The organism is Xenophilus sp. Marseille-Q4582 (genome assembly GCF_916700565.1).
GTDB lineage: Bacteria > Pseudomonadota > Gammaproteobacteria > Burkholderiales > Burkholderiaceae_C > Xenophilus.
Window position 1 is genome coordinate 391,371 of the sequence record NZ_CAKAKO010000004.1, and the last position, 113,472, is coordinate 504,842.

General features: G+C 69.0%; 103 protein-coding genes, 8 tRNA genes and 1 pseudogene (2 of these 112 running past the window's edge). 66 read left to right on the plus strand and 46 right to left on the minus strand.

Going from position 1 to position 113,472, the window contains the following annotated elements; translation table 11 throughout:
• Both LG388_RS17180 and LG388_RS17185 read right to left on the minus strand, forming a co-directional pair.
• Positions 1–207 carry the beginning of a DUF802 domain-containing protein gene (locus LG388_RS17180; RefSeq protein ID WP_225783951.1) on the minus strand. The gene continues 2,454 nt to the left of window position 1, outside the view, so only the first 207 of its 2,661 coding nucleotides appear in the window; its start codon is at positions 205–207; the stop codon falls past the left edge of the window.
• Complete coding sequence (locus tag LG388_RS17185; protein ID WP_225783952.1) at positions 204–974, minus strand: DUF3348 family protein; 771 nt, start codon at positions 972–974, stop codon at positions 204–206. Before LG388_RS17185 ends, LG388_RS17180 begins: the two co-directional genes overlap by 4 nt.
• Positions 975–1,177: 203 nt before the next feature.
• Here LG388_RS17185 and LG388_RS17190 point away from each other — a divergent pair, with 203 nt between their 5' ends.
• From LG388_RS17190 to LG388_RS17205, 4 genes are all read left to right on the plus strand, one after another.
• Positions 1,178–1,588 carry a nuclear transport factor 2 family protein gene (locus LG388_RS17190; protein WP_225783953.1) on the plus strand — a complete coding sequence of 137 codons (411 nt, stop codon included), beginning with the start codon at positions 1,178–1,180 and terminating at the stop codon, positions 1,586–1,588.
• Positions 1,589–1,806: 218 nt separating this feature from the next.
• Positions 1,807–4,272 carry a membrane-bound PQQ-dependent dehydrogenase, glucose/quinate/shikimate family gene (locus LG388_RS17195; protein ID WP_225783954.1) on the plus strand — a complete coding sequence of 822 codons (2,466 nt, stop codon included), beginning with the start codon at positions 1,807–1,809 and terminating at the stop codon, positions 4,270–4,272.
• A 49-nt stretch (positions 4,273–4,321) separates the two neighbouring features.
• Entirely contained in the window at positions 4,322–4,612 is a 291-nt protein-coding gene (locus LG388_RS17200) for a hypothetical protein (protein ID WP_225783955.1), read from the plus strand.
• A 31-nt stretch (positions 4,613–4,643) separates the two neighbouring features.
• Entirely contained in the window at positions 4,644–5,075 is a 432-nt protein-coding gene (locus LG388_RS17205; protein ID WP_225783956.1) for a CopD family protein, read from the plus strand.
• An 11-nt stretch (positions 5,076–5,086) separates the two neighbouring features.
• Here LG388_RS17205 and LG388_RS17210 read toward each other — a convergent pair whose 3' ends face one another.
• Positions 5,087–5,608 carry a DUF2231 domain-containing protein gene (locus LG388_RS17210; protein ID WP_225783957.1) on the minus strand — a complete coding sequence of 174 codons (522 nt, stop codon included), beginning with the start codon at positions 5,606–5,608 and terminating at the stop codon, positions 5,087–5,089.
• A gap of 54 nt (positions 5,609–5,662) precedes the next feature.
• On the opposite strand from LG388_RS17210, the gene coxB reads away from it, so the two are divergent.
• From coxB to LG388_RS17230, 4 genes are read left to right on the plus strand one after another with little or no spacing between them, the layout of a single operon-like run.
• Complete coding sequence (gene coxB / locus LG388_RS17215) at positions 5,663–6,424, plus strand: cytochrome c oxidase subunit II (protein WP_225783958.1); 762 nt, start codon at positions 5,663–5,665, stop codon at positions 6,422–6,424.
• Entirely contained in the window at positions 6,421–8,958 is a 2,538-nt protein-coding gene (gene ctaD, locus LG388_RS17220; protein WP_225783959.1) for a cytochrome c oxidase subunit I, read from the plus strand. Before coxB ends, ctaD begins: the two co-directional genes overlap by 4 nt.
• Entirely contained in the window at positions 8,955–9,347 is a 393-nt protein-coding gene (locus LG388_RS17225) for a hypothetical protein (RefSeq protein WP_225783960.1), read from the plus strand. The genes ctaD and LG388_RS17225 overlap by 4 nt, the downstream gene beginning before the upstream one ends.
• A gap of 32 nt (positions 9,348–9,379) precedes the next feature.
• The gene (locus LG388_RS17230; protein ID WP_225783961.1) at positions 9,380–10,159 is read left to right on the plus strand and encodes a cytochrome c oxidase assembly protein; all 780 of its coding nucleotides are present in this window, start codon (positions 9,380–9,382) and stop codon (positions 10,157–10,159) included.
• An 80-nt stretch (positions 10,160–10,239) separates the two neighbouring features.
• On the opposite strand, the gene LG388_RS17235 is transcribed toward LG388_RS17230, so the two are convergent.
• Positions 10,240–11,487, minus strand: coding sequence for a patatin-like phospholipase family protein (locus tag LG388_RS17235; protein WP_225783962.1), 1,248 nt, complete (start codon positions 11,485–11,487; stop codon positions 10,240–10,242).
• A 183-nt stretch (positions 11,488–11,670) separates the two neighbouring features.
• Here LG388_RS17235 and LG388_RS17240 point away from each other — a divergent pair, with 183 nt between their 5' ends.
• Together LG388_RS17240 and apbC are read left to right on the plus strand one after the other, a co-directional pair.
• Positions 11,671–13,581 (plus strand): bifunctional UDP-sugar hydrolase/5'-nucleotidase, encoded by a 1,911-nt coding sequence (locus LG388_RS17240; protein ID WP_225783963.1) that lies wholly within the window; start codon positions 11,671–11,673, stop codon positions 13,579–13,581.
• Between the two features lie 192 nt (positions 13,582–13,773).
• Complete coding sequence (apbC, locus tag LG388_RS17245) at positions 13,774–14,865, plus strand: iron-sulfur cluster carrier protein ApbC (RefSeq protein ID WP_225783964.1); 1,092 nt, start codon at positions 13,774–13,776, stop codon at positions 14,863–14,865.
• On the opposite strand, the gene LG388_RS17250 is transcribed toward apbC, so the two are convergent.
• On the minus strand, positions 14,766–15,386 hold the full coding sequence (locus tag LG388_RS17250; protein WP_225783965.1) for a VOC family protein: 621 nt from the start codon (positions 15,384–15,386) through the stop codon (positions 14,766–14,768). The genes apbC and LG388_RS17250 overlap by 100 nt on opposite strands.
• Positions 15,387–15,484: 98 nt before the next feature.
• On the opposite strand from LG388_RS17250, the gene LG388_RS17255 reads away from it, so the two are divergent.
• The 8 genes from LG388_RS17255 to LG388_RS17290 all read left to right on the plus strand — a co-directional run bounded on the left by LG388_RS17255 (position 15,485) and on the right by LG388_RS17290 (position 27,108).
• Entirely contained in the window at positions 15,485–17,476 is a 1,992-nt protein-coding gene (locus LG388_RS17255; protein WP_225784410.1) for an AsmA family protein, read from the plus strand.
• 57 nt (positions 17,477–17,533) lie between these two features.
• On the plus strand, positions 17,534–18,487 hold the full coding sequence (locus tag LG388_RS17260; protein ID WP_225783966.1) for a LysR family transcriptional regulator: 954 nt from the start codon (positions 17,534–17,536) through the stop codon (positions 18,485–18,487).
• Positions 18,488–18,672: 185 nt separating this feature from the next.
• Entirely contained in the window at positions 18,673–21,039 is a 2,367-nt protein-coding gene (locus LG388_RS17265) for an FdhF/YdeP family oxidoreductase (RefSeq protein ID WP_225783967.1), read from the plus strand.
• Positions 21,040–21,042: 3 nt separating this feature from the next.
• Positions 21,043–21,384, plus strand: coding sequence for a hypothetical protein (locus LG388_RS17270; protein WP_370630185.1), 342 nt, complete (start codon positions 21,043–21,045; stop codon positions 21,382–21,384).
• A 64-nt stretch (positions 21,385–21,448) separates the two neighbouring features.
• On the plus strand, positions 21,449–22,321 hold the full coding sequence (gene fdhD / locus LG388_RS17275; protein ID WP_225783968.1) for a formate dehydrogenase accessory sulfurtransferase FdhD: 873 nt from the start codon (positions 21,449–21,451) through the stop codon (positions 22,319–22,321).
• 134 nt (positions 22,322–22,455) lie between these two features.
• Positions 22,456–23,925, plus strand: a complete 1,470-nt coding sequence (locus tag LG388_RS17280; protein WP_225783969.1) for a GGDEF domain-containing protein — start codon at positions 22,456–22,458, stop codon at positions 23,923–23,925.
• Positions 23,926–24,022: 97 nt separating this feature from the next.
• Positions 24,023–26,629, plus strand: a complete 2,607-nt coding sequence (locus LG388_RS17285; protein WP_225783970.1) for an ABC transporter permease — start codon at positions 24,023–24,025, stop codon at positions 26,627–26,629.
• A 74-nt stretch (positions 26,630–26,703) separates the two neighbouring features.
• Positions 26,704–27,108, plus strand: coding sequence for a group II truncated hemoglobin (locus LG388_RS17290; RefSeq protein ID WP_225783971.1), 405 nt, complete (start codon positions 26,704–26,706; stop codon positions 27,106–27,108).
• Between the two features lie 195 nt (positions 27,109–27,303).
• Here LG388_RS17290 and LG388_RS17295 read toward each other — a convergent pair whose 3' ends face one another.
• The 4 genes from LG388_RS17295 to LG388_RS17310 form a co-directional block, all read right to left on the minus strand.
• Positions 27,304–27,492 (minus strand): hypothetical protein, encoded by a 189-nt coding sequence (locus LG388_RS17295; RefSeq protein WP_225783972.1) that lies wholly within the window; start codon positions 27,490–27,492, stop codon positions 27,304–27,306.
• Between the two features lie 53 nt (positions 27,493–27,545).
• Positions 27,546–28,115, minus strand: coding sequence for a type 1 glutamine amidotransferase domain-containing protein (locus LG388_RS17300; protein ID WP_225783973.1), 570 nt, complete (start codon positions 28,113–28,115; stop codon positions 27,546–27,548).
• Positions 28,116–28,279: 164 nt separating this feature from the next.
• On the minus strand, positions 28,280–29,533 hold the full coding sequence (locus LG388_RS17305; RefSeq protein ID WP_225783974.1) for a cation:proton antiporter: 1,254 nt from the start codon (positions 29,531–29,533) through the stop codon (positions 28,280–28,282).
• Between the two features lie 144 nt (positions 29,534–29,677).
• Positions 29,678–29,753: transfer RNA gene (locus tag LG388_RS17310), tRNA-Lys, on the minus strand.
• Positions 29,754–29,914: 161 nt separating this feature from the next.
• On the opposite strand from LG388_RS17310, the gene LG388_RS17315 reads away from it, so the two are divergent.
• Positions 29,915–30,613: an SDR family NAD(P)-dependent oxidoreductase gene (locus tag LG388_RS17315; RefSeq protein WP_225783975.1), complete on the plus strand. Its 699-nt coding sequence runs from the start codon at positions 29,915–29,917 to the stop codon at positions 30,611–30,613.
• Here LG388_RS17315 and rhuM read toward each other — a convergent pair.
• The 10 genes from rhuM to LG388_RS17360 all read right to left on the minus strand — a co-directional run bounded on the left by rhuM (position 30,556) and on the right by LG388_RS17360 (position 37,341).
• Positions 30,556–31,083 (minus strand): RhuM family protein, encoded by a 528-nt coding sequence (gene rhuM / locus LG388_RS26840; RefSeq protein ID WP_370630186.1) that lies wholly within the window; start codon positions 31,081–31,083, stop codon positions 30,556–30,558. The genes LG388_RS17315 and rhuM overlap by 58 nt on opposite strands.
• Positions 31,040–31,462: a virulence RhuM family protein gene (locus LG388_RS26705; RefSeq protein ID WP_255632184.1), complete on the minus strand. Its 423-nt coding sequence runs from the start codon at positions 31,460–31,462 to the stop codon at positions 31,040–31,042. Before LG388_RS26705 ends, rhuM begins: the two co-directional genes overlap by 44 nt.
• Positions 31,463–31,505: 43 nt before the next feature.
• Positions 31,506–32,981 carry a DEAD/DEAH box helicase family protein gene (locus LG388_RS17325; RefSeq protein ID WP_370630187.1) on the minus strand — a complete coding sequence of 492 codons (1,476 nt, stop codon included), beginning with the start codon at positions 32,979–32,981 and terminating at the stop codon, positions 31,506–31,508.
• A 48-nt stretch (positions 32,982–33,029) separates the two neighbouring features.
• A protein-coding gene (locus tag LG388_RS17330) for an IS5 family transposase (RefSeq protein ID WP_225783976.1) occupies positions 33,030–33,796 on the minus strand; the annotation gives its coding sequence in 2 pieces (ribosomal slippage) (positions 33,030–33,481 and positions 33,481–33,796; 768 coding nt in all).
• Positions 33,780–34,364 carry a DNA primase small subunit domain-containing protein gene (locus tag LG388_RS17335; protein WP_225783977.1) on the minus strand — a complete coding sequence of 195 codons (585 nt, stop codon included), beginning with the start codon at positions 34,362–34,364 and terminating at the stop codon, positions 33,780–33,782. The genes LG388_RS17330 and LG388_RS17335 overlap by 17 nt, the downstream gene beginning before the upstream one ends.
• A complete protein-coding gene (locus tag LG388_RS17340) occupies positions 34,361–34,684 on the minus strand; it encodes a hypothetical protein (RefSeq protein WP_225783978.1) in 324 nt (107 codons plus the stop codon). Before LG388_RS17340 ends, LG388_RS17335 begins: the two co-directional genes overlap by 4 nt.
• 20 nt (positions 34,685–34,704) lie before the next feature.
• Positions 34,705–35,166, minus strand: coding sequence for a hypothetical protein (locus LG388_RS17345; protein WP_225783979.1), 462 nt, complete (start codon positions 35,164–35,166; stop codon positions 34,705–34,707).
• A complete protein-coding gene (locus LG388_RS17350; RefSeq protein ID WP_225783980.1) occupies positions 35,166–36,260 on the minus strand; it encodes a metallophosphoesterase in 1,095 nt (364 codons plus the stop codon). Before LG388_RS17350 ends, LG388_RS17345 begins: the two co-directional genes overlap by 1 nt.
• A 30-nt stretch (positions 36,261–36,290) precedes the next feature.
• Positions 36,291–36,512 (minus strand): hypothetical protein, encoded by a 222-nt coding sequence (locus LG388_RS17355; RefSeq protein WP_225783981.1) that lies wholly within the window; start codon positions 36,510–36,512, stop codon positions 36,291–36,293.
• Positions 36,513–36,529: 17 nt separating this feature from the next.
• Positions 36,530–37,341, minus strand: a protein-coding gene (locus tag LG388_RS17360; RefSeq protein WP_225783982.1) for an IS5 family transposase whose coding sequence is annotated in 2 segments (ribosomal slippage) — positions 36,530–37,005 and positions 37,005–37,341 — 813 coding nt in all. Because the reading frame shifts where the segments join, the coding sequence is not laid out codon by codon here.
• Between the two features lie 59 nt (positions 37,342–37,400).
• Here LG388_RS17360 and LG388_RS26845 point away from each other — a divergent pair.
• Both LG388_RS26845 and LG388_RS26850 read left to right on the plus strand, forming a co-directional pair.
• A pseudogene (locus LG388_RS26845) lies at positions 37,401–37,852 on the plus strand (DUF3489 domain-containing protein).
• 175 nt (positions 37,853–38,027) lie between these two features.
• Positions 38,028–38,252: a hypothetical protein gene (locus tag LG388_RS26850; protein WP_370630188.1), complete on the plus strand. Its 225-nt coding sequence runs from the start codon at positions 38,028–38,030 to the stop codon at positions 38,250–38,252.
• 805 nt (positions 38,253–39,057) lie between these two features.
• Here LG388_RS26850 and LG388_RS17375 read toward each other — a convergent pair.
• From LG388_RS17375 to LG388_RS17385, 3 genes are all read right to left on the minus strand, one after another.
• Positions 39,058–39,576 carry a hypothetical protein gene (locus tag LG388_RS17375; protein ID WP_225783983.1) on the minus strand — a complete coding sequence of 173 codons (519 nt, stop codon included), beginning with the start codon at positions 39,574–39,576 and terminating at the stop codon, positions 39,058–39,060.
• A 175-nt stretch (positions 39,577–39,751) separates the two neighbouring features.
• Positions 39,752–39,827, minus strand: a tRNA-Ala gene (locus LG388_RS17380).
• Between the two features lie 61 nt (positions 39,828–39,888).
• Entirely contained in the window at positions 39,889–40,866 is a 978-nt protein-coding gene (locus LG388_RS17385; protein WP_225783984.1) for a GMP reductase, read from the minus strand.
• A 557-nt stretch (positions 40,867–41,423) separates the two neighbouring features.
• Here LG388_RS17385 and azu point away from each other — a divergent pair.
• Positions 41,424–41,888, plus strand: coding sequence for an azurin (azu, locus tag LG388_RS17390; protein ID WP_225783985.1), 465 nt, complete (start codon positions 41,424–41,426; stop codon positions 41,886–41,888).
• Between the two features lie 55 nt (positions 41,889–41,943).
• Complete coding sequence (locus LG388_RS17395) at positions 41,944–44,412, plus strand: UvrD-helicase domain-containing protein (RefSeq protein ID WP_225783986.1); 2,469 nt, start codon at positions 41,944–41,946, stop codon at positions 44,410–44,412.
• A gap of 67 nt (positions 44,413–44,479) precedes the next feature.
• Here LG388_RS17395 and LG388_RS17400 read toward each other — a convergent pair whose 3' ends face one another.
• The 3 genes from LG388_RS17400 to LG388_RS17410 are packed head-to-tail and all read right to left on the minus strand — an operon-like array spanning position 44,480 to position 46,735.
• Positions 44,480–45,295: a BPSS1780 family membrane protein gene (locus LG388_RS17400; RefSeq protein ID WP_225783987.1), complete on the minus strand. Its 816-nt coding sequence runs from the start codon at positions 45,293–45,295 to the stop codon at positions 44,480–44,482.
• Positions 45,292–46,368, minus strand: coding sequence for a homoserine kinase (locus LG388_RS17405; RefSeq protein ID WP_225783988.1), 1,077 nt, complete (start codon positions 46,366–46,368; stop codon positions 45,292–45,294). Before LG388_RS17405 ends, LG388_RS17400 begins: the two co-directional genes overlap by 4 nt.
• Position 46,369: 1 nt before the next feature.
• On the minus strand, positions 46,370–46,735 hold the full coding sequence (locus LG388_RS17410) for a hypothetical protein (RefSeq protein WP_225783989.1): 366 nt from the start codon (positions 46,733–46,735) through the stop codon (positions 46,370–46,372).
• 110 nt (positions 46,736–46,845) lie between these two features.
• Here LG388_RS17410 and polA point away from each other — a divergent pair, with 110 nt between their 5' ends.
• From polA to LG388_RS17425, 3 genes are all read left to right on the plus strand, one after another.
• A complete protein-coding gene (gene polA / locus LG388_RS17415) occupies positions 46,846–49,638 on the plus strand; it encodes a DNA polymerase I (RefSeq protein ID WP_225783990.1) in 2,793 nt (930 codons plus the stop codon).
• Positions 49,638–50,411, plus strand: coding sequence for a phytanoyl-CoA dioxygenase family protein (locus LG388_RS17420; protein WP_225783991.1), 774 nt, complete (start codon positions 49,638–49,640; stop codon positions 50,409–50,411). The genes polA and LG388_RS17420 overlap by 1 nt, the downstream gene beginning before the upstream one ends.
• Before the next feature lie 178 nt (positions 50,412–50,589).
• Positions 50,590–51,382, plus strand: a protein-coding gene (locus LG388_RS17425; protein ID WP_086009121.1) for an IS5-like element ISStma16 family transposase whose coding sequence is annotated in 2 segments (ribosomal slippage) — positions 50,590–50,849 and positions 50,848–51,382 — 795 coding nt in all. Because the reading frame shifts where the segments join, the coding sequence is not laid out codon by codon here.
• A 7-nt stretch (positions 51,383–51,389) separates the two neighbouring features.
• Here LG388_RS17425 and LG388_RS17430 read toward each other — a convergent pair.
• A protein-coding gene (locus LG388_RS17430) for an IS5 family transposase (RefSeq protein ID WP_225783982.1) occupies positions 51,390–52,201 on the minus strand; the annotation gives its coding sequence in 2 pieces (ribosomal slippage) (positions 51,390–51,865 and positions 51,865–52,201; 813 coding nt in all).
• A 68-nt stretch (positions 52,202–52,269) separates the two neighbouring features.
• On the opposite strand from LG388_RS17430, the gene LG388_RS17435 reads away from it, so the two are divergent.
• Positions 52,270–53,124 carry a Sir2 family NAD-dependent protein deacetylase gene (locus tag LG388_RS17435; protein WP_225783992.1) on the plus strand — a complete coding sequence of 285 codons (855 nt, stop codon included), beginning with the start codon at positions 52,270–52,272 and terminating at the stop codon, positions 53,122–53,124.
• A gap of 135 nt (positions 53,125–53,259) precedes the next feature.
• Here the strand turns inward: LG388_RS17435 and LG388_RS17440 are convergent, their stop codons facing one another.
• From LG388_RS17440 to LG388_RS17490, 11 genes are all read right to left on the minus strand, one after another.
• Complete coding sequence (locus LG388_RS17440; protein ID WP_225783993.1) at positions 53,260–53,451, minus strand: hypothetical protein; 192 nt, start codon at positions 53,449–53,451, stop codon at positions 53,260–53,262.
• Positions 53,452–53,574: 123 nt separating this feature from the next.
• A tRNA-Thr gene (locus LG388_RS17445) sits at positions 53,575–53,650 on the minus strand.
• Between the two features lie 26 nt (positions 53,651–53,676).
• Positions 53,677–54,684 (minus strand): class 1 fructose-bisphosphatase, encoded by a 1,008-nt coding sequence (locus LG388_RS17450; RefSeq protein WP_225783994.1) that lies wholly within the window; start codon positions 54,682–54,684, stop codon positions 53,677–53,679.
• Positions 54,685–54,699: 15 nt separating this feature from the next.
• Positions 54,700–57,417, minus strand: coding sequence for an aminopeptidase N (pepN, locus tag LG388_RS17455; RefSeq protein WP_225783995.1), 2,718 nt, complete (start codon positions 57,415–57,417; stop codon positions 54,700–54,702).
• Complete coding sequence (locus LG388_RS17460; RefSeq protein ID WP_255632187.1) at positions 57,401–58,099, minus strand: HAD family phosphatase; 699 nt, start codon at positions 58,097–58,099, stop codon at positions 57,401–57,403. Before LG388_RS17460 ends, pepN begins: the two co-directional genes overlap by 17 nt.
• Before the next feature lie 2 nt (positions 58,100–58,101).
• Positions 58,102–59,206, minus strand: a protein-coding gene (gene prfB, locus LG388_RS17465) for a peptide chain release factor 2 (protein ID WP_225783996.1) whose coding sequence is annotated in 2 segments (ribosomal slippage) — positions 58,102–59,124 and positions 59,126–59,206 — 1,104 coding nt in all. Because the reading frame shifts where the segments join, the coding sequence is not laid out codon by codon here.
• Positions 59,207–59,326: 120 nt separating this feature from the next.
• Entirely contained in the window at positions 59,327–60,505 is a 1,179-nt protein-coding gene (locus LG388_RS17470; RefSeq protein WP_225783997.1) for a hybrid sensor histidine kinase/response regulator, read from the minus strand.
• Positions 60,489–61,097, minus strand: coding sequence for a chemotaxis protein CheB (locus tag LG388_RS17475; protein WP_225783998.1), 609 nt, complete (start codon positions 61,095–61,097; stop codon positions 60,489–60,491). The genes LG388_RS17470 and LG388_RS17475 overlap by 17 nt, the downstream gene beginning before the upstream one ends.
• Complete coding sequence (locus LG388_RS17480) at positions 61,094–61,987, minus strand: protein-glutamate O-methyltransferase CheR (protein ID WP_370630189.1); 894 nt, start codon at positions 61,985–61,987, stop codon at positions 61,094–61,096. Before LG388_RS17480 ends, LG388_RS17475 begins: the two co-directional genes overlap by 4 nt.
• A complete protein-coding gene (locus LG388_RS17485; RefSeq protein ID WP_225783999.1) occupies positions 61,984–65,484 on the minus strand; it encodes a response regulator in 3,501 nt (1,166 codons plus the stop codon). The genes LG388_RS17480 and LG388_RS17485 overlap by 4 nt, the downstream gene beginning before the upstream one ends.
• A 145-nt stretch (positions 65,485–65,629) precedes the next feature.
• Positions 65,630–66,574, minus strand: coding sequence for an alpha/beta fold hydrolase (locus LG388_RS17490; RefSeq protein ID WP_225784000.1), 945 nt, complete (start codon positions 66,572–66,574; stop codon positions 65,630–65,632).
• 167 nt (positions 66,575–66,741) lie between these two features.
• Here LG388_RS17490 and LG388_RS17495 point away from each other — a divergent pair, with 167 nt between their 5' ends.
• The 9 genes from LG388_RS17495 to LG388_RS17535 all read left to right on the plus strand — a co-directional run bounded on the left by LG388_RS17495 (position 66,742) and on the right by LG388_RS17535 (position 76,480).
• Positions 66,742–68,076: an ABC transporter substrate-binding protein gene (locus LG388_RS17495; protein WP_225784001.1), complete on the plus strand. Its 1,335-nt coding sequence runs from the start codon at positions 66,742–66,744 to the stop codon at positions 68,074–68,076.
• 11 nt (positions 68,077–68,087) lie between these two features.
• Positions 68,088–69,803: an iron ABC transporter permease gene (locus tag LG388_RS17500; protein ID WP_225784002.1), complete on the plus strand. Its 1,716-nt coding sequence runs from the start codon at positions 68,088–68,090 to the stop codon at positions 69,801–69,803.
• A gap of 11 nt (positions 69,804–69,814) precedes the next feature.
• Complete coding sequence (locus LG388_RS17505) at positions 69,815–70,912, plus strand: ABC transporter ATP-binding protein (RefSeq protein WP_225784414.1); 1,098 nt, start codon at positions 69,815–69,817, stop codon at positions 70,910–70,912.
• Positions 70,913–71,039: 127 nt separating this feature from the next.
• Positions 71,040–72,107, plus strand: a complete 1,068-nt coding sequence (locus tag LG388_RS17510; protein ID WP_225784003.1) for an aldo/keto reductase — start codon at positions 71,040–71,042, stop codon at positions 72,105–72,107.
• Between the two features lie 43 nt (positions 72,108–72,150).
• A complete protein-coding gene (locus LG388_RS17515) occupies positions 72,151–72,651 on the plus strand; it encodes an aminoacyl-tRNA deacylase (protein ID WP_225784004.1) in 501 nt (166 codons plus the stop codon).
• 205 nt (positions 72,652–72,856) lie between these two features.
• On the plus strand, positions 72,857–74,437 hold the full coding sequence (locus LG388_RS17520; protein WP_225784005.1) for a DUF3696 domain-containing protein: 1,581 nt from the start codon (positions 72,857–72,859) through the stop codon (positions 74,435–74,437).
• A complete protein-coding gene (locus LG388_RS17525) occupies positions 74,430–75,341 on the plus strand; it encodes a hypothetical protein (RefSeq protein ID WP_225784006.1) in 912 nt (303 codons plus the stop codon). The genes LG388_RS17520 and LG388_RS17525 overlap by 8 nt, the downstream gene beginning before the upstream one ends.
• Before the next feature lie 76 nt (positions 75,342–75,417).
• Positions 75,418–76,053: a glycerol-3-phosphate 1-O-acyltransferase PlsY gene (plsY, locus tag LG388_RS17530; protein ID WP_225784007.1), complete on the plus strand. Its 636-nt coding sequence runs from the start codon at positions 75,418–75,420 to the stop codon at positions 76,051–76,053.
• 73 nt (positions 76,054–76,126) lie between these two features.
• Complete coding sequence (locus LG388_RS17535) at positions 76,127–76,480, plus strand: RidA family protein (protein ID WP_225784008.1); 354 nt, start codon at positions 76,127–76,129, stop codon at positions 76,478–76,480.
• Positions 76,481–76,502: 22 nt separating this feature from the next.
• On the opposite strand, the gene LG388_RS17540 is transcribed toward LG388_RS17535, so the two are convergent.
• On the minus strand, positions 76,503–77,174 hold the full coding sequence (locus LG388_RS17540) for a TIGR02281 family clan AA aspartic protease (RefSeq protein ID WP_370630209.1): 672 nt from the start codon (positions 77,172–77,174) through the stop codon (positions 76,503–76,505).
• Between the two features lie 69 nt (positions 77,175–77,243).
• Positions 77,244–77,729, minus strand: coding sequence for a YajQ family cyclic di-GMP-binding protein (locus LG388_RS17545; RefSeq protein ID WP_225784010.1), 486 nt, complete (start codon positions 77,727–77,729; stop codon positions 77,244–77,246).
• A 62-nt stretch (positions 77,730–77,791) separates the two neighbouring features.
• Between LG388_RS17545 and murB the strand changes: the two genes are divergently transcribed.
• The gene (murB, locus tag LG388_RS17550) at positions 77,792–78,844 is read left to right on the plus strand and encodes a UDP-N-acetylmuramate dehydrogenase (protein ID WP_225784011.1); all 1,053 of its coding nucleotides are present in this window, start codon (positions 77,792–77,794) and stop codon (positions 78,842–78,844) included.
• A gap of 123 nt (positions 78,845–78,967) precedes the next feature.
• On the opposite strand, the gene LG388_RS17555 is transcribed toward murB, so the two are convergent.
• From LG388_RS17555 to LG388_RS17565, 3 genes are all read right to left on the minus strand, one after another.
• The gene (locus tag LG388_RS17555; protein WP_225784012.1) at positions 78,968–79,288 is read right to left on the minus strand and encodes a pyrimidine/purine nucleoside phosphorylase; all 321 of its coding nucleotides are present in this window, start codon (positions 79,286–79,288) and stop codon (positions 78,968–78,970) included.
• Between the two features lie 180 nt (positions 79,289–79,468).
• Entirely contained in the window at positions 79,469–80,074 is a 606-nt protein-coding gene (locus LG388_RS17560; protein WP_225784013.1) for a hypothetical protein, read from the minus strand.
• 79 nt (positions 80,075–80,153) lie between these two features.
• Entirely contained in the window at positions 80,154–80,507 is a 354-nt protein-coding gene (locus LG388_RS17565; RefSeq protein WP_225784014.1) for an ArsC family reductase, read from the minus strand.
• A 35-nt stretch (positions 80,508–80,542) separates the two neighbouring features.
• Between LG388_RS17565 and folC the strand changes: the two genes are divergently transcribed.
• From folC to ntrC, 22 genes are all read left to right on the plus strand, one after another.
• Complete coding sequence (gene folC, locus LG388_RS17570; RefSeq protein ID WP_225784015.1) at positions 80,543–81,850, plus strand: bifunctional tetrahydrofolate synthase/dihydrofolate synthase; 1,308 nt, start codon at positions 80,543–80,545, stop codon at positions 81,848–81,850.
• Positions 81,851–81,942: 92 nt separating this feature from the next.
• Positions 81,943–82,806: an SPOR domain-containing protein gene (locus LG388_RS17575; protein ID WP_225784016.1), complete on the plus strand. Its 864-nt coding sequence runs from the start codon at positions 81,943–81,945 to the stop codon at positions 82,804–82,806.
• Positions 82,807–82,818: 12 nt separating this feature from the next.
• Positions 82,819–83,304 carry a CvpA family protein gene (locus LG388_RS17580; RefSeq protein WP_225784017.1) on the plus strand — a complete coding sequence of 162 codons (486 nt, stop codon included), beginning with the start codon at positions 82,819–82,821 and terminating at the stop codon, positions 83,302–83,304.
• A 66-nt stretch (positions 83,305–83,370) separates the two neighbouring features.
• The gene (gene purF, locus LG388_RS17585; RefSeq protein ID WP_225784018.1) at positions 83,371–84,888 is read left to right on the plus strand and encodes an amidophosphoribosyltransferase; all 1,518 of its coding nucleotides are present in this window, start codon (positions 83,371–83,373) and stop codon (positions 84,886–84,888) included.
• Between the two features lie 26 nt (positions 84,889–84,914).
• Complete coding sequence (locus LG388_RS17590; RefSeq protein WP_225784019.1) at positions 84,915–86,129, plus strand: O-succinylhomoserine sulfhydrylase; 1,215 nt, start codon at positions 84,915–84,917, stop codon at positions 86,127–86,129.
• Between the two features lie 17 nt (positions 86,130–86,146).
• Entirely contained in the window at positions 86,147–87,532 is a 1,386-nt protein-coding gene (gene gltX / locus LG388_RS17595; RefSeq protein WP_225784020.1) for a glutamate--tRNA ligase, read from the plus strand.
• A gap of 96 nt (positions 87,533–87,628) precedes the next feature.
• Positions 87,629–87,704: transfer RNA gene (locus LG388_RS17600), tRNA-Ala, on the plus strand.
• Positions 87,705–87,761: 57 nt separating this feature from the next.
• Positions 87,762–87,837 (plus strand) — tRNA-Glu (locus LG388_RS17605).
• A gap of 46 nt (positions 87,838–87,883) precedes the next feature.
• Positions 87,884–87,960 (plus strand) — tRNA-Asp (locus LG388_RS17610).
• Positions 87,961–88,051: 91 nt separating this feature from the next.
• Positions 88,052–88,127 (plus strand) — tRNA-Glu (locus LG388_RS17615).
• Between the two features lie 46 nt (positions 88,128–88,173).
• A tRNA-Asp gene (locus LG388_RS17620) sits at positions 88,174–88,250 on the plus strand.
• Positions 88,251–88,508: 258 nt separating this feature from the next.
• A complete protein-coding gene (locus LG388_RS17625) occupies positions 88,509–90,113 on the plus strand; it encodes a methyltransferase regulatory domain-containing protein (RefSeq protein WP_225784021.1) in 1,605 nt (534 codons plus the stop codon).
• A gap of 40 nt (positions 90,114–90,153) precedes the next feature.
• Positions 90,154–90,888 carry a 16S rRNA pseudouridine(516) synthase gene (locus LG388_RS17630; protein WP_225784022.1) on the plus strand — a complete coding sequence of 245 codons (735 nt, stop codon included), beginning with the start codon at positions 90,154–90,156 and terminating at the stop codon, positions 90,886–90,888.
• Positions 90,889–91,089: 201 nt separating this feature from the next.
• Positions 91,090–92,064 carry a YncE family protein gene (locus LG388_RS17635; protein WP_370630210.1) on the plus strand — a complete coding sequence of 325 codons (975 nt, stop codon included), beginning with the start codon at positions 91,090–91,092 and terminating at the stop codon, positions 92,062–92,064.
• Positions 92,051–92,881, plus strand: a complete 831-nt coding sequence (locus LG388_RS17640) for a polysaccharide deacetylase family protein (RefSeq protein ID WP_225784023.1) — start codon at positions 92,051–92,053, stop codon at positions 92,879–92,881. The genes LG388_RS17635 and LG388_RS17640 overlap by 14 nt, the downstream gene beginning before the upstream one ends.
• 23 nt (positions 92,882–92,904) lie before the next feature.
• The gene (locus LG388_RS17645) at positions 92,905–93,933 is read left to right on the plus strand and encodes a sterol desaturase family protein (protein WP_225784024.1); all 1,029 of its coding nucleotides are present in this window, start codon (positions 92,905–92,907) and stop codon (positions 93,931–93,933) included.
• Positions 93,934–93,993: 60 nt separating this feature from the next.
• Positions 93,994–94,929 carry an EI24 domain-containing protein gene (locus tag LG388_RS17650; RefSeq protein ID WP_225784025.1) on the plus strand — a complete coding sequence of 312 codons (936 nt, stop codon included), beginning with the start codon at positions 93,994–93,996 and terminating at the stop codon, positions 94,927–94,929.
• Positions 94,926–95,720, plus strand: coding sequence for a molybdopterin-binding protein (locus LG388_RS17655; RefSeq protein ID WP_225784026.1), 795 nt, complete (start codon positions 94,926–94,928; stop codon positions 95,718–95,720). Before LG388_RS17650 ends, LG388_RS17655 begins: the two co-directional genes overlap by 4 nt.
• Before the next feature lie 153 nt (positions 95,721–95,873).
• Positions 95,874–97,289, plus strand: coding sequence for a type I glutamate--ammonia ligase (glnA, locus tag LG388_RS17660; RefSeq protein ID WP_225784027.1), 1,416 nt, complete (start codon positions 95,874–95,876; stop codon positions 97,287–97,289).
• A gap of 141 nt (positions 97,290–97,430) precedes the next feature.
• Positions 97,431–97,946 (plus strand): hypothetical protein, encoded by a 516-nt coding sequence (locus tag LG388_RS17665; protein WP_225784028.1) that lies wholly within the window; start codon positions 97,431–97,433, stop codon positions 97,944–97,946.
• Positions 97,947–98,128: 182 nt separating this feature from the next.
• Positions 98,129–99,208, plus strand: a complete 1,080-nt coding sequence (gene glnL, locus LG388_RS17670) for a nitrogen regulation protein NR(II) (protein ID WP_225784029.1) — start codon at positions 98,129–98,131, stop codon at positions 99,206–99,208.
• A gap of 22 nt (positions 99,209–99,230) precedes the next feature.
• Entirely contained in the window at positions 99,231–100,796 is a 1,566-nt protein-coding gene (ntrC, locus tag LG388_RS17675; RefSeq protein WP_225784030.1) for a nitrogen regulation protein NR(I), read from the plus strand.
• A 63-nt stretch (positions 100,797–100,859) separates the two neighbouring features.
• On the opposite strand, the gene LG388_RS17680 is transcribed toward ntrC, so the two are convergent.
• From LG388_RS17680 to LG388_RS17690, 3 genes are all read right to left on the minus strand, one after another.
• Complete coding sequence (locus LG388_RS17680; protein WP_225784031.1) at positions 100,860–101,399, minus strand: hypothetical protein; 540 nt, start codon at positions 101,397–101,399, stop codon at positions 100,860–100,862.
• 64 nt (positions 101,400–101,463) lie between these two features.
• Entirely contained in the window at positions 101,464–102,243 is a 780-nt protein-coding gene (xth, locus tag LG388_RS17685) for an exodeoxyribonuclease III (protein ID WP_225784032.1), read from the minus strand.
• 126 nt (positions 102,244–102,369) lie between these two features.
• Positions 102,370–102,882 (minus strand): GFA family protein, encoded by a 513-nt coding sequence (locus LG388_RS17690; protein ID WP_225784033.1) that lies wholly within the window; start codon positions 102,880–102,882, stop codon positions 102,370–102,372.
• 230 nt (positions 102,883–103,112) lie between these two features.
• On the opposite strand from LG388_RS17690, the gene LG388_RS17695 reads away from it, so the two are divergent.
• The 6 genes from LG388_RS17695 (at position 103,113) to LG388_RS17720 (ending at position 109,496) form a co-directional block, all read left to right on the plus strand.
• The gene (locus tag LG388_RS17695) at positions 103,113–104,324 is read left to right on the plus strand and encodes an imelysin family protein (RefSeq protein WP_225784034.1); all 1,212 of its coding nucleotides are present in this window, start codon (positions 103,113–103,115) and stop codon (positions 104,322–104,324) included.
• 17 nt (positions 104,325–104,341) lie between these two features.
• Positions 104,342–105,793: a di-heme oxidoredictase family protein gene (locus tag LG388_RS17700; RefSeq protein WP_370630190.1), complete on the plus strand. Its 1,452-nt coding sequence runs from the start codon at positions 104,342–104,344 to the stop codon at positions 105,791–105,793.
• Between the two features lie 14 nt (positions 105,794–105,807).
• Positions 105,808–106,842 carry an imelysin family protein gene (locus tag LG388_RS17705; protein WP_225784035.1) on the plus strand — a complete coding sequence of 345 codons (1,035 nt, stop codon included), beginning with the start codon at positions 105,808–105,810 and terminating at the stop codon, positions 106,840–106,842.
• A 4-nt stretch (positions 106,843–106,846) separates the two neighbouring features.
• Complete coding sequence (locus tag LG388_RS17710; protein WP_225784036.1) at positions 106,847–107,977, plus strand: DUF1513 domain-containing protein; 1,131 nt, start codon at positions 106,847–106,849, stop codon at positions 107,975–107,977.
• Positions 107,978–108,039: 62 nt separating this feature from the next.
• The gene (locus tag LG388_RS17715) at positions 108,040–109,281 is read left to right on the plus strand and encodes a PepSY-associated TM helix domain-containing protein (RefSeq protein WP_370630191.1); all 1,242 of its coding nucleotides are present in this window, start codon (positions 108,040–108,042) and stop codon (positions 109,279–109,281) included.
• Positions 109,278–109,496, plus strand: coding sequence for a hypothetical protein (locus LG388_RS17720; RefSeq protein ID WP_225784037.1), 219 nt, complete (start codon positions 109,278–109,280; stop codon positions 109,494–109,496). The genes LG388_RS17715 and LG388_RS17720 overlap by 4 nt, the downstream gene beginning before the upstream one ends.
• A gap of 216 nt (positions 109,497–109,712) precedes the next feature.
• Here LG388_RS17720 and LG388_RS17725 read toward each other — a convergent pair whose 3' ends face one another.
• Positions 109,713–111,632: a sigma-54-dependent Fis family transcriptional regulator gene (locus LG388_RS17725; protein ID WP_225784038.1), complete on the minus strand. Its 1,920-nt coding sequence runs from the start codon at positions 111,630–111,632 to the stop codon at positions 109,713–109,715.
• Between the two features lie 549 nt (positions 111,633–112,181).
• Between LG388_RS17725 and adh the strand changes: the two genes are divergently transcribed.
• Positions 112,182–113,472, plus strand: the 5' portion of a protein-coding gene (adh, locus tag LG388_RS17730) for an aldehyde dehydrogenase (protein ID WP_225784039.1). 230 nt of this gene lie beyond the right edge of the window; only the first 1,291 of its 1,521 coding nucleotides appear in the window; it begins with the start codon at positions 112,182–112,184; its stop codon lies beyond the right edge, outside the window.

A 113,472-nucleotide genomic window follows, 5' to 3' on the forward strand; every position in this document is an offset into this window, starting at 1 on the left:
GGCGCCCGCCAGCGCGTCCAGCGCGGCCTGGAGCGACGCCGTGGCCGTCCGGAAGCGCCACAGTTCGGCCACGCCGATGACGTAGAAGGCGGCGATGAGCAGCGTCATCGCCAGCGCGAGCGGGTTGGCGCCGAGGTAGCCCGCACCCACCCAGCCCACGGCCACGAGGCCGGCGAGGAAGATGGCGAGATGGAGGAGTCGAGTCATGGGTTCGGTTCTTCTTGGGGCGCCGCGTCGGCACGGGCACCGTTGTCACTGCCATCGAGGGCCGCCAGCAGCCCGTCGATGGGCCGCCACCGGAATTCCAGCTCGGCACGCAGCAGGTGCTGCATGTCCTGCACGAAGCGGCGCACCCAGGGCGGTTCGTCGGCGCCGGCTGGCACCGGCGGCGCGCCCGCCGGGTGGGCGTCTTCGGCCTGCTGGAGCTTTTCGTAGTGCTTTTCGAGCAGGCCCGGCACGCCGGCCAGCCATTGCCGCTCCTGCAGTGCCAGCACGCGTTCCATCACCTGGTCCACGGCGGCGAGCTTCGCGCCTTCGGGCGACGCCGCCGCCAGCACCTGGCGCAGCTGCGCGCGCAGCGGGGCGATCGCGTTGTCGAAGGACTGCTGCCGAGTCTGGTAGCGGCGGCGCCAGGTGCCGAAGTCGGGCACCGGCGGCGGCAGCGGCACGCCGTGCAGCGTGGGCTGGCGCCCGCGCCGCACCGGTGGCAGCGCCTCGTCGGCGATCTCGCGTTCCAGCTGCGCATGCACGCGCGCGGCATGGGCCGCGTCGGCGCGCCAGACGCCGTCTTCCATCGGCTGCACCGCGCCCGCCGCGCCCAGCGCCGCCGACAACGGAATGGCCTCGGCCCAGCCGATCCACTGACCGAGCTGTTCCGTGAAGACTTGAGGGGATTCGGCGGCATCGACCTGCGTGAGCCGGGCGAGCAAGCGCACGAGCGTCGAGCCGGTGATCGCCGTGCGCTGAGACACCATGCGGCCAGATCGAAAAACCCGGCAGTCTACACCGCAGGGCATGTAACAAATAAGCGCGTGCTCACGCGTCGCGCAGCGCCCGTGAAAGGATTCACGGGGCCCAGTCGCGCACTGGACTGCCCCGGCCGTGCGCGTCGCGGGCTTGGGCTACCGTGCCGCTGCGGCTTCCCCATCCATCCATCCCCTTTCGGAGAGAGACACGCATGAGCACGCAGCAACCCGCCCCCCTGCAGGCCTGGCACGCGCTGGTGGCCGAGCGCAGCATGCAGGGCCTGAACGCCCTGCTGGCCGAGGACGTCGTCTTCCATTCGCCCGTGGTGCACACGCCGCAGGCGGGCAAGGCCCTCACGGCGCAGTACCTGTACGCGGCCTTCCAGGTCTTCTTCAACGACAGCTTCCGCTACGTGCGCGAAACCGTCGGTGCCGACCACGCGATCCTGGAGTTCGAAGTGCAGATCGAAGGCATCCACGTCAACGGCATCGACATGATCACGTGGAATGCCGAGGGCAGGATCCGCGAGTTCAAGGTCATGGTGCGGCCGCTGAAGGCCATCCAGCTGATCCACCAGAAGATGGCGGCGATGCTGGAGGCGCAGAAAGCCCGGGCCGGCTGACCCGCCGCCGAACGCTCTCGCCCGGGCCCTCCCGGCGGGCACAGGTCCTCTTGTCCGACAGGCGCAGCGTGCGGGCCTGCCTAGCATCGGTCCCGAGTCAAGGGAGATGAACGAAGCGGGCGCCGTCGAAGACCAGAACAACGCAAGCGCGGCCTGAAGCAGCGGCACTCGCGCCACGCTCCGGCGGCGCGTGCGTGCCGTGCCAACCGGGACTGGCCATGAGCACGCATGCGTCACCGCCGCGCCGAAGCCTCGGCGTGCGGCTTTTTCTTCTTTTCCAGGGCTTGCTGGGCCTGGCGGGCCTGGCGATCGCCCTGCTGGGCGGCTGGCTGCTCACGCTGGGCGGCTCGCCCTACTACGTGCTGGCCGGCGCGGGGCTGGTGCTGGCCGCGCTGCTGATGGCCGCGGGCCGGCGCGCGGGCGTGCTGGTGTTCGGCGCGCTGCTGGCCTTCACGCTGGTGTGGGCCCTGTACGAAGTGGGCCTGGACGGCTGGGCGCTGGTGCCGCGGCTGGCCTGGATCGGCGTGCTGGGCCTGGTGCTGCTGGCCTTCTGGCCCGTGGCGCGGGCCTGGATGCCGGGCCTGCGCCCCTCGGCCTTGGGCGTGTGCGCAGGCCTGCTGCCCGTGCTGGCCGCCATGGCCATCCTGGTGCCGCTGCTGCGCTCGCCGCATGTGGAGCTGGCGAATCCCTCTGCGAAGCAGCAGCGTCCGCCCGAGGCCTTCAGCCGCGGCACGGTGCAGTCGCCCGACGCGAACGTCGCCGCCACGCATGATGCGGGCAGCTGGACGGCCTACGGCGGCTCCAACCTGTCGAACCGCTTCACACCTGCGGCGCAGATCACGCCGCAGAACGTGGGCCAGCTGCAGGAGGCCTGGCACTTTCGCACCGGCGACGTGAAGCCCGACGATGCCGACTACAACTACGCCTTCCAGAACACGCCGATCCTGGTGGACGGCACGCTGTACGTGTGCACGCCGAGCCAGATCGTGATCGCGCTCGACGCCGCGCAGGGCACCGAGAAGTGGCGCTTCGATCCGCAGGCCGACCGCCAGGCGATGGCCAACATCGCGGCCAGCACCTGCCGCGGCGTGGCGTACTTCGAGTCGCCCGCTGCCGACGCCGCGCCCGAATGCCGCCGCCGCGTCTTCGTGCCCGTCGTCGACGGCCGCGTGGGCGCCCTCGACGCCGACACCGGCCGCCTGTGCACGGGCTTCGGCAACGCGGGCTATGTCGACCTGAACGAAGGCACGGGCAACACCTTCCCGGGCTTCGTCGCACCCACCTCGCCGCCGCTGGTGATGCGCGGCACCGTGATCATCGGCACCGGCCAGGTGGCCGACGGCGAGGAGCGCGACGCGCCTTCGGGCGTGGTGCGCGGCTATGACGCTGTGACCGGCCAGCAGCGCTGGGCTTGGGACCTGGGCCGCCCCGGCGTGCACACGCCGCCGCCGCCCGGCCAGACCTACACGCGCAGCACGCCCAACGTCTGGTCGATCCTGTCGGGCGACGACGAGTTGGGCCTGGTCTACCTGCCCACGGGCAACCCGGCCAGCGACTTCTGGGGCGCCGACCGCACCGAACTCGAAGACGAATTCACCGCCGCGCTCGTGGCGCTGGACGCCGCCACGGGCGAGCGGCGCTGGCACTTCCGCACCGTCAACCGCGACCTGTGGGACTTCGACCTGAGCCCCGCGCCCAACCTGGTGGACTGGCCCACGCCGCAGGGGCCGCGTCCCGCCGTCGTGCAGGCCAGCAAGAACGGCCAGGTCTACGTGCTGGACCGCGCCACCGGCGCGCCGATCCTGCCCGTGGTGCAGATGCCGGTGCCGCAATACGTGGACACCGAGGAGCGCATCGCGCCCACGCAGCCCATCTCGCCTGGCATGCCCAACACCGTGGGGCCGCCGGGCAAGGAGATGGAGCGGCTGCGCGAGCGCCACGCCTGGGGCATCACGCCCATCGACCAGCTCCTGTGCCGCATCCGGTTCAAGCAGCTGCGCTACGACGGCCCCTACACGCCGCCCACGCTGCAGGGCTCCATCGCCTACGCGGGCAACCACGGCGGCATCAACTGGGGCGGCGTCGCCATCGACGTGCAGCGCGGCATCATGGTCATGAACAGCAACCGCCTGCCCTACACCGAGCATGTGTACCCGCGCGAGGAGATCGAGCGCATGGGGGTGAAGTCGGTCTTTCGCGGCGAGAGCGCGCAGCCCGACTACATGCCGCAGGTGGGCTCGACCCATGGCGCCAAGAAGGAGCCCTGGATGTCGCCGCTGAAGGTGCCGTGCATCGCGCCGCCCTGGGGCTACCTCTCGGGCACCGACCTGCGCACGCAGGAGATCCTGTGGCGCCGGCCGCTGGGCACCGGCTACGACCACGGGCCGCTGGGCATCCCCTCGCGCCTGAAGCTGGAGATGGGCACGCCCAACAACAGCGGCTCGGTCACCACCGGCGGCGGCCTGACCTTCATCGGCGCGGCGCTGGACCGCTTCATGCGCGCCTTCGACACGGAAACGGGCGAGCTGCTGTGGGAGGCGCGCCTGCCCGCCGGCAACCAGGCCGGCCCGATGAGCTACGAGATCGATGGCCGCCAGTACGTGGTGGCGGCCGTGGGCGGCCACGACCGCATGGACACGAAGCTCGGCGACAGCGTGATCGCCTGGGCACTGCCTTCGCGATGACGCCGTCCTTGCGCCGCCTCATCCATCCCGCCTTGACCCGGAGGACGCCATGAGCCCCAGCCGCCCGCCCAGGACCCGTGCCAATCCCTCGCCCGCCGCCGAGCCTGCGCAACAGGGCCGCGAAGTCAGCCGCAAGAAGGAAGAGGAAGGCCGCCTGCCGCCGGACGGCCGGCGCCGAAAGGCCGCGCAGGCGCAGGACGCCGCGCTCAAGCGCCCGGACCGCCCGGAGCGCGAGGAGGCGCTGGACCCGAAGGACGCGCAGAAGGTGCCCGAACACCGCGAGCCCGGCGCGGCCGACCCGGCCGCACGGGGGCGCGACGCGCCGGTGGACGTGCGTTGAGCGGGCGCGGCCTGCATCGAAGGGATCGCCCGTGCCGTGGCTGAAGCTGCTGCACATCAGCGCCGTGGTCGTCTGGTGCGGGGCGCTGCTGTACCTGCCGCTGGCCGTGGCCGCCGCAGGCGGGCGCGCGCGCCGGCCGGTGGCGCTGGGCGCGCCCGACGACGAGATCCTGCGCGCGCTGTTCATCTGGCTGGCGACACCGGCCGCGCTGCTGGCCATCGGCTCGGGCACCTGGATCTTCGTGTGGCAAGGCACGCTGGGCGCGTGGCTGCTGGCCAAGCTGGCGCTGGTGGCGCTGCTGGTGCTGGGCCATGCCAGCTTCGGCCTGTTCATCCTGCGCCTGGAGCGCCGGGAGGGCGCGCGCCGCGCCGCGCTGGCGGTGGGCGCGCTGCTGTTGCCGCTGCTGCTAGGCATCGCCTGGCTGGTGCTCGCCAAGCCGGGCCTGAATGGAGCCTTCCCTTGAGTGAGTTCTTGTCAGTCCGGCGCCAGGTCCACGGCCACGCCCTTCTCGTAGACCAGGCGCCCGCCCAGGTAGGCGGCCAGCGCGATGAACAGCGCCGTCAGCCCCGTGATGGCCGCGCCCCAGGGCCACAGCCACTGCGCCGGGTCGTCGGCGCGCCAGCGCAGCGACCAGTTGAGCGAGGCCAGCGACAGCATCATCACGGCCAGCAGCGCATGGCCCCAGGCGGTGACCAGCCGGCGGATGCGGGCCACGCTCAGCAGATCGACCAGCCCGGCGATGCTGGCGATCCAGCCGCCCGCCGCGCCCACGCCCGCCAGCCACAGGCCGGCGCGCGCCCAGAACGGGTCCTGGGTCCACATCCAGGCCGCGTCGGTGCCCAGCAGGCCGATCAGCGCCGCCACCGGGAAGTGGATCAGCATCGGATGCAGCGGATGGCCGGCGATGGCTGCGCGGCTGAGGATGGGCTCGATGGCGGCGGGCGCCGGCGCGGCGTGGTGGGCAGCGGTGGAAGAGGGCGGGGGCGCAGGAGGCATGCCGCAGTGTGTGCGCTGGCGCTGCTTCCCGGCCTCGGTGCATGCCGCGGCCCCTTGTCGGCCTTGGACCCGGCCGGCCCCTCGGCCGGTGCCATCGCGCAGGTCTGGTGGTGGATGTTCGGCGTGGCCGCGCTGGTCTGGCTGGGCGTGTGCGTGGCGGGCGCACTGGCGATGCGCCGACGCGCGGCGCTGACGCCGGCCCAGCACCGCCGCACGGCCCGGCGCTGGCTGATCGGCGGCGGGCTGCTGCTGCCCGGCACGGCCATCACGGCGCTGCTGGTCTTCGGATCGCCCGCGGGGCTGCATCAGCTGCCCTGGCCTGGCGCGCGCGATGCGGGCGGCGCGCCCTTGCGTGTGGAAGCCATCGGCCACCAGTGGTGGTGGGAGGTCCATTACCCCGACAGCGGCCTGCGCCTGCGCAACGAGATGCGCATCCCGGCCGGCCGGGCGATCGACGTGCACACCATGAGCCGTGACGTGATCCATTCCTTCTGGGTGCCGCGCCTGGGTGGCAAGCTCGATGCCGTGCCGGGCCGCACGCTGGTCGTGCGCCTGCAGGCCGACCGGCCCGGCGCCTACCGCGGCGTGTGCGCCGAGTTCTGCGGCACCGGCCATGCGCACATGGGGCTGGTGGTGCAGGCGATGCCGGCCGGCGACTTCGAGGCGTGGATGCAGCAGGCACAGAAAGCGCAGCAGTCGCAACAAGCGCCGCAGCAGGCGCAGGAGACCGGTCCGTCGGGTCCGCCGCACGCCGGCGCCGCACCCGCTGCACCCACTGCACCCGCTGCAGCGTCCGCCACCGGGGGCGCGCGATGAGCGGCCCCACCCCTTCCACCCCCGACGCCCGCGCGCTGCACGAGGGCCTGCTGGCCGTCTGGCGCAACCCGCCGGGCTGGCGCGCGCTGGCGGCAGTCAACCACGGCACCATTGCGCTGCGCTTCATGCTCACGGGCGCATTCTTCTTCCTGGTGGCCGGCGTGCTCGCCATGCTGCTGCGCGCGCAGCTGGCGCTGCCGCAGCACGACTTCATGGGCGCCGAGGCTTACCACCAGGCCTTCACCATGCACGGCACGCTGATGATGTTCCTGTTCGCCGTGCCGGTGCTGCAGGGGCTGGCGGCCTACCTGCTGCCCAAGATGATCGGCGCGCGCGACCTGGTGTTCCCGCGCCTGTCGGCCTTCGGCTACTGGTGCTACCTGTTCGGCGGGCTGATTTTCACGAGCAGCCTGGTGTTCGAGCTGGCGCCCGACGCCGGCTGGTTCATGTACACGCCCCTGTCCAGCCACCGCTATTCGCCGGGCATCAACGCCGACTTCTGGCTCATCGGCATCACCTTCGTCGAGATCGCCACGCTGGCCGCCGGCATCGAGCTGGCGGTGTCCATCCTGCGCACGCGCGCGGCCGGCCTGTCGCTGCAGAAGATGCCCATCTTCGCGTGGTCGATGCTGGTCACCTCGCTCATGATCGTGATCGGCTTTCCGCCGCTGATCCTGGGTTCGCTGCTGCTGGAGCTGGAGCGCGCGGCCGGCTGGGCCTTCTTCGACCCGACGCGCGGCGGCGATCCGCTCTTGTGGGCGCACCTGTTCTGGCTCTTCGGCCACCCGGAGGTCTACATCATCTTCCTGCCCGCCGCGGGCGTGATCTCCACGCTGGTGCCGGTCTTCGCGCAGCGGCCGCTGGTGGGCTACGCCTGGGTGGTGGCCTCGCTGATCGGCGTGGGCTTCATCAGCTTCGGCCTGTGGGTGCACCACATGTTCACGCTGGGCATCCCGGCGCTGGCGCAGGCCTTCTTCTCGGCCGCGAGCATGCTGGTGGGGGTGCCCACTGCGGTGCAGCTTTTCGCCTGGATCGCGACGCTGTGGACCGGGCGCCCGCGCTGGGAGGTGCCCATGCTGTGGATAGCCGCCTTCCTGCTGGTCTTCGTGGCCGGCGGGCTCACGGGGATCATGCTCGCGCTGGTGCCCTTCAACTGGCAGGTGCACGACACGCATTTCGTGGTGGCGCACTTCCACTATGTATTGGTGGGCGGCATGCTGTTCCCGCTGCTGGCCGGGCTGTACTACTGGCTGCCGCACGTCAGCGGGCGCATGCCCTCGCGGCGGCTCGCGCGCGCGGGCTTCTGGCTCACCTTCATCGGTTTCAACGGCACCTTCCTGGTCATGCACTGGACCGGCCTGCTGGGCATGCCGCGCCGCGTCTACACCTACGAGGCGGGCCTGGGCTGGGAGCTGCCCAACCTGGTCTCCTCGGTGTTCGGCTTCGTCATGGCCTTCGGCATCGTGACGGTGCTGATCGACCTGGCGCTGCACGGGCGGCTGGGCAAGCGCGCGCCCGTGAATCCCTGGGGCGCCGACACGCTGGAATGGGCCACCGCCACGCCGCCCGAACCGTACAACTTCGCTAGCCAGCCGCCGCTGCGCTCGCGCCATCCGCTGTGGTCGCGGCCCGCGCTGCCGCAGGAGATCGCGGACGGCACGCACGCCCTCGCGCGCCACGGGGCGGGCCGCGAGACGCTGGGCAGCAGCGCCGTGTCGGCGCGGCCCACGGAGCTGATCGTGCTGCCCGGCAACAGCTGGCTGCCGCTGCAGGCGGCCCTGCTGCTGGCGCTGCTGTGCGTGCTGCTGCTGCTCAAGCAGTACGTGGCCGCAGCCGGGGTGGCCGTGGCCACGGCGGCGCAACTGCTGCGCTGGTCGTGGATCAACGGCGAGCACCCGGGCTACGGCGCCGCGCATGGCGGCGGCACGGCCGAAGCCGTGGTCCATGGCCGCACCGTGCGGCCGCACACCCACGGCCTGGACGGGCCCGGCCACTGGGGCATGAACCTGACGCTGCTGGCCGACGCGGCGCTGTATGGCGCACTGCTGTTCGGCTGGTTCTTCCTGTGGACCGTGGCGCCGCAATGGCAGGCGCCGGCGGCGCCGATGCTGGGCCATCTGCCGATGCTGGGCGTCGTGGCGCTGCTCGGGGCGGGCGTGCTGCTGTTGCGGCGGGTGCGAAGCGGCCTGCGGGCCGGCCACGCGCACGGCATGGCCGCGCGCATGGCGGTCGCGGGCATCCTGGGCCTGGCGGCCGCAGGCGTGCTGGGCGCGCTGCTGTGGCAGCTGCCGCTGCGCCCGCGCGACACGGCGCACGATGCGGTGCTCAGCGTGGTGCTGATCTACCTGCTGCTGCACAGCGCGCTGGCGGGCGTGCTGGCGCTGATGCAGGCCGCGCGCGCGCGCCGCGGCTGGGTCGGCGTGCACCGGCCCTACGAGCCGCGCGTGGTGGCGGCCTGGTGGCACTACTGCGCCGGCGCGGCGGCGGCGGCCTGGCTGGCCTTCGTGCTGGCGCCTCAGGGGTTCCTGCGATGAGCGGCGCGCGCGCCCTGTGCTGGCCCGCGCCCCACAGCCCCTGGCAGCTGGCGCTGGGCTTCAGCGTCTGGTCGCTCTGGTTCGTGGTGGCCTACGTCGGCCTGTCGCTGGGCTGCGCGATGGCGCCGCCGCCAGCCGGGCCGGGCGCCTTCACGGCACTGAACCTGGGCCTGAGCTTGTGGACCGTGGCGACCGTCGGCATGCTGCTGGCCGCGGCCTGGGTCTGCCTGCGCGCCTGGCGCGCGGCGCGCGCACCCGGGCCGCACGGCCCGGCCGGCGCGGCCCGGCGCCGGTTCATGGCGGGCCTGTCGGCCCTGCTGCACCTGGCGGCCGCCGGAGCGACCGTTTTCGTGGGCCTGCCGCTCGTGTGGCTGCCGCCCTGTCTTTGACCGACCGGTGAAGCCCTGGTGAGGAGAAAGCCATGTTCGCCCCGCTCATGACCTTGTGCACCGTGGATGCCTGGCCGGCCCTGCCGCAGGACTGGTGGCGCGCCTGGAGCCTGGCGCCGGCGTTGCTGCTGCCCTGGCTGGCGCTGGCGGCCTGGTCGGGGGCGTCCGCGTCGCGCAGCGGCCTGCCCGCGGGCTCCGCGCGGCGATGGCGCATGGCGGGGCTCGCGCTGCTGGGGGTGGCGCTGATCTCGCCGCTGTGCCGGCTCGGCGCGACCCTGGCGGGCGCGCACATGGCGCAACTGATGGTGCTGGTGGCCGGCTGCGCGCTGCTCGCCGCGGGCTGGCGCGCGCCGCAGCGCCTGGGCGGCGCGGCTTTGCATGGGGCCGCGGTTGCGCACGGCCTGCTGCTGTGGGTCTGGCACCTGCCCGCGGTGTATGAAGCGGCGCTGGTTTCGGGCGTCGTGCATGTGGGCATGACGGCGGCGCTGGCGCTGGCGTCCTTCGCCTTCTGGCGGCAGGTGTTCCATGCCGAGGCGCCGCACCGCGGGGCGGTGCTGGTGGCGCTGCTGCTGACTCTGGCGCACACGGGCCTGCTGGGCGCGCTGCTGACTTTCGCGGGCACGCCGCTGTATGCCGTGCAGGCCGCGGGGGCACGGGCCTGGGGCCTGGAGCCGCTGGTGGACCAGCAGGTGGCCGGCCTGCTGATGTGGGTGCCCGGAGGCCTGGGCTACATGGGCGTGGCCCTGGGGCTGGCCGTGCGATGGGCAGGGCGGGCGGTTCGGCGGACGCGGGCCACAGGGGCTTCGTTCTGAGTTTTCCTTCGCACCGCAGACCGCCACGCGAGGGGCAGAGCGCCCCGGGGCGCGCCCCGCACGGAGCCTGCCTTTCGGAGTCAGCCGCCCCACCCCATGAACGCGCACACCGCCTCCTTCTGGCGCAGCGTGTCTGCCCGCCCCAGCGCCATCAGTTCCCGCGTGAACCCCGCATCGAACAGCAGGTAGCTCGCCAGCGCCGAGGACTTGACCGCGTGCGTGGCCGCATCGCCGTTCGCGGCGCGGCCGCGGAACATGCGCCGCACCACGCCCGGCAGCGCGTCCACATGCCGGGCCGCCAGCGCGTCGATGCGCTCCGAGGGCGTGATCACCAGCAGCTCGATGGGCCGCAGCCGCGTGTTCGCACGCGCCTCGGGCGGGATCAGCGCCAGGGTCTGGTTGATGCGCTCCAGCCGCTCCACGTCCACCGCCAGCGCGTCCAGGAAGATGCTGGACATCGCATGGCCCGCGATCTGCGCGATGCTGGGATAGCCGCTGTGCGTGTTGGGCCCGGGGGCCTCGCGCGGCTCATGCAGCCGGCCGGCGCCCACCACCAGGATGCGCTCGGCGCCCAGGTGAATGGCGGGCGCGATGGGCGCCGTCTGGCGCATGGAGCCGTCGCCGAAGTACTCGGTATGGCCGGCATGCGCGATGGGCGTGGCCGGGAACACGAAGGGAATGGCCGCAGAGGCCAGCAGGTGCGCGTGGGTCAGCGGCCCCGGGACGGCCTGGCGCTGCGAGCGCACCCACGGGGGCATGGGCGCCCGGCCCTGGGCGCATTGGTAGAAGGTGAAGTGCTCGCCCGAGCTGTAGCTGGAGGCCGTGACGGCCAGTGCGTGCAGGTGGCCGGCCTCCAGCAGCGCGGGCAAGCGCTCCAGCGGCACGAGGCGCTCCAGCAACTGCGCGAGCGGCGTGTTGTCGAGCAGGGCGCGCGGCTGTTCGCGCCGCCAGCGCGCCATCAGCCGGGCCAGGCCCCACAGCATGCGCCAGCGGCCCGCCACGTCCAGGCTGGCGAGCGCATCGGTGCGGTACACCTGGTGGGGCCTGAACTGCCGCCACACGCGCGCGATGCGGCGCACCGCACGGTCGAAATCATGCGCGCCGCAAGCCAGCGCGGCGGCGTTGATGGCGCCCGCCGAAGTGCCCGTGATGACCCCGAAGGGGCTGCCGGCGTGCCGCTCGCCCGATTCGCGGCGCAGCCGCGCGAGGGCCTGCAGCACGCCCACCTGATAGGCTGCGCGGGCGCCGCCGCCGGTCAGCAGCAGGCCGGTGGCGGCGGAGGGCGGAGCGGGCGCGTCAGTCATCGCGCGCCGATTGTGGCCTGCCATGTCTCTCCTCTTTCATGAAACCGACATGCCCGGCCGCGAGCATCGCCGCTTCTGCAATCGAAGGAGAAGTGTGTGCCTTTCCATCCAGCGCCGGGCCGTTCCCCGCTTTCTTGCGCCCCTCGGGAGGCGGACCGGGCGCATCCCGGACCGGCAGGCGCGCTGAAGCAAGGCGCCAGGCTCGGATTGATCTTCGCGGTCACTGCGCTGGTCGCGGCCTGTGGCGGTGGCGGCGGGGGCGGCTTCGCGCTGCCCATCCTGCCCCCCGCCCCGGAGCCCGAGCCGGCCAAGCCCTACGAGCTGACGATCCTGCACATCAACGACCACCATTCCACGTTGGACAGCAAGAGCCGCACGCTCAAGCTCAGGACCGGCGCGGGCGATGCGACCAGCGACGTGACGGTCGATGCCGCCGGCTTCGCCCGCGTGACCACCGCCTTCCGGGAACTGGCCAAGGACAAGCCCCACGTGCTGAAGCTGCACGCCGGCGATGCCACCACCGGCACGCTGTACTTCAACCGCGCCGGCGCCGACGGCGAGGCCGATGCCGCGATGATGAACACCGTGTGCTTCGACGCCTTCACCTTGGGCAACCACGAATTCGACAAGGGCGATTCGGGCCTCAAGGGCTTCCTGGACCGCCTGCGCACCGCCAGCTGCAGCACGCCGGTGCTCAGTGCCAACGTGAAGTTCGGTGCCAGCTCGGCCCTCAACCCCGGCACGGCGCCGGGCTACGTCAGGCCTTCCATCGTGGTGGAACGCGGCGGCCAGAAGATCGGCATCGTCGGGCTGACCATCGCGGCCAAGACCAAGGCGTCGTCGAGCCCCGATGCGGACACCACCTTCGAGGACGAAACCGCGGCCGCCCAGCGCGAGATCGACGCGCTGCGTGCCCAGGGCGTGAACAAGATCATCGTGCAGAGCCACATCGGCTACGAGTACGACCAGACCGTGGCCAAGGCCCTGTCGGGCGTGGACGTGGTGGTGGGCGGCGACTCGCACACCCTGGTCGGCCCGGCCGCCCTGACGCGCTACGGCGTGGGCTCGCCCGCGGGTGCCTACCCCACGCTGGTGCAGGACAAGGACGGCAAGCGCGTGTGCGTGGTGCAGGCCTGGGAATACAGCCAGATCGTGGGCGAGCTGAAGGTCACTTTCGACGACAAGGGCGAGGTGCAGGCATGCGCGGGCACGCCGCACGTGCTGATCGGCGACAACTTCAAGATCGCCGGCGCCGACCCCACCGAAGCCCAGCGCACCGCGCTGCTGGCCGACGTGAAGGCCAGCGGCTTCCTGCGCGTGACGGCGCCCGACAGCGCGGCGCTGGCCGTGCTGGCGCCCTTCAAGGCCAAGGTCGAGACCTTCAACAAGACCGTGGTCGCCACCGCCACCGAAGAAATCTGCTCGCGCCGCGTGCCGGGCGGCCCCGGCACGTCCGACTACTCGCGCTCCAGCGCCAGCTGCAACGCGCTGGGCAGCGTCTCGCTGCGCGGTGGCGACATCCAGCAGATCGCGGCCCAGGCCTTCCTGGACATCGGCGCGCAGAAGTACGGCGGCGCCGACATCTCGCTGCAAAGCGGCGGCGGCGCGCGCGTGCCGCTGCTGCCCGGCCCCGTCACGGCCGCCCAGCTGATCGAAGTGCTGCCCTTCGGCAACATGCTCTACCGCCTGGAAGTGACCGGCGCGGAAGTCAAGGGCATGCTGGAAGACGGCCTGGACAGCACCTTCAAGACCGGCGGCAGCACCGGCCCCTACCCGTACACGGGCGGCCTGCGCTTCGACGTGAACGCCAACGCGGCCAAGGGCCAGCGCGCCACCGGCATCGAGGTGCATGACCGGGCCAGCGGCCAATGGCAGCCCCTGGACCTGAGCCGCAGCTACAAGCTGTTCGTGCTGAGCTTCAACGCCACCGGCGGCGACGGCTATGCCACGCTGGCCGCCGTGCCCGCTGCGCGCCGCCTCGACATCGGCGTGCTGGACGCCGACGTGTTCCTGGACTGGGTGCAGGCCCGCCCGAAGGCGGACTCCGGCCTGCCGGGCCTCGCCCGCCTGCCAGTCGAGCTCTACAGCACCAAGACCTACCAGCAGCCGGCCCGGTAAGCCGACGCTGAGTCCGTCTCACCCGCAGGGCGCCCGTGCGGGGCGGCCGTCACGACCGTGGCGGCTGCCCGGCCGGGTGCCCTTTGCCCTTGGGCCTGGGGGGCAAGAAGGCAGACGCCACCGCAAAGTCCTTGCGGCAGCGGTCCCGTGGCGCCACCCCGTAGACTCGCGGCCATTGAGGAGCTTTCAGCCATGCCAGTGACCCCCGAGGCCCTGCTCGACGCGCTCAAGGGCGTCGAGGACCCGAACACCCAGCAATCCTTCGTGGCCGCCAAGGCCGTGCGCAACATCCAGGTGGACGGCGACGACGTCGCCTTCGACCTCGTGCTGGGCTATCCCGCGCAGAGCCAGCACGCCGACTTCCGCAAGCGCCTGGTCGCCGCGGCGCGCGCCGTGCCCGGCGTGGGCAACGTGTCCGTCCACATCCGCACCGAGGTCGTGAGCCATGCCGTGCAGCGCGGCGTGCAGCTGCTGCCGGGCGTGAAGAACATCGTGGCCGTCGCCTCGGGCAAGGGCGGCGTGGGCAAGAGCACCACGGCCGCCAACCTGGCGCTGGCGCTGGCCGCCGAAGGCGCCACCGTGGGCCTGCTCGACGCCGACATCTACGGCCCCAGCCAGACCCTGATGATGGGCGCCAGCGGCAAGCCCGAGAGCACCGACGGCAAGAGCATGGAGCCGATCCGCGCGCACGGGCTGCAGCTGATGTCCATCGGCTTCCTGATCGAAGGCGACCAGGCCATGATCTGGCGCGGCCCCATGGCCACGCAGGCGCTGGAGCAGATGCTGCGCCAGACCAACTGGAAAGACCTGGACTACCTGGTGGTCGACATGCCGCCCGGCACCGGCGACGTCCAGCTCACGCTGAGCCAGCGCGTGCCCGTGACCGGCGCCGTGATCGTCACCACGCCGCAGGACATCGCGCTGCTGGACGCGCGCAAGGGCATCAAGATGTTCGAGAAGGTGGGCGTGCCCATCCTCGGCATCGTCGAGAACATGGCCGTGCACGTGTGCACGAACTGCGGCCATGCCGAGCACATCTTCGGCGCCGAAGGCGGCAAGAAGCTGGCGGCCGAATACCGCATGGATTACCTCGGCGCGCTGCCGCTGGCGCTGTCGATCCGCGAGCAGGCCGACAGCGGCCGGCCGACCGTGGTGGCCGCGCCCGACAGTGACGTGGCCGGCATCTACCGCGGCATCGCGCGCCAGGTGGCCGTGAGCGTGGCGCAGAAGGCCAAGGACTTCTCGGCCAAGTTCCCGACCATCACCATCAGCAAGAACACCTGAGCGGTTGCGGCGTCCCGCAGGCCGACGCAGCCTGCGCGACCGGTGGTGCTGCGTCGGCTCAGCCCGGCAGCGGAATCGCCCCACACCGCCAGCTCGTTGCCGCCGGGCTCCGCGAAGTGGAAGCGCCGCCCGCCCGGAAAGTCGAAGATGGGCTGCTCGATGCGCCCGCCGCAGGCCCGCACGCGGTCCAGGCAGCCTTCCAGGTCGCGGCGGTAGAGCACCACCAGCGCGGCGCCGCTGCGCGTGCTGGACGCGCGGTCGGAGCGGAAGAAGCCGCCGTCCAGCCCCGCCTGCGCCGCCGCGAAGGCCTGGTACGCGGGGCCATGGGCCGTGAAGCGCCAGCCGACGGCCTGCTCGAAGAAGGCGCGGGTCGCCAGGTGCTTGAGCTGCTCAGGAGGGCCTGCGGTCGCAGGCGTAGGCCGTGCCGCACAGCGCGGCGCGGGCGCTGCCGACCGGGCAGCGGCCGGCGGCAGGGCTAGGCTGCGATCATCGCGTCGGCCTATCGGCTGGGCCGGCTGCAAGGGCAGCCGCGCTGACTTCGCGCCTCCGGCCTTGGCCCGCCCACCATGCAGATTGCCCCTCCCTGCCCCCGCCCCAGCCCCAGCCCGCGCGACGCTGGCTGCGTGCCACGCTGCTGGTGCTGGCGGGCCTGCTGGTCGCGCTGGCGCTGCTGGTGCTGTTCTTCCCGTGGGACCTGCTGCGCGGACCGGTCAACCGCTTCGTGAGCGAGAAGACGGGGCGCACTTTCGAGATCACGCGTCGGCTGGACGTGAAGCCCGGCCTGCGGCAGGCCACGGTCTACCTGGACGGCGTGGAGTTCTCCAACCCGCCGTGGGCGCGCGCCTCGCACCTGGTCAAGGCCGAGCGCGCCGAGATCGACATCCGCCTGTGGCCGCTGCTCGGCGGGCAGGTGGTGCTGCCGCGCATCCGGCTCACGGGCCCCGAACTGGGCCTGCAGATGGAAGCCGACGGCCGCCGCACCTGGGCGCTGGGCAAGTCCGACGAAGGCGAGGGCGGCAAGGGCACCGTGCCGCAGATCGGCCTGCTGCAGGTGGACCGCGGCAGCCTGGACTTCCTGGCGCCGCCCTACGGCGTGGACATGCAGGGCGAGTTCGACATGGACCCGGCGCGCGGCCCCCTGCCGCTGCACTACCGGCTGAAGGGGCGCTACCAGGGCCAGGCGCTGCAGGCCGAAGGGCGCGCAGGCGAGGTGCTGCAGATCGACGCCGTGGGCGCGCCGCCGTTCCCGATGGAGATCCGCGCCCGCGCCGGCGCCACGCGGCTGCAGGCCGAGGGCAGCATCGGCTCGCTCGCGCAGCTCGACGGCATCGATGCGCGCTTCGACCTGCGCGGCCGCACGCTAGGCGACCTCTTCACGCTGCTGGGCGTGGCGCTGCCCGAAACCCCGCCCTATGCGATCAAGGGCCAGTTGCGCAAGAACGGCATGCGCTGGGACGCGGTGGCGCTGGAAGGCCGGCTGGGCCTGTCGGACATCGCGGGCGAGCTGGGTTTCGAGCAGGGCGGCGACCGTCCGCGGCTGGTCGGCCAGTTGCAGTCCAAGCTGCTGGACATGGACGACCTGGGCCCGCTGATCGGCCTGCAGCCCAGTGCGCGTTCGGCGCGTGCCGTCAAGCTCGAAGACATCGCGCCGCCCGTGACGCAGGAGCAGGCCCAGCGCCGCCGCACCGACGGCAAGGTGCTGCCCACGGCGCCGCTGGACTTCGCGCGCCTGCGCGCCATGAATGCCGACGTGCGCTACACGGCGCAGCGCATCCGCAACGTGCGCGACGTGCCGCTTGAAAAGGGGGCCGTGCATGTCAAGCTGCAGGACGCCGTGCTCACGCTGGACCCGCTGGACCTGGGCGTGGCCGGCGGCGGCGTCAAGGGCGCCATCCGCATCGACGGCGCCCGGCGGCCGGCCGACATCCGCGCCTCGCTCGACGCGCGCGCGCTGCAGCTGGCGCGCCTGGTGCCGGCGCTGGAGACGACGGGCAACAGCGTGGGCCGCATCGACGGGCGCATCAACATCGCGGGGGCCGGCGAATCGGTGGCCACCTGGCTGGGCGCCTCCTCGGGCGACGTGGCGCTGCTGATGGGCAGCGGCCAGTTCGGCAACCTGCTGCCGGTGTTCGCGACGCTGGTGGGCGGCGACATCATCAAGTTCATCGCGCGCGGCGAAAAGGACGTGCAGCTGCGCTGCGCGGCCGTGGCCTTCGACATCGACAAGGGCCTGATGACCGGCCGCACGCTGGTGCTGGACACCAGCAATGCCGTGTTCAACGCCGAAGGCCGCATCAACCTGGCCAACGAGCGGCTGGACCTGGTGATCCACCCCGAGCCCAAGGCGCCGAGCATCCTCTCGGTGCGCACGCCGCTCACCGTGGGCGGCACGCTGGGCGATCCGAGCCCGGGCGTGGAGGCCGGGCCGCTGATCGCGCGCGCGGCCGCCGTGGTGGCCGGGGCCACCCTCAACCCGCTGCTGGGCCTGGCGGCCACGCTGGAAACCGGCCCCGGCAAGGACGCGGACTGCGCTGCGGTGCTGAACGAGGCGCGCGCGCCCGACAGCCGCGCGGCGCGCCGGGCCGCGGAGCGCGCCAAGGCGATCCGCTGAGGTCGGCGCGCGGCCCGGATGTGCGATGCTGCCGGCCTCGCACCCCGCGCCGCTTCCATGAATCTCCTGGCTTCGATGCGCTACCTGGTGGCGCTCAATGAACACCGCCACTTCGGCCGCGCCGCGCTGGCCAGCCACATCACGCAGCCCGCGCTGTCGAACGCGCTTCGCGCGCTGGAGCGCGAATTCGGCGTGCTCATCGTCCAGCGGGGCCGCAGCTTCGAAGGCTTCACGGCCGAAGGCCAGCTCGTGCTGGCCACCGCGCAGCGCATGCTGCACGAGCAGGAACTGCTGCGCCAGCGCCTGCGCAGCGACGCCGACCGGCCCCAGGGGGCGCTGCGGCTGGCCGCGGTGCCCACGGCCCAGCCCCTCCTGGCGGCGTTCGCCATCTCGCTGCGGCAGCGCCACCCGGGGATCACGCCCACCGTCGTCTCGATGAGCTCGCAGGAGATCGAGACCGCGCTGGACAGCATGGCCGTCGACATGGCGCTGGGCTACACCGACCGCACGCGGGTGCGCGAAGTGAGCCTCAGCGTGTGGCCGCAGTTCGTGGAGCGCTACCACTTCGTGCGGCGGCTGCCCGAGCCTGCGCCGCCCGCGGCCGACGGCCTGCAGGCGGGGCCGCCCCTGCCCTGGGCCGAGGCCGCCGGGCAGGCGCTGTGCCTGCTGAGTTCGGACATGCACAACCGCGCCATCGTCGAGGGCGCATTCCGCGAAGCCGGCCTGGCCGTGAAGCCGGCGCTGGACACCAACTCCATCCACACCCTGGCCAGCGCGGTCGCGGCCGGCGCGCTGGCGGGCGTGATGCCCGATGGGGCGCTGAGCCTGCTGCAGGGCGGTGCCTTCGAGGTGCGGGCCCTGGTCGAGCCGACGGTGCAGGCGCGCGTGGGCTTCATGAGCCACCGCAGCGACCGCCTGTCGCGGGCGCTGGAAGCCGCGCTGGCCTGGGCGCAGGACGACCGCTGGCGCGCGCAGCTGCACGCGCTGACGGGCAGGGCCCAGGCGTTCTGAAGCGCGGGCGGCGATGGTGGCGCATGCCTTTCATTCGCCGGCTGAATGGTGCCATGCGCCGGTTCAATTGGCGCGATGCCCCTGGTCTGCCTAGACTGGCGGCGGCCGTTCGCGGGGGCCTCGGGCCCGGGGCGCGGCCGGCAAGGTGGGGCGGCGAGCCGACCCCCAGGGAAAGGAGACCCGCATTGAGCGAACAGAAGATCGAGTTCTACAAGGGCCCCGCCGGCGGCTGGGGGGCGCTCAACAGCGTGAAGAACGCGCTGCTGCGGCAGGACATTCCGATCAAGGGCGCCCGGACGCTGCTGTCGGCCAACCAGCCCGACGGCTTCGACTGCCCCGGCTGCGCCTGGCCCGACCGCAACCACCATTCCACCTTCGAGTTCTGCGAGAACGGCGCCAAGGCCGTGGCGGCCGAGGCCACCGCACGCCGCGCCGGCCCCGAGCTGTTCGCGAAGCACACCGTCACCGAGCTGCTGCAGCAAAGCGAGTTCTGGCTGGAAGACCAGGGCCGCCTGACGCACCCGATGGTCTACGACGCCGGGAGTGACAAGTACCTGCCCATCCCCTGGGACGCGGCCTTCGCGCTCATCGCCCGACACCTGAACGGGCTGCCCGACCCGAACCAGGCCATCTTCTACACCTCGGGCCGGGCCAGCAACGAGGCGGCCTTCCTGTACCAGCTGTTCGTGCGCGAGTACGGCACGAACAACTTCCCCGACTGCTCGAACATGTGCCACGAGCCCAGCGGCAGTGCCATGAAGCCGCAGATCGGCGTGGGCAAGGGCACGGTGACGCTGCAGGATTTCGAGCAGGCCGACGCGATCTTCATCTTCGGCCAGAACCCGGGCACCAACCACCCGCGCATGCTGGGCGAGCTGCGCGCGGCTTCCAGGCGCGGTGCGCGCATCGTGAGCTTCAACCCGCTGCGCGAGCGCGGCCTGGAGCGCTTCCAGGACCCGCAGAACAAGAGGGAGATGGCCACGCTGGGCGCCACGCCGATCAGTACGCACTACTTCCAGCTGCGCGTGGGCGGCGACCTGGCCGTGGTCAAGGGCATGGCCAAGCACCTGCTGGAGCGGCAGGACGCGGGCGAGTCGGTGCTGGATGCGGACTTCCTCGCCGAGCACACGACCGGCTTCGAGGCCGTGGCCGCAGACCTGCGTGCCGAGTCCTGGGACGTGATCACCGAGGAATCGGGCCTGACGCTGGAACAGATCCGTGCCGCGGCCGACGTCTACATCGGCGCCAAGAGCGCGATCTTCTGCTGGGGCATGGGCATCACGCAGCACATGCATTCGGTGGCCACCATCCAGATGATGGGCAACCTGCTCCTGATGCGCGGCAACGTCGGGCGCCCCGGCGCGGGCTTTTGCCCCGTGCGCGGCCACAGCAACGTGCAGGGCGACCGCACCATGGGCATCTGGGAGAAGCCGCCGGCGGCGCTGCTGGACCGGCTGGGGCAGGTCTTCGGGTTCGAGCCGCCGCGCGAGCATGGCTACGACACCGTGCAAGCCATCCAGGCCATGCTGGCCGGCAAGGGCAAGGTGTTCTTCGCGCTGGGCGGCAACTTCGCGGCCGCGACGCCCGACACCCACGCCACCTGGCGCGCGCTGCGCCAGTGCGACCTGACCGTGCACGTGGCCACCAAGCTCAACCGCAGCCATGTGGTGCATGGCCAGGAGGCGCTGATCTTGCCCTGCCTGGGCCGCACCGAGATCGACATGCAGGCCGGCGGTCCGCAGGGTGTGACGGTCGAAGACTCGATGGGCATGGTGCACCTCTCCTCGGGCATCAACCCGCCCGCATCGGAGCACCTGCTGTCGGAGCCGGCTATCGTGGCGCGCCTGGCCGCGGCCACGCTCTCGGGCCGCAGCCAGACGCCCTGGCTCTGGCTGATCGAGGACTACGCGCGCATCCGCGACAAGATCGACGCGGTGTTCGACGACTTCAAGGACTTCAACACGCGGGTGGCCGCACCCGGCGGCTTTCGCCTGCGCAACACGGCCAGCGAGCGCGTGTGGAACACGCCCACCGGCAAGGCCACCTTCTTTGCGCACCCGGTGCCGCGCGACACGCCCGTGCACCGCGCGCGCCGCAGCGAGAAGGCGCGCGACACGATCGTGTTCACGCTGCTGACCATGCGCTCGCATGACCAGTACAACACCACGATCTACGGCATGGACGACCGCTACCGCGGCGTGTTCGGCCAGCGGCGCGTGGTGTTCATCCACCCGCAGGACATCCGCGCGCTGGGCCTGAAGGAGGGCGACTGGGTGGACATCCTGGCAGCGTGGGAAGACGAACCCGTGCCGAGCGCGGGCGGCCCCGGTGCCCGGCGCGCCGACAGGTTCAAGCTCGTGGCCTACGACATCCCGCGCGGCAACCTCGCGGCCTACTACCCGGAAACGAACCCGCTGGTGCCGCTGTGGGCCACGGCCATCGTGGCCGGCACGCCAACCTCCAAGGCGATCCCCGTGCGGCTGCAGCCGCACCGCGCGGACCGCGCCGGCGGCGAACCGGCGGCCGAGGCCGCGGCGGCTGCGGCCGCCTGAGCGATGGCCGGCGAAGCGCCACCCCCGCAGGATGCGTCCGACGCGTCCCTTGCGCCTCTGCCGCCCCTGCCGCCCCTGCCGCCCCTGCGGGCCGCGCTGCTGTGCGCACTGGCGCAGGAGGACGGCGAACACGGCGTCTCGCTGCCGCGCCTGGTCAAGCGGCTGGGGCTGGGCGCGAGCGCGTTGATGCGCGAGCTGACCCTTATGGGCGATGCCGTGCTGGGCGGCGTGCAGGGGCCCGGCTGGGTGCGCGTGGCGCAGCAGGACGGGCGCTGGGTGGCGCAGCTCACCGACGCCGGGCGCGAGGCGGCCCGGGCCTTGCCGCCGGCGGCTCCGCTGCATTGAGGGCGTGGACGGAATGCGTGCCGCCGCCAGAATGGAGGCCGCGCCTGCCGGGCGCGCCCGCACCATGTCCATCGAGCCTTCTTCCACCGATTCCCCCATCCCCGCGCTGGCCCGCCTGCCCGTGCAGGTGTTCGGCGAGGCCGGCCTGCCGCCCGACGGCCGGTTGCGCGAGGACACGCTGGCCGCCGAAGTGGCGGTCGCCCTGGTGTTCAACGGCATCTCGCACGCCGTGATGATGGCCACGCCGCGGGACATCGAGGACTTCGCGCTGGGTTTTGCGCTCAGCGAAGGCATCCTCGATTCGGCGGCCGACTGCCGCGGCATCGAGGCCACGGTGCTCGATGCCGCCACCGCCGGCCTGCCCGACGGCATGCCGGGCATCGAGGTGCAGCTGGAGATCTCGCCGCGCACCTTCGAGCGCCTCAAGGGCCGGCGCCGCAGCCTGGCCGGCCGCACCGGCTGCGGCGTGTGCGGGGTCGAGAGCTTTGCCGCGCTGGACCTGTCGCCGCCGCGCGTGCCGGCCCGCCCCGGGGCCGCGCAGATCGGCCTGGCCGAGGTGCTGCGCGCCGTGGAAGGGCTGCGCGCGCAGCAGGCGCTCAACGCCCAGGCCGGCGCCCTGCACGCGGCCGGCTGGGCGGGCGTGGACGGCACGTTGACCGACGTGCTGGAGGACGTGGGCCGCCACAACGCGCTGGACAAGCTGCTGGGCCGGCTGGCGCGCGCCGGCCGCCTGGGCGGCGAAGCTGCGGCGCCGGGCTTCGTCGTCATGACCAGCCGCGGCAGCCATGAGCTGGTGCGCAAGTGTGCGCAGCTGGGCGTGCCGGCCCTGGCCACCGTGTCAGCGCCCACCGCCATGGGGGTGCAGATGGCACGGCTGTGCGGCATCGCCCTCTGGGGGCTGGTGCGGCCGCCGCGCGCCTTGCGCTACACGGCCTGACGGGCCCGCGCGGGTGAGCGGGCGCTCGCCCATCCGTGCCGGCCGGCCGCCCGCCCCCCCCGGCCGCCCGGATGCGCAAAAAGTGTTACAAGCTATATCTAAATGATTCTTGCGGAGACACAATTCCGGGCACGATGACGCCTTCCCGCCAGACCGATTTCGAGCAGATGTTCGACCGGGCCCCGATTTCCCTGTGGCTCGAAGACTTCAGCGCCCTGAAGGCGCTGTTCGACGGCTGGCGGGCCACGGGTGTGACCGACCTGCAGGCCCATCTGGAGGCGCACCCGTCGCGCGTTCAGCAATGCGCCGCCTGCCTGCGGCTGATCAAGGTCAATGCTCAGACACTCAAGCTATTCGCGGCGCGCAGCCAAGAGGAGCTGGAGCAGAACCTGCATGACGTGTTCCGCGGCGACATGCTCACGCGCATGCTGCCGGAGATGCTGTCGCTGTGGAACGGCCGGCTCGACTATTCCAACCAGACCGTCAACTACGCGCTGGACGGCCGCCGCATCGAGGCCCAGATCCACGTGCGCGTGCTGCAGGGCCACGAGGCGAACTGGGACCGCGTGCTGATCTCGCTGGAGGACGTGACCGAGACCGTGGTCGCGCGCCAGCAGCTGGCGGCCAGCGAACGCCACGCGCGCAACCTGTTCGACTACTCGCCCGTGTCGCTGTGGGTGGAGGACTTCAGCGGCGTCAAGCGCCTGCTGGACGAGGCACGCGCCCAGGGTATCCAGGACTTCCGCGTTTTCCTGAGCGTGCATCCGGAGTTCGTGAGCCGCTGCATGCAGGAGATCCGCGTGCTCGAGGTGAACCGCCAGACGCTGCAGATGTTCGGCGCCCAGAGCCAGGAAGAACTGCTGGCCAACCTGAGCCAGGTGTTCCGCGACGAGATGCACGATACCTTCGCCGAGCAGCTCGTCGACCTGTGGAACGGCAAGACCGAGCAGACGCGCGAAGTCATCAATTACAGCCTGGGCGGCTCGCTGATCAACATCCACATGCAGTTCTCGGTGATGCCCGAGCACCTGCAGAACTGGGACCTGGTGCTGCTGTCATTGGTGGACATCACGGCGCGCAAGAAGGCCGAGGCCTACCTCGAGTACCTGGGCAAGCACGATTCGCTCACGCGCCTGCGCAACCGCGCCTTCTACGTGGACGAGCTCAACCGCATCTCGCGCAAGGGGCCTTGGCCGCTGAGCGCGCTGGTGATGGACCTCAACGGGCTCAAGCGCATCAACGACAGCGAAGGCCATGTGGCCGGCGATGCGCTGCTGCGCCGCGCGGGCGAGGTGCTGTCCAACGCCACCGCGGGCCAGCCCTGGTGCGTGGCGCGCGTGGGCGGCGACGAGTTCGTCGCGCTGCTGCCCGGCGCGGACGAGCGCATGGCGCAGGAGATCCGCGCGCGCATCGAGTCGCTGATCGACGTGAACAACCAGTTCTACCCCGGCCACCCGCTGAGCATGGCCATCGGCGTGGCCAGCGCCCAGCAGGCCGGCGAGGTGGAAGCCGCCCTGCATGCGGCCGACCAGGCCATGTTCGAGGCCAAGGCGCTGCACTACGAGGCCCTGGCGGCGCAGCCGCCCCGGCGCGCGGCGGCCTGAGCGCGGGCGGCCGGCACCCGGGCAAATCCCTACGCCCGGCCGGCCGGGCCGCCGCGAAAGCGGCTCGCACGGGGCTTCTGGGCTATCGTCGCGCCCCATGACCGCTTCCCTCCGCCTGGGTGGGCGCATGCTCTGGCGCGACCTGCGCGCCGGCGAGCTGCGCCTGATCGTCGTCGCCGTGCTGCTGGCCGTGGCCGCGCTCACGGCCGTGGGCTTCTTCGCCGATCGCCTGAAGGGCGGCCTGCAGCGCGATGCGCGCCAGCTGCTGGGCGGCGATGCCGTGCTGCGCACCGACAACCCGCCGCCGCCCGAGATCCTGGAGCGCGCCCGCGCGCAGGGCCTGCAGGCCACGCTGAGCTACGACTTCCCGACCATGGCGCGTGCGCCCGACGACAAGGGCGGCGACAGCCGGCTGGTGGCGTTCAAGGCGGTGGATGCCGGCTATCCGCTGCGCGGCAGCCTGCAACTGGCGGACGAAGTGGGCGGCCCGACGCGAGCGGTGCGCGAGATCCCCGCGCCGGGCCAGGTCTGGGCCGACGCGCCGCTGCTCGATGCGCTGGGCCTGCAGGTGGGCGATGCGCTGCTGCTGGGCGATGCCGCGCTCACCATCGCGCGCGTGATCGTCATCGAGCCCGACCGCGGCAGCGGCTTCATGAGCTTCGCGCCGCGCGTGATGGTCAACGTGGCCGACGTGCCGCGCACGGGCCTGGTCCAGCCGGCCAGCCGCATCCGCTACCGCCTGGCCGTGGCCAGCGACGACGCGGCCGCCGTGCAGCGCTTCAGCGAGCAGACCCAGGCCGCGCTGGACGCGGGCCAGCTGCGCGGAGCGCGCCTCGAATCGCTGGAAAGCGGCCGGCCCGAGATGCAGCAGACCCTGGGCCGGGCCGAGAAATTCCTGAATTTGGTGGCGCTGCTGGCGGCCCTGCTGTCGGCGGTGGCCGTGGCGCTGGCGGCGCGCGGCTTCGCCGCCAGCCACCTGGACGATTGCGCCATGCTGCGCGTGCTGGGCCAGAGCCAGCGCCGCATCGCCGCCGCCTACGCGCTGGAGTTCGGGGTCGTGGGCGTGGCGGCCAGCGTGCTGGGCGTGGCCATCGGCTGGGGCGTGCACCACGGGTTCGTGCTGCTGCTGGCGGGCCTGGTGCAAAGCTCGCTGCCCGCGCCTTCGCTGTGGCCGGCGGCCTTCGGTATCGGCATGGGCCTGACCCTGCTGCTGGCCTTCGGGCTGCCGCCCGTGCTGCAACTGGCCAAGGTGCCGCCGCTGCGCGTGATCCGGCGCAACGTGGGCGGGCTCAAGCCGGCCTCGGCCGCCGTGCTGGGCGTGGGCGTGCTGGGCTTCGCGGCCCTGCTGCTGGCGGCCAGCAGCGACCTCACGCTGGGACTGATCGCGGTCGGCGGCTTCGCGGGCGCGGTGCTGCTTTTCGCCGCATTGGCCTGGGTGGCCGTCAAGCTGCTGCGCCGCGCCGTCAACGAAAGCACGGCCCCGCGCTGGCTGGTGCTGGCCACGCGCCAGATCTCGGCCCGGCCGGTGTACGCCGTGGTGCAGGTCAGCAGCCTGGCCGTGGGCCTGCTGGCGCTGGTGCTGCTGGTGCTGCTGCGCACCGACCTGGTCTCGAGTTGGCGCCAGGCCACCCCGCCCGATGCGCCCAACCGCTTCGTGCTCAACGTCATGCCCGATCAGGAGCAGGCCTTCCAGCAGGCGCTGCGCGACGCGGGCGTGCAGACTTTCGACTGGTACCCCATGTTCCGCGGCCGCCTGGTCGCCATCAACGACAAACCGGTCTCGCCCGACGACTACACCGAGGAGCGCGCCAAGCGCCTGGTGGACCGCGAGTTCAACCTGAGCAACGCGGCCGAGGCGCCGGCGCACAACCGGGTGCTGAGCGGCGCGTGGACCGCGGGCGAGGCCGGCGCGGTGAGCGTGGAAGACGGCCTGATGGCCGAGCTGGGCCTGAAGCTGGGCGACCGCCTGCGCTTCGACATCGGCGGGGTGCAGAGCGAGGCGCGCATCACCTCCACGCGCGAGGTGGACTGGGGTTCGCTGCATGCCAACTTCTTCGTCATGTACCCGCTGGCGCAGATGCCGGCCGAGGTGCCCGTCACCTACCTGGGCGCTTTCCGCGCCCCGGAAGCAGGGCCCCCACGCTCCCCCGCTGCGCGAGCTCCGCTGCCCCCCGAGGGGGCGCTTTCCCTCTCGGGGCGGCCCAGCGATGGAAGGGCCGGCTTCGACAACGCCCTGGTGCACCAATTCCCCAACATCACGCTGGTGGACATGAGCGCCACCATCGCCCAGGTGCAGCGCGTGCTGGACCAGGTGATCCGCGCGGTGGAATTCCTGTTCGGCTTCACGCTCGCGGCCGGGCTGGTGGTGCTGTTCGCGGCCGTCACGGCCACGCGCGAGGAACGCGCCAAGGAGTTCGCCGTAATGCGCGCCGTGGGCGCGCGCGCCGCGCTGCTGCGCCAGGTGCAGCGCGCCGAACTGGCCGGCGTGGGCCTGCTCGCAGGCCTGCTGGCCTCGCTGGTGGCCTCGGTGATCGGCTGGGGCCTGGCGCGCTACGTGTTCCAGTTCACCTGGACCGGCTCCCTGTGGGTGCCGCTGGGTGGGGCGCTGGCCGGCGCCGCGCTCGCACTGATGGCTGGCTGGTGGGGGCTGCGAGAGGTGCTGCGCCGGCCCGTGGTGGCCACGCTGCGCCAGGCGGCGCAGTAGGGCCACCGCCGGCGGTGCCAGGACGAATCGCCCCAGTCCCGGCCCGGCCGGCCGCAGCCACGGACAATCGGGGCATGCAGATTCAGGAAAAGCCGCCCTTCGACACCCCCTTCGAATGGATCGGGGGCGAAGCCAAGGTGCATGCGCTGGTGGAGCGCTTCTACGACCTGATGGACCTGGAGCCGGGCTATGCCGCCCTGCGCGCGGCGCACGGCCCCAGCCTCGACAACGCGCGCCAGCGCCTGTTCTGGTTCCTGTGCGGCTGGCTGGGCGGGCCCGACCACTACGTGGAGCGCTTCGGCCATCCGCGGCTGCGCGCGCGGCACCTGCCTTTCGCCATCGGCATCGCCGAGCGCGACCAGTGGCTGGCCTGCATGGAGCAGGCCATGATCGAGACCGAGGTGCCCGAGCCGCTGCGCCACCGGCTCCACGCGTCCTTCTTCCAGACCGCGGACTGGATGCGCAACAAGGGCGGCTGAGCGGCGCGGTGCGCGCGCCAGCGCAAACCGCCGATGCGATCCTTCAGTCCAGCCGGATGTTCTTGGCCTTGATGACGGCGCCCCGGCGGGCGTACTCGGCGTCAATGGTCTTGGCCATGTCCTCGGAACTGCCGCCCACGGGCGCGGAGGCTGCCGCGAAGCCGGTCCCGGGCAGCCGGCAGCGGCATCAGCGGCTCAGGCCACGCGGGCGCGCGCCCGGCCCGGCAGCCCGAGCCAGGAGGCCGTGCGCATGATGCTCATCATGCGCACGGCGCCGAAGCGGCGCCACACGGCCTGTTCCGCGCTGCGGCTGTCCGCGCACAATTGGATGTACCGGTGAAAGCCGCCGGCCGCATCGATCACTTTGACGGTGTAGGCACGCATCGATTCACTCCTGGCTGAGGGTGTGCAGCGCACGCGCAGCAGCAGCCGCGCGCTCAGCGGCCTGCGGCGTCGGCCGCGGTGGCCTGGCCGAACACGCGGACCATCTCGCGGTTGAAGGCCGGGATGTCGCCGGGATTGCGGCTGGTGACGAGCAGGCCATCGACGACGACGGTTTCGTCCACCCAGTTCGCGCCGGCGTTGGACAGGTCGGACTTCAGCGAGGGCCACGAGGTCATGCGCTTGCCCGCGGCCACGCCCGCTTCGATCAGCGTCCAGGGTCCGTGGCAGATCGCGGCGATGGGCTTGCCCGCCTGCTCGAAGGCGCGCACGAAGGCGACGGCCTGTTCGTCGATGCGCAGCGCATCGGGGTTGACCACGCCGCCGGGCAGCAGCAGGGCGTCGAAGTCTTCGGCCCGCGCGCGGGCCAGGGGTTGGTCGACGGCAAAGGCATCGGCCGGGTCGTGGTGGTTCCAGCCGCGGACCTGGTCCTGCTGGGGCGAGACCAGCGTGGTCGCGGCGCCGGCCTCTTCGAGCGCGGCCTTCGGCTTCACGAGTTCGACCTGTTCGAAGCCATCCGCAACGAGGATGGCCACCTTGATGCCATGGAGGGTCTGGGCAGTCATGCGATGAGGCTCCTTGGATGAGGCTTCCTGTGGAGCACTCAACTTAGGAGCAGCGCCGCTTCCCGCATGATCGGCATGCGCCGGCGCGGCCTGTCGGACGGCGGCGGGCCGCCTGTCAGGAGAGCGGCTGCCTCCTTGCCGGTCCGCCGAATCCATGCGGGCGTTCAGCCCGCGGACGGCACCCCGGCCCCGCCGCGCACGCGCACGGCGAAATTGAACAGCGGCGTGGCCAGCAGCGTGGTCAGGATCGCCATCAGCACGAGGATCGAGAACAGGCCGGGCAGGATCACGCCCGCCTGCAAACCGATGTTGATGATGATGAGCTCCATGAGGCCGCGGGCGTTCATCAGCGCGCCGATGGCCATCGCGTCGCGGTGGTTCTCGCCGGTCAGGCGCGCCGCGCCCCAGCAGGCCAACCCCTTGCCGCAGAAGGACGCCAGCAGGATGGCCACCGCCGCCAGGAAGATGCCCGGGTCGAAGAGCACCGACAGCCGCGTGTTCAGGCCCGAGTAGGTGAAGAAGATGGGCAGCAGGAACACGACGACGAAGGGCTGCAGCTGCTCGCGCAGCTTCTCCGTGAGCGGCCCGCGCGGCAGGCAGGCGCCCAGGATGAAGCCGCCGAAGACGGCGTGGATGCCGATCATGTCCATGGTGAAGGCGCTGAGCGCGAACAGCACCAGCACGGTCGCGAGCATGGTGCTGCTCAGCGGGCGGGCGGGGCTCACGTGATCGGCCAGGCGACGCAGCGCGCGCGAGCCGATGAAGATCATGAACAGCGCGAAGGCCGCGCCGCCGAAGATGGCCGCGTAGGCCCCGCTCCAGGAGCCCGAGAAGCTCGCCAGCACCACGGCCAGGATGCACCAGGCCACCGCGTCGTCGACCGCGCCGGCCGTGAGCGCCAGCGTGCCCAGCGAGGTGCCCGACAGCCCGCGCTCGGAGATGATGCGGGCCAGCATCGGGAAGGCCGTGATGGCGATCGCCGCGCCAAGGAACAGCGAGGCTTCGAGCGGCTTCACCGTCGCGGCGAAAAGGCCCGGTACCTGCAGCAGCTGCGGCGCCAGCAGGAAGGCCAGCACGAAGGGCACGAGGATGCCGGCCAGCGATACGCTGGCGGCGCTTTTGGCCCGGCTGCGGAAATGGTCGGCGCGGAATTCGGTGCCGACCAGGAACATGTACAGGCCCACGCCCAACTGGGCAGCCACGTACAGCATGCCCAGCGTCTCCTTGGGGAAGAGGACGCGCTGCAGTTCGGGCAGCAGCAGGCCGAACAGCGAGGGCCCCAGCAGCACGCCCGCGATCATCTCGCCTACCACCTGGGGTTGCCCCAGGCGCTGCGCCAGCCGGCCGACCAGCTGGGAGGCAGTGATGATCACCGCAACCTGAATGAAAAAGTAGACGGAGAGCTGCGCGGTGGGCATCGGAAGCCTTGGGATCGCCGGGAGGCGCGCACGTTATCACGCGGCCCGGGCCCCAGAAAGACCCATCGCTCAGCCCTCTGAGGCCGTGCGCCCAAGAAAAAAGCACCTGGCGTTTCCGCACAGGTGCTTGATCCGTTGGATGTCTGGTGGGCCCTGAGTGACTCGAACACTCGACCTACGGATTAAGAGTCCGCTGCTCTACCAACTGAGCTAAGAGCCCTTGTCTGCTTGGCATTCCTTGAAGGTCTGCGCTATCAGGCAAGACAGAAAGTATAGCGCATTTTTTCGGCTGTGTGCAAATGCGCTGCCGTGGCACTGGCGGCGGGTAGCATCCGCCACCTCGGCGCCGTGTGCGCCTTCCTCATTGCAATGGAGCTACAGATGATCGATGGGACCCGCCACGTGGTGGTCACGGGCGCTGCGGGTGCGCTGGGCCGCGCCGTCACGCAGCAGTTTCTGGACGCGGGCGCGCGCCTGGCCTTGGTGGAGCACAGTGGCGACCGGCTGCACCAGAGCTTTCCGGGCCTGGCGCATTCGCAGCATCTTCTGCTGCAGGCCGACGTGACGTCCGCTGAATCTGTTCGCACGCTGGCCGAGCAGGTGCTGCAGGCTTTCGGCCACGTGGACGCGCTGGTGCACATTGCAGGCGGCTTCGAGATGGGCCCCGCCGTGCACGAGCTGGACCGCGCCGCGTGGGACCGCATGATGAACCTCAATGCCTGGTCCTTCGTGGCGCTGGCGCAGGGCTTCGCCCCGGCGATGGCGCAACGCGGCAGCGGCAGCATCATCGCCGTCAGCGCCAAGTCCGCCGCGCGCGGCGTGGCGAACATGGCCGCCTACTGCGCGTCCAAGAGCGCGCTGCAGCGACTGGTCGAGAGCATGGCGAGCGAACTCGCGCCGCAGGGCGTGCAGGTCAACAGCATCGCGCCGAACGTGCTGGACACGCCGGCCAACCGCCAGGCCATGCCCGACGCGAACCCGGCGGATTGGGTGTCCACGGCGGTGGCCGCGCAGACCATCGCCTACCTCGCCAGTCCCGGCGCGGCGGCGCTGCATGGACAGCACCTGGTGCTCGATTGAGCGGGGCCGGCGCGGGTGCAGCGGCGGTGGCCGCGCCACGAAAAAGCCCCGACGCATGCGCATCGGGGCCAGGGTTCCGGTGGTGGCGGACGGCGCCGCCACCGAATAGACGTGCATTGAAGCAAATGGCAATGGCGCGGGTTGCCGGGGAATGCCCGGTGATTCACTTCCGCTTCTTCCCACGTTCTGCCGGGCTTGGCTAGCGCCTTGGCGGCGTCCTCCAGCGCCCGCACGCTGGCGTCCGCACCCTCGGCCTCCAACACGTTGCCGGACTCCCATGTCGTCAGGCCCATGTTGGGGCGGCGGCTGTCGGCGCGCTCGGCGATCAGTTCGGCGGCGGTCTTGCCAGTGACGGCGAATGCAGTTTGTTCTGGATGAAACGGAAGAATTGGGTGGTTTCCGGCAGTGTGGGGGAGTAGTCCGCCGCTATCGAAATATCTGGCGCACGCGCAGGTACATCCGGCGTTCACTGGTGCGGATGCGTTCGAGCAGTTCGTCGAAGCGGTCGGGCACGGCAGAACCGGCCACGGGCGGGTTCTTCAGGCGCTCGTCATCCAGCGTGAAGCCCTTGACCAAATACTCGGTCAGGCGCTCCGTGGCCCAGCGGCGGAACTGCGTGCCGCGCGGCGAGCGCACCCGGTAGCCGACCGCCAGAATGGCCTCCAGGCTGTAGTAGGCCACCCGGTAGTTCTTGCCGTCGGCGGCAGTTGTCAACCATTGGTTGATAACTGCCTCTGGCTGCAATTCGCCCTCGGCGAAGATCGATTTCAGGTGCTTGGCGATGTTCTGCTTGCTGGTCAGGAACAGCTCGGCCATGCCTGCCTGCGGCAGCCACAGCGTGTCAGCCACGCGTAGAGCAGGAACTCGCCGGGCAATGGTTGAAGTTGGTCAGTCATATCTTCCCCTCGATTCGATACCCCATCGCCCGGTAGCCGCGCTGGCGCTTGTCCCACATCCGCAGCAGGGCTGGATGCCCGGTGTCCACGAAGTCGACGATCCGCACATCGGTCTTGCTGGCGTGCTCCCGGTGCAGGCGACCCGCGTACTGCTGGAGCGTGCCTCTCCACGACACGGGCATCGCCAGCACCAGCGTGTCCAGCGGTGGATGGTCGAAACCCTCGCCGACGAGCTTGCCGGTGGCCAGCAACACGCGCGGCGCGTCGGGCGGCAGGGCATCGAGCGCCGCGATCAGCACGGTGCGTTGCTTCTTCGACATCCGCCCGTGCAACACGAACGGCTCCGGAATTTCGTCGGCCAGAGCGGCCCGGATGGCATCGATGTGCTCGGTGCGTTCGGTCAATGCCAGCACCTTGCGGCCTTGCCGGAAGGCACCGATGACCGCGCGGGCGATGGCACCAGCTCGCGCCGGGGCCTGGACGAGATACCGAAACACGTCCTGAATACCCGCGTCTGTCGGCAAATCGATAGTCGATTCGACGAACTGCGGTGTCACCGCCAGATCGTGCGGCGCTTCGGCAGGCTGCGCCGCCTTGTGCCGGATCGGCCCGCACTGCATGAAGATGATGGGCTGCTGGCCGTCGCGGCGGATCGGCGTCGCCGTCAGGCCGAGCACGTATTTCGCCTTCGCGTGCCGCAGGATGGCATCGAAGGACGCCGCGCCGATGTGGTGGCATTCGTCCACGATCACCTGACCGTAGCTTTCGACCAGCGGATCGACCTCGCCTTGACGCGAGAGGGACTGCATCACGGCGATGTCGATCTTGCCGGTGGGCTTGGACTTGCCGCCGCCGATGACGCCGACCACACCCTTGCCTGCGCCCAGGAATGCGGCGAGGCGTTCCTGCCATTGCTTGAGCAGCTCGGTGCGATGCACCAGCACCAAGGTGTTCACGCCGCGCCGGGCGATCATCGCTGCCGCCGTCACCGTCTTGCCGAAGGCCGTCGGCGCGCACAGCACGCCGGCATCGTGTTTCAGCATCGCCGCAACGGCGCCTTCCTGATCCGGGCGTAAGCTGCCGACGAAATCGCCAGCGATGGGCTCTCCGGCGTGGCGTTCGTCGTGCAGGTCGAGGCGAATGCCGTTGTCCGCCAGCAGTTCGGAGGCCGCATCGAAGCAACCGCGCGGCAGGGCGATGTGCTGCGGGTAGTTGTTGGCGCAGCCGATCACGCGAGGTTTGTCCCACACCGACATCCGCATTGCCTGCGCCCGGTAGAACTCGGGATTCTGGAAGGCGGCCAGCCGGATCAGGCGGTTCGCCAGCGCCTGCGGCAGTTGCGCCTTCTCGAAATAGACCTGATTGGCCAGCGTCACGGTCAAGGCCGAAGGCATATCGCCCGCCAGCCGCCCGTCAGGCGCGCTGTGCCGCTTCCACGGCGCGGCCAAATCCTCGTCGTCGATGAAGGTCACGTCCAGCGGATGCACGCCGCCCGTTGCCCGCAGGATGGCTAGGGCGTGTTAACACAAACTGCGAAGTCCATCGGCCACCAGCACAAAGCTGAGGAAGCCGAGGAACATCACGTCGAGCTTCTCGAATCGGGAGAAGATGCGTCGATAACCCTTGAGCCGCCTGAACAGACGCTCCACTTCGTTGCGGCGTTTGTACATAGCCCGGTCGTACTCCCATGGATCCAGCCTCTTCCTTGAGGGTGGAACGACGGGAATGAAACCCAAGTCCAGCGCCAGTTGGCGCGTCTCGTTGCCCTCGTAGGCGCGATCCATGAGCAAGTGCACGGGTCTGCTGGTCTTTCCCAGACTTTCGATCAGGCGTCGACCTGCAGGCGCATCGTGCGCCTGACCTGGTGACAAACAGAATGTCACGGCCGTTCGAGCATCCGCGGCAACCATAGGAATCTTGGTGTTCCATCCGCCTCGAGACTTGCCGATGGATTGCGGCCCGTTTTTTTTAAAGCGCCAGCGCCATCGGGATGCACTTTGATGCTGGTGCTGTCGAGCGAGACTGCCTCAATCTTGATGCGAATGACCTGCTCGCGCTGTAGCTCTTCAAACATCTTGTCCAGCACGCCAGCCTTGGTCCAGCGGCGCATGCGCGTGTAGATGGTGTGCCAGTTTCCAAACCGCTTGGGCAATCCACGCCACTTGCAGCCGTGCTCGGCAACATACAACATGGCGTTGACCACTTGCAAATTGGTCAGGCTGACATTGCCGCGCTGCAGAGGCAGGCAATGCTCAATGCGCGAGAACTGTTCAGGGGTGATTTCCATACTCGCAGTTTCTTGGAAAACTGCCAGTCTGGAAATTAGTGTTAAGACGCCCTGGCTCGATGTCGTGGGCAGGCATCGACACGATGGATGCGAGAAATGCCCACTGATCGGGATGCGGTCGCAGGTCAGCATCGACAAACACGCTGAACCCGTCCTCACGCGGCTTCTTCTGCAAGGGCAAGGCGATCAGGTTGCCGAAACCGCCCTTGGGCATCGTGTCCTGATTCGGGAACAACCGATCGTAGGAAGTCAGCTTCAGTTGCCGGGTGCGCGTGCAGGTGTGGCTGATGATGGCCGTGCCCAGACGACGGGCGTCGCGCGCCGATACCGCACCGGCGAAGAAAATCCAGGCGTGTGCACCTTGACCGGAACGGGAAATCTCCAGCGCCGCCGGTGCGCCCAGTTCATCGCAGGACTGGACGAAGGCGCGGGCGTCGTCTCGCCATTCGGCCTCGTCGAAATCGACGGCGAGGAAATGGCAGGTGTCGCCGTCCAGCAAGGGATAGACGCCGACCGTGTGGTCTCCGGCCAGATGGCCGTAGATCACACCATCGGACAGGGGGATCAACAGGCGGTTGCTGCAATCGCGCACTTGATGCGCGGCTTCTCGCAAACGCCAGCGCGCCATTCGTTGGCACAAGCAGGTGCGTAGCCGGACTTGCCGCTGGTCTTGCCTTCCCATCGGATGGGGTACACATCCGTGCGGCCGCGAAACAGCTTGCGGAACAGCGCGACCTTTTCGTCGGTCGTGAGGCGTGATGGTTCGGCGACTGGCTGCGGAACGGGTTCTTGCGGCAATCGCCATGCGATACCGTGCGCATCGAGTAAGGCAGCCAGACGGGCGTTTTCGGCGCGCACAGAAGCCAATTCATCGGCGCCCTTGCCCATTTCAACTCCACAGGTACCAGTCACGAAGACTCATCCAGCGGCCGAATGACCTGATCCAGAAAGTGGTGAAAGCGCGCTGCGTCATGGCCGTACCAGCCAAGTAGGCGCTGGCGCTCCAGCACCCGCTCCCTGTCGCGGAAGTCCTGCAGTACCTGCGTGAACCAAGGCTCATAGGTGTCGCAGGCCAGCGCCGCGTCGATCCACATTGACCAGATGCAGTTCTCGTCCGGAACACCATACATCTCACCCCCGCCCTGCCCGGCAATGAGGCGCTTGACCTCGTCGTCAGGGGAGCCAATGGTGAACCCCCAGCAGTCGGGCCGAACGAAAGGCTGCGGAGCTTCCATCGGGCGCCACAACACGAAAGCCCATTGCTCCGGGTAACGCTCGATCTCGGCTTCAGTCTCCAACAGACGAACGTCGCAAACCTTGCGCAGGGCAATGCTCCAGCACCCGGGTTTCCAATGCTTACGCAGCCACATCAGGCAGTTCCTGTATCGGCCCGAAGGAATCCGGTGGTCGGCACCTCCTCGCCATCCTCCAGGATCAGCACGTTTTCCGGCCAGCGCAAGGCTGCCAACCGCGTCCGCCAATCGGAGGGTGAACGGCCGCGCTCCTTATAGCGGCCGCCTACCGAGTAATCGACACAGAAGACCAGGCCCCGGTCTCCCAGCCAGTGGGTTGCCGCAATCCCTTTGAACAGATCAGGATCGCCCTTGCCCAACTCGGCACGATCCAGAGGCAGATACTGGCGCCAGTAGTGTCCAACCACTACCGGCACGGGATCGCCGTAGGCATCCCACCACCGCTCCCGCACCGCGAAACGCCACTCTTGACTGGCAAAGAACGGCGCCTGAGCGCAACGCTCCACCCCCGAAGTGAGGACGCGCAAGGGGTTGAGCATCTGCTGCAACTCGGCTTGGCGGCCTACGGCGTGCAGCATAGGAACCGGCGCGGCGGGATTGCCCAACTGGCCTTTCCATGCGGCAAGCTCACGCTCTGCTGCCGCGGCGATGCCCTGACGCTCCAGTTCGTTGCGGGCCTCGCCTTCGAATCGCTCGAACAATGCGGCCAAGCCTTCGCTCTTCACGAAGCCGATAGTCCTCAGGCGATCGATCGATGGTGCATCCCACACTGCATGCACAACGCGCAAATCCGCGCGCTCAAGGGCCAATGGCAGGGATCGAAAAAAAGCGAGCATATCCGGATCCTGTGCAGGATCGGTTCGCTGAAACGGCTCGTAAGCTTGGTCCCCGGGCCTGTGCTCGCCCCAGAACCAGTCATTACCGGCCTTGCGCTGCCCGCGCAGTATGTTCAGCTCATGGTTCCCGAGAATGGCCGATGCACGACCGCTGTCGACCAACTGCTTGACACGCCAAACAACACCGGGACTGTCCGGGCCCCGATCCACCAGATCGCCAACGATCACCAGATGGCGGCCATCCGGATGATGGCCATCCGCGTCGTAGCCGGCGGCGGCCAACAAGGACTCAAGTGCGGCGAGTTCGCCATGCACGTCACCCACCAGGTCCAGGGGCCCCCCGGGGAGGGCGGCGACGAGAGACGAGGAATTCATAGCATATCAATCTGGTAAATCGGACCTTCCCTAGAACGGTATTTCATCGTCAGATGCACCGCTTTCGACCGAAGGGGGCAGCGCGCCCTTGGGAAGTGGCAGGTTCGTGACTACGAACAGGTTGAGAATGTCGTCCCTGTCCATGAACATGATCTGCGACCGTTTGGCCGCATCCAACTTGTTGCCAATCCAGTTGCGCGCCTGTTTCGTGATTTCGCCGCCCGCGACGATGAAGGCGTGGTCAACCAACACGCGCCGATTTAGAGCGGCTAACAAAACGGTGGGAGATGGCGAATGCAGATAACGCAGCAGGCCAGCGAGAGCAACGCGACATGAATGTCGATGCGGCGCTCGAAACGAGTACGCAGCTTGCCGAAGGCGGCCAGCCAGGCGTGCGTGCGCTCGACCACCCAGCGATGACGCCCGAGCCGGTCGTTGCGTTCGATGCCGCGCCGGGCAATACGCGAGGTGATCCCCAGCTTGCGCAGGTGAAAGCGGCAGCGAGCATAGTCATAGCCCTTGTCGGCATGCAGTTTGTGCGGCCAGCGCCTGGGCCGACCGCGACAGCCACGTACCGCTGGCAACGCGTCGACCAGTTGCTCGAAAACCACCGAGTCATGCCGGTTGGCGCCCGTGACGCAGAAGATCAGTGGGATGCCTTGGCGGTCCGTGATGATGTGGCGCTTGCTTGCGAGTTTGCCCCTGTCCGTGGGGTTGGGGCCGGTGTAGTGGCCCCCCGGGGGCTGGCCACACTGGCCGCATCCATGCTCGCACGGCTGAAGTCCAGTTTGCCGGCGCCGCGCAATTCACCGAGCAACAACAGATGCAGGCGATGCCACACGCCCGCAGCCTGCCAATCACGCAGACGCCGCCAACAGGTCATGCCACTGCCGAAGCCCAGTTCCTGGGGCAACTCCTCCCAGGGAATGCCGGTGCGCAGCACGAACAGAATGCCGTTCAGGGCCATCTCGTCGCTCACTCGTGGGCGACCGCCTTTGGCCGAGGCAACGACTACCGGCAACAGCGGGGCAACCTTCTTGAACAGCGCGGCGCTGATTTCTCTATTCCTGTTTCGACCCATGCCTCATCAAACACCAATCAAGCGCTCGATGATGACATGGTTTTGTTAGTAGCTCTAAGGTGCTGGATGGCCTCGCCAAGCGTGAGTTCATCCGGCAGGTTGGCAAGCGGTGGCGGGTCACTGCTGAAGGCTACGATGCACTTGGCGTCCGCGCCCCAGCTTCAGCAAGAAGCGCATCGGCAAGTTCGAGGCCAAGCTCGACCAGATCATCGCCAATGCCGACGGTGCACCGCCCGCGTCGAACGACGCGGAACTGGAGACCGCCGTCACTGCCGCCGAAGCGACGTGGGCCAAGCCACGCACGCGGACAAGACAGCAAGCAGGCCGAGGTCATGCGGATGCTGCAACGGCCGGAAGACGCGACCCCCGTCCGGCAGATTTGCGCCGCCACTGGTTGGCAGGTGCATACACCGTGCGCGGCACCTTCACTGGGGCGTTCAAGAAGAAGCTGGGCCTGGCCCTGGTGTCCGGCAAGCAGCCCGGCGGCGAGCGCATCTACCGCGTGGCCTGAAGAAGGACGGAGCCGGAGGCCAGAAAGAGCTTGGCTTCCGGCTCCGTCAGCGCGTTGCTTCAATCATCGCCACACGCCACGGAGAACGCCATGAGCAACACCATCATCCCCGCTATCCGCAATGAGGCCTGGGGATTCTGGGCAGGAAGAACGAACACGCCGCACGGCGTGGCCGATGGCGATGACCGCCATCGCCGACGCCACGGGCGAGGACTTCGACATCGTTCGAGCCTTCCTCAATAGCCGGCACGGACGCCATCTCGTGGACGAAGTCCACAACGGCCTCTACGGCGGCGTGCCCCTCAAGGACGCCATCGACGCCGCTACGCAGAGGTGGAATGGACTGGACGCAGGGAATACGGCATCCCGCGCGGGCTGCCGTCCCTCACGGGCTTCGTGATCCACTGCGGGATCATCGAGCAACAGGAAGCCGCCTGACCAACTGCTGATGGCGCTGCCGGGGTGTCCAGTTTCTGGATATCCTTTCGGCGCTGGCGGCAGCACGTTCACCCATCCGGCGTAATTGGGCGCTGAAATGGCCGCAACCGCTCGCCGATGCTGCGTTTCCGCCCATCACCGTGGGGTCGGCCCGCGGCCCCGATCACGAGCGCGAACCTGCCGGGGTGCGAACCGCAAACCCTGCGAACCTCGGTTCGCACCCTGACGGTAGCGAAGCGCTGCGCTCGCGCCCCCATATTGCCTGTTCCGCAGGAAGGACCCGTTTCGCCTCGGGCGCTGCTGCGCACGTCGCCCGCGCCGAACCCCTTCTATGAAATCCCACTCGCGCTTGCGAAATCTGCGAATCTTGCGAAACCCCTTGCCGGCATTGGCGTTTTCGGATTCGAAGCCCCCGTGCGAAGCCTGCGAGTCGGTCGCCGCGTGTTTCGCAGCTTTCGCATGGCGTGCGCAAGCGGGAAGCCTTGGCCCACAAGGGCTTTCGCGGCATTCGCGCGATTTGCAAGGGCAGGAACGAAAACTCGCAATGGCAGAGCACGACCCGCCCTTCAATCCGCTGCTGCTGGCTGTGGGGCGAGGTCAGCGTCGAGATGCAGGCGCTGGCGACGCTGATTGGTCGTGCCGGGGAACTGCTAGAGTCGCTGCATCAGCCCACGGTCGCGGACTGGGCGAGCAATGCCGCCATCGGCATCGTGCGCACGATGCTTTCGATCCCCAATACGCCGAACGCTACGGCAACTTCGCCGATGTCACGCGCCGCGTCCCAGGCAGCGACCGTGACAGATGTGCAGATCTACGCGCTGCTGGCCATCGCCGAAGCCCGCACTTCGGCGGAAGGCTACTGCGACCTCGCCACCGGCATCGAGGATGAACTGGCACGCAACGCCATCGGCCCGGACGAAGCCGGCGAGATTGCGTGGTTGCGCCGCGAAATCGCCCAGTGGGAGCGCGAGCAATGGCGCTGGTCGGAGGACATCGCCCGGCTGGCGGGCACGTTCGCGGTGTTCGACGGCGATGCGCAAATCGGCGAGGAGCACATCGAACGCGCCGCTGCGCTGATGCGGCACTACCTCGACGAAGCCCTGCGGCTGTGGGGCGCGGGTCAAGTATCCGCCGAACTGAGGCTGGCGCAGGAAGTCCTGAACTGGCTGCGCGAGCGGGTGGGGCCTGGCCGAATCATCCCGATGGCCGCCATCTACCGCTTGGGGCCGTCGGCGACCCGCAGCGCCAGCGCCGCGCGCAAGGGCTTGCAGGTGCTGGTGCAGCACGGCTGGGTCGAGGTCGCCAAGCAGCCCAAGGCGCGAAGCCTCCCAACTGGTGGGCGGTGTGGAAAGCGGGGTGGTTCTGGACGCCCCCCGCCACCGTACCCCGGCCCGGAACTCCGCGAATACTGGCGATTCGGCCAAGAACAAGGCCAACCCAGCAGAGTTGGCCTTGAATGTGTGGTGGAGAGGAGGAGGATCGAACTCCCGACCTCCGCATTGCGAACGCGGCGCTCTCCCAGCTGAGCTACCCCCCCACGCGGTGCCGCAAATTCTACCGCTCGCCCGCACACGGGAGAAGTGCCGGGCGCGGCGGCCTCACATCAGCAGGTGTTCGCCCGCGTTGTCGCCGCCCAGGATCACGTAGTTGACCTTGCGGATGTCCATCAGCTTCCTGCCGCCGGCATAGCTGATGGAGGACTGCACGTCCTGCTCCATCTCGATCAGCGTGTGCGCCAGCGGGCCCTTGATGGGCTCGAGGATGCGCTTGCCTTCGACATGCTTGTACTCGCCCTTGTTGAAGTCGCTGGCCGAGCCGTAGTACTCCTTGAAGCGCTGGCCGTCCACTTCCACGGTCTGGCCGGGCGACTCCTCGTGGCCCGCGAAGAGCGAGCCGATCATCACCATGCTGGCGCCGAAGCGGATGCTCTTGGCGATGTCGCCATGGCTGCGGATGCCGCCGTCGGCGATGATGGGCTTGGTGGCCACGCGCGCGCACCACTTGAGCGCGGACAGCTGCCAGCCCCCGGTGCCGAAGCCGGTCTTGAGCTTGGTGATGCACACCTTGCCGGGGCCCACGCCCACCTTGGTCGCGTCCGCGCCCCAGTTCTCGAGGTCGATCACGGCTTCAGGCGTGGCCACGTTGCCGGCGATCACGAAAGCCTTGGGCAGCTTGCTCTTGAGGTACGCGATCATGTTCTTCACGCTGTCGGCATGGCCGTGCGCGATGTCGATGGTCACGTACTCGGGGCTCAGGCCCTTGGCCAGCAGGCGGTCCACGGTGTCGTAGTCGGGCTGCTTCACGCCCAGCGAGATGGAGGCGAACACGCCGGCCTTCTGCATCCGTTCGACAAAGGCGACGTTGTCCAGGTCGAAGCGGTGCATCACGTAGAAGTAGCCGTTCTGCGCGAGCCACAGGCAGATGGATTCGTCCACCACCGTCTTCATGTTGGCGGGCACCACCGGCAGGCGGAAGTGCCGGCCGCCCAGTTCCACACCGGCGTCGCACTCGGAGCGGCTTTCCACGCGGCACTTGCGCGGCAGCAGCAGGACGTTGTCGTAGTCGAAGATTTCCATGACCAGGCTCTCCTTGGAAGAAGGTCGTTGATGAACGAATGAGCGCTTGGCTTGGCCGGTCCGTCTGCGCGCTGCCGCGGGGGCAGGCACAAAAAAACCGGGCGCAAGAAAACTTGGGCCCGGTGACCGATTCTAGGCGGGCGCCCGACCTGGCGGCATCCAAGGGGCGACATAGACCCTATGCACTTTGCGTGATGCCGCCGCGGCCGCTCCCATCCGGCCCGCCAGCGGCAGGCCAGGTCCATGCCGAAAAGCCAGGGGCCCACGCGCACCTTCGACGCCGCCTGCGCCCTCCAGCTTCATGCTGCGGCGAGCAACACGCCGGGGAAAGGACCTGCCGATTCCGGCGGCGGCGAGGCCTGCGGGCCGTGCGGGCCGGCGTGTTGTCCTGCACCTTCGCGCGCCGCAAGCGCATGGGCTGATCTGCGGAGGGGGGCCATGTTTGACGCAGGTCATGCACGGGCCCCGTGCCGCGTTCCACAATGACACGTGCCGGCCGGGGGCGGGCCCGGGCGGCACCGCAGTTCTTCGTTGTTCCCGCCGATCAGAGACCGATCATGATGTTGCGCCTTCTCGCCGCCACCGCCGCCTTCGCGCTGGCCACGCCTTTCCAGGCCGCTTCAGCCGCGTCACCCCCGGACTGCAAAGTGCAGATCGAAGGCAACGATGCCATGCAGTTCAACCGGAAGGAAATCGTGGTGCCCAAGAGCTGCCAGCGCTTCACGGTGGAGCTCCGGCACGCGGGCAAGCTGCCCAAGCAGGCCATGGGCCACAACTGGGTGCTCAGCAAGACCACCGACGCCGCCAACGTGGCCAGGGACGGCATCCCTGCCGGCCTGGACAAGCAGTACGTCAAGCCGGGCGATGCGCGCGTGATCGCCTTCACCCGGGTGCTGGGCCCGGGCGAGACCGACGCCACGACCTTCGACGTGAGCAAGCTGTCGGCCGGCGAGTCCTACACCTTCTTCTGTTCCTTCCCCGGCCATTCGGCGGTGATGAAGGGCGTGCTCAGGCTGGGCTGAACGCCGCCGGCCTTGCCAGGCGGCTGAAAAGGGGCCGCTTCATACAATCGGGAGCATGTCGTTCCCGGGTCCAGATGCCGCACCGCCGGCTTCCTCGCTGCCGCTTTTCGATGCAGCGCCATCCTCCGCCTCTCCCCTGTTGGGCAGCCTCAACGAGGAGCAGCTCGCGGCCGTCACGCTGCCCGCAGGGCATGCGCTGATCCTGGCGGGAGCGGGCTCGGGCAAGACGCGCGTGCTCACCACGCGCATCGCCTGGCTGCTGTCCACCGGGCAGGTGTCGCCGGGCGGCGTGATGGCCGTCACCTTCACCAACAAGGCGGCCAAGGAGATGATGACGCGCCTGACGGCGATGCTGCCCGTCAACGTGCGCGGCATGTGGATTGGCACCTTCCACGGTCTGTGCAACCGCTTCCTGCGCGCGCACTGGAAGCTGGCCGGTTTGCCGCAGAGCTTCCAGATCCTGGACACGCAGGACCAGCTCTCGGCCATCAAGCGGCTGATGAAGCAGTTCAACGTGGACGACGAGCGCTTCCCGGCCAAGCAGACACAGTGGTTCATCGCCGGCGCCAAGGAAGACGGCTTGCGCCCCGGCGACATCGAGCCCAAGGGCGAGGACGAGCGCAAGAAGGTCGAGCTGTACCAGCTCTACGAGGCGCAGTGCCAGCGCGAAGGCGTGGTCGACTTCGGCGAGCTGATGCTGCGCAGCTACGAGCTGCTGCGCGACAACGACGCGGTGCGCGAGCACTACCAGCGCCGTTTCCGCCACATCCTGATCGACGAGTTCCAGGACACCAACCGCCTGCAGTACGCGTGGATCAAGATGCTGTCGGGCCACACCGACGCACAGGGCCGCTTCACGCCGGCGCCGCACAGCAGCGTGCTGGCCGTGGGCGACGACGACCAGAGCATCTACGCCTTCCGCGGCGCCCGCGTGGGCAACATGCAGGACTTCGTGCGCGAGTTCGACGTGCAGCGCCAGATCAAGCTGGAACAGAACTACCGCAGCTACAGCAACATCCTCGATTCGGCCAACGCGCTCATCAGCCACAACAAGAAGCGGCTGGGCAAGAACCTGCGCACCGACCAGGGCCCCGGCGAGCCCGTGCGCGTGAACGAGGCCACCAGCGATTTCGCCGAGGCCCAGTGGATGGTGGAGGAGATCCGTCACCTGGTGCGCGAGGGCATCCCGCGCAAGGAAGTGGCGGTGCTCTACCGCAGCAACGCGCAGAGCCGCGTGATCGAGACCGCGCTGTTCAACGCCAGCGTGCCCTACCGCGTGTATGGCGGCCTGCGCTTCTTCGAGCGGGCCGAGATCAAGCATGCGCTGGCCTACCTGCGCCTGCTGGAGAACAAGGACGACGACACCAGCTTCCTTCGGGTGGTGAACTTCCCGCCGCGCGGCATCGGCGCGCGCAGCATCGAGCAGCTGCAGGACGCCGCGCGTGCGCGCGGCATCTCGCTGTACGGCGCCATCGCGGGATTGCCGGGCAAGGCGGGCGCCAACCTGTCGGCCTTCGCCGCCAAGATCGACGTGATGCGCGAGCAGACGCAGGGTCTGTCGCTCAAGGAGATCATTGAGCTGGTGCTGGACGCCAGCGGGCTCGAGGAGCACTACAAGGCCGACCGCGAAGGCGCGGACCGGCTGGAGAACCTGGCCGAACTGGTGAACGCGGCCGAGAGCTTCGTGACGCAGGAAGGTTTTGGCCGCGACGCGGTGGCGCTGCCGGTGGACGAGCTGCGCCAGTCGCTGGTCAGCCAGGGCATCGACCCCTCACGCGCGGTGCTCGACGAGCCGCTGGCGCCCGATGCCGAGACTGGCGAGACGCTGAGTCCGCTGGCGGCCTTTCTCACGCATGCGGCGCTGGAAGCCGGCGACAACCAGGCGCAGGCCGGGCAGGACGCCGTCCAGCTGATGACCGTGCATGCGGCCAAGGGCCTGGAGTTCGACGCCGTGTTCATCACGGGGCTGGAAGAGGGGCTGTTCCCGCACGAGAACTCGATGAGCGACGTCGAGAGCCTGGAGGAAGAGCGGCGCCTGATGTATGTCGCCATCACGCGCGCGCGCCAGCGCCTGTACCTGAGTTTCTCGCAGACGCGCCTGCTGCATGGCCAGACGCGCTACCACCTGCGCAGCCGCTTCTTCGACGAACTGCCCGAGGAGGCGCTCAAGTGGCTCACGCCCAAGCAGGCCGGCTTTGGCCAGTTCGGCGTGGCGGGCGGCGGGCGCGGTGCGGGCGCGTTGGGTGGCGGCTATGGCAGCAGCAGTGGTTACAGCGGCGGGTACGGGGGCCGCGGCCCGGGCTTCGGCGGCGGCGCAGCGGCCGTGCCCAGTGCGCCGGTGGTGCGCAAGTCCGAACCCTCGCACGGCCTGCGCGTGGGCATGCAGGTCTTCCACAACAAGTTCGGCGAGGGGGCCGTGCTGGCGCTCGAAGGCAGTGGCGAGGACGCGCGCGCGCAGGTGAAGTTCGGGCGCCACGGCGTCAAGTGGCTGGCGCTGAGCGTGGCAAAGCTGACGCCGGTTTGAGCCAGGCAAAAGAAGCGGCCCTGAACCGCTTCATCTTCATGAGGCGAGGCGCCAGCGCGCCGGTGCGTCAATCTGCTTGAAAGCAGTCGCGGAAGCTGAACCAGGCCGAGGCGAAGAACATCGCCGACAGCAGGAAGGTGCCGCCCACCATCACGCCCGCGCCCATGGGCCCGGCCACCGAAGCCAGCAACGAGCCCACCAGGGCCAGAGCCAGGCTGGCGGCCAGGGCCACGCCGGTCCAGCACAGGATGAACACCCCCATGGCGCCGATGTTGCGGATGCAGGTGACGAAGCTGAAGAACAGGGCCTTCACGGGCGGTACGCCGTGCCAGTGCAGCAGCGCAGGGGCATGCCAGAAGGCCAGGGCCACCGGCACGTAGATCAGCATGCGCAGGATCATGGCGCCCTGGAAGGCGCCGCTGCGCACCACCTCGGCCTTGAAGGTGCCGTCGGTGTTGATGGCGTCGGCCATGGGGTCGCCGATCAGCAGCGAGGCCAGCTGGCCGATCAGCAGCACGGCCACGGCATACAGCGCACCCATCACGGCCAGCGGCCGCGCCTTCTCGCGCACGGCGCCCCACGCGGCCATGAACACGCGCGCCGACAGGGGCGGCGCGGACTGGCCGGGGCGCGCCAGCGGAAGGGCGCCGCCCCGCTGCTGCCGCCAAACGGTCTCGCTGGCCACCATGATGGCCAGCGTACTCGCCGGCCCCAGGGCGACGGCCAGCGGCACGCCGACCAGCGGCAGCGAGGCCAGCAGCGCCATGCCGGCCATGAAGATCATGAACAGCGAGAAGAAGGCCATGGGTGCACGGCGGAAGGCGACGAGGCCTTCGCGCACCCAGCGCGCACCGGTGCCCGGCGAAACGACCAGCAGCTTCATGCGGGGGCGGCCGCGGATGCGCCCGCGAGCTGCGCGTCGGCGCCCCGCGCGCTGCGGTGCGCAGGCACGCCGGCGCGCTGGCGCAGCACGCGTTCGAAATGCGCAGGATCGTGCGGTTTGAGCATGCTGGCTTCGCGCGGCAGGTGGAAATCCCACAGGCGCGAGATCCAGAAGCGCAGCGCAGCCGCGCGCAGCAGGCCCGGCAGCAGGGCGCGCTCGGCGGCTTCCAGCGGGCGCACCGCCTCATAGGCGCCCAGCAGGGCCTCGGTGCGCGCCGCATCGGGCGTGCCGGTGGGCAGATCGATGGTCCAGTCGTTGAGGCAGACGGCCAGGTCGAACAGCCAAGTGTCGGTGCCTGCGAAGTAGAAATCGAACACGCCGGTCAGCCGCGGCGCTTCGCCCTCGGCGGCCGGTGGCTCGAACATGGCGTTGTCGCGGAACAGGTCGGCATGCACCGGGCCGCGGGGCAGGGCCTGGTAGGCGGCGGACTCGGCCAGGTGGTTCTGGTAGGCCAGCTCGCCGGCCAGCAGCGCGGCCTGGCCGGCGTCGAGGTAGGGCAGCACGACCGGCACCGTCTCGTTCCACCAGGGCAGGCCGCGCAGATTGGGCTGGATGCGCGGAAAGTCGCGGCCGGCCAGGTGCATGCGCGCCAGCAGTGCGCCGAGCTCGGCGCAGTGGGCAACGCCGGGCGCCAGTTCGCTGCGGCCGGCCAGCTTCTGCACCACGGCGGCGGGCTTGCCGGCCACGGTATGCAGCAGCGGGCAGGGCGCGTTGGCGGGCTGTTCGAGCGGGTGCGCGGCCGCGCCGGGCAGGGCTGCGGGGTCGGCCACCGGCGCCGGCACGGGCAGGCCGCGCTCGGCCAGGTGGCGCATCAGTTCCAGGTAATAGGGCAACTGCGCAAAGCTCAGGCGCTCGAAGAGCGTGAGCACGTATTCGCCCTGGTCGGTGGTGGCGAAATAGTTGGTGTTCTCGATGCCGCCCTCGATGCCGCGCAGGGATTGCAACGCGCCCAGCCCGAGGCGCTGCAGGAGGGCGCCGGCCTCTTCCAGGCCCACTTCCGTGAAAACTGCCACGTCAGAACTTCATCACGTTCCAGACGCGCGAGCCGCCCGAGCCATCGCCCTGGCGCGCACGGCGCTCGTCGGTGGGCTGCACTTCGTAGGTGGGCATGGCGTTCTTGGGCTGCACCGTGATGCTTTGCGTGACGCCGCCGTAGCGCATTTCGTCCACGCGGGCGCCGGTGTCCTCGACGGTGATGTGCTCGATCTTCTGGTTGCGGCGGCCGTCCAGCGGCTCGGACGAGCGCTCCACCGGAGCCGCTGCGGGGGCCGTGGCCCCCGGGGTCTGCTGTGCGTGCGACCCCACCGGAGACAGCACGAAGCCCAGCACCAGCAGGCCGGTGCGCATGGGCGCGGAAAGGAGCGGGGAGGTCGGGCGCATGATGCGCCGATTGTAGGTGCCGCCCGCCCTGCCGGCTGTCGGCCGGTGCGCTGCAGGCCTGCCCGCCAAAGGGGGCGGGTCGCGGTCCGGCCAGGCGGCAAAATGCCGCGATGACCGACAAGAAAACGCTGCTGCTCGTCGATGGCTCGAGCTACCTGTACCGCGCCTTCCATGCCATGCCCGACCTGCGGGCGGTGCCGGGCGACCCCAGCAGCCCCGCCACCGGTGCCATCCGCGGCATGATCAACATGATGCAGGCCCTGCGCCGCGAGGTGCGCGCCGACTACGTGGCCTGCATCTTCGATGCGCCGGGCAAGACCTTCCGCGACGACTGGTATCCCGCCTACAAGGCCAACCGCTCGCCCATGCCCGACGACCTGCGCACGCAGATCGAGCCCATCCATGCCGTGGTGAAGCTGCTGGGCTGGCCCGTGCTGTGCGTGCCCGACGTGGAGGCCGACGACGTGATCGGCACGCTGGCGCGCACCGCGGCGGACCAGGGGGTGGAGGTGATCATCTCCAGCGGCGACAAGGACCTGAGCCAGCTGGTGGACGCGCACATCACCATCATCGACACGATGAACGGCAAGCGCCGCGACGTGGCCGGCGTGACGGCCGAGTTCGGCGTGCCGCCCAGCCTCATGATCGACTACCAGACCCTGGTGGGCGACAGCGTGGACAACGTGCCCGGCGTGGACAAGGTCGGCCCCAAGACGGCCGCCAAGTGGCTGCTGCAGTACGGCTCGCTCGACGCGCTGATCGCGCAGGCCGCCGAAGTGAAGGGCGCGGCCGGCGAGAACCTGCGCAAGGCGCTGGACTGGCTGCCGCAGGGCCGGCGCCTGGTCACCATCCGCACCGATTGCGCGCTCGACGACCATGTGCACGGCCTGCCCGCCCTTGATGCGCTGGCGCCGCGCGAGCAGGACCCGGACGCACTCAAGGCCTTCTACGAGCAGTACGGTTTCAAGGGCCTGGTCAAGACGCTGCAGGCGCACGCCGTGCAGCCCGAACGCCTGGAACAGAGCCAGGCCGAAGGTGGCCCCGAAGGCGGCACCGGCCTGCTGGACGGCTTCGAAGTGGCGGCCGCGGCCCGGGCGTCCAACCTGCGCTACGACACGGTGCTGGACTGGGACGCCTTCGAGCGCTGGCGCGCGAAGATCGAGGCCGCCGAACTGGTGGCCCTGGACACCGAGACCACCTCGCTCGACGAGATGCGCGCCGAGATCGTGGGCCTGAGCTTCAGCGTGCAGCCCGGCGAGGCGGCCTACATTCCGCTCATGCACGACTACCCCGGGGTGCCCGCGCAGCTGCCGCGCGACGAAGTGCTGGCACGCCTCAAACCCTGGCTGGAAGACGGCGCGAAGAAGAAGCTGGGCCAGCACATCAAGTACGACCGCCATGTGTTCGCCAACCACGGCATCGAGGTGCAGGGCTACGCGCACGACACCATGCTGCAGAGCTACGTGCTGGAAGTGCACAAGCCGCACGGCCTGGCCAGCCTGGCCGAGCGCCACCTGGGCCGCAGCGGCATCGACTACGAAGACCTGTGCGGCAAGGGCGCACACCAGATTCCGTTCAGCCAGGTGGCGATCGACAAGGCGGCCGAGTATTCGTGCGAAGACAGCGACCAGACCCTGGACGTGCACCGCGCGCTGTGGCCGCGGCTGGAGGCCGACGAGAAGCTGCGCTTCATCTACGAGCTGGAGATCGCCAGCAGCGAAGCGCTGTACCGCATCGAGCGCCATGGCGTCCTGATCGACGCTCCCACGCTGGCGGCGCAGAGCCATGACCTCGGCCAGCGCATCCTGGCGCTGGAGCAGCAGGCCTACGAGATCGCGGGCCAGCCCTTCAACCTGGGCAGCCCCAAGCAGATCGGCGAGATCTTCTTCGAGAAGCTGGGCCTGCCCGTGGTCAAGAAGACCGCCAAGGGCGCACCCAGCACCGACGAGGAAGTGCTGGAGAAGCTGGCCGAGGACTATCCGCTGCCGGCCAAGATCCTGGAGCACCGCGGCCTGTCCAAGCTCAAGGGCACCTACACCGACAAGCTGGCGCAGATGGCCCTGCCGCGTACGGGCCGCGTGCACACGCATTACGCGCAGGCCGTGGCCGTGACCGGGCGCCTGTCGAGCAACGAACCGAACCTGCAGAACATCCCGATCCGCACGGCCGAAGGCCGCCGCGTGCGCGAGGCCTTCATCGCGCCGCGGGGCCATGTGATCGCGAGCGCCGACTATTCGCAGATCGAGCTGCGCATCATGGCCCACATCAGCGGCGACGAATCGCTGATGCGTGCCTTCACCGAAGGCATGGACGTGCATCGCGCGACGGCGGCCGAGGTCTTCGGCACCGCGCCCGACCAGGTCAGCAGCGAGCAGCGCCGCTATGCCAAGGTGATCAACTTCGGCCTGATCTACGGCATGAGCAGTTTCGGCCTGGCGCGCAACCTGGGCATCGACAACACCGCGGCCAAGAGCTACATCGACCGCTATTTCGCGCGCTACCCGGGCGTGAAGGCCTACATGGACGAGACGCGCGCGAGTGCCAAGGAAAAGGGCTACGTCGAGACCGTGTTCGGCCGGCGCCTGTACCTGCCCGAGATCAACTCGCCCAACGGCCCGCGCCGCGGCGGCGCCGAGCGCGCGGCCATCAATGCGCCCATGCAGGGCACCGCGGCCGACCTCATCAAGCTCAGCATGAACAAGGTGCAGGCGGTGCTCGACGCCGAGCAGCGGCAGACCAGGATGATCATGCAGGTGCATGACGAACTGGTGTTCGAGGTGCCCGAGGCCGAAATCGAATGGGTGCGCGCCGAGATCCCGCGCCTGATGGCCGGCGTGGCCGAACTCAGGGTGCCGCTGCTGGCCGAGATCGGCTTTGGCCCCAACTGGGAGCAGGCGCATTGATGCGCCCGCCGCCGGCCTGGCGTGCGGCCTATGAGGCGCAGGGCTTCGCAGTCCTGCCGGGTTTCGTTGACGCGGCCTGGATCGAAGCCTTGCGCGACGCGGTCGATGCCGTGCAGCGCAACGTGGCGACCCTGAGCGAGGCCGAACTGGCGCGCCTGGTCTTCGAGCGCGACCTGAGCGCCAGGCGGCGCGATGGCATCGGCGCCGAGGCGGTGGGTGACGCGCTCTTCATCCTCGGCGAGCCGGAAACCTTCGATCCGGTGTTCCTGCGCCTGCTGACCTGGCCGCCGCTGGTGCAGGCGGCGCAACTTGCGCTGGGCAGCGACGCGGTGGTCAGTCACTTCATGAACGTGACGATCAAGCATCCGCGCTTTGGCCGGTCGATCGCCTGGCACCGCGACTTTCCGAACACCTACATCTGCCCCGAAGGCCCGGACTTTCTTCGGCTGATGCTGTGCCTGGACGGCATGGACGCGGAAACGGGCGCCACCGGTTTCGTGCCCGGCACGCACCGCGTGTCGGATGAAGCGGCGCGCGAGGCCAAGCGCCACGAGGATGCGCACGGCACGTCGGTGCCCGCCGCGCAGACGGTGCAGACGCTCGTTTGCGCGCCAGGCGATCTGGTGCTCATCCATCCCAAGGTGTTGCACGGCGGCGGCATGAACACCGGGGTGCGGCCGCGCCGCAATGTGGTGATGCAGATCGGGCTTGCCTCGGCGCCATTGGTCACCGGGTTCCGCGAGAGCACCACCGGCCTCGTGCTGTCGCCTTGAAGGGCTTGTGCAACGCGCGTGCAATGCGCGGGCGTGGCAGCTTCGAGCGGGGCCTGTCCCCCCCTGCGCGCGGCTTGCAGGCGAAATGCAGATGCAGCGCAGCGCGTCCGGCAAGCGCGCTTAGAGCGGCTAAGAACGTGTTCAAAGTCTCACCCTCTTGATGTGAGAAGCTCGGTGGGTGAGAAAAGGCTACCCCAGCGACATCAAGCGCGAGCAGTTCGAGGTGATCCGGCCATTGCTGGAGAGTGCGCGCAGAAAGACTGCCCCACGCAAAGTGGAGCTGTACGAGGTGTTTTGCGCCGTGCTTTACCTGCTGCGCACGGGCTGTCAGTGGCGGGCACTGCCCAGTGACTTTCCCAAGTGGCGCACCGTGCACTCGTACTTTGCCATCTGGAGCGAGCCACGCGAGGGTGGCAGCCTGCTGGAGCAGGCATTAAAAAAATCAGGTTGGCGCGGCCCGCGAGAAACTGGGGCGCAACGCCTGCAGCACGCTCTTGATCGTGGACGCGCAGAGCGTGAAGAACACGGACACGGCGGGCTTGAAGGGCTATGACGCAGGCAAGAAGGTCTCGGGCATCAAGCGCCACATCGCGGTGGACACCCAGGGATTGCCGCATGCGATAGCGGTGACCACGGCCGAGGTGACGGACCGCAAAGGCGCACTGCAGGCGCTACAGCGCTGCAAGCCCCGGTTGAGCCGGCTACAAAGCCTGCTGTGCGATGCAGGCTACATCGGTCGGCCGTTCGCGCAAGGCGTGCAGCAGATTCTGGGAGGGCATGTGACGGTGCAGATCGCCAAGAGAAGCGAGCTTCACACTTTCAAGGTGATGCCCAAGCGCTGGGTCGTGGAACGCAGCTTTGCCTGGCTGGACAAGAACAGGAGGCTGTGGAAGAACTGCGAGCGATGGCTCAACACCAGCCTGCAGTTCGTCCACTTGGCATTCTTGGTGCTCTTGCTCAAGAGACTTTGAACACGCTCTAACAAAACGGTGGGAGATGGCGAATGCAGATAACGCAGCAGGCCAGCGAGAGCAACGCGACATGAATGTCGATGCGGCGCTCGAAACGAGTACGCAGCTTGCCGAAGGCGGCCAGCCAGGCGTGCGTGCGCTCGACCACCCAGCGATGACGCCCGAGCCGGTCGTTGCGTTCGATGCCGCGCCGGGCAATACGCGAGGTGATCCCCAGCTTGCGCAGGTGAAAGCGGCAGCGAGCATAGTCATAGCCCTTGTCGGCATGCAGTTTGTGCGGCCAGCGCCTGGGCCGACCGCGACAGCCACGTACCGCTGGCAACGCGTCGACCAGTTGCTCGAAAACCACCGAGTCATGCCGGTTGGCGCCCGTGACGCAGAAGATCAGTGGGATGCCTTGGCGGTCCGTGATGATGTGGCGCTTGCTTGCGAGTTTGCCCCTGTCCGTGGGGTTGGGGCCGGTGTAGTGGCCCCCCGGGGGCTGGCCACACTGGCCGCATCCATGCTCGCACGGCTGAAGTCCAGTTTGCCGGCGCCGCGCAATTCACCGAGCAACAACAGATGCAGGCGATGCCACACGCCCGCAGCCTGCCAATCACGCAGACGCCGCCAACAGGTCATGCCACTGCCGAAGCCCAGTTCCTGGGGCAACTCCTCCCAGGGAATGCCGGTGCGCAGCACGAACAGAATGCCGTTCAGGGCCATCTCGTCGCTCACTCGTGGGCGACCGCCTTTGGCCGAGGCAACGACTACCGGCAACAGCGGGGCAACCTTCTTGAACAGCGCGGCGCTGATTTCTCTATTCCTGTTTCGACCCATGCCTCATCAAACACCAATCAAGCGCTCGATGATGACATGGTTTTGTTAGTAGCTCTTAGCATCGGAAGATGACTGCACCGACGCCGGACCTGGGCGCCGCCTTCGAGCGAGCGGCCATCCTGATCGCTGAAGCCGACGCCCTCCTGGTCGCGGCCGGGGCGGGGATGGGCGTGGATTCGGGGTTGCCGGATTTCCGGGGCACCGACGGCTTCTGGAAGGCTTACCCGGCCCTGGGCCGCTCGCGCATCGATTTCTTGCGCATCGCATCGCCGGACGCCTTCCGCCGACAGCCCGAACTGGCCTGGGGCTTCTACGGCCATCGGCTGGCGCTCTACCGCCAGACGGTGCCGCATGCGGGCTTCGGGCTGCTGCGCCGGTGGATCGCGCAAGCGCCCCTGGGCGGCGCCGTCTTCACCAGCAACGTGGATGGACAGTTCCAGCGCGCGGGCTTCGACGCCGACTGGATCGACGAATGCCACGGCTCGATCCACCACCTGCAATGCCTGGCGTGTTGCCACCCGGGCATCTGGCCCGCCGACGGCTTCCTACCCGAGGTGGACGAGGAGCGCTGCCTGCTGCGCAACGCGCCGCCGCGCTGCCCGCGTTGCGGCGGGCTGGCGCGACCGAACATCCTGATGTTTGGCGACGCGCAGTGGCTGGAGGCGCGCGAGCGCGGCCAGGCGGCGCGTCTGGAGCAATGGCTGGCGCAGGTCAGCCGGCCGGTCGTGATCGAGCTCGGTGCCGGCACGGCCGTGCCGACGGTTCGGATGTTCAGCCATCGCGTGCTGCAGACGCTGGGTGGCCGGCTGGTCCGCATCAATCCGCAGGAAGCGCGGGTGCCCGGCAGCGGCAACGTGTCCATCGCCCTGGGCGCCCTGGACGGGCTGCGCGGCATCGACGGTGCGCTCCAGCGTGTGGGCTGATGCGGTGGGCGGCCGGATCGCGCAGGCCGCCCTGGCGTCGAAACTCTGGCCGAAGGGCCGTCCGTGCACTTCCGCGCACCTGGGTTCATCCCGGCGATGCCGTCTTCCCGCTTGGAAAGAGGCGGTGGGCGAACCTCACCACCATCGCCACCAGGGCCGTGCCGGCTGGCGCTGCTCGATGGGCCGCGTGTCCAGCCGGTCCAGCAGGTGTGCTGCGGCGCCGAAGCGGTGGGCCGCCGCCGAGGTGTCGCGCGTGCGTGTCCGGCCCATCGGCGAACCTGAAGGCCGGCCGGCCAGTGCTGCGGGAATGGGGGCGAGGGGGTTCATGCCACGATTCTGAAGTGGGCAGCCCCCGGGCTTCTCAAATCGCGCCCGCTGCCGACACCCCCGACCTCCTGCCGACTGACAAAGAAAAAGCCCGCTGTCCGAAGACAGCGGGCTTTTCATGCTTGGTGCCGGAGAGATGAATCGAACACCCGACCTTCTCATTACGAATGAGCTGCTCTACCGACTGAGCTACACCGGCGAAGCCTCAGATTATATAGCCATTTTTCAGCTTTGTGCGTGGTAGCTCGTCACGCGCTCCACTTCGTTCTTCGAACCCAGGAAGACCGCGACGCGCTCGTGCAGCTTGGCGGGTTGCAGGTCCAGGATGCGCTCGCGGCCGTTGGTGGCCGCGCCGCCGGCCTGTTCGACCAGCCAGGCCATGGGGTTGGCCTCGTACATCAGGCGCAGCTTGCCGGCCTTCTCGGGCTCGCGTTTGTCCCAGGGATACATGAAGACGCCGCCGCGCGTGAGGATGCGGTGCACGTCGGCCACCATGCTGGCGATCCACCGCATGTTGAAGTCCTTGCCGCGCGGGCCTTCCTTGCCGGCCAGGCATTCGTCGATGTAGCGCTTCACGGGGGCATCCCAGTGGCGCATGTTGCTCATGTTGATCGCGAATTCCTTGGTGTCGGCCGGGATCTGCACGTTCTCCTGCGTGAGCACGAAGCTGCCCTGTTCGCGGTCCAGCGTGAACATGGCCACGCCGTCGCCCACGGTGAGCACCAGCGTGGTCTGCGGGCCGTACACGCAGTAGCCGGCCGCCACCTGCCTGCAACCGGCCTGCAGGAAGTCCGCTTCCTGCACGCCCGGATGCTCTTCGGGCTTCTTCAGCACGCTGAAGATGGTGCCGATGCTCACGTTCACGTCGATGTTGCTGGAGCCGTCGAGGGGATCGAACAGCAGCAGGTATTCGCCCTGCGGGTAGCGGTTGGGCACGACGTAGATGCTGTCCATTTCCTCGCTGGCCATGGCGGCCAGGTGCCCGCCCCATTCGTTGGCTTCGATCAGCACCTCGTTGGCGATGATGTCCAGCTTCTTCTGCACTTCGCCCTGCACGTTCTCGCTGCCGGCCGAGCCCAGCACGCCGCCCAGCGCACCCTTGTTCACGGCCTGGCTGATGCTCTTGCAGGCGCGGGCCACCACTTCGAGCAGCAGGCGCAACTGCGCAGGGATCTTGCCGTCGACGCGCTGCTGTTCGACGAGGTAGCGGGTGAGGGAAATCTTCGATGCCATGGTCTTGTCCTTCGGTCAGTGGGCCTGCAGCGCGCGCGTGACGACTTCCAGCGTGTCCTTGCTCAGGTCGGGCTTGGCGGCCACGCGGGCGATCGCCTCGCGCGCGGCCGTGCGGTAGGGCTCGGCCAGCTTGCTCCAGCGGTCCATCGCGCGCGCCAGGCGGGCGGCCACCTGCGGGTTGATGGCGTCCAGTTCGATCACGCGCTCGCTCCACCACACGTAGCCGGCGGCGTCGGGGCGGTGGAAGGCGCCCGGGTTGGCGCTGCAATAGCTGAAGATCACGCTGCGCGCGCGGTTCGGGTTCTTGATCGAGAAGTCCGGGTGCTTGGTGAGCTGGCGCACCAGCGGCAGCACGTCGCCGCCGCGGTCGGGCGCGCCGGCCTGCAGCGCGAACCACTTGTCGATGACCAGGGCCTCGTCCTTGAACATCGCATGGAAACGGGCCAGCGCCTGCTGCGCGAGCGGGTGGCCCGAGACCACCAGGGCCGACAGCGCGTTGAAGCGGTCGGTCATGTTGCCGGCGTCCTTGAAGCGCTGCAGCGTCTTGCCGGGCCACACCGTGTCGCCGTTCTCGCGCGCGGCCAGGCACAGGTGCGTGAGCGCCATGCCGGCCAGTGCGCGCCGGCCGGCCGAGGCCGGATCGGGGCGGTAGGCGCCGGTGTCGCGGTGCTCCTCGTAGGCCCATTGCCAGTCGTCCGCCAGCGCGGTGGCCAGCTGCTGGCGCATGGCTTCGCGCACGACGTGCACGCGCTGCGGGTCCACCACGTCCAGTTGCTCGGCGATGTAGCCTTCGGACGGCAAGGTGAGCACCAGTTCCTTGAAGGCGGCGTCCAGCTGCGGGTGGCGCAGCACGTCGCGCATGGCGGCGATGAAGCCGGCGCTGAGCACGGGTGTGCCGGCCGCCTGCGGCTCGCGGATGGCGGCCAGCGCGGCGCGCAGCGCCAGGCGCTGCGCGGCCTCCCAGCGGTTGAAGGGGTCGCTGTCATGCGCCAGCAGCGTGAGCAGTTGGGCGTCGCTGAAGTCGAAGTCCAGGATCACGGGCGCACTGAAGCCGCGCAGGATCGAAGGCACGGGTGCGCTGTCCAGGCCGGTCAGGCCCGTGAACACGAACTGCTCGCTGGCCTGCGACAGCACCAGGGTGCGCGCATCGCCGACGGGGGCAGTCTCGCCTTCGAGCTGCAGCGGCAACGCGCGGCCGTCGGCGCTCACCAAGCCCAGGTTCACCGGAATGACGAAGGGCTCCTTCTGGTCCTGGCCCGGCGTGGGTGGGCAGCTTTGGGTGAGCTGCAGGGTGTAGCGGCCGCTCTCCGCGTCCCACCGGCCCTGGGCCGCCAGGCGCGGCGTGCCGGCCTGGCTGTACCAGCGCTTGAACTGGGGCAGCAGGCGCGCGAGTTGCGAATCCGGGTTGGCGTCCGCGATCGCCTGCGCGAAGTCGTCGCAGGTCACGGCCTGGCCGTCGTGGCGGTCGAAGTACAGCTGCATGCCGCGCGTGAAGCCGGCGCGGCCCACCAGCGTCTGCATCATGCGCACCACCTCGGCACCCTTCTCGTAGATGGTGACGGTGTAGAAGTTGCTGATCTCGATGTAGCTGTCCGGGCGCACCGGGTGCGCCATCGGACCCGCGTCCTCGGGGAACTGCGCGCTGCGTAACACGCGCACGTCCTCGATGCGCTTGACCGCGCGCGCCGAGGGCTCGGCGCACAGGTCCATGCTGAATTCCTGGTCGCGGAAGACCGTGAGGCCTTCCTTGAGCGAGAGCTGGAACCAGTCGCGGCAGGTCACGCGGTCGCCGGTCCAGTTGTGGAAGTACTCGTGGCCGACCACGCTTTCGATGTTGGCGAAATCGGCATCGGTGGCCGTCGCCTGGCTGGCCAGCACGTACTTCGTGTTGAAGATGTTCAGGCCCTTGTTCTCCATCGCGCCCATGTTGAAGTCGCTGGTGGCGACGATCATGAAGCGGTCCAGGTCCAGCGGCAGGCCGAAGCGCAGCTCGTCCCAGACGATGGAGTTCACCAGCGATCGCATGGCGTGCTCGGTCTTGTCCAGGTCGCCCGCGCGCACGTAGACCTGCAGCAGGTGCTCGCGGCCGTTGCGGGCGCGGATGCGCTGGCTGCGCGAGACCAGCTTGCCCGCCACCAGGGCGAACAGGTAGCTGGGCTTCCTGAAAGGGTCGACCCACTTGGCGAAATGGCGGCCTTCCGGGAGCTCGCCTTCCTCGACCAGGTTGCCGTTGGACAGCAGCACCGGGTACTGGGCCTTGTCGGCGCGCAGCGTCACGGTGTAGCTGGCCATCACGTCCGGCCGGTCCAGGAAGTAGGTGATGCGGCGAAAGCCCTCGGCCTCGCATTGCGTGAAGAAAGTGTCCTGGCTCACGAACAGGCCCATGAGCTGCGTGTTCTTGGCCGGGCAGCAGGTCGTGAAGATCTCCAGCTCGAAGGCCTCGCCGTCGGTGAAGGGCAGGCCGTCCAGCACCAGCTGGCTGCCTTCCATGCGGAAGGAGGCGCCTTGGCCGTTGACCAGCACGCGCGCCAGGTTCAGCTCGTCGCCGTCCAGGCGCAGCGGCTGCACCGGCACTTCGGTGTTGCGGCGCACGCGCATCCTGTTGAGCACGCGGGTCTTGGCCGGGTCCAGGTCGAAGGTGAGGTCCACCGTGTCGATCCACCAGGCGGGCGCCGTGTAGTCTTCACGGCGGATCGCCACAGGCTGGCCCTGGGCATCACGAGAGAGCAGCATCGAGCGTCTCCAGAAAGTTCGATTGGATGAGTTCGTGGTAGTCCCGCACCGCCGCGATCACGTGCGGGCCGGCCAGTTCTTCGGCGCTGTGCGTGCTGCAAACGGCCACTGCGCGCATGCCGCCGCGTCGCGCGGCCTCGATGCCGAAGGGGGCGTCTTCGAACACGATGCAGCGTTCGGGCGCCACGCCGATGCGGCGCGCCGCCTCCAGGAAGATCGCGGGCGTGGGCTTGCCCGCGAAGCCTTCGTCGCCGCCCACGAGGGCCTGCGGGGCCGGGTCCATCTTCAGGCGCTGCATGACGAAGGCGATGTTGTGGCGGTCGCCGGCCGTGCCCACCGCCAGCTTCAGGCCGCGCGCGGCGGCCAGGCGCGCGAAAGCCGTGAAGCCCGCCACCTCGGCGAAGCGCGCGTCGAAGAGTTCGCGGTAGATCTCTTCCTTCTCGTGCACCAGCGCCAGGCATTCGGCCTCGGACAGCTCGCGCTCGAAGACCTCGCGCATGCACTCGGCGCCGGTGCGGCCCGTGGTGCGGCGCAGGATCTCGCCGGCCGGCATGGCGATGCCGTGGCGCCGCGTGAACTCCACCCACGACTTCGCATGCCAGGGCATGGAGTCGACCATGGTGCCGTCCATGTCGAAGATCAGGCCCTGCACGGGCAGGGCGGGGGCGTGCGGGGCGGACACCGTCAGACGCCCTGCTTCAGCGAAGCTTCGATGAAGGCGTCCAGGTCGCCGTCCAGCACCTTCTGCGTGGCCGAGATCTCGACGTTGGTGCGCAGGTCCTTGATGCGGCTGTTGTCCAGCACGTAGCTGCGGATCTGGTGGCCCCAGCCGACGTCGGTCTTGGAGTCTTCCAGCTTCTGCTGCTCTTCCTGGCGCTTGCGCATTTCGTGGTCGTACAGGCGCGAGCGCAGGCGCTTCCACGCCACGTCGCGGTTGCTGTGCTGGCTGCGGCCGTCCTGGCACTGCACCACGATGCCGGTCGGGATGTGCGTCAGGCGCACGGCCGAGTCGGTCTTGTTGATGTGCTGGCCGCCGGCGCCGCTGGCGCGGTAGGTGTCCACGCGCACGTCGGCCGGATTGATCTCGATCTCGATCGAATCGTCGATCTCGGGGTAGACGAAGATCGAGGCGAAGCTGGTGTGGCGCCCGCCCGAGGAATCGAAGGGCGACTTGCGCACCAGGCGGTGCACGCCGCTTTCGGTGCGCAGCAGGCCGTAGGCATATTCGCCCTCGATCTTGATCGTCGCGCCCTTGATGCCCGCGGTGTCGCCCGGGGATTCGTCTTCCACCGTGGTCTTGAAGCCCTTGCGCTCGGCGTACTTGAGGTACTGGCGCATCAGCATGCTGGCCCAGTCCTGCGCCTCGGTGCCGCCGGCGCCGGCCTGGATGTCCAGGAAGCAGTTGAGCGGGTCGGCCGGGTTGCTGAACATGCGGCGGAACTCGAGGGCCTCGATTTCCTTTTGCAGTTCGGCCGAGTCGTCGGCGATGGCCTGCAGCCCGGCTTCGTCGCCTTCTTCCTTGCTCATCTCGTAGAGCTCGGAGTTGTCGGCCAGCTCGCGCGTCAGGCGGTCGAGCACCAGCACGATGCCGTCCAGGGCCTTCTTTTCCTTGGCCAGTTCCTGGGCTTTCTTGGGGTCGTTCCAGACCGCCGGGTCTTCGAGGCCGGCGTTGACGGTTCTCAGGCGTTCGGCTTTGGCATCGTAGTCAAAGATACCTCCGGAGGTCGACCGTGCGGGTGCTCAGGTCGTCCAGCGTGGTGCCGATCTGGTTGATGCGTTCTGCGTCCATGGTGATGTGTCCTGTCTGTGTGGGGCGCGCGGCCTGCGGGCAGGCCGGGCGAAGAGAAGCGGCCCCGAATGGGGGAAACCCGCGATTTTCTCATGCATGCCGCCGGCGCACGGCCGGGGCTCAGGGCGGCGCGGCCTCGCGCGGCAGCGTCACCACGAAGGTCGCGCCTTCGCCGGGCTGGCTGTGCACGCGGATCTGGCCGCCATGCGCCTGCACGATCTCGCGCGTGATGAACAGGCCCAGCCCCAGGCCGGCCACATGCTGGCGGCCGGATTCGGCGCGCTCGAACTGCTCGAAGATGCGGGCCTGGTCCTCGGGCGCGATGCCCTGGCCGCGGTCGCGCACCTGCAGGCAGGCCTGCCCGCCGCGCTCGGCCACCTCGATGTCCACCGGCTGGCCGCCGCCGTAGCGCAGGGCATTGGTCAGCAGATTCGTCAGCACCTGCTCCAGGCGGAACTCGTCCCACACGCCGGGCACGGCCGCGGGGGCGCGCAGGCGCAGTTCCACGCCCGCGGCCTCGGCCTGCTGTGCCAGGCCGTCGACCACGCGTGCCGCCAGCGCCGCCAGGTCGCAGGGATGGGGCTTCATCGACAGGCGGCCGTTGCGCAGGCGCGTGACGTCCAGCATGTCGTCGATCAGCCGCACCATGCTCTGGATCTGCCGCTGGTCGCGCTCGTTCATGTCGCGCAGCTTCTCGGGCGTGAAGGCGCCGGCCACGCCGCGCGCCAGGTGCAGCTTGCGCAGCTGGGTTTCGAGCAGCAGCGTGTTGAGCGGCGTGCGCAGTTCGTGCGAGACCATGGACATGAAGTCGTCGCGCATGCGCACCGCGCGCTCCAGCTCCAGCCGCGCGGCCTGCAGGTCGTCGACCAGCGCCCGCTGGCGTTCCACCTCGCGCATCAGGGCGCGGCGGCTGGCATACAGCTCCACGAAGATGCTGACCTTGCTGCGCACCACGTGCGGGTCCAGCGGCTTTTGCAGAAAGTCGACCGCGCCGCTTTCGTAGCCTTTGAAGGCGTAGTTCATCTCGCGGCCCGCCGCGCTCACGAAGATGATGGGAATCTGCCGGGTGCGCTCGGTGCCGCGCATCAGCTCGGCCAGCTCGAAGCCGTTCATGCCGGGCATCTGCACGTCGACCAGCGCCAGTGCGAAATCGTGTTCCAGCATCAGCGCCAGCGCGGCCTCGCCCGAAGCGGCCTGGAACACGCTGCGCTGCGGCCCGCGAACCAGCGCATCCAGCGCGACCAGGTTCTCCTTGAGGTCGTCGACCAGCAGCAGCTTGCTTTCAATCTGATGGGGCATGCAGGGCGTCCAGTTGCGTCAGCAGGTGGTGAAGTTCGGGCAGGGCCAGCACATGGTCCGGCGAAAAGAGGGCGAGGGCGGCCTCGGGCATCTGCGGCATGGCCGCGTCGGCCGGGTGCTGCACGGCCGTGAGGCCGCCGGCCGCGGCGATGGCGGCCAGGCCGCGCGCACCGTCCTCGTTGGCGCCGGTGAGCAGAAAGCCCGCCAGCCGCGGCCCGTAGGCGTCGGCGGCCGATTCCATGAGCAGGTCGATGGAGGGCCGCGAGTAGAGCACGGGCGGCTCGCAGCTCAGCGAGAACACACGGTCGCGTTCGATGAACAGATGGTAGCCCGGCGGCGCGAAATGCAGGGTGCCGGCGGCCACGGGCGCCTTGTCCTGCGCCTCGCGCACCGGCGCGTGCATGCGGCGCGCGAAGATCTCGGCCAACCGGCTGTCGCGCCCCTCGGGCAGGTGCAGCACCACCACCAGCGGCAGGTGCCAGGGCTGCGGAAGTTCGTGGAACAGCCGCATCAGCGCGTCGATGCCGCCGGCCGAGGTGCCGATGGCCACCAGGTCGACGCTGGGCAGCGCGGTGCGGCGGCGCTCGATCATGACAGCTTGCGGAAGATGCGGTCCGCGCGCGCGATCGCCTCGAACTGATCGCCATGGGCCGAGAAGTCGATGCTTTCCTTCGAGCCCAGGCCGAGGAAGCCCCGGTGGCACAGCGAATCGAGGAACAGGCCCAGCGCGCGGTCCTGCAGCCGGCGGTTGAAGTAGATCAGCACGTTGCGGCACGACACGAGCTGCGTTTCGGCGAATACGCTGTCGGTGGCCAGGCTGTGGTCGGCAAAGATCACGTTGGCGCGCAGCGAGGGGTCGAAGCGCGCCGAGCCGTAGGCGGCCGTGTAGTAGTCGGAGAAGGCGCGGCGCCCGCCAGCGCGCTGGTAGTTGGCGGTGTAGCCGCGCACCGCCTCGGCCGAGAAGATGCCCTGGCGCGCCTTCTCCAGCGACTGCGGGTTGATGTCGGTGGCATAGATCAGCGCGCGCTCCAGCAGCCCTTCCTCGCGCAGCAGGATCGCCAGCGAATACACCTCTTCGCCCGTGCTGCAGCCCGCGACCCAGACCTTGATCGAGGGGTAGGTCTGCAGCACGGGCAGCACGTGCTCGCGCAGCGCGACGAAATAGGACGGGTCGCGGAACATCTCACTCACGGGCACCGTGAGGAACTGCAGCAGCCGCGCGAACACGTCCGGGTCGCGCAGCACCTGCTCCTGCAGCGCCGAGATGCTGCGAAAGTCCATCTGCGCGAGCGCGTGCGCCACGCGCCGCTTCTGCGACGCGCCCGTGTAGTCGCGAAAGTCGTGGTTGTAGCGCAGGTAGATCGCCTCCATCAGCAGGCGCAGCTCGATGTCGCCGGCGCTCGGCGGCGGCGGGGCCGCCTTGGCCGCCGGCGCGCCGTGCGGGCGTTCGGGGCCGTCGTCCGGGTCGAGGCGCGTGCTCACAGGCGCTCCATGTGCGGCATCCACACGCGCAGCAGCGAGAACAGGCGGTCCAGGTCGATGGGCTTGGCCAGGTAGTCGCTGGCGCCGGCGGCCAGGCACTGCTCCTGGTCGTCCTTCATGGCCTTGGCCGTCACGGCGATCACGGGCAGCTTGGCGAAGCGCCTGTCCTGCCGCAGGCGTCGCGTGGCTTCCAGGCCGTCCATCTCCGGCATCATCACGTCCATCAGCACCAGGTCGATGTCGGGCACGGCGCCCAGCTTGTCCAGCGCCTCGCGGCCGTTGCGCGCCACCTCGATCATGGCGCCGCGCTGCTCCAGCGCGCTGGTGAGCGCGAAGATGTTGCGCACGTCGTCGTCCACCAGCAGGATGCGCCGGCCTTCGAAGACGCGGTCGCGCTCGCGCGCCGTGCGCAGCATGCTCTGGCGCTCGCTCGACAGCTGGGCCTCCACCTTGTGCAGGAACAGCGTCACCTCGTCCAGCAGCCGCTCGGGCGAGCGCGCGCCCTTGATGATGATGGAGCGCGAATAGCGCATCAGCTCGGCTTCTTCCTCGCGCGTGAGGTTGCGGCCGGTGTAGACGATCACCGGCGGGAAGGAGCAGATCTCTTCCGAGGACATGCGCTTGAGCAGCTCGCCGCCCTGCATGTCGGGCAGCCGCAGGTCGGTGATCATGCAGTCGAACACGCGCTCGCGCAGCAGCGCCAGGGCCTCCTCGCCCGTGGCGACGGCGGTGATGCGCACGTCCTCGTCCGCGATCAGTTGCACCACGGCCTCGCGCTGCACGTCGTCGTCTTCCACCAGCAGCACCTGCTTGACGGTCTGCGAGAGCTTGGCGTCCAGCCGCGTGAACACGGCCTGCAGCTGCTCGCGCGTGGTGGGCTTGAGCGCATAGCCCACGGCGCCCAGGTGCAGGGCGGCCTCGGCCTGGTCCTGCGCCGACACCACGTGCACCGGGATGTGCCGGGTGCGCGCGTCGTTCTTGAGCTGCTGCAGCACCGCGAGGCCCGGGCTGTCGGGCAGGCGCATGTCCAGCAGGATGGCCTGCGGCTGCAATTGCAGCGCGAGCGCGAAGCCTTCCTGCGCGCCCTGCGCGACGGCGCAATGCCAGCCGTACTCGTGCGCCAGGTCGTACAAAATGCGCGCGAACTGCGGCTCGTCCTCGATCACCAGCACGCGGCGGCGGTCGCCGGGCGGCAGCGCGCGGTCGTCGTCGAAAGCGGGCGCGGGGGGCGCCGCCACGGGCGCGGCCTGTGCGGCGGCGGCAGAGGGCTGCAGCGCCGCCGGGCGCGGCGCGGCGTGCGCCGTGACGGCCGGCGCGGGCGACTGGCCGGCCTCGGGCAGCGGCTTCGCCATGTCGGCCGGCAGGGTGAGCGTGAAGGTGCTGCCCTGGCCCGATGCGCTGCGCACGCCCAGCGTGCCGCCCAGCAGGGTCGCGAGGTCGCGCGAGATGGACAGGCCCAGGCCCGTGCCGCCGTACTTGCGGCTGGTGGTGCCGTCGGCCTGGTGGAAGGCCTCGAAGATCAGCGCCTGCTGGTCCGGCGCGATGCCGATGCCCGAGTCGATGACCTCGAAGCGCAGGCCGTCCTCGTGCGCGCGCGACACCGACAGCACCACGCGGCCTTCGTCGGTGAACTTGACGGCATTGGACAGCAGGTTCTTGAGGATCTGCTCCAGCCGCTGGCGGTCGGAGATGAGCTGCGCGGGCGCGTCGGGCGCGACGTCGATGCGCAGCTCCAGCCCCTTTTGCGTGGCCAGCGGCGTGAAGGTGGCGCGCAGGCTTTCCACCAGCCGCGGCACCGGCACATGCTCGGCATGCACGTCGAGCCGGCCGGCTTCCACCTTGGCGATGTCCAGCACGTCGTTGATCAGCGCCAGCAGGTCGTTGCCCGAGGAGTAGATGGACTGCGCGAACTTGACCTGCTCCTCGCTCAGGTTGCCCTGCGGGTTGTCGGCCAGCAGCTTGGACAGGATCAGCGAGCTGTTGAGCGGCGTGCGCAGCTCATGCGACATGTTGGCCAGGAATTCGGACTTGTAGCGGCTGGCGCGCTGCAGGTCGTCGGCGCGCTGCTCCAGGTCCTGCTGGGCGCGGCGCAGCGAGGCATTGCGCTGGTCCAGCTGTTCGGTGCGCTCGGCCAGCTGGCTGTTGGTCTGCTCCAGTTCGGCCTGCTGGTTTTCCAGATGGGCCTGCGATTCCTTGAGCGCGCGCGACTGCTCCTCGAGCTCCTCGTTGGCGGTGCGCAGCTCTTCCTGCTGCACCTGCAGTTCCTCGTTGAGCTGCTGCGTCTCGGCCAGCATCACCTGCAGGCGCTCGCGGTAGCGGGCGGCGGCCATGGAACTACCCGCATCCTCGGCCACGTTGCGCATCAGCTCCAGCACGCGCGCATCGGGCTCGGCCAGCAGGCCCAGCTCGATCACGCCGTTGACTTCGCCCTCGTGCGCGATGGGCAGCAGCAGCAGGGTGTGCGGCGCGCCTTCGCCCAGGCCGGAGTTCACGCGCAGGTAGCCCTCGGGCACGGGCGAGATGCGCATCAGCGTGCCGCCCGCCGCCGCCTGGCCGACCAGGCCTTCGCCCGGCAGCACGGTCTGCGGGCTGGCCTCGGCCTCGCGCGAGAAGCCGTAGCTGGCCACGCGGCGCAGGCCGCCCTGGGCTTCGAGCACGTAGGCCGCGCCCACCACGCTGCCCGCATGGGCGGCGAAGAAGCGCAGCACCTTGGCACCCAGGTCCTGCGCCGTCAACTGACCCACGGTCTGGCTCGCCAGCTCGGTCTGCGCCCCGCGCAGCCAAGCCTGCTCCTGCAGCAGCGCCGCCTGCGCGGCCTGCTCCGCGATCGTGTGGCGGTAGGCGTCCGACAGGTTCATCATCTGCCGCCGGCCGAAGAAGGCCAGCACGCCGCTCACGAGCAGGCTGAACAGCAGGTAGCCGATGACCACGCCGATGGCGGTGCGGTTGGCCAGGCGGTTGCGCGCATCGCGCAGCGCCCGCTCGGCCTGCACGAAGGCGGTGGACGTGGTGCGGATCTCGTCGGCCAGCTGCTTGCCGCGGCCGGCCTGAAGGATGTCCTCGATGGGTTCGCCCCTGCGCTTGCGCTCGATCACCTCGTACGCATAGTCGGCCCAGCGCTGCTGCAGGTCGCCCAGCTCGGTGGCGCGCGCGGCCTGGGGCGGGTTGTCCGCCACCAGCGTCAGCATTTCGGCGAGCAGCTCGCGTGCATGCCGCTCCGAGGCTTCGAAGGGCCGCAGGAACTCCTCGTTGCCCGTGAGCAGGAAGCCGCGCACGGCCGACTGCATTTCGGCCTGCTCGCGCTGCGCTTCCACCGCATCGCGCGTGACGCGGTCGGTGTGCTCCACCCAGCTGATCACCGACAGCAGATAGAAGATGAGCGCGACGAAGACCAGCGCGCCCGCCAGGCCCAGCAGCAGCGGGAGCTTGACGTTGCGCGCCAGCAGGCGGCGGAAATCCTGTTGTTCGATGGCGGTCGGCTTTTCCACGGGCTTCATGGCGAGGCGAGGTAGGCAAAACCGCCGCACTCTGCCCGAGTTTCAGCCGGCTGGCTGTCGGAGAGCAGCCCGAGTCCGCTTGGCGGCCGCCCACCGGCGCGCCTGGGTGAGCGCTCGCTGCCGCGCCGCAAGCGCGGGCCCCGGCTCAGCCGCGCTGCAGGAAGTCCTCGATCAGCACGGCCGCCTCGGCGGGCCGGTCATGGTGCAGCATGTGGCCGGCGTCCTCCACGCGGGCCACGCGCACGTCGCGCACCGATTTCAGCCGCTCGTGGTATTCGTCCAGCCCATAGCGGCTGCCCCACCAGCCGCTCAGGCTGTCGTCGCTGGCCTCCACGGCCAGCACCGGCGCGGTGATGGCGGCATACAGCGCCAGCATTTCCTCCACCCGGAACAGGTTCGCGTTGACGATCTTGTGGGCCGGCTCGCCCAGGATCTCCCAGCGTGGCTCGCCGTCCGGCCCCGGCCTGGGCTGCGCCCACTGCCGCGCCAGCCACTCGGCCTTGTCGGCGGCCAGGCGCGGGTTGGTCTTCATCAGGCGGCGGGCCACGCCCTCCGGCCCGGCGTAGGTCGACAGATCCATTTCGCCGCGGTGCAGGCGCTTGAGCTCGTCGATCCAGCGGGCGTAGCGCTTGGGCGCCTCGTCGGGCCGGAAGGCTGGCATGCCGAAGCCCTCGAGGTTGACCAGCCGGCGAATGCGCGCCGGCCGCACGCCGCCGTAATGCATGGCCACGTTGCCGCCCATGCTGTGACCCACCAGGTCGATGGGCCGCTCGCCTGCGTAATGGTCGAGCAGCCAGTCCAGGTCGGCCAGGTAGTCGGGCAGCCAGTAGTTGTCGGCGCCGCCGCCGGGTGTGAGGCCGAAGCCGCGCCAGTCGGGCGCGATGATGAAGCGTGATTCGCGCATCGCGTCGACCACGAACTGCCAGGAGGCGCTCACGTCCATCCAGCCGTGCAGCAGCACCAGCGGGGCGCGATCCGGCGAGGGCTGGCCCCACAGCCGCACGTGGTAGTCCAGCGTGCGCACGCGCACGGTTTCGGAGCGGGCGGCGCGCCGGGGCTGGTAGAGGGGGAGCGGGGGCGAGGCGGACATGGGCGCCGATCATAAAAAGGGCGGGCCCGTTCGCGAGTCCGGCAGTCGACAACGGGGCCGGCGCCCTGCCGAATGCGGGAAAACCTGTGCAGGAAAGACCCGCTGCGAGCCCCGGTGAGCGCGGTCTAAAGTGGTTGTCACAAAGACACCAACAAAGGAGACGCGTCATGGTCCATTCCCTCCGCCGCACGCCGCGCGGGCTCGCCATCGCCCTGCTGGCCGCCGCCGGCGCGCTGGCCCAGGCCGGCACGGTCACGGTGATCACCTCCTTCCCCAAGGACCTGACCGACGCATACAAGAAGGCCTTCGAGGCCGCCCACCCCGGCATCAAGATCGAGGTGCTGAACAAGAACACCACGGCCTCCATCGCTTACATCAAGGAGCTGCCCGCGGGGCAGCGGCCCGACGTGATGTGGGCCAGCGCGCCCGACGCCTTCGAGGTGCTGGCGCGCGACAAGCTGCTGACGGCCGCGCCCGAGGTGAAGAACCCGCACACGCCGGCCAGGATCGGCAACTACCCGATCAACGACCCGGGCGGCCTGTACTACGGGCAGGCCCTGGCGGGCTACGGGCTGATGTGGAACACGCGCTACCTGCAGGCCCACAAGCTGCCGGTGCCCAAGGAGTGGAGCGATCTGGCGCGGCCCGAATACTTCGGCCACGTCGCCATCAGCTCGCCCTCGCGCTCGGGCACCACGCACCTGACGGTGGAAACGCTGCTGCAGGGCGAGGGCTGGGAGAAGGGCTGGACGCAACTGCTCGAGATCATGGGCAACGCGGCCGCGGTGACCGATCGCAGCTTCGGTGTGCCCGACGGCGTGAACAGCGGCCAGTACGGCATCGGCCTGGTGATCGATTTCTTCGGGCTCTCGGCCAAGTATTCGGGCTTTCCGGTCGAGTTCGCGTACCCCAGCGTGACGGCCGTGGTGCCGGCCAACATCGGCCTGGTCACCGGCGGCAGGAACGCCGAGGAGGCGAAGAAGTTCATCGCCTACACGCTGTCGGCGCCGGGCCAGCAGATCCTGCTGGATCCCAAGATCAGCCGCCTGCCCATCCTGCCCTATGCCGACCTGAAGGTGCCCGTCGGCTACCCCGACATCCAGGCCGTGGCCAAGCGCGCGAAGGTGCAGTTCGACTCGAAGCTGTCGGAGTCGCGCTACCAGGTGGTGGTGAGCCTCTTTGACCAGATGGTGACCTTCCGCCTGAAGGAACTGCAGGCCGCGACGCGCGCCATCCACGAGGCCGAGAAGCGCCTGAAGGCCAAGCCCAACGCGCAGGGCAGCGACCTGGTCAAGCAGGCGCGCGGCTACGCCTACTCGCCGCTGGTGGGCAGCGACACGGTGAAGAACGAGCAGTTCCTCGAGCTGTTCCGCAAGAACCGGCGGGACGTGGAAGTCTCCAAGCAGCTCACGGGGCAGGAAGAGATGTGGGCCTCGAAGGCCCGGGCCAACTACGCCAAGGCCACCGAACTGGCGAAACAGGCCGCGGCGCTGGCCAAGTGAGCGGCGCACCGATGACGGCCGCCGCCCCGGTGGCCGGCGCCACGGCGCGCCCGGGTGCGGGCTGGGGTGCCTGGTGCGTGGCCGGTGCGGTGCTGGCCTTTCTGCTGGCTTTCCTGCTGATCCCTGTCGGGCTGGTGATCTATACCGCCTTCGTGGATCACACGGGGGGCTTCACGCTGGGCCACTTCGCCACCTTCTTCGACCAGAGCCTGTTCAAGGAGGCCTTCCTCAACAGCCTGATGGTGGCGCTGGCCAGCGTGTGCTTCGCCTCGCTGATCGCCATTCCGCTGGCCTACCTCACGGTGCGCTTCGAGTTCCGCGGCGCGCTGCTGATCCAGACGCTGGGCGTGCTGCCGCTGGTCATGCCGCCTTTCGTGGGCGCGGTGGCGCTGCAGTTGATCTTCGGGCGCAACGGCAGCGTCAACCTGCTGCTGGACGAATGGTTCGGCTTCAAGGTGCCGATCATGGAAGGGCTGGTCGGCGTGGTCTTCGTCGAGAGCATCCACTACTTCCCTTTCATCCTGCTGAACCTGGTCGCGGCCATGCGCAACATCGACGGCGCGATGGAGGAGTCGGCCCAGAACCTGGGCGCACGCGGCTTTCGCCTGTTCCGCCGCATCATCTTCCCGCTGGCCATGCCGGGCTACCTGGCCGGCGCGGCGCTGGTCTTCGTCAAGGTCTTCGACGACCTGGGCACGCCGCTGGTCATGGGCGTGACCAACATGCTGGCGCCACAGGCCTACCTGCGCATCACCTCGGTGGGCATCGACGATCCGATGGGCTACGTCATCAGCGTGCTGATGATCGGCTTCTCCATCTTCGCGCTGTGGCTGGCCGCGCGCATGACGGTCGGCCGCGACTATGCCACCCTGCAGAAGGGCGGCGGCAGCCTGCAGCGGCGGCGCCTCAAGGGCTGGGAGTCGCTGCTGGCCTACGGTTGGATCGCGCTCGTGCTGGCCGTGGTGCTGGCGCCGCACCTGGCCATCCTGCTGATGTCCTTCGCGCAGGTGTGGAGCTTCTCGGTGCTGCCCGACGCCTACACGCTGCAGCACTACCAGACCGTGTTCGGCGACGCGCAGCACATGGTCGGCAACACGCTGCTGTACTGCCTGCTGGCCGCGGGGCTGGACGTGGTCATCGGCACCGCCATCGCCTGGCTGATCCTGCGCACCACGCTGCCCGGGCGGCGCTGGCTGGATTCACTGGCCTCGGTGGCGCTGGCCATCCCCGGTCTGGTGCTGGCCATCGGCTACCTGCGCCTGTTCAAGGGCGTGAACATTCCCTTCACCGATTCGCCCGTGGTCACGAGCTGGGTGCTGATCATGCTGGCCTACGCCGTGCGGCGCCTGCCCTATGCGCTGCGCGCCTGCATGGCGGCGCTGCAGCAGGTGCACCTGTCGCTGGAAGAGGCGGCGCAGAGCCTGGGCGCCACGCGCTGGCGCACCGTGCGGCGCGTGATGGTGCCGCTGATGGCCGGCGGCATCCTGGCCGGCTTCGTCACCAGCTTCATCACGGCAGCGGTGGAGCTGTCGGCCACCCTCCTGCTCACTTCCACCGAAAGCCACGCGCCCATGAGCTATGGCATCTACCTCTACATGCAGAGTGCCTCGGGCCGCGGGCCCGGCGCGGCGCTGGGCGTGCTGGCGGTCGTGGTGGTGGGACTGGGCACCTGGGCTTCGCACCGCTTCGCCGAACGCACCCGCACGCCGGAGAAAGCCGCTTCATGACCCTGAACAAGATGAACTCCGCCAGCCTCGAGGCGCGGCACGTCAGCCTGAGCTACGGCGCCACCGAGGTGCTGCGCGACATCACGCTCAAGATCGAGCCGGGTGAATTCTTCGCGCTGCTCGGGCCCTCGGGCTCGGGCAAGTCCACGCTGCTGCGGCTGATCGCCGGCTTCAACCAGCACCAGCGCGGTGAACTGCTCGTGGACGGACAGGACATCACGGGCGTGCCGCCGCATGCGCGCAACATCGGCATGGTGTTCCAGAGCTACGCGCTGTGGCCGCACATGAACGTGTGGGACAACGTGGCCTTCGGCCTGGTGGAGCGGCGCGAGTCGCGCGACGCCATCCGGCGCAAGGTGGGCGCCGCGCTGGAACTGGTGGGCCTGGCCGACTACGCCAAGCGCCGGCCCGGCCAGCTTTCGGGCGGGCAGCAGCAGCGCGTGGCGCTGGCGCGCACGGTGGTCATCGAGCCCAAGCTGCTGCTGCTAGACGAGCCGCTGTCCAACCTCGACAAGAACCTCAGGGTGCAGATGCGCGACGAACTCAAGCGCCTGCAGCGCACGCTGGGCCTGACCACCATCTTCGTCACGCACGACCAGGAAGAGGCCATGACCACCGCCGACCGCATGGCCGTGCTCGACGGCGGCGTGCTGCAGCAGGTGGGCCCGGCCACAGGCCTGTTCGACGAACCCGTGAACCGCTTCGTGGCCGGCTTCGTGGGCACGGCCAACCTGCTGGAAGGCCGGGTTCAGGCGGTGGAGGCGGGCGGTACCGTCCGCTTCGACGCGCAGGGCATCGGTCCGCTGCACCTGCCGGCGGCCGGCCTGGCCGGGCCCGTGCCCGGGCCGGGCGCGGCCGCCATGGCCTTCCGGCCGCATCACGTGCTGCTGCAGGCGCGCGGTGCGGCCGCCGAGCCGGGACGGCTCTGGCTGGACGCCACGGTGGAGAGCGCCGAGTTCCTGGGCGAGTTCTCGCGCTACCGTCTGCGTGTGGGCGAGGCCACCGTCGTGGCCGACCAGCCGCACTATGCGGGCCACCCGGTGCTGGCGACGGGTACGCCGGTGCGCGTGGGCATCGCGCCGGCGCAGGTGCGCTTTCTGTCCCATTGAGCGCGATGCGCACGGCCCCGCGCGTCCATGGGCGGACTGACGGCGGGGCACGGGCGGCCATGGAGGGCAAGGCAGGTCTTGCCGCCGACGCCTGCGCCGCGCGCGCCGCGGCGGTAGCATGCCCGCCATGAATCTTCCCCAAGTCCCCCTCGGCCGCAGCGAGCTGCGCGTCACCCCCATCTGCCTCGGCACCATGACCTTCGGCGAGCAGGTCGACGAGCCGACCGCCCACGCCATCCTGAGCCGTTCGCTGGAGCGCGGCGTCGACTTCATCGACACGGCCGAGATGTACGCCGTACCGGCCCGCAAGGAGACCTACGGTGCCACCGAGACCATCATCGGCAACTGGTTCGCGAAGAACCCTGGCGCGCGCCAGAAGCTGACGCTCGCCACCAAGGTCGCCGGCCCCTCGCGCGGCATGCCCTGGGTGCGCGAAGGCGCCGGCATGACGGCGGCCGACATCGTGGCGTCCTGCGAGGGCAGCCTCCGGCGCCTGCAGACCGAGGTCATCGACCTCTACCAGATCCACTGGCCCGAGCGCAACGTGCCGGCCTTCGGCAACATCTACTACGACCCCAAGCTCGAGCGCACGCAGACCTCGATCCACGAGCAGCTCGAAGCGCTGGGCGGCCTGGTCAAGGCCGGCAAGGTGCGCTACATCGGCCTGTCCAACGAGACGCCCTATGGCGTGCACGAGTTCGTGCGCCTGGCCGAGCAGCACGGGCTGCCGCGCGTCGCCACGGTGCAGAACGTGTATTGCCTCGTGAGCCGCGCGCTGGAGAACGGTCTGGACGAGACCATGCACCGGCTGGACGTGTCGCTGCTGGCCTACTCGCCGCTCGCCTTCGGCCTGCTCACCGGCAAGTACGACCTGAGCGGCACCACCGGCCCCGACGCGCCGAAGGGCGCACGCATCGCCAGCTACGAGTCGGTGCGCAAGCAGCGCTGGGGCCGGCCCGAGGCGCTCACCGCCGCCCGCCGCTACAACCAGCTCGCGCGCGACCACGGCCTGACGCCCGCGCAGATGGCGCTGGCCTTCTGCTACACCAAGTGGCAGGTGGCCAGCACCATCATCGGCGTGACCTCGTTGGCGCAGCTCGACGAGGACCTCGACGCCTGGGGCACCACGCTGTCGCCGGAGCTGCTGGCGGAGATCGACAAGATCCGGTGGGAGTTGCGCGACCCGGCGGCCTGATCCGGCCAGGGCCGCGGGCGGCCGCGGCAGAATCCGGCTTCCCATGGCCAAGAAGAAAGACAAGACCCACGTCAGCGAAACCCCCGCCACCGCCGTGCTGCGCGCGGCCGGCGTCGCGTTCACCGAACACCCGTACGAGTACCTGGAGCACGGCGGCGCGCAGCACAGCGCGGCGGTGCTGGGCTTCGACCCCTTCACCGTCGTCAAGACGCTGGTGATGCAGGACCAGGATGCGAAGCCGCTGATCGTTCTGATGCACGGCAACCGCACGGTGTCGACCAAGAACCTCGCGCGGCAGATCGGCGCCAAGTCGGTGGAGCCCTGCAAGCCCGAGGTGGCGCAGCGCCACTCGGGCTACCAGGTGGGCGGCACCTCGCCCTTCGGCACGCGGCGCGAGATGCCGGTGTTCATCGAGTCGACGATCCTCGCGTTGCCGAAGATCCTCATCAACGGCGGGCGGCGTGGCTATCTGGTGGGCATCGATCCGCAGGTGTGCGTGCAGCTGCTGGGCGCCCGGCCGGTGGAGTGCGCGCTGGCTGAATGATTCAGCCAATAATTAGTAGCGCCAGGTCGTATGGGCGAAAAGGTGCGCTGATAGGCTGAAGGCAAGACATTCATCGCGCTATTGCAATATGCAATGGGGCGAGTCAAGCTCATACAATCAGCTATCAGCGCGATAAAATTATAGCATGCTTTTACGTGCTCACGGACTGCCAATTTCAAGCCTAATTTTGATCTGGAAAAAATAGATGAAAGTATTAATCCAAGGGTTCAAGTCAATAAAAGATGTTCAATACATTCAGTTGGGAGAAAAAATCACCTTCTTGGTGGGGCCAAATTCTGCAGGAAAGAGTATATTGAAGCTCGCACTTGATCGAATTGTTGGAAATAAAATATTTGACCTAGATGTTGAATTAATTCACAAGGGAGGTAATGGCAAGGAAGATGAACTATCTGAAGTTCATGCGATTGGGGTTGCATGGAAGAAGAAGCAGAATACTTACGAAAAAGTATTTAGCTATAGATTTGATTTTGCCGATTCGGATACGAGGAGTATAGATGATGTAAATATTGAAAAAGGGATTGGCTATTCAAAGAATAATTCTAAACTCCTAGATGTTTGCTCAACGCATTATTTAGAGGAAGACCCGATGAGAAATATGTTAAATATTTTATTTAAAAAAATAGGGGGAACTCCCGTTACTTATAAGTTCGAAATGAAGTCGTGGCCTGATGAAGATCAAAAAAAATTCCAAGAGATTAAGTGCTGGAAGAGATCAAATTTGCGCACTAGTGAGGTGCGTGCAGCAGGATCTGAAGATGGGGATGATCCTGCTCTCGCTGGCAGTTTGGCTTGGCTCCAGAGACCTGACGGATCGTCCCTTCCTTTTGCTGTTTTTGATCCGAGCGCCAAGGGGCTCGAAAGTCAGAAAAAGAACAATATATTAGGCAGGTACGGCGCCCTGCTTGAGCGAGCTAAAAATCGTGTGACCAAAGATTTTGATAGGCATTATCCATTGAATGGAGTCAAGATCGCGTTGGTTTCTGCAAATAGAACTATTCCGAATTCTGGTGATCTAGATTTTTTTATCAATGAAGGCAATGACGTTGATGAAAGTATCTACCAAGTTTTGGCTAGATCTTCTCTTGCAAAAGAATGGGATAATTCCTTCGGCGATTTTAATCTTCAGCGGCGGCAAAAAAACTCTAATCTTTTCATTAATGTAAATAAAGCATTGTCTGATAATCTTTTTCTGGACAATGGTTATCAGGTTTTTGTGGATTCAAAATTGCTCTGCTCAAAAGAAGAGCTGGATGCAATCCGCGAAGGCGATGAGGACGAAAAAGATGAGCATATTTACAGATGCAAAGTATCGCTAACTGATAATCATAGAAGAAAACTCGGATTCGATGATGTCGGATCCGGAATAGGTTATGTTCTGCCAGTCCTAATTGAGGCATTTAGCCCAAATAATGAGAATGGCATAGTATTCATGCAGCAGCCCGAGCTTCACTTGCACCCCGCATTGCAAGCAAACTTGACTGATGTCTTCATCGAAGCTGCGGCAGACAGGCGTATTGTGGTGGAAACTCATAGCGAGCATCTGATTTTAAGAGCGCTGCGTCGTGTCAGGGAGACGACAAACAATAAGATAAAAGACGCATCTTTGAGAATTTCTTCAGAAGATATAGCGATTAACTATTTTGAGCCTTTGCCAGATGGAAGCACCAAGGTTCATATTATTCGGGTCTCTGACGATGGAGATTTCTTGGATCGCTGGCCGCATGGATTTTTTTCCGAGAGAGATGCGGAGCTGTTCGATGAATGAATTGTACGGAGTCGATCCGGAAATCATCAAGAGTGTGAGTGATTTGCGGTCAATATTGAACTATTTCGGACCGTATACGGGAAGATACCTTGTTAATTACCCTGTTGACTCCCCTGATTGGATGGCTCGTCTCAATGCTAATCTGGCCAATCTCAGCGATCTCCAGATTGCTAGGGCGAAGCGTCTTCTAAGTCAGGCAAACACTGACTTGAGGATGGTAAGGAAGGACGGTTTGCCATGGCGAGTTACACGTGATTGGCTGGAGAATGCCGAGCCACTGATGAATGCTGGAATTCTAGATGGTTTGATTGCAAAAGAATCACGACCGCCGGCTATTCATGATTTCGACGATTTTGAAATTTCCACTACATCTGAGGAGCGCATTATTGGCTGTGGCGAAGAGTACGCGCGCGTGAGCGAAATATTGCTATTTTATAGCCAAGAGGTGGCGTTGGTTGATCCGTATATGGATCCGGTGAAATCGAAATATGAATCTGTTCTAGAGCGGTTGCTTAAGAAAGCAGCGCAAAGACGAACCAAAAAGAAATTTATTTTCTGGGCCCGTGCTTCCGCCGTTTTTAGCAATGGTGAAACTGATCAACTCTACGCTGATTTGGAGAGGCAATTGAATAAATTGCTTAAAAAATCGGGGCTAGAGCCTGGCTCATCGATAGAAATGAATCTGGTCGAAGACAAAGGCGGAATAAATACAATGCATGGTCGATACCTGTTGTCCAGAAAAGGTGGGATTAGATTTGATCAAGGGTTTCAGAGGCTTTCGGTAGGAATTAAAACTGATGTTTCCCCCATTGGAAAAAAGACTCATGATGAGCTGCTTGAAATTTACTTCGACGGCAGCCATGACATGAAAATAATTAGGCATATTTGCGCTAATCTGATGTAAAATACCATGCAATTTTATTGCAATTGACCGCCGATTTTCGGCTTCGATGTATGCATTTTCTCTATACCATGAAAATATGGAATATCTCATTCATGGCGCTTTAGCTCTTTGCGCCAGCTATCTGCTGGGCTCGCTGTCCTTTGCCGTCATCGTGAGCCGCGCGCTGGGCATGGACGATCCGCGCAGCTACGGCAGCGGCAATCCGGGCGCGACCAACGTGCTGCGTTCGGGCCGCAAGGGCGCGGCGCTGGCCACCCTGCTGCTCGATGCGCTCAAGGGCTGGTTGCCGGTGTTCCTGATCGACCACTACGGCGGCCGCTGGGGCCTGGGTCCGGGCGTGGCTGCGCTGGCGGGGCTGGCGGCCTTCCTGGGGCATCTGTACCCCATCTTTTTCGGCTTCCAGGGCGGCAAGGGCGTGGCCACGGCCGCGGGCGCGCTGGTGGGCATCGACTGGCTGCTGGGCCTGGCGACCGGCACCACCTGGCTGATCATTGCCTTCTTCTTCCGCTACTCCTCGCTGGCCTCGCTGGTGGCGGCCTTCTTCGCGCCGGCCTACTACCTGCTGGGCGGGCAGATCGCCTGGCCCTTCCATCGGCTGGTGATGGTGTCGGTGCTCGCGATGAGCGCGCTGCTGGTGTGGCGCCACCGCGAGAACATCCGCCGCCTCGTCGCCGGCAAGGAATCGAAGCTGGGCTCGAAGAAGAAGGCTTGAGCCACGGTCGTTTCGTTTGCGCTTTTCGCGTCGATCTTCGGCCTCCGGGCCGCCTCTCCTCCAAGGATTTCTCATGCCCCAGATCACCCGTTTCCACGTTGGCGAGCGCCTGTCCGAAACCGCCGTGCACAACGGCACCGTCTACCTGGCGGGCCAGGTTCCCGACGACGCGACGCAGGACATCCGCGGCCAGACGCGGCAAGTGCTGGACATGGTCGAGCGCCTGCTGGCCGAGGCCGGCAGCGACAAGAGCCGCATCCTCATGACGCAGATCTTCCTGACCGACATCAGCGAGATCGCCGGCATGAACGAGGTATGGGACGCCTGGATTCCCGCCGGCCACACACCGCCGCGCGCCACGGTGCAGGCCCAGCTCGCCAACCCGGCGTGGAAGATCGAGATCGTGGTGACCGCCGCCCAGCACTGAGCGCTGCGGGTGCCCGAGCGGGCTAGAAGCGGCGCTCGAGCACCATCTGCTCGGCGTCGCGCCGCATCGAGAAGCGGTTGATGAAGCTGTTGCCCAGCAGCACGAAGGGCATGGGCTGCTGAGAGACGATGGCTTCCACGTCGAACACTTCGACGTCGCCCACGCGCACCGAATGGAGCCGCACGCGGGAGCCCGTCGTGACGCCGTTGGCGGTGCGCATCTGCACCGGCTGGCCCTTGCTCGCGTCCAGCCCGATGCGCTGCGCGTCGGCGGCCGACATCGCGATGGTGGTGGCGCCGGTGTCGAGCATGAAGTGGACCGTGCGGCCGTTGATGGTGCCCGGCGTGAGGAAATGGCCGCGGCTGTCGGCCGTCAGCACGATGCGGCTGCCGCCCCCGCCACCCCCGCCCGAGCCGCCGATGCTCACCGGCGAATCCATGCGCAGCGTGAGCCGTTTGCCGCCCGACTCGACCACGGCCTGGTCGCCCTGCACGGCGATCAGCTTGACGCCCCGCACCGTCTCGCCCGGCGCCACCGTACGCGGCGCACCGCCGTCGACCATCAGGATGGCGCGGCTGCCGATGCTGCCGGTGAGGGTGATCGACTGCTGCGCCTGCGCCCCGGCGCACAGCGCCAGGAACAATCCCGCTGCCCAGGCGGACGGTGAGCGAAGCGCAGCCCTCAGGGCGCCAATGGAACGGGCTTCGCCCGGCCACCGGGTGCGCCCCCCTCGCGCAGCGAAGCGGCCTGGGAGGGGCTTCATTCAGTCCCTGAAGTTGTTGAAGGACAGCGGCAGGTCGGCCACGTCCTTCTTGATCAGCGCCATCGCGGCTTGCAGGTCGTCGCGCTTGGCGCCGGTCACGCGCACGGCGTCGCCCTGGATGGCGGCCTGCACCTTGAGCTTGCTGTCCTTGATCAGCCGCTGGATCTTCTTGGCCGTCTCGGACTCGATGCCATTCTTGACCTTGATCACCTGCTTGACCTTGTCGCCGCCGATCTTCTGGACGTTGCCCTTGTCGAGGAAGCGCACGTCCACGCTGCGCTTGGTCAGCTTGTTGCGCAGGATGTCCTCCACCTGCACGAGCTGGAATTCGGCGTCGCCGATCAGGGTGATTTCCTTGTCCTTGAGCTCGATGGCGGCGGCGGTGCCCTTGAAATCGAAGCGGGTGCCGATTTCCTTGGCGGTGTTGTCGACGGCGTTGCGCACTTCGACCAGGTCGGGTTCGCAGACGGTGTCGAATGAAGGCATGGCTCTCTCCTGCAAGACGCCCGCCGCCGACGGCGCGGCGGGCCGAATGCGAGAATTCTCCCATGATCGTGGAGCGCAACGTCCCCCTGCAACCGCACAACAGCTTCGGCATCGTGGCCCGGGCCCAGCACCTGCTGCGCGTCAAGAGCGTGGCCGACCTGGAGGCTTTGCACGCCGACGCGAACTGGCGTGAGGCACCAACCTTCGTCCTCGGCGGCGGCAGCAACGTGGTGCTGACCGGCGACGTGAAGCCGCTGGTGCTCAAGATGGAGATCGCCGGCCGCCGGCTGGTCGAGGACACCCCGCGCGCCTGGATCGTGGAAGTGGGCGCGGGTGAACTGTGGCACGACACCGTGGCCTGGCTGCTCGACCAGGGCTGGCCCGGCCTGGAGAACATGGCGCTGATTCCCGGCACCGTGGGCGGCGCTCCGGTGCAGAACATCGGCGCCTACGGCGTGGAACTGCAGGACCGCTTCGAATCGCTGGACGCCTTCGACCTGCAGACCGGCCGGCGCTTCACGCTCGACGCGGCGCAATGCGCCTTCGGCTACCGCGATTCGGTGTTCAAGCACGCGGCCACGGGCGACAACGACTTCGGGCTGGCGGGCCGCGCCGTCATCACGCACGTGCGCCTGCGCCTGCCCAAGCCCTGGAAGCCCGTGCTCGGCTACCTGGACCTGGCGCGCAAGATGGAAGAGACGGGCGCGCGCGCGCCCACGCCGCGCCAGATCTTCGACTGGGTCTGCGCCATCCGGCAGGCCAAGCTGCCCGACTGGCGTGTGCTGGGCAACGCCGGCAGCTTCTTCAAGAACCCCACCGTCACGGCCGAGCAGTGCGCGGACATCATCGCGCGCGACCCGAAGATCGTGCACTACCCGATGCCCGACGGCAGCATCAAGCTCGCGGCTGGCTGGCTGATCGACGCCTGCGGCTGGAAGGGCAAGACCATGGGCCATGCCGGCGTGTACGAAAAGCAGGCGCTGGTGCTGGTCAACCGCGGCGGCCGGGCCCACCCGGCCACGGGCGGCGAGGTGATGACGCTGGCCAAGGCCATCCAGACCAGTGTCTACGAGCGCTTCGGCATCCGGCTGGAGCCGGAGCCGGTGGTGGTCTGAGCGGGGCGGGCTCCGTGCGGTTCGGCGGCGCGCGGCGCGCGAAAGCGCCTCCGGCGGGGTCGGCGTCGGACCGCATCAGCCGCGGTGTCGGGCCTTCCAGGCCGCTTGGGCCGCTTGGGCCACTCAGGCGTAGTGGCAGATGTACGAGTAGGGCTCGCCGGTCACGCGGATGTCGAACTTGGAGTTGGCGGGCACGCTGAACTTCTCGCCTGCGGCCGAGCGCACCCATTCCTCGGTTCCGGCCAGGCGGTATTCGCAGGCGCCGCTGCTGCATTCCATGACTTCGGCCGCGGCCGTGCCGAAGGTCAGTGTGCCCGGCAGGATCACGCCCACGCTGCACTTGCGGCCATCGGCCAGCACCAGGCTGTGCGAGACGCACTTGCCGTCGAAATACACATTGGCGCGGGTGCTGACGCTGACGTTGTCGAGGGTGAGGGTGGTCATGGAAAGGCGAAGGAGGATGAGAGAGGGAAGGGAGGGCGCGCGCGGGAGGCGCAGCGCCCGTGCGGCATGCGCCGGGGCGCTGGCTCACCAGGCAGGCCGTCCGGCCGCCGCGGATTCTAGGAGCGGCCCGGTGGCCGCCGGTGGGCTGCGCGCCCGCGGCCCCCGCGCGCGCTGACGCGCTCAGCGCCAGCCGCGCGGGTGGCCGTACCCGCGCCAGCCGCCCCAGCCGCGCGAATAGCCCAGGCTGAACGACAGATTCACAGGCGGATACGGGTACGCGTAGGAGGGATGGAGGTAGACCGGCGCCTGCGGGTACACGTACACCGGCGCAGCCGGCACGGCCACGCCATAACTGGGCGCGTAGACGGGGGGCGGCGCCGAACCGGAGGTGACCACGCCCGGCTGCGGCTGCACATGCGCCCAGGGCGCAGCGCCGTCGGCCGGCGGCCCGGAGGCGTCCAGCGGCTGGCCGGCCGGCACGTCCTGCGGCGCGACCGGGTAGGTGCTCACGCCCAGCGGCGTGACCTGCACGGGCAGCGTGGCGCCGGGCGGCTGCGGCAGCCGCGTGGTGTAGCGCTGGCCGGCGTATTCGTACTCGACCGAATAGCCCGTCACCTGGCCCTGCTCGGTCAGCGGGGTGCTCGACAGCACGCGTGCCTGGGCGGTGCCGCCCGGCGCGGGCGCCTGGGCCTGCGCGGCGGCGGTGGCCAGCAGCAGGGCGCCCAGCGTGGCGCCCCGGGCCAGGGCCCGGCCCGGGCGGCGGTGGGGGGGTGCGCAATGCTTCATGTCCTTCTCCGTTTGCCTGCTGCCGGGCCTCGAGGGGCGCGGCGGCCTGGGCCCTTGGACACATCCGCGCCGCGCAAGTTCAGCCGGCCCGGCGGGCCTGCCAGGCGTCGGCGTCGAAACCGACGGTGAATTTCCCGCCGCCCCAGTCCACCACCGGCCGCTTGATCAGGCTGGGATGTGCCCGCAGCGCCGCGGCGGCCGAGGCGGTGTCGACCACGGCCTCGCGCTCGCCCGCGTCGAGCTGGCGCCAGGTGGTGCCGCGGCGGTTGACCAGCGGCTCCCAGCCCAGGGCCGCGAGCCACTGTGCGAGCGCGGCTTCGGGCACGCCCTGCTTCTTGAAATCGTGGAACTGGTAGGGGACCTGCTGCGTGTCCAGCCAGGTGCGCGCACGCTTGACCGTGTCGCAGTTCGGGATGCCATAAAGGGTGATCATGGGGGCGATGATGCGCGAGGGCCCCCTCGGCGACAATGCCCGCCTCCATGAAAACCCTGGCCGACTGGCTCGCCTACGCCGAGCAAACGCATCCCCAATCCATCGAACTCGGCCTGGCGCGCATCCGCAGCGTGGCCGAGCGCATGCAGCTGCGCTTCGACTGTCCGGTGTTCACCGTAGCCGGCACCAACGGCAAGGGCTCGACCTGCGCGATGCTGGAAGCCATCCTGGCACACGCGGGCTACCGCACGGGGGTGTTCACCTCGCCGCACCTAGTGCACTTCGAGGAACGGCTGCGCCTGCAGGGAGAAGCCGTCAAGGCCGAGGCGCTGATGCCGCATTTCGAGGCCGTGGAGGCCGCGCGCGGCGACACGCCGCTGACCTACTTCGAGTTCACCACGCTGGCCATCCTGGCCTGCATGGTGGCGGCCCGGCTGGACGTGGCCGTGCTGGAGGTCGGCCTGGGCGGGCGCCTGGATGCGGTGAACATCATCGATACCGACTGCGCCGTCATCACCAGCATCGACCTGGACCACATGGACTGGCTGGGCCATGACCGCGAAACTATCGGCGCCGAGAAGGCCGGCATCATGCGCGCGGGCAAGCCGGCCATCGTGAGCGACCCCGTGCCGCCGGCCAGCCTGCAGGCGACGGCCGAGCGTGTGGGCGCCGATCTGTGGCTGCCAGGGCGCGATTTCCATGCCGGCGGCGACAAGCAGCAGTGGAACTGGCAGGGCCGTGGGCGCCGCTATGCCGGTCTGGCCTATCCGGCGCTGCGCGGGGCCAATCAACTGGTCAACGCGGCCGGCGTGCTGGCCGCGCTGGAAGCGCTGCGCCCCCAACTGCCCGTCACCGCGCAGGCGGTGCGCAACGGCCTGGCGACGGTCGAGCTGCCGGGCCGCTTCCAGATCGTGCCGGGCCAGCCTGTGCTGGTGCTGGACGTGGCGCACAACCCGCATTCGGTGGCCGCGTTGGCCGAAAACCTGGACGCCATGGGCTTCTACCCGCGCACGCATGCCGTCTTCGGCGTGATGGCGGACAAGGACTTGGCGCCCATCCTCGCGCGCATGAACCCGCTGGTGGAGCAGTGGTACTTCTGCGACCTGCCCACGCCGCGCGCGGCATCGGCCGCGGCCGTGCAGGCCGCCTGGCAGGCGCAGAACACGCGCCCGGGCGTGGGCTCGGCGGTCTTCGCGGGCCCCGAGCCGGCCCTGCAGGCGGCCGTCGCCGCGGCAGCCCCCACTGATAGAATCGTGGTCTTTGGTTCCTTCTTCACCGTCGGCGGTGTCCTGGCGAACGGCACGCCCCGCCTGCAGGCGCCGCACCTTCCGGCGGGTCAATGAAAGCCGCTGAAGGGCGACCGATCCCGCGGCCGGTCCCTGCGCCCTTGGCCGTTCCTCTCTCCATTCGCTGACCCGCTCAGGCATCGACGTTCATGGCGTTCTTCACCAAGTTCCGCAGCAAGGGATCCCCGGCGAGCGAGGGGCGCGGCGCAGCCGCCGCGACGACGGCGCCCGCGGAAACCGTCGAGACCCTGCGCCGCCGCGCCCGCCACCGGCTGCTCGGCGCGGCCGTGCTCGTGCTGATCGGCGTGGTGGGTTTTCCGCTGCTGTTCGACACCCAGCCCCGCCCCGTGGCGGTGGACATCCCGATCGAGATTCCGGACCGCCACCGCGCGCCGCCGCTGGCGCTGCCGCGGGAAGGCGAGGGCAGCGACAGCACGCGCGTGGCGCGCGGCCCGGCCACGGGCGGCATGATCACCGAGCGTGCCGATGGCAGCGAGGTGCGTGAAGAGCCGCGTCCGGCCCCCGCGCCGCCGCCGGCCCCGGTGCCGGCGCCGCCCCCGCCGGCCCCGGCTCCCGCGCCAGCGCCCACGCCTGCGCCTGCGCCGCCGGCACCCGCACCCGCACCCGCACCCGCACCCGCACCCGCACCGAGCCCCGCGCCGGCGCCCACCCCGGCCCCGGCGCCCCGTCCCGCTTCGCGCGACGACGGCGACCGTGCGCGCGCGCTGCTCGAAGGGCGCGCCGTGCCACCGGCGGCGCCGGCCGCGGCGCCCGCCGACGCGGCGGGCCGCTTCATCGTCCAGGTGGGCGCCTTCGCCGACGAGGGCAAGGCGCGCGAGACGCGCCAGAAGCTGGAGCGCGCGGGCCTCAAGACCTACACGCAGGTGGCCAAGACGGCCGATGGCGATCGCACGCGGGTGCGCGTCGGCCCCTTCAGTTCGCGGGCCGAAGCCGACCGCGCGGCCGAGCGCATCAAGGGCCTGGCGCTGCCGGCGGCCGTGCTGTCGCTCTGACGCCCGGCGGCCATGGCCTTCTTCGACTGGATCGCCCTGGTGCTGATCGCAGCCTCGATGGTGATCGGCCTGTGGCGCGGATTCTTCTACGAGGTGCTGGTGCTGGCAGGCTGGATCGCGGCCTTCGTGGGCGCGCAGTGGTTCGCGGCCGACGTGGCGCAGTGGCTGCCTGTGGGCGAGCCCGAGGCGCCCTGGCGCTATGCCGCCGCCTTCATCCTGCTGTTCATCGGCATCGCCTTCGCCGGCGGCCTGGTGGCCGCGCTGGTGCGCAAGCTGATCACCGTCGCCGGGCTGCGCCCCGTGGACCGCACGCTGGGCGGCGTCTTCGGTGCCGCGCGCGCCGGGGTGGCGCTGCTGGCCTTCGCAGTGGTCGTGCATCTGCTGGCGCTGGGCCGGGAGGCCTGGTGGCAGCAGTCGATGTGCGCACCCTGGCTCGACGCGGCTTTGCAAGGCATCAAGCCCGCATTGCCGCAAAAACTGGCAAGCTACCTGCCCTGAAGGCCGGGGGCGCCCACCCGCACCGCTTGCCTGCGTGAACCGGCTTTCGTTTCAAGAGGAACCCCCATGTGTGGAATCGTTGGCGTCGTCAGCAACGCGCCGGTCAATCAACTGCTCTACGACGCCATGCTGCTGCTGCAGCACCGCGGCCAGGACGCCGCAGGCATCGTCACGATGCTGGAGCGCAAGTTCTTCATGCACAAGGCCAAGGGCATGGTGCGTGACGTGTTCCGCACCCGCAACATGCGCGCGCTGCCCGGCCACATCGGCCTGGGGCAGGTGCGCTACCCGACGGCCGGCAACGCCTACAGCGAGGAGGAGGCGCAGCCCTTCTACGTGAACGCGCCTTTCGGCATCACGCTGGTGCACAACGGCAATCTGACCAATGCGCATGCGCTGCGCGCCGAGCTGTTCTCCACCGACCACCGCCACATCAACACCGAGAGCGACTCCGAAGTCCTGCTCAACGTGCTGGCGCACGAGCTGGCCCGCTCCACGCAGGGCGCCCCGCTGCAGCTGGAAGAGATCTTCAAGGCCGTGGCGGCCGTGCATCGCCGCCTGCGCGGCTCCTATGCCGTGGTGTCGCTGATCGCCGGCCACGGCCTGCTGGTCTTTCGCGACCCCTACGGCATCCGCCCGCTGTGCCTGGGCCGCAGCGCCGACGGCGCCTGGATGGCCGCCAGCGAATCGGTGGCCCTGGAAGGCTCGGGCTTCGTTTTCGAGCGCGACGTGGCGCCCGGCGAGGCCGTCTACATCGACCTTCAGGGCCAGCTGCATGCGCGCCAGTGCGCTGCCGCGCCCGTGCTGGATCCGTGCATCTTCGAATTCGTCTACCTGGCCCGGCCCGACTCGACCATCGACGGCATCTCGGTCTACCAGGCCCGCCTGAACCTGGGCGAGACGCTGGCGCAGCGCGTGATCTCCACCGTGCCGCCGAGCGAGATCGACGTGATCGTGCCCATTCCCGAATCGAGCCGGCCGAGCGCCACGCAACTGGCGCACCTGCTGGGCATCCCGTACCGCGAGGGCTTCGTGAAGAACCGTTACGTGGGCCGCACCTTCATCATGCCGGGCCAGGGCGTGCGCAAGAAGTCGGTGCGCCAGAAGCTCAACGTGATCGCCAGCGAGTTCAAGGGCCGCAACGTGCTGCTGGTGGACGACTCCATCGTGCGCGGCACCACCAGCCGCGAGATCGTGCAGATGGCGCGCGACGCGGGCGCACGCAAGGTCTACATGGCCAGCGCGGCGCCGCCGGTGCGCTTCCCCAACGTCTACGGCATCGACATGCCGACCAAGGACGAACTGGTGGCGCACAACCGCAGCATCGAGGAGATCCGCCAGCTGATCGGCTGCGATGCGCTGATCTACCAGGACGTGGATGCGATGAAGCGCGCCGTGCGCAAGGCCGCGCCCGCGCAGGGCGGCAGCGTGCCGCTGGCCGGCTTCGAGGCCTCCTGCTTCGATGGCGTGTACGTGACGGGCGACATCGACACCGAGGCCATCCTGCGCATGAATGGCAGCCGTCCGCGCATCGAGGAGACCGAGGAGGATTCTTCGCGCCTGGTGCTGCCCAACGCCAGCTGAGGCGCCGCAATCGACGGGAGGACGCCATGACCGACAAGACGCTGCCTGCAGGTCTGCGGCCCGAGACGCTGGCCGTGCGCACGGCCATCGCGCGCAGCCAGTACGGCGAGAACTCCGAGGCGCTGTACCTCACGACCGGCTTCGTGCAGCCCGATTCGGCCACCTCGGCCGAGCGCTTCGCGACCGGCGAGGGCTACACCTACGCGCGCACCTCCAACCCCACCGTCACCAGCTTCGAGCAGCGGCTGGCGGCGCTGGAGGGCACAGAGGCGGCCATCGGCGCGGCCAGCGGCATGGGCGCGATCCTGATGATGATCATGGGCCTGCTCAAGGCGGGTGACCATGTGATCCTGTCGCGCTCCATGTTCGGCTCCACGCTGAACCTGTTCGCCAAGGAGTTCGGCAAGTTCGGTGTGGAAACCACCTTCGTCTCGCAGACCGATGTGGACGAGTGGTGTGCCGCCGTGAAGCCGAACACCAAGCTGCTGTTCGCCGAAACGCCGACCAATCCGCTCACCGAGGTGTGCGACATCGCCGCGCTGGCCGAGATCGCGCATGGCGCCGGCGCGCTGCTGGCGGTGGACAACGCCTTCGCCACGCCCATCCTGCAGCGGCCCACCGAGCTGGGCGCCGACATCGTCATGCATTCGGGCACCAAGTACCTGGACGGCCAGGGCCGCGTGATGGCCGGCGCGCTGTGCGCCAGCCGCCAGCTCGTCACCGAGAAGTTCGCGCCCGTGGTGCGCACGGCGGGCATGGTGCTGTCGCCCTTCAACGCCTGGGTGGTGCTCAAGGGCATCGAAACGCTGGGCGTGCGCGTGAAGGCGCAGTGCGAGAACGCGCTGTCCCTGGCGCGCTGGCTGGAGGCGCAGCCGCAGGTGGCGCGCGTGTACTACCCGGGCCTGCCCTCGCATCCGCAGCACGCGCTGGCGATGCGCCAGCAAAACGGGCTGGGCGGCGGCGTGCTGTCCTTCCAGCTGGCCGGCGACACGCCCGAGTCGGCGCGCGCGAAAGCCTTCCACGTGATCGACAGCTGCCGCCTGCTGTCCATCGCCACCAACCTCGGCGATACCAAGACCATCATCAGCCATCCGGCTTCCACCTCGCACGGGCGCCTGTCCGAGGAGCAGCGCCAGGCGGCCGGCATCACGCAGGGCACGATCCGCGTGGCCGTGGGCCTGGAGCACATCGAGGACGTCCAGGACGACCTGCTGCGCGGCTTGCGCACGCTGGCCGCATGAGCCCCCAAGAAAGAACAATGAGCAAGACCCGCACCCGCTTCGCCCCGTCGCCCACCGGCTTCATCCACCTGGGCAACATCCGCTCGGCCCTGTATCCGTGGGCCTTCGCCCGCGCCACGGGCGGCGACTTCATCCTGCGCATCGAGGACACCGACCTCGAGCGTTCCACGCAGGCCGCGGTGGACGTGATCCTCGAAGGCATGGCCTGGCTGGGCCTGGACCATGACGAAGGCCCGTTCTACCAGATGCAGCGCATGGACCGCTACAAGGCGGTGCTGGCCGAGATGCAGGCGCAGGGCCTGGTCTATCCGTGCTACATGAGCGTGGCCGAACTCGATGCGCTGCGCGAGCGCCAGATGGTCCACAAGGAAAAGCCGCGCTATGACGGCACCTGGCGGCCCGAGCCTGGCAAGGTCCTGCCACCCGTGCCCGAGGGCGTGCAGCCCGTGCTGCGCTTCAAGAACCCGCAGGGCGGCGTGGTGGCCTGGGACGACAAGGTCAAGGGCCGCATCGAGATCCGCAACGACGAACTCGACGACCTCGTCATTGCGCGCCCCGACGGCACGCCCACGTACAACTTCTGCGTCGTGGTGGACGACATCGACATGGCGATCACGCACGTGATCCGCGGCGACGACCACGTCAACAACACGCCGCGCCAGATCAACATCTTCCAGGCCCTGGGCAAGGAACCGCCGGTGTACGCGCACCTGCCGACCGTGCTCAACGAGCAGGGCGAGAAGATGAGCAAGCGCAACGGCGCCAAGCCCGTCACGCAGTACCGCGACGAAGGCTTCCTGCCCGATGCGATGGTCAACTACCTTGCGCGCCTGGGCTGGAGCCATGGCGACGACGAGATCTTCTCGCGGGCGCAGTTCCTCGAATGGTTCGACCTCGACCACCTGGGCCGCAGCGCCGCGCAGTTCGACGAAGCCAAGCTGCGCTGGGTCAATGCCCAGCACCTGAAAGCCATGGCGGACGACCAACTGGCGCCGCTGGTGGCCGAGCAACTGGCCAAGCAAGGCATCACGGCCGACGAGCGCCTGCCGGCCATCTGCGCGCTGTTCAAGGACCGTTGCGACACCACGGTGGCGCTCGCCGGCTGGGCGTGCGCCTTCTATGCCGACGTGCAGATCCAGGAGGCGGACCGCGCCCAACACCTGACCGAGGCCGTGAAGCCAGCCATCGCCACGCTGGCCGCCAAGCTGACTGAGGTGAGCTGGGAGAAGGCCGCCATCGCGCTCGCCATCAAGGAAGCGCTCGCGGCCCATGGCCTGAAGATGCCGCAGCTGGCCATGCCGGTGCGCGTGCTGGTGATGGGCACGCCGCAGACTCCATCGCTCGATGCGGTGCTCGCCCTCTTCGATCGCGAAAAAATTCTGAAAAGATTGCGCGAAGCCTGAAAACCGACATATACTGCGAGGCTCGACAGCAACGAAGTTCTTCGAAAGCAAAGCGAAAGCCGACGCGAAGAAGAACGGCATCTGAAAAGATTTCGTGGGGGTATAGCTCAGCTGGGAGAGCGCTTGCATGGCATGCAAGAGGTCAGCGGTTCGATCCCGCTTACCTCCACCATTCAACCGTTGTCGAGATGAAGAGAAAGCGCCGATCGTGGCGCGGTTCTTAGGTTTTGACCCTATCGTCTAGAGGCCTAGGACATCACCCTTTCACGGTGAGTACCGGGGTTCGAATCCCCGTAGGGTCGCCAAGTCCGTAGCGCTTGGGCTGCCGAAAGGCGCCGAAGCTACCTACCAGGAGTGGTAGTTCAGTTGGTTAGAATACCGGCCTGTCACGCCGGGGGTCGCGGGTTCGAGTCCCGTCCACTCCGCCATCACAAAGCCTTTTCAGGAAATTCTGAAAAGGCTTTTTCTTTCCACAGGAAAGAGAAGAAAGCGCCGATCGTGGCGCGGTTCTTAGGTTTTGACCCTATCGTCTAGAGGCCTAGGACATCACCCTTTCACGGTGAGTACCGGGGTTCGAATCCCCGTAGGGTCGCCAAGTCCGTAGCGCTTGGGTTGCCGAAACGCGCCGAAGCTACCTGCCAGGAGTGGTAGTTCAGTTGGTTAGAATACCGGCCTGTCACGCCGGGGGTCGCGGGTTCGAGTCCCGTCCACTCCGCCATCGTTGATGAAGCCCTTTTGGAGAGATCCGGAAGGGCTTTCTCATTGGGGGCGCGCTTTGCGTTGCCGCCCTCGTGCAGGCGCACACGCGGGGGCGGTGGGCCGCATCGCCCTGCGTTCCCGTGCGCGGGTCTGCCGGGCGAAGCGCTTTCATGTGCTCCAATGCCAGCGGATGGGGAAGACAGCGCGGCATGCCGGATGTGGCGGCTCTTCGCACGCTTGCGTCCCCGGCCCGGAACATTCCATCGAGAGGAGAACCATGTCCGCTGAGCCCTTGACGGTTTCCGAACAGATCGGCCAGTACTACGACGCCGTGCCCTATGCGTCGCATCCCTTTCCGCAGACAGCCATCGAGCACCTGGAAGTGCTGGCGGCGCTGTTCGGGCTGGAGCCGCCGCCGCCGGCCCGCGCCCGCGTGCTGGAGCTGGGCTGCGCGTCAGGGGGCAACCTCATCCCGATGGCGGCTCGCCATCCGCAGTCGCAGATGCTGGGGGTGGACCTGTCATCGGTCCAGATCGGCGCGGGCCAGCAGTTGCTGGCGCATGTGCACGTGCCCAATGCGCAGCTGCGCACGCTGAGCATCACTGACATCGACGCTGACCTGGGCCAGTTCGACTACATCCTGTGCCATGGCGTCTACAGCTGGGTGCCGCCCGACGTGCAGGCGGCCATCCTGCGCGTGTGCAGCCAGAACCTCGCGCCGCAGGGCGTGGCTTACGTGAGCTACAACGTCTACCCCGGCTGGAAGGCGCGCGAGATCGTGCGCGACGCCATGATCCTGCGCGGCGGCCCGCGCGATGCGCCGGACGAAAAACTCTCCTACGCGCGCGGCATGCTGGAATTCCTGGACCAGTCGGCGCGCCCGGACAGCGTGCTCAAGAAGACGCTGGAGGAGACCCTGCCCATCGTGCGCCGCTCCCACACCTCCTACCTGCTGCACGAGTTCCTGGAGCCCTGCAACGCGCCGTGCTACTTCAAGGAATTCGTCGCGCGCGCGGGCGAGCAGGGGCTGGCCTACCTGTGCGATGCCGAGCCTTCCACCATGTTCGTGCAGAACTATGGCGAGAAAGTGCGCGAGCCGCTGCTGCGCGAATGCGGCGGCAGCCAGATCATGATGGAGCAGTACCTGGACTTCCTGGTCAACCGCACCTTCCGTCAGAGCCTGCTCGTGCACCAGGCGCGCCAGGGCGAAATCCGTTATCGCCTGGACCGCGACCGGCTGCGCCAGCTGCATTACGCGGGCGTCTTCGCCACGCGCGATGGCTCACCGATCACGATCGACGCGCGCGAGCAGAGCTGCACGGCCCTGCGCAACCATACGCTGACCCTGCGCCTGCCCGTGCACAAGGCCGTGGCGCTCGAACTGGAGCGGCGCTATCCCGCCACGATGGAGGTCGGCGCCCTGGTGGCCGCGGTGTCGGCCCGCGTGGGCGAGCCGCAGGCGGCGGTCGAGGGCGTGGTGCTGGGCATGCTGGAAGAAATGCTGATCCTGGGCGCCGTGCGCGTGCGGCGGCAGCCGCTGGTGGTCGCCACCGAGGTCTCGGCCGCGCCGCTGGCTTCGCACCTGGCGCGCCAGGCACCCGGCGTCGACGTGGCGGCCGGCCCTGACGCGGCCGTGTGCAACCAGTGGCACGAACTGGTCGCGCTGACGGCGCTGGAGCGCGCGCTGCTGCCTCGGCTGGACGGCGCCCATGACCATGCCCAGCTGCTGGACCATGTGCTGGCCGAGGTGCGCGCCGGGCGGCTGCGCTTTTTCAAGGATCAGCAGCCTCTGACCGACGACGCGGCCGTGCAAGCCATCGCGCGCGAACAGGTCGGCGTGGCCCTGCAGCAACTGCGCCGCAAGGGCCTGCTGATCGCCTGAAACGCCGGCCAGGCAGGTGGGGAAGGACACGACACATCCGATGCAGCTGCAGGAACTGCTCTACAGCCAGGGCTTCGGCACCCGGCGCGTCTGCGCGGGCCTGGTCCAGCAAGGCTGGGTGACGGTGGACGGGTTGTCCACGCGCGACGCCACCCTCGAGGTGGAAGCTGTCGAAGGCCTGCCTTTCGAAGTGCAGGGCCAGCCCTGGCGCTACCATGCCCTGGCCTACGTGATGCTGCACAAGCCGGCCGGCACCGAGTGCTCGCACAAGCCCTCGGCCTGGCCCAGCATCTACACCTTGCTGCCGGCGCCGCTGCGCCAGCGCCCCGCGCGCACGGCCCTGTCGGGCGTGCAGGCCATCGGCCGGCTCGACCAGGACACCACCGGGCTGCTCCTGCTCTCGGACGATGGCCAGTTCATCCATCGCATGGCCTCGCCGAAGCACCATGTGCCCAAGGTCTACGAGGTTCAAACCAAGCATCCGATCAGCGACGAGCAGATCCGCAAGCTCTGCGCGGGCGTGGTGCTGGACGACGACCCGGCCCCCGTGCGTGCCGCGCAGGCCGAGCGCGTGGCCGAGCAGCACTTGCGCCTCACGATCACCGAGGGCAAATACCACCAGGTCAAGCGCATGGTCGCGGCCGTCGGCAACCGGGTGGAGGGGCTGCATCGCTCGCGCATCGGCGATCTGGCCCTGCCCGAGGACCTGGCGCCCGGCCAATGGCGCTGGCTCAGCGTGGCGGAAGTGGAGGGCCTGCGCCGGCGCCCGCGCTGAGCTGCAGAAGAACGTCGGCGCGGCGGCGGCGCCACACGGCGGGCACGGGTGTGGCGTTGCGTCAGCCGGGAAAGGTGCAGGTCCGTTAAGCTGCGACCGCTGTTCAGGAAGCACGTCTTGTTCCCCCTCTCTCTTTCACGCTCCGGCCGCGCTGCGGCCTCCTTCCAGGCCCTCGTGGCCGCCGGCACGCTGGCCCTGGGGCTGGCCGCGGCCGTTCCCGCGCCGGCCCGGGCGCAGGCGCCGGGCGCACCGGCGGCGGCCGCAGCCGCAGCACCGCCGGTCTTCGTGCTCAATTCGCTCGACGCCACGGTCAGCCTGATCGACCCGCAGACCTGGACCGAGCGCCAGCGCGTGCCCGTGGGCAAGGAGCCGCACCACATCTACCTCACGCCCGACGAGAAGTCGGTGATCGTGGCCAACTCGGCCGGCGATTCGCTGAGCTTCTTCGACCCGCGCACGGGCGCCCTGCAGCGCACGGTGACGGGCATCATCGACCCGTACCACCTGCGCTTCTCGCCCGACATGAAATGGTTCGTGACGGCTGCGAACCGGCTGAACCACGTCGACATCTACCGCTGGAACGGAAAGGACCTGCAACTGGCCCAGCGCATCGCCACCGGCAAGACGCCCAGCCACATCTGGATCGACAGCCGCAGCACCGTGGCCTACGTGACCATGCAGGACAGCGATGAGCTGGTCGCGGTCGACCTGGCCACGCAGCGCATCCGCTGGCGCGTGGCCACGGGCCCGATGCCGGCCGACATCTTCGGCCTCGCGGGCGACAAGACCCTGCTGGTCGGCCTGACCGGCAGCGACGCGGTGCAGGTCTTCGACGTGTCGGGCGCTGAGCCGCGCGCGACCGGCCGCATCACCACCGGCAAGGGCGCCCACGCCTTCCGCTCGGCCGGCGACGGCAAGTCGGTGTTCCTGAGCAACCGCGCGGCCAACACCATCAGCCGCATCGACCTGGCCAGCCTGACGGTGACGGCCAACTATCCGGTGCCCGGCGGCCCCGACTGCATGGATGTGTCGGCCGACGGCAAGACGCTGTACGTGACCTCGCGCTGGGCGCGCAAGCTCAGCGTGGTGGACCTGGCCAGCGGCAAGCTCAGCCGCAGCGTGCCCGTGGGACGCTCGCCGCACGGGGTGTGGACGCTGGACCATGCGAAGCGCTGAGCATCGCAGCCGCCCCAGGGCCGGTGCGCTGGCCGCCGCCGCACTCGCGGGCGCGGCCGGCCTGGTGTCGGCGCAGACCATCGCGCCGCCGCCCGCCAGCTGCGACAAACCGCTGTACCTGACCTTCGACACCGGCCACATGGGCGTCGCCCCGCTGGTGGCCGAGGTGCTGCAACGCCAGCAGGTGCGGGTGACCTTCTTCGCCGCCGATGAAAAGACGCAGACCGGCGGCGACAGCCTGGACAACCAGTGGGCGCCGTGGTGGAAGGCGAGGGCGGCCGAAGGCCACGCCTTCGCCTCGCACACCCACAGCCATGCCTACTGGCTGGCGGACGAACGCACGGTGGAGCCGCGCTTTCGCATCCGGCCCTCCGCGGGGGCCTTCGCCGGCCGCACCTTCACCTGGACGGCGGCGCAGTACTGCGAGAGCATCCAGCAGGCCGCCGACCGGCTGGCGCATGTCACGGGCGTCAAGCCGCTGCCGCTGTGGCGCGCCCCGGGCGGCAAGACCTCGCCCAAGCTGGAACAGGCAGCCCAGGCCTGCGGCTACCGGCACGTGGGCTGGTCGCCGGCGGGTTTCCTGGGCGACGAACTGCCGAGCGAGAAGTACCCCAACGACAAGCTGCTCGCGCAGGCGCTGCAGCGCATCCGCCCGGGCGACGTGCTGCTCGCGCACCTGGGCATCTGGTCGCGCAAGGACCCGTGGGCGCCGGCCGTGCTGGAGCCGCTGATCGTGGGCCTGAAGGCCCAGGGTTTTTGCTTCCGCACGCTGCGCGACCATCCCGATTACCGGGCCTGGATCGCCGCGCATCCTTGAGCTTCTGAGTAGGCACCCGATCCATGTTCGACCGCCTGGCAGACGCTTTCGGCTGGCTGCAGCAGACCCTGTTCGAGTCGGTGGTGCAGCCGCTGGTGTACGCCCTCGGGCTGGGCGGCTGGGCGGAGGACGCCTTCGATGGCACCGGCTGGCTGCTGGTGGGCCTGCTGCAGATCGCCGTGATGCTGGCCGTGATCGGGCCGCTGCAGCGCTGGCGGCCCGTGGAGCCGGTGCGGGACCGGCAGGCCATCCGCACCGACATCCTCTACACGCTGATCCACCGGCTGGGCTTGTTCCGGCTGGGGCTTTTCCTGCTGGTCGACCCGCTCTTCGACGCGCTGCTGGGCGCGCTGCGCAGCGCTGGCTGGGGCACGCTGCACCTGGACCAGCTGTGGCCCGGCGTAACCGACATCGCCTGGGTGTCGCTGCTGATGTACCTCGTCGTGCTGGACTTCGTGGAGTACCTGATCCACCGCGGCCAGCACCGCTGGCAATGGTGGTGGAGCCTGCATGCGCTGCACCATTCGCAGCGGCAGATGACCATGTGGAGCGACAACCGCAACCACCTGCTCGACGACCTGCTGCATGACGCGATCATCGTGCTGGTGGCGCAGCTGATCGGCGTGGCGCCGGGGCAATTCATCGCCGTGGTGGCGCTCACGCAGCTGTCGGAAAGCCTGCAGCACGCCAACCTGCGCCTTGGCTTCGGCCGCTGGGGCGAGCGCCTGTGGGTGAGCCCGGCCTTCCATCGCACGCACCATGCGATCGGCCTCGGGCATGAGCGCGCGGTGACGCCGGCGCCGGCCGGCGCCAGCGTGCCGGCCGGCGCCGGCCCTGCGCCCGCCGCGGCGCGCCTGGGCGGCTGCAATTTCGGCGTGCTGCTGCCCTGGTGGGACCAGCTCTTTGGCAGCGCCGACTTCAGCGGCCGCTACCCCGACACCGGCATCCGCGACCAGGTGGAACCCGACGCCCAGGGCCGCGTGCGCGATTACGGCCGCGGCTTCTGGGGCCAGCAATGGCTGGGCCTGTGCCGCCTCGTCGGCCGACGCTGAGGCGCGGCGCCCGCGCGCGGCGCGTGGCCTGCGGCCGGGGGGCGGTATGCTCGCGCGGCCATGAAACTCTTTCTCGATGCCTTCTGGCGTGCGGCGGCCTATTGCCTGATGCCCCGCGTGATCGTGCTGTCGCTGCTGCCGCTGGTGCTGATGGTGGCGCTGGGCCTGGGGCTGGGCTATTTCTACTGGGACGCGGCCGTGGCCTGGACGCACGAGGCGCTCAACGCCTGGCCGCTGCTGGCCGGCCTGTGGAGCTGGCTGCAGGGCCTGTTCTCGGCCGACGTGCGCGACATGCTGGCGCCGCTGGTGGTGGTGCTGGCGCTCACGCCCGGGATCGTGCTGCTGTCGCTGGTCGTGGTGGCGGCCTTCATGTCGCCCGCGCTCACGCGGCTGGTGGCTTCGCGCCGCTTCGCCAGCCTGGAGCTCAAGCACGGCGCTTCCTTCGTCTTCAGCGTGGCGCGCTCGCTGGGCCTCACGCTGCTGGCCGTGCTGGCGCTGCTCGTGTCGATGCCGCTGTGGCTCATTCCGCCGCTGGTGCTGGTGCTGCCGCCGCTGATCTGGGGCTGGCTCACCTTCAAGGTCATGGCCTTCGATGCCCTGGCCGAGCATGCCAGCGCCGAGGAGCGCCAGACGCTGATGCGCCAGCACCGCGTGCCGCTGCTGGCCATCGGCGTGCTGTGCGGCTACCTGGGGGCGGCGCCCAGCATCGTCTGGGCCTCGGGCCTGCTGTTCGCGGCCGCCTTTTTCGTGCTGGTACCGCTGGCAATCTGGATCTACACCGTCGTCTTCGCCTTCTCGGCCCTGTGGTTCGCCCACTATGCCCTCGACGCGCTGGCGCAGCTGCGCACCGCGCGCGTGGCCGAGCGTCTGGGCGGCATGCCGCCGCCCGCAGGGCCAGAAGTTCCGCCGCCCGGGCCGCCGCCCGCCGCCATCGGCTCCGCGCTGCCGGACGGCGCCCTTCCTCCTTCCGCACCTCCCGCGTCTACCTCTGCATGAACTTCGGCCTCATCATCGTCGGCGACGAGATCCTCTCGGGCAAGCGCGCCGACAAGCACCTGCCCCGCTTCATCGAGATGCTGGCCGCGCGCGGGCTGGCGCTGGCCTGGGCCGAATACGTGGGCGACGATCCGGCACGCATCACGGCGACCTTGCAGCGCGCCTTTGCCGGGGGCGAGGTGGTTTTCAGCACCGGCGGCATCGGCGCCACGCCCGACGACCACACGCGCCAATGCGCCGCCGCGGCCCTGGGCCGGCCGCTGGCGCTGCACCCCGAGGCCGCCCGCCTGATCCGCGAGCGCATGCAAGACGTGGCGCGCGAGGAAGGCCGCCCCTACGAGCCCGAGCGCGCCGACAACCGGCACCGGCTGAACATGGGCGTGTTCCCCGAGGGCGCCACCCTGATTCCGAATCCGTACAACAAGATCCCCGGCTTCAGCGTCGGCGACGTCCATTTCCTGCCGGGCTTTCCCGTCATGGCCTGGCCGATGGCCGAATGGGTGCTCGACACCCGCTATGCGCACCTGGCCCGGCCCGTGGTGACGCAGGAGCGCTCCGTGATCGTTTTCGGTGCGATGGAGGCCGCGCTCACGCCCCTCATGGAGGCGGTGGAGGCGGCCCATCCGGGCGTCAAGGTCTTCAGCCTGCCCAGCGTCGACCACCCCGTGCATGGCCGCCACATCGAGCTCGGCGTCAAGGGCGAGCCCTCGCGGCTGGAGGCCGCCTATGCGCAGCTCAAGACGGGACTGCACGAATATGGTGCATCCATTGGCCCTGAATTGGTGCGATAACTCTTTGCGCACCTTCTTGGTGATACTGCGCGGGGCCGGTGCCTCGTGGATACTGCGTCCGCCACGCCGACGGGCGCCCGCCCCGGTGGCACAGAAACTGCATTCCCTGTCGCGCATTCTGCTTAACCCACTCATCCAAACCAGGAGATCCTGATGGCCAAGACCGTCGCCGATGTGCTGAAACTCGTCAAGGAAAACGAGGTCAAGTTCGTCGACTTCCGATTCACCGACACCCGCGGCAAGGAACAGCACGTCACGGTGCCGGTCTCGCATTTCGACGAGGACAAGTTCCAGTCGGGCCATGCTTTCGACGGTTCGTCCATCGCCGGCTGGAAGGGCATCGAGGCTTCGGACATGCTCCTGATGCCCGATCCGAACACGGCCGTCATCGATCCCTTCTTCGAAGAAACGACGCTGAACCTGACCTGCGACGTGCTGGAGCCGGCCGACGGCAAGCCCTACGACCGCGACCCCCGCTCCATCGCCAAGAAGGCCGAGGCCTACCTGAAGTCCTCGGGCCTGGGCGACACCGCGTTCTTCGGCCCCGAGCCCGAATTCTTCATCTTCGACGACGTGCGCTGGCAAGCCGACATGTCGGGCAGCTTCGTGAAGATCGACGTCGATGAAGCGCCCTGGAACACCGGCAAGAAGTACGAAAGCGGCAACTCGGGCCATCGCCCGACCGTCAAGGGCGGCTACTTCCCGGTGCCGCCGGTCGACAGCTCGCAGGACATCCGCGCCGAGATCTCGCTGGTGCTGGAATCCCTGGGCATCCCGGTCGAGGTGTTCCACCACGAAGTGGCCGGCGCCGGCCAGAACGAGATCGGCACCAAGTTCAGCACGCTGGTCGAGCGCGCCGACTGGACGCAGAAGCTCAAGTACGTGATCTGGAACGTCTGCCACGCCTACGGCAAGACGGCCACCTTCATGCCCAAGCCGCTGCAAGGCGACAACGGCTCCGGCATGCACGTGCACCAGTCGATCTGGAAGGACGGCAAGAACCTGTTCGCCGGCGACGGCTATGCGGGCCTGTCGGACACGGCCCTGTACTACATCGGCGGCATCATCAAGCACGCCCGTGCCCTGAACGCCATCACCAACCCCGGCACCAACAGCTACAAGCGCCTGGTGCCCGGCTTCGAAGCCCCGGTGAAGCTGGCCTACTCGGCCAAGAACCGCTCGGCCTCGATCCGCATCCCCTTCGTGAGCAACCCGAAGGCGCGCCGCATCGAGGCCCGCTTCCCCGATCCGCTGGCCAACCCGTACCTGTGCTTCTCGGCCCTGCTGATGGCCGGCCTGGACGGCATCGAGAACAAGATCCACCCGGGCGAAGCCGCCACCAAGGACCTGTACCACCTGCCGCCGGAAGAAGACGCGCTGGTGCCCACCGTGTGCCACAGCCTGGACCAGGCGCTCGAGTACCTGGACAAGGGCCGCGGCTTCCTGACCAAGGGCGGCGTGTTCACCGATGCCTTCATCGATGCCTACATCGAGCTGAAGATGCAGGAAGTGACGCGCTTCCGCATGGCGCCGCACCCGGTCGAGTTCGACATGTACTACTCGCTGTAAAGCGAGCGCGGGCTTCTGCGCAGGCCCGCTGATGCACAAAAAGGACGGCCTGCCGTCCTTTTTGTTTTTGGCGGGCGCCCTGTTCTTCAGCCGGTCGTCGAAGTGCAAGAAAATGCAAGTCCTCCTTCACAGGCCAGGAACATGAAAATCCCGACCCTCATCGCTTTGCTCGCCGCCTCCATGCTGGCGGGCGGGGCCGCCCAGGCGCAGGAGCGCGTCTGGCGCTGCGGCAACGAATACACCAACAACGCGGCCGATGCGCAGCGCCGCAACTGCAAGCTCATGGAAGGCGGCAACGTCACCGTGGTGCAGGGCGCGAGTGCGGCGGCCCGGCCGGCCGCCGCATCTGCCGGCGCTGGCGGGAGCGCCACGGCCGCGCGCGCGCCGGCCGGCAGCCCGCGTGTGGAAAGCGCCGAGCAGCGCCAGCGCGATTCCGACGCGCGTGCCGTGCTCGAAGCCGAACTGCAGAAGGCCCAGGCGCGCCAGGCCGAACTGCAGCGCGAATACAACAACGGCGAGCCCGAGAAGCAGGGCAGCGAAGCCAAGAACTACCAGAAGTACCTGGACCGCGTGGCCGAGATGAAGGCGCAGATCGCGCGCAATGAGAGCGACATCGCGGGGCTGCAGCGCGAGCTTTCGCGCCTGCCGGCACGCTGAAATGAAACACCTCCCAGGCCGCTTCGCGGCTCCCCCCTCTCTCGCCTTCGGCGGGAGGGGGGCGCACCCAGAGGCCTGGCAGAGCCAGTTCCTCGGGTTCCCTGCGGACGACGTTGCGCTGGTCGAGTTGAAACCCCGGTTTCATGTCCTGCAGGTGGCGCGCCGCGCCGCCGCAAACTGAGATGGCCTTCGGCAAAGGCCTGGCGTCTGCGCGGCGCTTCCAGTCCTTCGACCTGCTGGCCACGCTGGTGGCCGTGATCCGCGACGACGGCACGCTGATCTTCGCGAATTCCGCCCTCGAGGACGCGCTGGGCCATTCGCGCCGCACGCTCACCGGCACGCGCTTCGCGGCCTGTTTCGTGGATGCGGCCGTGCTGCTGAACGCGATCGAGGGCGCGCGCAGCAACGACTTCGCGACGCTGCGCTATGAGGCTTTCCTGCGGCGCAGCAGCAGCGCCGAGCCGTTGCCCGTGCAGGTGACGCTGGCCCAGACCGACAAGCGTGGCGAGCTGGTGCTGGAGATGACGCCGCAGGAGCAGCAGGCCCGCCTGGACCGCGAGGAGCGCCTGCTGGACCAGGCCCAGGCCAACAAGGAGCTGATCCGCAACCTGGCGCACGAGATCAAGAACCCGCTGGGCGGCATCCGCGGCGCGGCGCAGCTGCTGCAGATGGAGGTCGAGTCGCGCGACCTCGTCGAGTACACGCAGGTCATCATCCACGAGGCCGACCGGCTGCAGACGCTGGTCGACCGGCTGCTGGCGCCGCACCGCCGTCCGCACGTGGTGGGCGACGTGAACATCCACGAAGTGTGCGAGCGCGTGCGCGCGGTGCTGATGGCCGAGTTCCCCCACGGGCTGGAGATCGAGCGCGACTTCGACCCGTCGATTCCCGAGTTCCGCGGCGATCGCGAGCAGTTGATCCAGGCCACGCTGAACATCGCGCACAACGCGGCGCTGGCCCTGGCCGAGCGCCGCGCCGAGGGCGACGCGAGGATCACCTTCCGCACGCGCGTGGTCCGCCATGTGATCCTGAACAAGCAGTGGTGGCGACTGGCATTGGAATTGCATGTCATCGACAACGGACCGGGGGTGCCCGAGGCCATCAAGGACCGTCTTTTCTACCCGCTGGTGTCGGGGCGCGAAGGCGGAACGGGCCTGGGGCTCACACTGGCGCAGACTTTCGTACAGCAGCACCATGGGGTGATCGAGTGCGACAGCGTGCCGGGCCGGACCGATTTCAAGATCACATTGCCGCTGCCGTAGCACGAGGAACACAAGGACCCGCATGAAGCCGATCTGGATAGTGGATGACGACCAATCGATACGCTTCGTGCTCGAGAAGGCGCTGCTGCGCGAAGACCTGCCCACGCGCAGCTTCACCAACACGCGCGAGGTGCTCGCGGCGCTGGAAGCGGCCAACGACGACGAGATGCTCGGCCCGCAGGTGCTGGTGTCCGACATCCGCATGCCGGGCGGTTCGGGCCTGGACCTGCTGGACAAGATCAAGGCCAAGCACCCCGGCCTGCCGGTCATCATCATGACCGCCTTCTCCGACCTGGACAGCGCCGTCTCGGCCTTCCAGGGCGGCGCCTTCGAGTACCTGCCCAAGCCCTTCGACCTGCCGCGCGCGGTCGAGCTCATCCGCCGCGCGGTCGACGAGAGCCAGCGCGAGGAGGTGTCGGAAGAGCGCATGCAGGCCGCGCCCGAGATGCTCGGCCAGGCGCCGGCCATGCAGGACGTGTTCCGCGCCATCGGCCGGCTCTCGCAGAGCAACGTCACCGTGCTGATCACGGGCGAATCGGGCTCGGGCAAGGAACTGGTTGCGCGTGCGCTGCACAAGCACTCGCCGCGCGCCAACGGGCCCTTCGTGGCGATCAACACCGCGGCCATCCCCAAGGACCTGCTGGAGAGCGAGCTGTTCGGCCATGAGCGCGGCGCCTTCACCGGCGCGCAGACCATGCGCCGCGGGCGCTTCGAGCAGGCCGAGGGCGGCACGCTCTTCCTCGACGAAATCGGCGACATGCCCTTCGACCTGCAGACGCGGCTGCTGCGCGTGCTCTCCGACGGGCACTTCTACCGCGTGGGCGGGCACAACGCCGTGAAGGCGAACGTGCGCGTGATCGCCGCCACGCACCAGGACCTGGAGCAGCGCGTCAAGCAGGGCGTGTTCCGCGAGGACCTGTTCCACCGTCTCAACGTGATCCGGCTGCGCCTGCCCGCGCTGCGCGAGCGCAAGGAGGACGTGCCCTCGCTGGCGCGCCACTTCCTGCAGCAGAGCGCCAAGCAACTGGGCGTGGAGCCCAAGCGCATCTCCGAATCCGCGCTGGCGCGCCTGTCGGCCTTCAGCTTCCCCGGCAATGTGCGCCAGCTGGAGAACATCTGCCATTGGCTCACCGTGATGGCGCCGGCCCAGCTCATCGAAGCCAAGGACCTGCCGCCCGAAGTGCTCGACGGTGAAGGCGCGGCCGCTGCGGCGCCCGCGCCCGCGGCCAGCGCCGCCCCGGCCGCCATGGCGGCCCCGGGGACCTTGCCGGCCACCGAGCATGCGCCCGAGGGCGCCGCGGGCGTGCCGTTCGCACAGGCCGTGGCGAGGTCCGCCGTGGAGGGGGCCGTGGCCGCCGCGCCGCCGGGCGGCGGCTGGGAGCAGGGCCTGCAGGCCGAAGCGCAGGCGCTGCTGATGGCCGGCCGCACCGACGTGTGGGACGTGCTCACGCAGCGCGTGGAATCGCAGCTGATCCGCACGGCGCTCGGCTTCACGCGCGGCCGTCGCATCGAGGCCGCGCAGAAGCTGGGGATCGGGCGCAACACCATCACGCGCAAGATTTCCGAGCTCGGTCTGGACGACGCATGAGCACGCGAGGCCGGACGGAAAAAAGGGCGCCCGAGGGCGCCCTTTTTCATGACCGAAGCCGGATCAGCGGCTGCGCTGGCCTTCGGTGAGCGTGTCCAGCTGGAAGCGGCCGCTCTTGTCCCACAGCCAGGTGTCGACGTAGGTGTGCGGCCCCACCTTGCCGGGCGCCGGGAAGGGCGAGGCGGCGCGGATCATCTGGGCGATCTGCGGCGGTACCTCGGGCGCATGGCTGGGCGTGCGGCTGTAGGTCACCTGGGTCACGTTGCCCTGCGCGTCGATGTCCGTCTCCACGACCACCACGGCGTACACCAGGGGCGGGATCTTGCCCTTGTAGATTTTCTTGGCGTAGATCTTGTAGAGGTGCTGCGCGCCCTGCTTGCGCCAGGCCCGCACCGCCGGTGTCTGCGCCGTGATGAGCCGCACCGTGGGAATGTCCGGCGTGCCGGGCGTGCCCGGGGCGGCCGCCGGGTCGCCCGGGCCCTCGGCACCGCCGGGCGCATCCGGCTTCGGCAGCAGCGTGCAGCCGGCCAGCGCCGCGATGGCCGCGAGCGCGCAGAAACGGGAGAAGCGGCGCGCGGGCGGCAGGCGGCTGTGCAGGGGCATGTCGTTGCTCTTCATCGGGCAGGGGCGGCCTGGGCGGGCGAGGGCGTGCGCGTCAGAGTCAGCGTCAGAGCGCCAGATCGACCACCACCGGCGCATGGTCGCTGGGCTTTTCCCACTTGCGCGGCACGCGGTCGATGGTGCAGCTGCGCGCGGCCGGCACCAGCGCGTGGCTCAGCAGGATGTGGTCGATCCGAAGGCCGCGGTTCTTCTGGTAGCCCAGCATGCGGTAGTCCCACCACGAATAGCTCTTCTCGGGCTGGTCGAAGAGGCGGAAGCCGTCGACCAGGCCGAGGTCCAGCAGCGCGCGGAAGTGCTGGCGCTCCTCGCTCGTGTGGTGGATGGTCTCGCGCAGGCCTTCGGGATCGTAGCTGTCGCGGTCCTCGGGCGCGATGTTGAAGTCGCCCAGCAGCACCACGCGCTCGTGCGCGGCCAGTTCCGCGCGCATCATCTGCTGCAGGCCGTCGAGCCAGCGCATCTTGTAGGCGAACTTCTCGCTGCCCGGCTCCTGCCCGTTCACGAAGTAGCCGTTGACCACGCGCAGCGCGCCGCTCGGCGTGTCCAGCGTGGCCGCGATGACGCGCGAATGCGCATCCTCGAAGCCCGTGATGTTGCGCACCACGTCGCGCACCGGCGCCAGGCTCAGGATCGCGACGCCGTTGTAGGTCTTCTGCCCGAACACGGCGGCGTGGTAGCCGGCCGACTGGAGCACCTCGAGCGGGAACTTGTCGTCGCTCATCTTCAGCTCCTGCAGGCACAGCACGTCCACGGGGTTGGCGATCAGCCAGTCCAGCACGTGCTGCAGGCGGGCGGTGAGGGAGTTGACGTTCCAGGTGGCGATGCGCATGGGGCGGGTCTTGCTGTGGGATCGGAAACGAAGGAGGCTGCGGCGCAGGGCACCGCGCGAAGCGCCGATCTTCGCAGCAAGCGCGCCCCGGTGGCATGCCGCTGGCTCCCGGGCCGGCCCGCAGGTTCAGCCGGGCCCTTCGGGCCGGTCCGCCGCGGCAGGTGCGGGCGCATGCGCGCGGTGCCAGTCCGCCAGCGAAAAGTCCGGGAAGGCGGCATGGCGCTCGTCGCCCGGCCGGCCTTCCACGCGCACCCACGGTGCCTTGGAATCCAGCATCACATGCACGTTCGCCGGCGGCTCGGGCAGGGGCGTGTCGATGGCCCCGGCATGCGGATGGACCAGGTCGGGCCAGCGCGGGTCCCACATCCACAGGGCCGTGCCGCAATGGCTGCAGAAATGCCGCTGGCCGGGGCTGACCTCGGCCTGGCCGTCCGTGTCCAGCGTGGCGCGGTAGACGCGCACATACCGCCGTCCCTTCACCTGCAGCGTGCGGTGGTCGGCGCCCAGGTTGATGGCGTAGCCGCCCGTGCCCGCGGTCTTGCGGCAGATCGAGCAGTAGCAGCGCATGAAGGGCAGGGGCTCCGTGGACTCGACGGAGAAGCGGACGCGGCCACAGTGGCAGGAGCCTTCCAGATGCATGGGCGCGAGCATCATGGCCGCAGGCGGGCCGCCGCGCGCGCCGTTCCCGGCATCGGATGTCGGCGCTCGACTACATGCCCGGGCGCGGCGGCGCCGGCGGCGTTGTGGCATGCAGGCTCGAATGGTAGAAACTGAGAATGACTCTCAACTACAATGTGGCCGACGCCTTGGCCGCGGCGCCTTCCCGGCGCTGCGGCGGGCCCTTCTCTTCGCGCTTGGCTCATTCCTCCATGAAAAAACTGGCCTTGGCTGCTGCCTGTGCGGCGCTTTCCGTTTCCTCGGTGTGCGCGCCGTGGCTGCTAGCTGCGCCCGCTGCGGCGCAAGGCGCTGCGGTGGCTGCGGCCGTCACGCCCGAGCAGGTGGTCCGGCATTACGCGGCGCTGGTGCAGGCCGGCTATGACGACACGCTGGCCGGCGCCCTGGAACTGCAGGCTGCCGTCCGCGCCTTCACGGCATCGCCCTCGCAGGCCGGGCTGCAGGCGGCGCGCCAGGCCTGGCTTGCGGCACGCGAGTCCTACGGCCAGACGGAGGCCTTCCGCTTCTATGGCGGCCCGATCGACGATGACAACGGCCCCGAGGGCCGCCTCAACGCCTGGCCGATGGACGAGTCCTACGTCGACTCCGTGAAGGGTGACGAGAAGGCGGGCCTCATCAACGACCGCCAGGTCGCCATCACCAAGAAGAACCTGTCGGCGCTCAACGAGCGCGACGGCGAGGAGAACATCGCCACCGGCTGGCATGCGATCGAGTTCATGCTCTGGGGCCAGGACCTGAGCGAGACCGGCCCGGGCAACCGCAGCTTCGAGGATTTCGTCGACGGCAAGCGTGCCAATGCGGACCGCCGCCGCCAGTACCTGCAAGTGGTGACCGAACTGCTGGTCGACGACCTGCGGTCGCTCACCAGGGCGTGGGCGCCCCCGGCAGCGAAGCAGAAGGCCAACTACCGCGCGAAATTCGAGCGCGCGGGCACCGAATCGCTGCGCAGGATCTTCGTCGGCCTGGGCTCGCTGTCGCGCGGCGAACTGGCCGGCGAGCGGCTCGAGGTGGCGCTGGCCAGCCAGGACCAGGAAGACGAGCACTCCTGCTTTTCCGACAACACGCACCGCGATGCCGTGACCAACGCGAAGGGCATCCAGAACGTGTGGACCGGCCGGTACGTGCGCCGCGACGGCCGCGTGCTCCAGGGGCCGGCGCTGCGCGACCTGGTGGCGGCGAAGAACGCCGCGCTGGCCGAGCGCACGAGCGCGCAGATCGCCGCCTCCGTGGCCGCGGCCGAGGCCATCCAGGCGCCCTTCGACCGCGAGATCATCGGCGGCGCCGACGCCCCGGGCCGCCAGCGTGTGCAAAGGACCATCGACAGCCTCACGCAGCAGAGCAAGGACCTGGTGGAGGCCGCGGGCGCCATCGGCATCACGCGGCTGACGCTGGTCAACCCCGAATAACTCTTCGCGTCTTGTTCATGTTCCGCGCAGCCCAGGCCCGGGCCGGGCTGGCAGCCGCCGCCGTGCTGGCGCTGCTGGCCGCCATGCCGCACGCCACCGCCACTGGCACCACCGCCGAGATCGACGACACCCGGGTCGGCGGTGCGACCACCGTGCATGCCACGGGCCGCAACGCCTTCTCCTTCCCGGCCGCCAACCTGAGCGACGCGGAGCGCACGCGCTTCGTGATCGGCAATTCCTTCTTCCGCCGCAACTGGGTGCAGGCGCCGGCCTCCACCCAGGCGCGCGACGGGCTGGGGCCGCATTTCATCGCACGCTCCTGCGGCGGCTGCCACGTGCAGGACGGGCGCGGCGCGCCGCCGGACTTCAGCAAGGGCCTGTCGGACCCTCCCGTTGCGCTGCTGATGCGCCTGTCGGTGCCCGGCGCCGGCCTCCACGGCGGGCCGAAGCCCGATCCGGTCTATGGCGACCAGTTCCAGAACTTCGCGGTGCGCCAGGTGCAGCCCGAAGGCGAGATCGACATCCGCCATCAGACCGTGCGCGGCGCCTTCGCCGACGGCACCCCCTACGAGCTGCTCCAGCCCATCTACCGCCTGCGCAAGCTCAACTACGGCCCCACGGCGCCGGGCCTCATGATCAGCCCGCGCATCGCGCCGCAGGTCATCGGCATGGGGCTGCTGGAGCTGATTCCGGAGTCCGAGATCCTGCGCAACGCGCAGGTCCAGGCCGCCACGCTGGGCCCGGTCAAGGGCCAGGTCAACCGCGTGTGGGACCAGCCCTCGCAGCAGATGAGGATCGGCCGCTTTGGCTGGAAGGCCAACGTGGCCACCATCGCGCACCAGACGGCGGCCGCCTTCCAGGGCGACATCGGCATCACCTCGCGCCTGTTCCCCGATCAGCCCTGTTCGGCCAGGCAGAAGGACTGCCTGGCCGCACCTGCCGGCCATGACGGCCAGGGCGTGGAGATCGACGACGAGACGCTGTCGCAGGTCACCTTCTACCAGGCCACGCTGGCGCCGCCCGCGCGGCGCGGTGCGCGCGACGCGCAGGTGCTGCAGGGCCAGAAGCTCTTCGCGCAGGCGCAGTGCGCGGCCTGCCACCGGCCTTCGTACACCACGGCCGACACGCTCTTTCCGCCGCTCACCGAACGCGTGACCAGCCCGGCGCTGCTGAAGCAGACCATCCACCCCTACACCGACCTGCTGCTGCACGACATGGGCGAAGGCCTGGCCGATGGCCGTCCGGACTTCGAGGCCAGCGGCCGCCAGTGGCGCACGCCGCCGCTGTGGGGCATCGGCCTGATCGAGGACGTGAACGGCCACCAGCGCCTGCTGCACGACGGGCGCGCACGCGGCGTGATGGAGGCCATCCTCTGGCACGACGGCGAGGCGCGCGAAAGCCGCGAGGCGGTGCGGCGCATGTCGGCCGACGAGCGCGCCGCGCTCGTGCGCTTCATCAACTCCCTTTGAGCGAGGAGGCGCCCATGACGCTGTCCCATTCCTGTCTCCGCGGCCTTGCCGCGTGTGGCGCCGCACTGTTGGCCAGCGTGGCCCTGGCGCAGCCCGCCGAGCCGCCGGTTCCGCAAGCCAGCACCGTCGAGATGCTGTCGCGCGCCTACGGCCAGCAGTTCGCGCCGCGCGCGGCCGCGTTCTCGCAGGAGGCGACGCGCCTGGTCGGCGCCGTCGATGCGCTGTGCAATGGTGCGCCGGCTGAAGCGGCCACCGGCCTGTCGACGGCGCAGGACCAATGGCGCAGCACCGCCACCGCCTGGGATCGGCTCACCGGCGTGGCCGTGGGGCCGGTGGTCAAGCGGCGCGCGCTGACGGCGCTGGACTTCAACCCCACGCGGCCCGCGACCATCGAGCGCGCGATCCAGAGCGCGCCCCACGGCCCCGAGCAGATGGAGCGCATCGGCACGCCGGCCAAGGGCATTCCGGCGCTGGAATGGCTGCTGTGGAGCGCGAAGCCCGCGCCCCAGACGCCGGCCTGCCGCTACACGCAGCAGGTGGCGCAGGAACTCGCGCGCGAGGCCGGCACCCTCGCTGCAGGCTTCGAGGCCCAGGCGCGCACCGACTGGGCGAACGCGCATCGCGCCACCTTCCTGGCACTGCAGGAGCTGGTCAACCAGTGGCTGGGCGGCGTGGAGCGCCTGCGCTGGGCGCAGATCGACAAGCCGCTGAAGGCGGCCGAGACGGCGACGCAGAAGAAGGCGCCGGCCTTCACGCGGGCGCTCAGCGGCCAGACGGGCGCCAGCTGGGCCGCGCAATGGGAGGCCCACCGCAGCCTGGGCGAACCCGTGGGTGCTGCGCTGCAGGCCCGCGGCCAGGGCGAGCTGGCGGCGAAGCTGCAAGGCGTGCTGGCGCGCACCGATCAGGCCCTGGCCACCGCGCGGCCCGATCAGCCCGCCACGCTCGCGCCGGCCGTGGACGCGCTGGGGGCGCTGAAGAAGCTCATCGAGGCCGAGATCGCGCCCGCGCTAGACGTGACCATCGGCTTCTCGGACGGCGACGGGGACTGATGTGATGCGCAGCCCGACTTCGAGCACGCGCCGGCACTGGCTGGCGCAGGTTGCTGCGCTGGGCTTGGGTGCGGCCGCGGGTTCAGCGCTCGCCCGCACGCACGAAGCTGCGCCCCTGCGCTTTGCTGCCGCGTGGGAGGCCGATGCAGACGGCTACCAAGTCGGTGTGCTGCAGCAGCAGGCGGGCCAACTGGCCATCCAGTCGGCGCTCAGCGTGCCGACGCGCGCGCACGGCGTGTGGGTGGAAGCGGGGCAGGGCAGCGGTGGCACGTTGCTCGCGGCGGCCCGCCGCCCCGGCGACTGGCTGGTGCGCATGCGCATCGCCGACGGCCAGGCCCTGGCCTGGCACTGGATGGAGGGTGGGCGCGCCTTCAACGGCCATGTGATCGCCAGCGCGGACGGCCAGCGCCTGTACACGACCGAGACCGACCTGGAAAACGCTGAGGGCCTGATCGGCGTGCGCGATGCCGCCACGCTCGAGAAGATCGACGAATGGCGCACGCAGGGCATGGACCCGCATGAGCTGCTGCTCGATGCCGACGGCACGTTGCTGGTGGCCAACGGCGGCATTCCCACCTGGCCCGAAACCGGCCGCGTGAAGGTCGACCTGCACCGCATGGACGCCTCTCTGGTGCGGCTGGACACGCGCGACGGCCGCGTGCGCGGCCAGTGGCGCGTGGCCGACCAGCGCCTGAGCCTGCGCCATCTCGCCTGGGGCCAGGACGAGCGCGGTGCGCGCGTGCTGGGCATCGCGCTGCAGGCCGAGCACGACGACGCGGCGGCACGCGCCGCCGCACCGCTGTTCGCGCGCTTCGACGGCCGCGCGTTGCAGGTCTTCGGCGGCGCGCAGCCATTGGCCGGCTATGCGGGTGACATCGGCTTCGCGGCCGGCCGCTTCGCGCTGAGCTGCCCGCGCGCGCAGGGCGTGGCGCTGTGGCGCTCCGATGGCCGCTGGGCCGGCTTCGTGCCGCTGGCCGAGGCCTGCGCGCTGGCGCCCGATCCGCAGGCCGCCCGGCTGTGGGCAGGCGGCGCCGGCTCCGCGCAGGCGCTGGACGGTCGCACCGACGCCGCCGCCCCGGCGCTGCGCGTGCCGGGCCTGCGCCTGGATAACCACTGGGCGCTGCTGCGTGCCTGAGTGCATAGGCACGCCCTGCCCAAGCGCCCCTTCCGCTCGTCTTCCTCTCACGGAGCCCTTCCATGTCCACCCTGAGCAGCCGCAGCATCCGCACCTGGGCCTGGGTCCACAAATGGAGCAGCCTGGTCTGCACCGTCTTCATGCTGCTGCTGTGCCTCACGGGGCTGCCACTGATCTTCCACCACGAGATCGGCCACCTGCTGGGCACGGAAGTGGAGGCGCCGAAGATGCCGGCCGATACGCCGCGCGTGAGCCTGGACCGCGTGCTGGAAGTGGCGCGCGCGCAGCATCCCGACCGCGTGGTGCAGTTCGCCTCTCAAGGCGAGGACGACGAGAACCTGTGGTTCGTCACGCTCACGCCCACGCCGGCGCCTACGGACGATTTCCGCTCCGTGGCCGTGGACGCGCGCACGGGCGCCGTGCTGGCCACGCCGCGCTTCGACCAGGGCTTCATGTGGATCATGTTCAAGCTGCACGTGGACCTGTTCGCCGGCCTGCCGGGCAAGCTCTTCCTGGGCCTGATGGGTCTGTTGCTGCTGGTCGCCCTCGTGAGCGGCGCGGTGCTCTACGCGCCCTTCATGCGCAAACTCGATTTCGCCACCGTGCGGCGCGACCGGCGCCCGCGCCTGAAGTGGCTGGACCTGCACAACCTGCTGGGCATCGTCACGCTGGTGTGGTTCTTCGTGGTCGGCGCCACGGGCATGATCAACACCTGGGCCGACCTGCTCATCAAGTACTGGCAGCATGACCAGCTCAGCGCGCTGCTCGCGCCCTACCAGGGCCAGCCCACCGTGCCGGTGGCCGAGCGCGCGTTGGTGCAGCAGTCGATGGAGGCGGCGCGCGCGCACGCGCCCGACACGAAGCTGTCCTTCATCGCCTTCCCGGGCACGGCCTTTTCCAGCCCGCACCACCACACCTTCTTCCTCAAGGGCAATACGCCCTTGACCTCGCGGCTGCTGCAGCCCGTGCTGGTGGATGCGAAGACGGCCCAGGTCACGGCGGCGCCGCGGCTGCCCTGGTACCTGACGGCGCTGCTGGTGTCGCAGCCGCTGCACTTCGGCGACTACGGCGGCCTGCCCATGCAGATCCTGTGGGCCGTGCTCGACATCGCGACCCTCGTCGTGCTGGGCAGCGGGCTGTACCTGTGGCTCAAGAAGGGCCAGCCGGTGCACGCGCACCGGCCGCGGCCCGCCGGGCCGCTGCCTGCGGGCGCGCCCGCGCAAGGACATGCGGCGCGGGTCGGCCGGCGCGAAAAGGCAGAGCCGGCCGCGGCAGCGCAATCTGCGCGCGCGAGCGCCTCGTGAGTGCGAGCGGCAGAAGGCCGGCCGAGGTAGCGGCCGCGCGCAGCGCCTTCTGGCGCCTGTGGGGCTGGCCCCTGGCCCTGGGCCTGCTCACCGCCGTCGGCCTGGTGTCGGCCCTGTTCAGCGACGGGGGCGTGGGCGACTGGCTGGCCTGGCTGGCGCTGGGCCTTCCCGCCGCGGGCTGCGTCTGGTGGGGGTGGCTGCACCGACGGGACTGAATGCCGGCCCTGCGCCGGCCACCGCGTTGGGGCGGCGGGCCGCTTCGCGCCCGCTCAGAAGGTGTGAATGAATCCGGCGTGGCCGAGCAGGCCGCGAAAACGCGACCGATCAAGGCGCAAAGCGCAGCCATAGCTCGGGCTATGGCGAGCATTTGCAACGCAGAGCGGGTGTGTTTTGGCGGAATGAGCGGGCATGTCGGGTTCGTTCACACCTTCTCAGGCGCCGGCCATGTCCTTCGGGGCCGAGGCCGCCTGCCTGCGCTGCCGCGCCAGATGGCGATAGATCGTGCTGCGATGAATGCCCAACTGCTGCGCCGTGCGGGCGATGTCCTGGCCGCACGCCTGCAGCGTCTGTTCGATGGCCTGATGCGTGGCTTCGCGCAGCGATCGTGGCGCCACCGGGAGCGCGGTATCGGCGGAGGCGGCCGGTCCTTCGGCCGGCGGCGCGGGGCGCAGTGCCGTCAGCATCTCCGGGCCGATTTCCTGCCCCGGCTCGGCCAGCGCGATCAGCGATTTCAAGGTGCTGCGCAGCTCGCGCACGTTGCCGGGCCAGTCGTGGGCGACCAACCGTTCCAGCGCGGGGCCGGTCAATTCCAGCTGGCGCTGCTCACCGCCCAGCTCGTCGAACAGCCGCGCGATCAGCGCGCGCCGGTCGCTTCGCTCCCGCAGGGCCGGCATGCGCGCGGTGAAGCCGGCCAGGCGGTACATCAGGTCGGCGCGGAAGCGCCCGGCCTGCACGAGGGCCGGCAGGTCCTGGTGCGTGGCGCAGACCAGGTCGAAGTTCACGGGCACGGGCCGCCCCCCGCCCAGCGGCACCACCACACGCTCTTCCAGCACGCGCAGCAGGCGGCTTTGCAGGCCCAGCGGCATTTCGCCGATCTCGTCCAGGAAGAGAATGCCGCCGTCGGCTTCGCGGATGCGGCCCGGGCTGCCGCGCTTGCGCGCCCCCGTGAAGGCGCCTTCCTCGTAGCCGAAGAGCTCGGCCTCGATCAGCGATTCGGGCAGCGAGGCGCAGTCCAACGCCACGCAAGGGCCGTCGCGGCGGCGGCTTGCCGCATGCAGGCGGCGCGCGAACACGTCCTTGCCGCTGCCGGTTTCGCCGGTCACGAGCACGGGCACGCCCTGGTCCAGCACGCGCACGGCCTGGGCAAGCAGCGGCGCCACCGCGTCGGTGGCCGGGGTGGGGCGGGCCGGCGTGGGGGCCCGGTCACCGCGCACGGCGCTGACGGCACTGACGGCACTCAGCGGCGCTGACAGCCGCTCCACCACGCTCGCCACCTGCCGGCCGTCGGGCAGCGTCAGCAGCCCGCGCTGGTGTTCCAGCCGGCCCCAGTGGCGGCCCAGCAGGCTGTGCACATCGCGGTCCAGCAGCCCGTCCCACACCGTGCCGAAGAGGTCCAGCGCGCAGCGGTTGGCGCCGACGATGCGCCCGTCGGTGATGACCAGCACGCCCTCGCGCGCCGTGCCGATGAGGCCGCTGCGCGCGTGGAAGCGCAGCAGATGGCCCTGTGCGCCGGCCAGCAGCATGCGGTGCTCCACCTGCTGGGCGGCCATGCGCACCAGGCCCAGCGCATGCGGGTTCACGCGCACGGTTTCGCCGGAAATGTCGAGCACGCCGGCCACCGCGCCGCGGCTGTCGAGGATGGGCGCGGCCGCGCAGCCGATGCTGGCGTTCTGCGCCAGGTAGTGCTCGCCGCCCAGCACCATGATCGCCTCGCGCTCCACCAGCGCGGTGCCGATGGCGTTGGTGCCGCGCAGATCCTCGGACCAGTCCACGCCAGGCCGCAGCGCCACCTGTTCCGCCTTGGGCAGGAAGTCGGCGCTGCCCACTTCCTGCAGGATCAGGCCGCTGGCATCGGTCAGGATCACCACGCAGCCTTCGCGCGTGGCGTGTTCGGCCAGGCCGTCCAGTTCGGGCTGCGCGCAGGCCAGCAGGCGCATGGCCTGCTCGCGGCGCTCGTCCAGCTCGCCCAGCGTGAGCGGGGCCAGCTCGCTGTGCTGCCAGGGCAGGTGCCGGCAGCGCTGCCAGGACCGCGCGATGGGCTCGGCGATGCCGGGCGCCGGGTCCAGGCCCTGCCGGAAGAAGCGCTCGCGCGCGGATGCCACGCTCAGCGCACGGTGGGCAGCGTTGGTCATGGAGATGTCTCCGGACATGTCATGGGCGGCGGGCGGATCGGGCCCCCAGGCGCGCCGCGGGGCGCGCTGGTGCGTATGTCCGGATGCTAGCCAGCGGCGCCGGCTGCAGCATGTCGCAGTTTGCGAATGTTGCTGGCGATTTCCCGGAGGCGCCGCCCACCCGCGACCGGATCGGGCCCAACCCGGAGCCTGTCGCGCGCTGCAACAGCGTGTCGCGCGATGCACGGCGCGGCTGTCGCAGGGTGCGATCGGCGAACCCCGCATGCACCGTCTTCCTCTGGGAGTCGGAGAGTTCTTTGGCCGTGCCGGCCTTGCACGCAACGACCCGCCGGCATGTCGTTGCAAATGCTCGCCACCGCCGCAGCGATGGCTGCGCTTTGCGCCTTGCCCCGGGCGTTTCGATACACCTTTCCGACACCGCCGAAGAACGCCCGGCCTCTGCGCCGGCGACCCTGGGGGAAGACCTGATCCGCGCAGGTACGGGCGTTGCTGTCTCCTGGGCAGCCACCGCATGTCGCGGGGCGGAACACGAGACAGATGGAGTCAGACATGGACATGCTCGAACCCGGAAAATTCGGCACCGCGGTGCCTTTCAAGAAGCGTTACGGCAACTTCATCGGCGGCCGCTGGGTCGAGCCGGCGGATGGCCAGTATTTCGAGAACATCACGCCGGTCACGGGCAAGGCCTTCTGCGAAGTGCCGCGCTCCTCGGCCGCCGACATCGAGCGCGCACTGGACGCCGCGCATGCCGCCAAGACGGCCTGGGGCAAGACATCGACCACCGAGCGCGCCAACATCCTGAACAGGATCGCCGACCGCATGCAGGACAACCTGACCCTGCTGGCCACGGCCGAGACCTGGGACAACGGCAAGCCGATCCGCGAGACCACGGCCGCCGACCTGCCGCTGGCCATCGACCACTTCCGCTACTTCGCGGCCTGCGTGCGCGCCCAGGAAGGCGGCATCAGCCAGATCGACCACGACACCTACGCGTACCACTTCCACGAGCCCATCGGCGTCGTGGGCCAGATCATTCCCTGGAACTTCCCGCTGCTGATGGCGGTGTGGAAGCTGGCGCCCGCGCTGGCCGCCGGCAACTGCGTGGTGCTCAAGCCCGCCGAGCAGACGCCGGTCTCCATCCTGGTGCTGGCCGAGCTGATCGGCGACCTGCTGCCGCCCGGCGTGCTCAACATCGTCAATGGCTTCGGCGTGGAAGCCGGCAAGCCGCTGGCCTCCAGCAGCCGCATCGGCAAGATCGCGTTCACGGGCGAGACCACCACGGGCCGGCTGATCTCGCAGTACGCGAGCCAGAACCTGATCCCGGTCACGCTGGAGCTGGGCGGCAAGAGCCCCAACATCTTCTTCGCCGACGTGCTGGACAAGGACGACGCCTTCTTCGACAAGGCGCTCGAAGGCTTCGCGATGTTCGCGCTGAACCAGGGCGAGGTCTGCACCTGCCCGAGCCGTGCGCTGATCCAGGAATCGATCTACGAACGCTTCATCGAGCGCGCCATCGCCCGGGTCCAGGCCATCAAGCAGGGCAGCCCGCTGGACCCGAGCACCATGATCGGCGCGCAGGCTTCCAGCGAGCAGTTGGAGAAGATCCTGTCGTACCTGGACATCGGCCGGCAGGAAGGTGCCGCGGTACTCACCGGCGGCGCGCGCGCCACGCTGGAGGGCGACCTGGCCGGCGGCTACTACGTGCAGCCCACGGTCTTCCTGGGCCACAACAGGATGCGCATCTTCCAGGAAGAGATCTTCGGCCCCGTGGTGTCGGTGACCACCTTCAAGGACGAGGAGGAGGCTCTGGCCATCGCCAACGACACGCTGTATGGCCTGG

Bases quoted from the DNA above. Each gene is read 5' to 3' on its own strand.
- fdhD (WP_225783968.1), top strand. From the start codon at position 21,449: ATGTCCATCGAGCCTTCTTCCACCGATTCCCCCATCCCCGCGCTGGCC.
- LG388_RS17260 (WP_225783966.1), top strand. From the start codon at position 17,534: ATGAATCTCCTGGCTTCGATGCGCTACCTGGTGGCGCTCAATGAACAC.
- ctaD (WP_225783959.1), top strand. From the start codon at position 6,421: ATGAGCGGCCCCACCCCTTCCACCCCCGACGCCCGCGCGCTGCACGAG.
- LG388_RS17535 (WP_225784008.1), top strand. From the start codon at position 76,127: ATGCCCCAGATCACCCGTTTCCACGTTGGCGAGCGCCTGTCCGAAACC.
- LG388_RS17705 (WP_225784035.1), top strand. From the start codon at position 105,808: ATGACGCTGTCCCATTCCTGTCTCCGCGGCCTTGCCGCGTGTGGCGCC.
- LG388_RS17515 (WP_225784004.1), top strand. From the start codon at position 72,151: ATGGCCAAGAAGAAAGACAAGACCCACGTCAGCGAAACCCCCGCCACC.
- LG388_RS17200 (WP_225783955.1), top strand. From the start codon at position 4,322: ATGAGCCCCAGCCGCCCGCCCAGGACCCGTGCCAATCCCTCGCCCGCC.
- azu (WP_225783985.1), top strand. From the start codon at position 41,424: ATGATGTTGCGCCTTCTCGCCGCCACCGCCGCCTTCGCGCTGGCCACG.
- purF (WP_225784018.1), top strand. From the start codon at position 83,371: ATGTGTGGAATCGTTGGCGTCGTCAGCAACGCGCCGGTCAATCAACTG.
- LG388_RS17590 (WP_225784019.1), top strand. From the start codon at position 84,915: ATGACCGACAAGACGCTGCCTGCAGGTCTGCGGCCCGAGACGCTGGCC.
- LG388_RS17450 (WP_225783994.1), bottom strand. From the start codon at position 54,684: ATGGCATCGAAGATTTCCCTCACCCGCTACCTCGTCGAACAGCAGCGC.
- LG388_RS17270 (WP_370630185.1), top strand. From the start codon at position 21,043: ATGGCCGGCGAAGCGCCACCCCCGCAGGATGCGTCCGACGCGTCCCTT.
- LG388_RS17300 (WP_225783973.1), bottom strand. From the start codon at position 28,115: ATGACTGCCCAGACCCTCCATGGCATCAAGGTGGCCATCCTCGTTGCG.
- LG388_RS17645 (WP_225784024.1), top strand. From the start codon at position 92,905: ATGTTCGACCGCCTGGCAGACGCTTTCGGCTGGCTGCAGCAGACCCTG.
- LG388_RS17695 (WP_225784034.1), top strand. From the start codon at position 103,113: ATGAAAAAACTGGCCTTGGCTGCTGCCTGTGCGGCGCTTTCCGTTTCC.
- polA (WP_225783990.1), top strand. From the start codon at position 46,846: ATGACCGACAAGAAAACGCTGCTGCTCGTCGATGGCTCGAGCTACCTG.
- LG388_RS17475 (WP_225783998.1), bottom strand. From the start codon at position 61,097: ATGATCGAGCGCCGCCGCACCGCGCTGCCCAGCGTCGACCTGGTGGCC.
- glnA (WP_225784027.1), top strand. From the start codon at position 95,874: ATGGCCAAGACCGTCGCCGATGTGCTGAAACTCGTCAAGGAAAACGAG.
- LG388_RS17680 (WP_225784031.1), bottom strand. From the start codon at position 101,399: ATGCCCCTGCACAGCCGCCTGCCGCCCGCGCGCCGCTTCTCCCGTTTC.
- LG388_RS17285 (WP_225783970.1), top strand. From the start codon at position 24,023: ATGACCGCTTCCCTCCGCCTGGGTGGGCGCATGCTCTGGCGCGACCTG.
- pepN (WP_225783995.1), bottom strand. From the start codon at position 57,417: ATGCTGCTCTCTCGTGATGCCCAGGGCCAGCCTGTGGCGATCCGCCGT.
- LG388_RS17565 (WP_225784014.1), bottom strand. From the start codon at position 80,507: ATGATCACCCTTTATGGCATCCCGAACTGCGACACGGTCAAGCGTGCG.
- LG388_RS17700 (WP_370630190.1), top strand. From the start codon at position 104,342: ATGTTCCGCGCAGCCCAGGCCCGGGCCGGGCTGGCAGCCGCCGCCGTG.
- LG388_RS17715 (WP_370630191.1), top strand. From the start codon at position 108,040: ATGTCCACCCTGAGCAGCCGCAGCATCCGCACCTGGGCCTGGGTCCAC.
- LG388_RS17725 (WP_225784038.1), bottom strand. From the start codon at position 111,632: ATGACCAACGCTGCCCACCGTGCGCTGAGCGTGGCATCCGCGCGCGAG.
- LG388_RS17505 (WP_225784414.1), top strand. From the start codon at position 69,815: ATGAACTCCGCCAGCCTCGAGGCGCGGCACGTCAGCCTGAGCTACGGC.
- ntrC (WP_225784030.1), top strand. From the start codon at position 99,231: ATGAAGCCGATCTGGATAGTGGATGACGACCAATCGATACGCTTCGTG.
- folC (WP_225784015.1), top strand. From the start codon at position 80,543: ATGCCCGCCTCCATGAAAACCCTGGCCGACTGGCTCGCCTACGCCGAG.
- LG388_RS17290 (WP_225783971.1), top strand. From the start codon at position 26,704: ATGCAGATTCAGGAAAAGCCGCCCTTCGACACCCCCTTCGAATGGATC.
- LG388_RS17400 (WP_225783987.1), bottom strand. From the start codon at position 45,295: ATGAAGCTGCTGGTCGTTTCGCCGGGCACCGGTGCGCGCTGGGTGCGC.
- LG388_RS17185 (WP_225783952.1), bottom strand. From the start codon at position 974: ATGGTGTCTCAGCGCACGGCGATCACCGGCTCGACGCTCGTGCGCTTG.
- LG388_RS17235 (WP_225783962.1), bottom strand. From the start codon at position 11,487: ATGGCAGGCCACAATCGGCGCGCGATGACTGACGCGCCCGCTCCGCCC.
- LG388_RS17525 (WP_225784006.1), top strand. From the start codon at position 74,430: ATGAATGAATTGTACGGAGTCGATCCGGAAATCATCAAGAGTGTGAGT.
- LG388_RS17420 (WP_225783991.1), top strand. From the start codon at position 49,638: ATGCGCCCGCCGCCGGCCTGGCGTGCGGCCTATGAGGCGCAGGGCTTC.
- LG388_RS17710 (WP_225784036.1), top strand. From the start codon at position 106,847: ATGCGCAGCCCGACTTCGAGCACGCGCCGGCACTGGCTGGCGCAGGTT.
- LG388_RS17410 (WP_225783989.1), bottom strand. From the start codon at position 46,735: ATGCGCCCGACCTCCCCGCTCCTTTCCGCGCCCATGCGCACCGGCCTG.
- LG388_RS17350 (WP_225783980.1), bottom strand. From the start codon at position 36,260: ATGAATTCCTCGTCTCTCGTCGCCGCCCTCCCCGGGGGGCCCCTGGAC.
- LG388_RS17500 (WP_225784002.1), top strand. From the start codon at position 68,088: ATGACGGCCGCCGCCCCGGTGGCCGGCGCCACGGCGCGCCCGGGTGCG.
- LG388_RS17190 (WP_225783953.1), top strand. From the start codon at position 1,178: ATGAGCACGCAGCAACCCGCCCCCCTGCAGGCCTGGCACGCGCTGGTG.
- LG388_RS17295 (WP_225783972.1), bottom strand. From the start codon at position 27,492: ATGCGTGCCTACACCGTCAAAGTGATCGATGCGGCCGGCGGCTTTCAC.
- LG388_RS17485 (WP_225783999.1), bottom strand. From the start codon at position 65,484: ATGAAGCCCGTGGAAAAGCCGACCGCCATCGAACAACAGGATTTCCGC.
- LG388_RS17395 (WP_225783986.1), top strand. From the start codon at position 41,944: ATGTCGTTCCCGGGTCCAGATGCCGCACCGCCGGCTTCCTCGCTGCCG.
- LG388_RS17225 (WP_225783960.1), top strand. From the start codon at position 8,955: ATGAGCGGCGCGCGCGCCCTGTGCTGGCCCGCGCCCCACAGCCCCTGG.
- LG388_RS17280 (WP_225783969.1), top strand. From the start codon at position 22,456: ATGACGCCTTCCCGCCAGACCGATTTCGAGCAGATGTTCGACCGGGCC.
- LG388_RS17650 (WP_225784025.1), top strand. From the start codon at position 93,994: ATGAAACTCTTTCTCGATGCCTTCTGGCGTGCGGCGGCCTATTGCCTG.
- LG388_RS17560 (WP_225784013.1), bottom strand. From the start codon at position 80,074: ATGAAGCATTGCGCACCCCCCCACCGCCGCCCGGGCCGGGCCCTGGCC.
- LG388_RS17580 (WP_225784017.1), top strand. From the start codon at position 82,819: ATGGCCTTCTTCGACTGGATCGCCCTGGTGCTGATCGCAGCCTCGATG.
- LG388_RS17315 (WP_225783975.1), top strand. From the start codon at position 29,915: ATGATCGATGGGACCCGCCACGTGGTGGTCACGGGCGCTGCGGGTGCG.
- LG388_RS17195 (WP_225783954.1), top strand. From the start codon at position 1,807: ATGAGCACGCATGCGTCACCGCCGCGCCGAAGCCTCGGCGTGCGGCTT.
- LG388_RS26850 (WP_370630188.1), top strand. From the start codon at position 38,028: ATGGCGATGACCGCCATCGCCGACGCCACGGGCGAGGACTTCGACATC.
- LG388_RS17340 (WP_225783978.1), bottom strand. From the start codon at position 34,684: ATGGGCAAGGGCGCCGATGAATTGGCTTCTGTGCGCGCCGAAAACGCC.
- LG388_RS17630 (WP_225784022.1), top strand. From the start codon at position 90,154: ATGCAGCTGCAGGAACTGCTCTACAGCCAGGGCTTCGGCACCCGGCGC.
- LG388_RS17510 (WP_225784003.1), top strand. From the start codon at position 71,040: ATGAATCTTCCCCAAGTCCCCCTCGGCCGCAGCGAGCTGCGCGTCACC.
- LG388_RS17545 (WP_225784010.1), bottom strand. From the start codon at position 77,729: ATGCCTTCATTCGACACCGTCTGCGAACCCGACCTGGTCGAAGTGCGC.
- LG388_RS17345 (WP_225783979.1), bottom strand. From the start codon at position 35,166: ATGTGGCTGCGTAAGCATTGGAAACCCGGGTGCTGGAGCATTGCCCTG.
- LG388_RS17490 (WP_225784000.1), bottom strand. From the start codon at position 66,574: ATGTCCGCCTCGCCCCCGCTCCCCCTCTACCAGCCCCGGCGCGCCGCC.
- LG388_RS17470 (WP_225783997.1), bottom strand. From the start codon at position 60,505: ATGCCCCATCAGATTGAAAGCAAGCTGCTGCTGGTCGACGACCTCAAG.
- xth (WP_225784032.1), bottom strand. From the start codon at position 102,243: ATGCGCATCGCCACCTGGAACGTCAACTCCCTCACCGCCCGCCTGCAG.
- LG388_RS17385 (WP_225783984.1), bottom strand. From the start codon at position 40,866: ATGGAAATCTTCGACTACGACAACGTCCTGCTGCTGCCGCGCAAGTGC.
- LG388_RS17640 (WP_225784023.1), top strand. From the start codon at position 92,051: ATGCGAAGCGCTGAGCATCGCAGCCGCCCCAGGGCCGGTGCGCTGGCC.
- LG388_RS17305 (WP_225783974.1), bottom strand. From the start codon at position 29,533: ATGCCCACCGCGCAGCTCTCCGTCTACTTTTTCATTCAGGTTGCGGTG.
- LG388_RS17655 (WP_225784026.1), top strand. From the start codon at position 94,926: ATGAACTTCGGCCTCATCATCGTCGGCGACGAGATCCTCTCGGGCAAG.
- LG388_RS17690 (WP_225784033.1), bottom strand. From the start codon at position 102,882: ATGCATCTGGAAGGCTCCTGCCACTGTGGCCGCGTCCGCTTCTCCGTC.
- LG388_RS17625 (WP_225784021.1), top strand. From the start codon at position 88,509: ATGTCCGCTGAGCCCTTGACGGTTTCCGAACAGATCGGCCAGTACTAC.
- LG388_RS17495 (WP_225784001.1), top strand. From the start codon at position 66,742: ATGGTCCATTCCCTCCGCCGCACGCCGCGCGGGCTCGCCATCGCCCTG.
- plsY (WP_225784007.1), top strand. From the start codon at position 75,418: ATGGAATATCTCATTCATGGCGCTTTAGCTCTTTGCGCCAGCTATCTG.
- LG388_RS17665 (WP_225784028.1), top strand. From the start codon at position 97,431: ATGAAAATCCCGACCCTCATCGCTTTGCTCGCCGCCTCCATGCTGGCG.
- LG388_RS17210 (WP_225783957.1), bottom strand. From the start codon at position 5,608: ATGCCTCCTGCGCCCCCGCCCTCTTCCACCGCTGCCCACCACGCCGCG.
- apbC (WP_225783964.1), top strand. From the start codon at position 13,774: ATGCCAGTGACCCCCGAGGCCCTGCTCGACGCGCTCAAGGGCGTCGAG.
- LG388_RS17440 (WP_225783993.1), bottom strand. From the start codon at position 53,451: ATGAACCCCCTCGCCCCCATTCCCGCAGCACTGGCCGGCCGGCCTTCA.
- LG388_RS17520 (WP_225784005.1), top strand. From the start codon at position 72,857: ATGAAAGTATTAATCCAAGGGTTCAAGTCAATAAAAGATGTTCAATAC.
- gltX (WP_225784020.1), top strand. From the start codon at position 86,147: ATGAGCAAGACCCGCACCCGCTTCGCCCCGTCGCCCACCGGCTTCATC.
- LG388_RS17435 (WP_225783992.1), top strand. From the start codon at position 52,270: ATGACTGCACCGACGCCGGACCTGGGCGCCGCCTTCGAGCGAGCGGCC.
- LG388_RS17555 (WP_225784012.1), bottom strand. From the start codon at position 79,288: ATGACCACCCTCACCCTCGACAACGTCAGCGTCAGCACCCGCGCCAAT.
- murB (WP_225784011.1), top strand. From the start codon at position 77,792: ATGATCGTGGAGCGCAACGTCCCCCTGCAACCGCACAACAGCTTCGGC.
- LG388_RS17230 (WP_225783961.1), top strand. From the start codon at position 9,380: ATGTTCGCCCCGCTCATGACCTTGTGCACCGTGGATGCCTGGCCGGCC.
- glnL (WP_225784029.1), top strand. From the start codon at position 98,129: ATGGCCTTCGGCAAAGGCCTGGCGTCTGCGCGGCGCTTCCAGTCCTTC.
- LG388_RS17575 (WP_225784016.1), top strand. From the start codon at position 81,943: ATGGCGTTCTTCACCAAGTTCCGCAGCAAGGGATCCCCGGCGAGCGAG.